At 35.9% G+C, this 115,343-nt stretch carries 99 protein-coding genes, 3 tRNA genes and 1 pseudogene (2 of these 103 only partly in view); 17 read left to right on the top strand and 86 right to left on the bottom strand.

From position 1 onward, the window contains the following. The 27 genes from HND50_01890 to HND50_01760 all read right to left on the bottom strand — a co-directional run. On the bottom strand, positions 1–322 hold the start of the coding sequence (locus tag HND50_01890; protein ID NOG43953.1) for an OmpA family protein. 1,079 nt of this gene lie to the left of the window's left edge; only the first 322 of its 1,401 coding nucleotides appear in the window; it begins with the start codon at positions 320–322; the stop codon falls past the left edge of the window. A gap of 15 nt (positions 323–337) precedes the next feature. Next, positions 338–1,486: a hypothetical protein gene (locus tag HND50_01885; protein ID NOG43952.1), complete on the bottom strand. Its 1,149-nt coding sequence runs from the start codon at positions 1,484–1,486 to the stop codon at positions 338–340. A 101-nt stretch (positions 1,487–1,587) separates the two neighbouring features. Further along, positions 1,588–2,832, bottom strand: a complete 1,245-nt coding sequence (locus HND50_01880) for a cysteine desulfurase (GenBank protein ID NOG43951.1) — start codon at positions 2,830–2,832, stop codon at positions 1,588–1,590. Continuing rightward, positions 2,832–3,149 (bottom strand): DUF59 domain-containing protein, encoded by a 318-nt coding sequence (locus HND50_01875; GenBank protein NOG43950.1) that lies wholly within the window; start codon positions 3,147–3,149, stop codon positions 2,832–2,834. Before HND50_01875 ends, HND50_01880 begins: the two co-directional genes overlap by 1 nt. Before the next feature lie 135 nt (positions 3,150–3,284). Beyond that, entirely contained in the window at positions 3,285–4,592 is a 1,308-nt protein-coding gene (gene sufD / locus HND50_01870; GenBank protein ID NOG43949.1) for a Fe-S cluster assembly protein SufD, read from the bottom strand. Between the two features lie 152 nt (positions 4,593–4,744). Next, a complete protein-coding gene (gene sufC / locus HND50_01865) occupies positions 4,745–5,482 on the bottom strand; it encodes a Fe-S cluster assembly ATPase SufC (protein ID NOG43948.1) in 738 nt (245 codons plus the stop codon). A 62-nt stretch (positions 5,483–5,544) separates the two neighbouring features. Next, positions 5,545–6,987, bottom strand: coding sequence for a Fe-S cluster assembly protein SufB (sufB, locus tag HND50_01860; GenBank protein ID NOG43947.1), 1,443 nt, complete (start codon positions 6,985–6,987; stop codon positions 5,545–5,547). Next, positions 6,984–7,316, bottom strand: coding sequence for a DUF59 domain-containing protein (locus HND50_01855; protein ID NOG43946.1), 333 nt, complete (start codon positions 7,314–7,316; stop codon positions 6,984–6,986). The genes sufB and HND50_01855 overlap by 4 nt, the downstream gene beginning before the upstream one ends. A 2-nt stretch (positions 7,317–7,318) precedes the next feature. Continuing rightward, complete coding sequence (locus HND50_01850) at positions 7,319–7,771, bottom strand: Rrf2 family transcriptional regulator (GenBank protein NOG43945.1); 453 nt, start codon at positions 7,769–7,771, stop codon at positions 7,319–7,321. A gap of 190 nt (positions 7,772–7,961) precedes the next feature. Beyond that, positions 7,962–9,245 (bottom strand): TolC family protein, encoded by a 1,284-nt coding sequence (locus HND50_01845; GenBank protein ID NOG43944.1) that lies wholly within the window; start codon positions 9,243–9,245, stop codon positions 7,962–7,964. 12 nt (positions 9,246–9,257) lie between these two features. Further along, complete coding sequence (locus HND50_01840; GenBank protein ID NOG43943.1) at positions 9,258–12,398, bottom strand: efflux RND transporter permease subunit; 3,141 nt, start codon at positions 12,396–12,398, stop codon at positions 9,258–9,260. Between the two features lie 9 nt (positions 12,399–12,407). Beyond that, a complete protein-coding gene (locus HND50_01835) occupies positions 12,408–13,481 on the bottom strand; it encodes an HlyD family efflux transporter periplasmic adaptor subunit (GenBank protein NOG43942.1) in 1,074 nt (357 codons plus the stop codon). A gap of 251 nt (positions 13,482–13,732) precedes the next feature. Beyond that, positions 13,733–14,377 (bottom strand): iron reductase, encoded by a 645-nt coding sequence (locus tag HND50_01830; protein NOG43941.1) that lies wholly within the window; start codon positions 14,375–14,377, stop codon positions 13,733–13,735. Positions 14,378–14,706: 329 nt separating this feature from the next. Beyond that, positions 14,707–16,017: a HAMP domain-containing histidine kinase gene (locus HND50_01825; GenBank protein ID NOG43940.1), complete on the bottom strand. Its 1,311-nt coding sequence runs from the start codon at positions 16,015–16,017 to the stop codon at positions 14,707–14,709. Next, positions 16,007–16,699 (bottom strand): response regulator transcription factor, encoded by a 693-nt coding sequence (locus HND50_01820; GenBank protein ID NOG43939.1) that lies wholly within the window; start codon positions 16,697–16,699, stop codon positions 16,007–16,009. Before HND50_01820 ends, HND50_01825 begins: the two co-directional genes overlap by 11 nt. Before the next feature lie 193 nt (positions 16,700–16,892). After that, positions 16,893–16,965 (bottom strand) — tRNA-Ala (locus tag HND50_01815). A gap of 518 nt (positions 16,966–17,483) precedes the next feature. Then, positions 17,484–18,512, bottom strand: coding sequence for a low specificity L-threonine aldolase (locus HND50_01810; GenBank protein NOG43938.1), 1,029 nt, complete (start codon positions 18,510–18,512; stop codon positions 17,484–17,486). Between the two features lie 4 nt (positions 18,513–18,516). Next, on the bottom strand, positions 18,517–19,047 hold the full coding sequence (locus HND50_01805; GenBank protein NOG43937.1) for an NUDIX hydrolase: 531 nt from the start codon (positions 19,045–19,047) through the stop codon (positions 18,517–18,519). A gap of 45 nt (positions 19,048–19,092) precedes the next feature. Continuing rightward, positions 19,093–19,545: a GAF domain-containing protein gene (locus HND50_01800; GenBank protein ID NOG43936.1), complete on the bottom strand. Its 453-nt coding sequence runs from the start codon at positions 19,543–19,545 to the stop codon at positions 19,093–19,095. A 1-nt stretch (position 19,546) separates the two neighbouring features. Next, positions 19,547–19,945, bottom strand: a complete 399-nt coding sequence (locus tag HND50_01795) for a Zn-ribbon domain-containing OB-fold protein (GenBank protein NOG43935.1) — start codon at positions 19,943–19,945, stop codon at positions 19,547–19,549. A 12-nt stretch (positions 19,946–19,957) separates the two neighbouring features. Next, positions 19,958–21,118, bottom strand: coding sequence for a thiolase domain-containing protein (locus HND50_01790; protein NOG43934.1), 1,161 nt, complete (start codon positions 21,116–21,118; stop codon positions 19,958–19,960). A gap of 54 nt (positions 21,119–21,172) precedes the next feature. Further along, positions 21,173–22,234, bottom strand: a complete 1,062-nt coding sequence (locus HND50_01785; GenBank protein ID NOG43933.1) for a hydroxymethylglutaryl-CoA synthase — start codon at positions 22,232–22,234, stop codon at positions 21,173–21,175. A gap of 51 nt (positions 22,235–22,285) precedes the next feature. Next, a complete protein-coding gene (locus HND50_01780) occupies positions 22,286–22,762 on the bottom strand; it encodes an EVE domain-containing protein (GenBank protein ID NOG43932.1) in 477 nt (158 codons plus the stop codon). A 126-nt stretch (positions 22,763–22,888) separates the two neighbouring features. Further along, positions 22,889–23,644 (bottom strand): SDR family NAD(P)-dependent oxidoreductase, encoded by a 756-nt coding sequence (locus tag HND50_01775; GenBank protein ID NOG43931.1) that lies wholly within the window; start codon positions 23,642–23,644, stop codon positions 22,889–22,891. A 12-nt stretch (positions 23,645–23,656) separates the two neighbouring features. Continuing rightward, positions 23,657–24,631, bottom strand: coding sequence for a lipoate--protein ligase (locus tag HND50_01770; GenBank protein ID NOG43930.1), 975 nt, complete (start codon positions 24,629–24,631; stop codon positions 23,657–23,659). 104 nt (positions 24,632–24,735) lie between these two features. Then, positions 24,736–26,148, bottom strand: a complete 1,413-nt coding sequence (gene pyk / locus HND50_01765; GenBank protein NOG43929.1) for a pyruvate kinase — start codon at positions 26,146–26,148, stop codon at positions 24,736–24,738. Between the two features lie 104 nt (positions 26,149–26,252). Next, positions 26,253–27,902: a peptidase gene (locus HND50_01760; protein NOG43928.1), complete on the bottom strand. Its 1,650-nt coding sequence runs from the start codon at positions 27,900–27,902 to the stop codon at positions 26,253–26,255. A 216-nt stretch (positions 27,903–28,118) separates the two neighbouring features. On the opposite strand from HND50_01760, the gene HND50_01755 reads away from it, so the two are divergent. Next, on the top strand, positions 28,119–29,474 hold the full coding sequence (locus HND50_01755) for a pyridoxal-phosphate dependent enzyme (GenBank protein ID NOG43927.1): 1,356 nt from the start codon (positions 28,119–28,121) through the stop codon (positions 29,472–29,474). A 297-nt stretch (positions 29,475–29,771) separates the two neighbouring features. Next, positions 29,772–31,589 (top strand): tetratricopeptide repeat protein, encoded by a 1,818-nt coding sequence (locus HND50_01750; GenBank protein NOG43926.1) that lies wholly within the window; start codon positions 29,772–29,774, stop codon positions 31,587–31,589. 7 nt (positions 31,590–31,596) lie between these two features. On the opposite strand, the gene aroC is transcribed toward HND50_01750, so the two are convergent. After that, positions 31,597–32,757 carry a chorismate synthase gene (gene aroC / locus HND50_01745; protein ID NOG43925.1) on the bottom strand — a complete coding sequence of 387 codons (1,161 nt, stop codon included), beginning with the start codon at positions 32,755–32,757 and terminating at the stop codon, positions 31,597–31,599. Positions 32,758–32,798: 41 nt separating this feature from the next. After that, positions 32,799–33,824 (bottom strand): isocitrate/isopropylmalate dehydrogenase family protein, encoded by a 1,026-nt coding sequence (locus tag HND50_01740; protein NOG43924.1) that lies wholly within the window; start codon positions 33,822–33,824, stop codon positions 32,799–32,801. Between the two features lie 238 nt (positions 33,825–34,062). On the opposite strand from HND50_01740, the gene HND50_01735 reads away from it, so the two are divergent. Then, the gene (locus HND50_01735) at positions 34,063–35,007 is read left to right on the top strand and encodes a methylenetetrahydrofolate reductase [NAD(P)H] (protein NOG43923.1); all 945 of its coding nucleotides are present in this window, start codon (positions 34,063–34,065) and stop codon (positions 35,005–35,007) included. Here the strand turns inward: HND50_01735 and HND50_01730 are convergent. From HND50_01730 to dinB, 3 genes are read right to left on the bottom strand one after another with little or no spacing between them, the layout of a single operon-like run. Beyond that, complete coding sequence (locus HND50_01730; GenBank protein ID NOG43922.1) at positions 35,004–36,071, bottom strand: beta-lactamase family protein; 1,068 nt, start codon at positions 36,069–36,071, stop codon at positions 35,004–35,006. The genes HND50_01735 and HND50_01730 overlap by 4 nt on opposite strands. A gap of 36 nt (positions 36,072–36,107) precedes the next feature. Then, positions 36,108–39,062, bottom strand: a complete 2,955-nt coding sequence (locus HND50_01725; GenBank protein NOG43921.1) for a hypothetical protein — start codon at positions 39,060–39,062, stop codon at positions 36,108–36,110. A 43-nt stretch (positions 39,063–39,105) separates the two neighbouring features. Then, the gene (gene dinB / locus HND50_01720) at positions 39,106–40,305 is read right to left on the bottom strand and encodes a DNA polymerase IV (protein ID NOG43920.1); all 1,200 of its coding nucleotides are present in this window, start codon (positions 40,303–40,305) and stop codon (positions 39,106–39,108) included. A gap of 153 nt (positions 40,306–40,458) precedes the next feature. Between dinB and HND50_01715 the strand changes: the two genes are divergently transcribed. Together HND50_01715 and HND50_01710 are read left to right on the top strand one after the other, a co-directional pair. Next, positions 40,459–40,881, top strand: coding sequence for a YkgJ family cysteine cluster protein (locus HND50_01715; protein ID NOG43919.1), 423 nt, complete (start codon positions 40,459–40,461; stop codon positions 40,879–40,881). Positions 40,882–40,956: 75 nt separating this feature from the next. Beyond that, positions 40,957–42,633 carry a DUF4046 domain-containing protein gene (locus HND50_01710; protein ID NOG43918.1) on the top strand — a complete coding sequence of 559 codons (1,677 nt, stop codon included), beginning with the start codon at positions 40,957–40,959 and terminating at the stop codon, positions 42,631–42,633. A 73-nt stretch (positions 42,634–42,706) separates the two neighbouring features. Here HND50_01710 and HND50_01705 read toward each other — a convergent pair whose 3' ends face one another. From HND50_01705 to HND50_01665, 9 genes are all read right to left on the bottom strand, one after another. Beyond that, the gene (locus HND50_01705) at positions 42,707–43,060 is read right to left on the bottom strand and encodes a hypothetical protein (protein NOG43917.1); all 354 of its coding nucleotides are present in this window, start codon (positions 43,058–43,060) and stop codon (positions 42,707–42,709) included. Beyond that, positions 43,057–43,482 carry a hypothetical protein gene (locus tag HND50_01700; GenBank protein ID NOG43916.1) on the bottom strand — a complete coding sequence of 142 codons (426 nt, stop codon included), beginning with the start codon at positions 43,480–43,482 and terminating at the stop codon, positions 43,057–43,059. The genes HND50_01705 and HND50_01700 overlap by 4 nt, the downstream gene beginning before the upstream one ends. Before the next feature lie 85 nt (positions 43,483–43,567). After that, a complete protein-coding gene (locus HND50_01695) occupies positions 43,568–45,391 on the bottom strand; it encodes an excinuclease ABC subunit C (GenBank protein NOG43915.1) in 1,824 nt (607 codons plus the stop codon). A 145-nt stretch (positions 45,392–45,536) separates the two neighbouring features. Further along, on the bottom strand, positions 45,537–46,208 hold the full coding sequence (locus HND50_01690) for a GNAT family acetyltransferase (GenBank protein NOG43914.1): 672 nt from the start codon (positions 46,206–46,208) through the stop codon (positions 45,537–45,539). A gap of 105 nt (positions 46,209–46,313) precedes the next feature. Continuing rightward, positions 46,314–46,721 carry a methylmalonyl-CoA epimerase gene (gene mce / locus HND50_01685; GenBank protein ID NOG43913.1) on the bottom strand — a complete coding sequence of 136 codons (408 nt, stop codon included), beginning with the start codon at positions 46,719–46,721 and terminating at the stop codon, positions 46,314–46,316. Further along, positions 46,705–46,869, bottom strand: a complete 165-nt coding sequence (locus tag HND50_01680; protein NOG43912.1) for a hypothetical protein — start codon at positions 46,867–46,869, stop codon at positions 46,705–46,707. The genes mce and HND50_01680 overlap by 17 nt, the downstream gene beginning before the upstream one ends. Positions 46,870–46,899: 30 nt before the next feature. Continuing rightward, positions 46,900–47,157: a hypothetical protein gene (locus HND50_01675; GenBank protein NOG43911.1), complete on the bottom strand. Its 258-nt coding sequence runs from the start codon at positions 47,155–47,157 to the stop codon at positions 46,900–46,902. A gap of 27 nt (positions 47,158–47,184) precedes the next feature. Beyond that, positions 47,185–48,645: an IMP dehydrogenase gene (gene guaB, locus HND50_01670; GenBank protein ID NOG43910.1), complete on the bottom strand. Its 1,461-nt coding sequence runs from the start codon at positions 48,643–48,645 to the stop codon at positions 47,185–47,187. Beyond that, a complete protein-coding gene (locus tag HND50_01665; protein NOG43909.1) occupies positions 48,645–49,283 on the bottom strand; it encodes an RpiB/LacA/LacB family sugar-phosphate isomerase in 639 nt (212 codons plus the stop codon). Before HND50_01665 ends, guaB begins: the two co-directional genes overlap by 1 nt. 532 nt (positions 49,284–49,815) lie before the next feature. On the opposite strand from HND50_01665, the gene HND50_01660 reads away from it, so the two are divergent. The 6 genes from HND50_01660 (at position 49,816) to HND50_01635 (ending at position 56,132) form a co-directional block, all read left to right on the top strand. Then, complete coding sequence (locus tag HND50_01660) at positions 49,816–50,364, top strand: hypothetical protein (GenBank protein ID NOG43908.1); 549 nt, start codon at positions 49,816–49,818, stop codon at positions 50,362–50,364. Positions 50,365–50,524: 160 nt separating this feature from the next. Then, positions 50,525–50,881: a hypothetical protein gene (locus tag HND50_01655; GenBank protein NOG43907.1), complete on the top strand. Its 357-nt coding sequence runs from the start codon at positions 50,525–50,527 to the stop codon at positions 50,879–50,881. Positions 50,882–50,897: 16 nt separating this feature from the next. Then, the gene (locus HND50_01650; GenBank protein ID NOG43906.1) at positions 50,898–51,491 is read left to right on the top strand and encodes a type II toxin-antitoxin system MqsA family antitoxin; all 594 of its coding nucleotides are present in this window, start codon (positions 50,898–50,900) and stop codon (positions 51,489–51,491) included. Further along, on the top strand, positions 51,440–51,940 hold the full coding sequence (locus HND50_01645) for a hypothetical protein (GenBank protein ID NOG43905.1): 501 nt from the start codon (positions 51,440–51,442) through the stop codon (positions 51,938–51,940). The genes HND50_01650 and HND50_01645 overlap by 52 nt, the downstream gene beginning before the upstream one ends. A 274-nt stretch (positions 51,941–52,214) precedes the next feature. After that, positions 52,215–54,932, top strand: a complete 2,718-nt coding sequence (locus HND50_01640) for a hypothetical protein (protein ID NOG43904.1) — start codon at positions 52,215–52,217, stop codon at positions 54,930–54,932. 123 nt (positions 54,933–55,055) lie between these two features. Continuing rightward, the gene (locus HND50_01635) at positions 55,056–56,132 is read left to right on the top strand and encodes a methylated-DNA--[protein]-cysteine S-methyltransferase (protein NOG43903.1); all 1,077 of its coding nucleotides are present in this window, start codon (positions 55,056–55,058) and stop codon (positions 56,130–56,132) included. Between the two features lie 15 nt (positions 56,133–56,147). Here the strand turns inward: HND50_01635 and hutH are convergent, their stop codons facing one another. The 3 genes from hutH to HND50_01620 are packed head-to-tail and all read right to left on the bottom strand — an operon-like array spanning position 56,148 to position 61,122. Beyond that, positions 56,148–57,692: a histidine ammonia-lyase gene (gene hutH, locus HND50_01630; GenBank protein ID NOG43902.1), complete on the bottom strand. Its 1,545-nt coding sequence runs from the start codon at positions 57,690–57,692 to the stop codon at positions 56,148–56,150. Between the two features lie 28 nt (positions 57,693–57,720). Continuing rightward, positions 57,721–60,678, bottom strand: coding sequence for a DEAD/DEAH box helicase family protein (locus HND50_01625; protein NOG43901.1), 2,958 nt, complete (start codon positions 60,676–60,678; stop codon positions 57,721–57,723). A gap of 42 nt (positions 60,679–60,720) precedes the next feature. Beyond that, positions 60,721–61,122 carry a DUF3592 domain-containing protein gene (locus HND50_01620; protein ID NOG43900.1) on the bottom strand — a complete coding sequence of 134 codons (402 nt, stop codon included), beginning with the start codon at positions 61,120–61,122 and terminating at the stop codon, positions 60,721–60,723. Positions 61,123–61,593: 471 nt separating this feature from the next. Here HND50_01620 and HND50_01615 point away from each other — a divergent pair, with 471 nt between their 5' ends. The 3 genes from HND50_01615 (at position 61,594) to HND50_01605 (ending at position 64,112) form a co-directional block, all read left to right on the top strand. Then, the gene (locus HND50_01615) at positions 61,594–63,693 is read left to right on the top strand and encodes a Zn-dependent oligopeptidase (GenBank protein ID NOG43899.1); all 2,100 of its coding nucleotides are present in this window, start codon (positions 61,594–61,596) and stop codon (positions 63,691–63,693) included. A 161-nt stretch (positions 63,694–63,854) separates the two neighbouring features. Beyond that, positions 63,855–63,934: transfer RNA gene (locus HND50_01610), tRNA-Ser, on the top strand. A 90-nt stretch (positions 63,935–64,024) separates the two neighbouring features. Further along, positions 64,025–64,112, top strand: a tRNA-Ser gene (locus tag HND50_01605). 41 nt (positions 64,113–64,153) lie between these two features. On the opposite strand, the gene HND50_01600 is transcribed toward HND50_01605, so the two are convergent. The 3 genes from HND50_01600 to HND50_01590 form a co-directional block, all read right to left on the bottom strand. Continuing rightward, positions 64,154–64,939 carry a GNAT family N-acetyltransferase gene (locus HND50_01600; protein ID NOG43898.1) on the bottom strand — a complete coding sequence of 262 codons (786 nt, stop codon included), beginning with the start codon at positions 64,937–64,939 and terminating at the stop codon, positions 64,154–64,156. A gap of 106 nt (positions 64,940–65,045) precedes the next feature. Next, positions 65,046–65,471, bottom strand: coding sequence for a hotdog fold thioesterase (locus HND50_01595; protein NOG43897.1), 426 nt, complete (start codon positions 65,469–65,471; stop codon positions 65,046–65,048). Between the two features lie 16 nt (positions 65,472–65,487). After that, positions 65,488–65,928, bottom strand: a complete 441-nt coding sequence (locus HND50_01590) for a hypothetical protein (GenBank protein ID NOG43896.1) — start codon at positions 65,926–65,928, stop codon at positions 65,488–65,490. Positions 65,929–66,190: 262 nt separating this feature from the next. Here HND50_01590 and HND50_01585 point away from each other — a divergent pair, with 262 nt between their 5' ends. Together HND50_01585 and HND50_01580 are read left to right on the top strand one after the other, a co-directional pair. Beyond that, positions 66,191–67,015 carry a hypothetical protein gene (locus HND50_01585; GenBank protein ID NOG43895.1) on the top strand — a complete coding sequence of 275 codons (825 nt, stop codon included), beginning with the start codon at positions 66,191–66,193 and terminating at the stop codon, positions 67,013–67,015. 145 nt (positions 67,016–67,160) lie between these two features. After that, entirely contained in the window at positions 67,161–68,012 is an 852-nt protein-coding gene (locus HND50_01580) for a hypothetical protein (protein ID NOG43894.1), read from the top strand. A gap of 59 nt (positions 68,013–68,071) precedes the next feature. On the opposite strand, the gene HND50_01575 is transcribed toward HND50_01580, so the two are convergent. Then, positions 68,072–71,821 (bottom strand): phosphoribosylformylglycinamidine synthase, encoded by a 3,750-nt coding sequence (locus HND50_01575; GenBank protein NOG43893.1) that lies wholly within the window; start codon positions 71,819–71,821, stop codon positions 68,072–68,074. 204 nt (positions 71,822–72,025) lie between these two features. Between HND50_01575 and HND50_01570 the strand changes: the two genes are divergently transcribed. Further along, positions 72,026–72,862 (top strand): phosphatase PAP2 family protein, encoded by an 837-nt coding sequence (locus HND50_01570; GenBank protein ID NOG43892.1) that lies wholly within the window; start codon positions 72,026–72,028, stop codon positions 72,860–72,862. On the opposite strand, the gene HND50_01565 is transcribed toward HND50_01570, so the two are convergent. The 38 genes and pseudogenes from HND50_01565 to HND50_01380 form a co-directional block, all read right to left on the bottom strand. Then, entirely contained in the window at positions 72,859–73,878 is a 1,020-nt protein-coding gene (locus tag HND50_01565) for a HAMP domain-containing histidine kinase (GenBank protein NOG43891.1), read from the bottom strand. The genes HND50_01570 and HND50_01565 overlap by 4 nt on opposite strands. 3 nt (positions 73,879–73,881) lie before the next feature. After that, entirely contained in the window at positions 73,882–74,760 is an 879-nt protein-coding gene (locus HND50_01560; protein ID NOG43890.1) for an HDOD domain-containing protein, read from the bottom strand. 151 nt (positions 74,761–74,911) lie between these two features. Continuing rightward, positions 74,912–75,139: a hypothetical protein gene (locus HND50_01555; protein NOG43889.1), complete on the bottom strand. Its 228-nt coding sequence runs from the start codon at positions 75,137–75,139 to the stop codon at positions 74,912–74,914. Beyond that, positions 75,139–76,164, bottom strand: a complete 1,026-nt coding sequence (locus HND50_01550; GenBank protein NOG43888.1) for a hypothetical protein — start codon at positions 76,162–76,164, stop codon at positions 75,139–75,141. The genes HND50_01555 and HND50_01550 overlap by 1 nt, the downstream gene beginning before the upstream one ends. A gap of 75 nt (positions 76,165–76,239) precedes the next feature. Continuing rightward, complete coding sequence (locus HND50_01545) at positions 76,240–77,346, bottom strand: LysM peptidoglycan-binding domain-containing protein (protein NOG43887.1); 1,107 nt, start codon at positions 77,344–77,346, stop codon at positions 76,240–76,242. Between the two features lie 10 nt (positions 77,347–77,356). Beyond that, positions 77,357–77,629 (bottom strand): HU family DNA-binding protein, encoded by a 273-nt coding sequence (locus HND50_01540; protein NOG43886.1) that lies wholly within the window; start codon positions 77,627–77,629, stop codon positions 77,357–77,359. Between the two features lie 113 nt (positions 77,630–77,742). Then, entirely contained in the window at positions 77,743–79,104 is a 1,362-nt protein-coding gene (locus HND50_01535) for a glycosyltransferase (GenBank protein ID NOG43885.1), read from the bottom strand. 27 nt (positions 79,105–79,131) lie between these two features. Continuing rightward, positions 79,132–81,360 carry a glycosyltransferase gene (locus tag HND50_01530; protein ID NOG43884.1) on the bottom strand — a complete coding sequence of 743 codons (2,229 nt, stop codon included), beginning with the start codon at positions 81,358–81,360 and terminating at the stop codon, positions 79,132–79,134. Between the two features lie 135 nt (positions 81,361–81,495). Beyond that, positions 81,496–90,102 (bottom strand): glycosyltransferase, encoded by an 8,607-nt coding sequence (locus tag HND50_01525; GenBank protein NOG43883.1) that lies wholly within the window; start codon positions 90,100–90,102, stop codon positions 81,496–81,498. Between the two features lie 33 nt (positions 90,103–90,135). Then, positions 90,136–90,807 (bottom strand): acetyltransferase, encoded by a 672-nt coding sequence (locus HND50_01520; GenBank protein ID NOG43882.1) that lies wholly within the window; start codon positions 90,805–90,807, stop codon positions 90,136–90,138. Further along, on the bottom strand, positions 90,804–92,357 hold the full coding sequence (locus HND50_01515; GenBank protein ID NOG43881.1) for an amino acid adenylation domain-containing protein: 1,554 nt from the start codon (positions 92,355–92,357) through the stop codon (positions 90,804–90,806). The genes HND50_01520 and HND50_01515 overlap by 4 nt, the downstream gene beginning before the upstream one ends. Before the next feature lie 11 nt (positions 92,358–92,368). Next, a complete protein-coding gene (locus HND50_01510) occupies positions 92,369–93,118 on the bottom strand; it encodes an SDR family NAD(P)-dependent oxidoreductase (GenBank protein ID NOG43880.1) in 750 nt (249 codons plus the stop codon). Continuing rightward, complete coding sequence (locus HND50_01505; protein ID NOG43879.1) at positions 93,118–93,351, bottom strand: acyl carrier protein; 234 nt, start codon at positions 93,349–93,351, stop codon at positions 93,118–93,120. The genes HND50_01510 and HND50_01505 overlap by 1 nt, the downstream gene beginning before the upstream one ends. Before the next feature lie 221 nt (positions 93,352–93,572). Then, a complete protein-coding gene (locus tag HND50_01500; GenBank protein NOG43878.1) occupies positions 93,573–94,286 on the bottom strand; it encodes a class I SAM-dependent methyltransferase in 714 nt (237 codons plus the stop codon). A 1-nt stretch (position 94,287) separates the two neighbouring features. After that, on the bottom strand, positions 94,288–95,244 hold the full coding sequence (locus HND50_01495; GenBank protein ID NOG43877.1) for a hypothetical protein: 957 nt from the start codon (positions 95,242–95,244) through the stop codon (positions 94,288–94,290). After that, positions 95,241–96,107, bottom strand: coding sequence for a hypothetical protein (locus HND50_01490; protein ID NOG43876.1), 867 nt, complete (start codon positions 96,105–96,107; stop codon positions 95,241–95,243). Before HND50_01490 ends, HND50_01495 begins: the two co-directional genes overlap by 4 nt. Before the next feature lie 102 nt (positions 96,108–96,209). Then, on the bottom strand, positions 96,210–97,379 hold the full coding sequence (locus HND50_01485; GenBank protein ID NOG43875.1) for a DegT/DnrJ/EryC1/StrS family aminotransferase: 1,170 nt from the start codon (positions 97,377–97,379) through the stop codon (positions 96,210–96,212). Next, positions 97,376–98,329 carry a GNAT family N-acetyltransferase gene (locus HND50_01480; GenBank protein NOG43874.1) on the bottom strand — a complete coding sequence of 318 codons (954 nt, stop codon included), beginning with the start codon at positions 98,327–98,329 and terminating at the stop codon, positions 97,376–97,378. The genes HND50_01485 and HND50_01480 overlap by 4 nt, the downstream gene beginning before the upstream one ends. A 144-nt stretch (positions 98,330–98,473) precedes the next feature. Beyond that, positions 98,474–99,508 (bottom strand): hypothetical protein, encoded by a 1,035-nt coding sequence (locus HND50_01475; GenBank protein ID NOG43873.1) that lies wholly within the window; start codon positions 99,506–99,508, stop codon positions 98,474–98,476. A 53-nt stretch (positions 99,509–99,561) separates the two neighbouring features. Beyond that, a complete protein-coding gene (locus tag HND50_01470; GenBank protein NOG43872.1) occupies positions 99,562–100,569 on the bottom strand; it encodes a hypothetical protein in 1,008 nt (335 codons plus the stop codon). A 14-nt stretch (positions 100,570–100,583) separates the two neighbouring features. After that, complete coding sequence (locus tag HND50_01465) at positions 100,584–101,462, bottom strand: hypothetical protein (GenBank protein ID NOG43871.1); 879 nt, start codon at positions 101,460–101,462, stop codon at positions 100,584–100,586. Positions 101,463–101,531: 69 nt separating this feature from the next. Next, a complete protein-coding gene (gene flgK / locus HND50_01460) occupies positions 101,532–102,887 on the bottom strand; it encodes a flagellar hook-associated protein FlgK (protein ID NOG43870.1) in 1,356 nt (451 codons plus the stop codon). 185 nt (positions 102,888–103,072) lie between these two features. Next, positions 103,073–103,585: a hypothetical protein gene (locus HND50_01455; GenBank protein NOG43869.1), complete on the bottom strand. Its 513-nt coding sequence runs from the start codon at positions 103,583–103,585 to the stop codon at positions 103,073–103,075. Next, positions 103,578–104,012: a hypothetical protein gene (locus tag HND50_01450; protein NOG43868.1), complete on the bottom strand. Its 435-nt coding sequence runs from the start codon at positions 104,010–104,012 to the stop codon at positions 103,578–103,580. The genes HND50_01455 and HND50_01450 overlap by 8 nt, the downstream gene beginning before the upstream one ends. Before the next feature lie 44 nt (positions 104,013–104,056). Next, a complete protein-coding gene (locus HND50_01445; GenBank protein NOG43867.1) occupies positions 104,057–105,196 on the bottom strand; it encodes a flagellar basal body P-ring protein FlgI in 1,140 nt (379 codons plus the stop codon). 155 nt (positions 105,197–105,351) lie between these two features. Beyond that, positions 105,352–105,948 carry a hypothetical protein gene (locus HND50_01440; GenBank protein NOG43866.1) on the bottom strand — a complete coding sequence of 199 codons (597 nt, stop codon included), beginning with the start codon at positions 105,946–105,948 and terminating at the stop codon, positions 105,352–105,354. A gap of 3 nt (positions 105,949–105,951) precedes the next feature. Next, on the bottom strand, positions 105,952–106,653 hold the full coding sequence (gene flgA / locus HND50_01435; GenBank protein ID NOG43865.1) for a flagellar basal body P-ring formation protein FlgA: 702 nt from the start codon (positions 106,651–106,653) through the stop codon (positions 105,952–105,954). A 140-nt stretch (positions 106,654–106,793) separates the two neighbouring features. Then, a complete protein-coding gene (flgG, locus tag HND50_01430; GenBank protein ID NOG43864.1) occupies positions 106,794–107,582 on the bottom strand; it encodes a flagellar basal-body rod protein FlgG in 789 nt (262 codons plus the stop codon). Positions 107,583–107,898: 316 nt separating this feature from the next. After that, entirely contained in the window at positions 107,899–108,624 is a 726-nt protein-coding gene (locus HND50_01425) for a flagellar hook basal-body protein (protein ID NOG43863.1), read from the bottom strand. Positions 108,625–109,285: 661 nt separating this feature from the next. Further along, a pseudogene (locus HND50_01420) lies at positions 109,286–109,522 on the bottom strand (hypothetical protein). Further along, positions 109,515–109,784: a nucleotidyltransferase domain-containing protein gene (locus HND50_01415; protein ID NOG43862.1), complete on the bottom strand. Its 270-nt coding sequence runs from the start codon at positions 109,782–109,784 to the stop codon at positions 109,515–109,517. Before HND50_01415 ends, HND50_01420 begins: the two are co-directional and overlap by 8 nt. Positions 109,785–109,927: 143 nt before the next feature. Then, on the bottom strand, positions 109,928–111,463 hold the full coding sequence (locus tag HND50_01410) for a peptidoglycan DD-metalloendopeptidase family protein (protein ID NOG43861.1): 1,536 nt from the start codon (positions 111,461–111,463) through the stop codon (positions 109,928–109,930). Then, positions 111,429–112,349, bottom strand: a complete 921-nt coding sequence (locus HND50_01405) for an AAA family ATPase (protein ID NOG43860.1) — start codon at positions 112,347–112,349, stop codon at positions 111,429–111,431. Before HND50_01405 ends, HND50_01410 begins: the two co-directional genes overlap by 35 nt. Before the next feature lie 90 nt (positions 112,350–112,439). Next, on the bottom strand, positions 112,440–113,585 hold the full coding sequence (locus tag HND50_01400) for a PAS domain S-box protein (GenBank protein NOG43859.1): 1,146 nt from the start codon (positions 113,583–113,585) through the stop codon (positions 112,440–112,442). 142 nt (positions 113,586–113,727) lie between these two features. Next, positions 113,728–114,090: a hypothetical protein gene (locus HND50_01395; protein ID NOG43858.1), complete on the bottom strand. Its 363-nt coding sequence runs from the start codon at positions 114,088–114,090 to the stop codon at positions 113,728–113,730. Then, positions 114,090–114,857, bottom strand: a complete 768-nt coding sequence (locus HND50_01390) for a FliA/WhiG family RNA polymerase sigma factor (GenBank protein ID NOG43857.1) — start codon at positions 114,855–114,857, stop codon at positions 114,090–114,092. Before HND50_01390 ends, HND50_01395 begins: the two co-directional genes overlap by 1 nt. Further along, positions 114,857–115,162, bottom strand: a complete 306-nt coding sequence (locus HND50_01385) for a hypothetical protein (GenBank protein NOG43856.1) — start codon at positions 115,160–115,162, stop codon at positions 114,857–114,859. The genes HND50_01390 and HND50_01385 overlap by 1 nt, the downstream gene beginning before the upstream one ends. Then, positions 115,162–115,343 carry the final stretch of a MinD/ParA family protein gene (locus HND50_01380; protein NOG43855.1) on the bottom strand. The gene runs 700 nt beyond the window's last position, so the window shows 182 of its 882 coding nt (coding positions 701–882); its start codon lies off the right edge, out of view; the stop codon is at positions 115,162–115,164. Before HND50_01380 ends, HND50_01385 begins: the two co-directional genes overlap by 1 nt.

Raw genomic sequence — 115,343 nt, 5'->3', positions numbered from 1 at the left:
CTCGGGCATCTATTGTTTGTTTTAAGGTCAAATTAGCAAGCTTTATAATCCCCAGGGCATCACGTGCATACTTTGCCGATTCATCAAGTTTTTCACGAATGATTTTTTGGCTTTCTTTTTCTTCATAAGCTTCAATGGCTTCTTGATAAACTTCAACTGCATTCTTATAAAACTCAGGAGATAAAATTTCACCATTACCTGAACGTACTTGTTCAATTAACGATTCATAGTCTGCAAAAAACTTATCTTTTGCAGTCGTTTGGCTAAACCCGTTTATAACAAAACTCATTACTAATAACATACTAATTAAGGTTGCTTTCATAGTTTTCACCTTTTTTTAAAATTTTTCGATTAATGTTCTGATTCTGTGAAAAACAATATTTCCCAGTCCTTTAACAGAAATGGCCATATTGGGTGTTAATATTGTTTCCAGTGTATTTAAAAGTTCATTTACATTTTTTACAGATATAATTTTCTTTGATTTTGATTTGATCAAAGAAGCGCCTTTAGCAATATATTCGGCGTAATGTCCCAATGTAATCAGGTAGTCGATTGGCAAAGCAGATAAAAAATGCCCCATATTTAAATGCCTGTCTTCAATTTTCAAACCTTGCTCAGTCATATCGCCAATAATTAAAACGGTCTTCTTAGTGTATGGTCCAAATCCTACCAGCGTTCGCGCCGCTTTACTTACCGAACGTGATGTACCAAGATAACTCTCATCGAGTAAATAAATACTTTTTATTTTTTGAAGATTTCCACGCCCCTTTGGTAACGTAAATTTTTTTCTGATTAATTCAACTGTTTCTTCAATGGGAATTCCAAGATTAGAACAAGTTGCTGCACAAGCCAAAAAACTGTAAACATTAAACACACTATACAAAGGAAGCTCAATTTTTTTATTACCATTTAAATTAAACCTAATCCCATTTGGCCCTAATTGTTCAATATCAGAAGCAAAAAAATCTGCGCTATGATTCATTCCATATTTAACAATATTTGGCGTAATAATATGCTGGCTCAGTGCTGAACTCATGTCATCATCCTGGTTAAGGATTGCTACGCCATCGCGGGCTATATATTTTATAACCTCTGATCTTTGTAAAGCCAGAGTCATTGCATCCCGCAAATAACTTAAATGTGCATCTCCAATATTTGTAATTACAGCCACGTTTGGCTTTATCAGTCGCAATAAGCCAGCAAAATTCTTGCCATGCTGATAATCAAACTCAAAAATTGTATAATCATATTGCTCATCGAGCCTGCTAAGTGTTTCTAAATTATTCTCCCACGATCCACTTCCATGGGGTGTTTTTAGAACTTTTCCACGTGAGCTCAAAACAGCAGAGAGCATTGTAATTAAAGTTGTTTTACCAAGATAGCCTGTAATACCAAGAATTGGTTTTGAGTAATTCCGGCGTAATCGAACCAGTTCCTTTTTTTTAATAAGATCAAGTTGAGGCTGAGATTCTTTGGAATTTTTCATAGATTTGAAAATATAGTATTACTTTAAAATCCAATCAACTTAAATGATGCGGGTAATTAGATATGATGGTTTTGAGGAATTTTATATGAGTCGGGTAACTTTTAAAAAAAATGGGTGGCTTTTTGCAGTTTTTCGACAAATATATCCACTTCCTGAAATGTATTGTAAATATAAAAACTTGCCCTTGCTGCTCCAGTTATATTTAGACATTGCATTAAAGGTTGAGCACAATGATGTCCTGATCGAATGGCAATACCATTTTGGTCTAAAAACTGGGCCAGGTCGAATGGATGAATATTTTTTATATTAAAAGCAACAGCTGCACCGCGTTCTTCAGCCTCGCCAAAAATTTCTAAACCCGGTATTCTCTTCATGTTATCGATTGCATACAATGTTAATCTTTTTTTGTAGTTTTCAATATATTCCATTCCCAAATTATCTAGATAATCAAGAGCAGCTGAAAAGCCAAAAGTAGCGGCAATGTTTGGTGTTCCTGCTTCAAATTTGTGCGGAATATCTGCCCAGGATACCTGTTCTTTTGTAACGGTGGAAATCATTTCTCCACCACCTAAAAAAGGATCCATTTCATATTGTATTTCTTTTTTAACAAATAACACACCCAATCCCGTAGGTCCAAGCATTTTGTGTGATGAAAAAGTAAGAAAATCACATTCCAGGTCATGAACATCAACAGGCATGTTTGGAACACTTTGAGCTGCGTCTACAAGAACTTTTATATTTTTATCATGCGCTCGTTTTACAATTTCTTTTATCGGATTTATAGTACCAAGGACATTTGACATGTGTGTAATTGCTATTAGCCTGGTCCTGTTAGAGATTAGCTTGTCCAAAGAATCAATGTTTAGACACCCATCTTTATTCAGTGGGATAAATACAACTTTGACGCCAATTTGATTTGCAAGAATATGCCATGGAACAATATTGCTGTGATGCTCCATCTCGGATACCAGAATTTCATCACCTGCTTTTAAAAACTTTCTGGCCCAGCTATAGGCAACAAGGTTTATCGATTCTGTCGTACCTCTGGTGAAAATAATATTTTTTTCAGAAGGAGCGTTTATAAAAGAAGCGGTTTTTTTACGGCAGTTCTCGTATCCCTCAGTTGCGCGTTCTGCCAGCAAGTGCAATCCTCTGTGCACATTTGCATTGGATGTTGTATAATAAGTGGAGATCGCCTCTATTACCTGCTGCGGTTTTTGAGTTGTCGCGCCATTATCAAGATATATAAGCGGATTATTGTGGACTGTCTCATTTAATATGGGGAAATCGGCCCTGATTTTTTCAACATCGAAAACTTTTTCTTTTTCAACGGACAAAGTTTGCATCAAAAATACCCCAATTCCAATTTAGCCTCATCCGACATCATTTCCATACCCCAAGGCGGATCCCAAACAATTTCAACCTCTACGTTTTCTACACCGGGAACCCTGCCAACTTTATCCTGTACATCCAAAGGAATGGATTGTGCCGCAGGACAACTTGGAGAGGTCAGGGTCATTAAAATCAAAATCTGTGAATGGGTAATTTTGATATCATAAACCAGGCCCATCTCATAAATATCAACCGGGATTTCAGGATCAAAAACACCTTTAAGGGCATCAATGATTTGATCTTTAGAGATTTTTACTTCGCTGTTTTCCATAGGTAGCGTCTTACTTTATATTATTATGTTTTCTATTAAAAATTTCGTCATTCCGAATTTATTTCGGAATCCACAAATAATTCATGGATGCTGAAACAAGTTCAGCATGACGCTGCGCCCGCACCGAGAAAAGCGTTATGAACTAAGCCGTTGCAATAATAGCTGTTCAACTTGATCCTGCAATGGCTTACTTTTTACACCTGTAATAACTTCTTCGGCAAAGGCATAGGTTAGCATGCTTAAGGCCTTTTCTTTGGGAATTCCACGTGCCCGGAAATAAAACAAGGCACTTTCATCCAATTGGCCAACGGTAGCACCGTGAGTACATTTTACATCATCTGCGTAGATTTCCAATTGCGGCTTCGCATCTATTTGGGCGTCTTCAGAAAGCAGCAAACAGTTGTTGGATTGTTTCGCATCCGTTTTCTGTGCATCCTGCCTAACCAAAATCTTGCCACTAAAAACACCTTTTGCTTGATCTTTCAAAATTCCACGATAAAGTTCATGGCTTTCGCAATGCGCTTTGGCATGGTCAATAAACGTATGGTTGTCTATATGCTGGGCATCCTTTGCGATGTATAAACCGTTCAAAGTGCTGTTAATTCCTTCTCCATCCAGTTCTGTTGAAATATTATTTCTGACGAGTTTTCCACCAAAATCAAATGATGCAGAAATATAATTGCTATTCGCTTTTTGGTTGATAGCTGTGTTGCCAATATGATTACTTTTGAATGATTCATTTTGCAATTTGTAGTGATAAAGATTGGCATTTTCATCCATAAAAATTTCTGTGACACTATTTACAAATACCTCTTCATCAGACAAAGTGTGATAGCTCTCAACAACAAGCGCTTCGGAATTTTTACCACAAATAAGCATATTTCGTGGATTAGATAAACATCCGGCTGATGCTGCAATATTTACAATATGAACACCATTTTTCTCGACAATATTATCAGGGATTGTGATTGCACAGCCTTCTGTAGTAAAAGCTGTATTAAGCGCAACAAATGCCTCGTTTTCGTAAGAAGCAAGTTGGCTTATTTTTTCACTTACAAAATCATTATCCGATTCAAGATGTGCAGAGAGAGGTTTGATCGAAATTTTATCAGATATATTCTCAATCTTTGATAGCTTCTCAGAAAAGAAACCGTCAATAAATACTATTTGAGTTCCCTGCCAGTTTTTATATAAAAACGATTCAACATCCTTCTCAGTTACCTGATCAACAAGGTTTCTCTTTGCAATTTTGAAGTCAGACTTAGCTATCCCGGCGATATTTGTAAAACGCCACTCTTCTTTTTTTGTTGAAGGGAATCCCAGTTTGTCGAAATTATCAATAGCATCTTCACGAATTTTATGAAAAGATTGTTTTGCCTGGCCATTAAAATAACTGTTGAATGCTTTCAGGTATTTTTCGCTGTTTTGATCTTTTGTATTCATTATTTCCTTTTTAGCTTCTCAGCAATTGTCTTTATTAACCCATTTTTTGTCATTCCCGCAGGGTTTAAGCGGGAATCTAAACTGCTACTAAGTATAATGATCCCTGTTAAGAACAATCAGGAATGACACGGTAGTGTCCTTTTGAACAAGTCCTACTTCAACCAGTCGTAACCTTTTTCTTCTAATTCCAAGGCTAATTCTTTTCCACCTGATTTTACAATCTGTCCTTTATATAAAACATGGACAAAATCCGGTACGATATATTCCAAAAGTCTCTGGTAATGCGTTACTACTATGGTTGCATTATTTGAACTTTTTAATGCATTTACACCATCAGCAACTATACGCAAGGCATCAATGTCAAGGCCAGAATCTGTTTCATCAAGAATCGCCAGTTTTGGCTCGAGCACTGCCATTTGGAAAATTTCATTTCGTTTCTTCTCACCGCCGGAAAACCCTTCATTCACAGCACGGTTTAAAAGCGATTTATCCATGGCCACCATTTCCATTTTCTTGCGAATCATTTTTAGAAATGAGGCAGCATCAACTTCTTCTTCGCCATTTGCTTTGCGGATTTCATTTAACGCAGTTCTTAAAAAATAAACATTGCTTACTCCTGGAATTTCCACCGGATACTGAAAAGCCAGAAAAATTCCTTTCTGTGCCCTTTCTTCAGCTGCAAATTCAAGCAAATCGTCACCAACATAAGAAACGCTTCCGCCGGTCACTTCATATTCTTCACGTCCGGACAGAACATTTGCCAGGGTGCTTTTTCCAGATCCGTTTGGCCCCATAATAGCATGCACTTCCCCGGGATTTACTTTTAGGTTTATCCCTTTTAAAATTTCTTTTCCTTCAATCGATGCTTTTAAATCTTTTACTTCTAACATTTTTATCCCTTTTTAAACTATTCGACCCTGCTTTTAATTTTCAATTGTCATTTATCAATTGATTACCCAACACTGCCTTCCAAACTAATACTCAACAAATTCTGTGCTTCAATTGCAAACTCCATCGGCAGCTCACGAAAAACCTCTTTACAGTAGCCATTCACGATAAGACTAACCGCCTGCTCAGTATCCAACCCACGTTGATTGCAATAAAAGATTTGGTCTTCGCCGATTTTAGAAGTGGTCGCTTCGTGTTCAACTTTTCCACTCGTATTATTTACCTCGATATAAGGAAAAGTATGTGCACCACATTTGTCACCAATCAGTAAAGAATCACACTGTGAAAAGTTACGGGCGTTTTCAGCGGATTTCATTACTTTTACCAAACCTCGATAAGAGTTATTACTTTTACCGGCAGAAATACCTTTGGATACAATATTACTTTTTGTGTTTTTGCCGATATGAATCATCTTTGTTCCAGTGTCTGCCTGTTGAAAATTGTTGGTCATTGCCACCGAATAAAACTCACCAATTGAGTTATCACCTTTCAAAATCACGCTTGGGTATTTCCAAGTAATTGATGATCCCGTTTCAACCTGAGTCCAGGAAATCTTTGCATTTTCATGGCAAATACCACGCTTGGTTACAAAATTATAAATACCACCTTTGCCATTTTCATCACCGGGATACCAGTTTTGAACTGTCGAATATTTGATCTCTGCATCTTTTAAAGCAACCAGCTCTACAACCGCTGCGTGAAGCTGATTTTCATCTCTTTGCGGGGCTGTACAGCCTTCAAGATAACTAACATAACTACCTTCATCAGCAACGATTAGCGTACGTTCAAACTGTCCTGTATTTTGGGCATTAATCCTAAAATATGTGGAAAGTTCCATTGGGCAGCGAACACCTTTTGGTACATACACGAAGGAACCATCACTAAAAACTGCTGAATTTAAGGCCGAATAAAAATTGTCAGTGGCCGGTACAACCGATCCCAAATACTTTTTTACAAGATCAGGATGGTTTTGAAGTGCTTCGGACATTGAACAAAAAATTATCCCCAATTCTGAGAGTTTTTCTTTAAAAGTTGTTGCTACGGAAACACTGTCAAAAACAGCATCTACTGCAACACCTGCAAGAATTTTCTGCTCTTCAAGAGGAATGCCCAACTTATCGTATGTTTTCAACAACTCCGGATCTACCTCGTCAAGGCTTTCATATTTTGGCGTGCTCTTTGGAGCGGAATAATAGACCATATCCTGGAAATCAATTTCGGGATAGTCAACCTTTGGCCATTTAGGCTCTTTCATATCCAGCCATTTATTGTATGATTTTAAACGCCATTCAGTCATAAATGAGGGTTCTTTTTTTATAGCCGATATAGATCGCACTGTTCCTTCATCCAAGCCCGGTGGCAACGCATCAGCTTCGATATCTGTCACAAAGCCATATTTGTATTCCTGGTTGGCCAGGGATTCAAGTTCTTCTGTTTCAGAACTCATACTAAACAATCCTTTCCGTCTTCAAAGTTTATATCTAAACCTAATTCTAATTTTGCTTCTTCGCTCATTCGCGATTCATCCCAACCAGGCTCCCAAACAAGATCCAATTCAACATTTTTGACGCCTTTTAGCGACTTTACTGCTTTTAAAGCATTATTCTTTATTTCCGGACTTGCCGGACAGTTGGGTGAAGTCAAGGTCATTTTTATCGTAACATCAGATTCATTGATACCTACATCATAAATCAATCCCAAATCAACAATATTCATTCTTATCTCAGGATCATACACATCGCTAAGTGCCAGGTAAATATCTTCTGCATCAACCATATTTATACTAACTGAATTGGCGCTGTTTGATTATTATTATACATTTTATTTAAATCTTTTAAGCTAATCCCGGTAAAATACTTCTCTAGTTCAGCCTGAATAATTTCCATGGGTGATTTTATGGTACATGTTGATAATAAATCACAACCGCAATCCTCAATCTCATCCAAATGTCCGCAGGAGGTAATAGAAATTGGGCCTTCAAGAATTTCAATTATTTGCATCAGTTTAATATTTTCAGGGTCCTGACCAAGGATATAGCCGCCTTTAACACCCTGGACAGAATTCAAAATGCCGTTTTTTGTAAGATTTTGCATTACCTTCCCAAGCAGTTCTTGTGGGATTTGATATGAAGATGCCAATGCTTTTGTAGTAACTGGATCAGTCTCAGAATTATTGGCTAAATCCATCAAGGCAATCAATGCATATTCTACTTTTTTGCTTAATCTTAACATATCCGACTATTTTTGTCCTATTTAAGAATATTAAAAAACCCGACTTTTTTAATCGGGTTTACAAATCTAAACACTTTAATATAAGAATTCAACTTTAAATATATGACATGCCTGAGTATTTTAACTATCTCAAACGATAAATTGAGTAGTAACTCAGAATTCCAGACCGACTCAAAATTATCACCTTATTTTATAATAGTATTCCTGCTGACCTCTCCAGCTCAGCCTCGAAAATCTTTATCGAATATCTTAATGTGGAAATACTGCTTTTGGCCTGAATCAGGTTTAATTGTGATTCTCTAAATTGCGTGTTTGTAATTTGACCCAGATTATATAATTCTTTTGAACGATTGAAATTTAATTCTGCTGCTTCCAGATTATCGTTCTCTAATTTTAGCGAAATTTTACTATCTTCATATTGTTGATGAGTATTTGAGATTTCAGTTACTAAACTAAGCAGCTCATTCTTTTTTTCTAACTCAGCATTTTTGCGGTTAATCTCTGCATTTTGTTTCTGTATGCTGTTTCTAAAACCATTGAATAAATTATAGCTTAAATTCAGTCCGGTAGAAAATCCTTTGCTTCTATCATTAAGATTTACTTCCCATTCATTTTGAGTATTATATAATGAATAATTTGCATCAACAGATAATTGAGGATAAAAGTTTGAGTTTGCGGATTTTATATTTAATTCAGCAAGCTTAATATTGTTTTCTGAGGATTTGTATAACGCATTCCTTTCTATAGCTGTATTTATTAAATCTTCTTTACTCGGAAGAATTTTATAGAGAACATCCAGGTCTACATCAAAATCATAATCTGTATTTCTATTTAGAAGATTGTTGAAATCTTGTTTTGCCTGAATTAGTGAGGTTTGAGAATTAATGTAAGCCACGCTATCATTATTAAAATCAACTAAAGCACTGAGATAATCAATGCTTTTGGCTTGCCCATAATCTTTTTTGTTGGAAGTTCTTTCCAGCCTCTCTTTAGAAATTTGCAATGATTCTTTATTTATGTTTAGCTGATCTGTTAAACCTGCAACCTGGTAATATGAGTTTGTTACCAGAAGAATATATTGCTCAATAGTGTATTGAGTTTGATAATCACTAATCTTACCCTGTGTTTTTAATTGATTATAAGATGCAATATTGTTAAAACCATCAAACAAAATGTATGTGGCATTAGCGCCAACATAATTACTTGTATATGATTGATTAGACTTTATTCCGTTATTATTTATTTCATTATCATTGTAGGTAGTTGATGCTGATAAATTTACTTGGGGAAGTAAGCCTGCATTACCAATATTTATATTATTATGGGATACTTCATTCTCGTTTTTTGCAATTTTTATATTAAGGTTTTCCTGTAGTGCAATATCTATGCTTTGTTCTAAAGTCATTTTTTGCTGTGCGCTTAAGGACGCAACAAAGAGAAACAATAGTGCTACAATTAATTTAAATTTCTTCATTTTTTCTAACTCCTAACTTTCATAAGCATTTAATTGATTCTGTTCAATTATAGCGGGTTCAATTTCTTCTCTTGTATTTGCTTTTTTTAATTTAAATTTAATGTTATTTGTCAAGCTTAGCATCGCAGGAATCATTACTAAAGTAAGTGCAGTTCCAACAAGCAATCCATAAGCCATTGAAATTGCCATTGGCGACAAAAACTGAGCGTGAGAACTTGTTTCAAAAATTAACGGAGCCAAACCAAATATTGTTGTAACCGAGGTAAGGATTACGGGACGAAATCTGTTTAACCCCGCTTTTGTTAATGCTGATGTAAAATCGAGGCCACTTCTTAAATATCGATTGAATGCATCTATAAATACAAGGGAATCATTTATTACAACACCAATTAGTGCAATTGCCCCGAAACCGGAAAGTATGCTAAATAAATATCCTTGAATAAAATGCCCCCATAAAACTCCAATAAATGAAAATGGAATTAGAAAGTAAACAATAAAGGATTGTGTAAATGATCTGAATGTAAAAACAACCAGCATAAACATTAACACTAAGAATGAGGGAACAATTGCCAGCATTGAATCGACTGTTTTTCCCGATTCACGACTTTCACCTTCCATTGACCAGGTTACATCAGGAAACTTTTCTTTTAGTTCGGGTAGAACATCAGTATTTATTTTGGTTGTTAAATTGGTAACAGAAATATCTGTAGTTGTTACATCTGCTTCAACTTTAATTACTCTTTGTCCATCAATGTGCCCAATACTTAAAACACCGCGTTCAATTGAAACATCAGCAAGTTCACTAAGTGGAATTTGCTTGCCATCTGTTAACTTTATACGCATATCTTTTAACTTAGAAATAGTAGAACGGTCATCTTCTGAATAGCGCACCCAAATTTTAACTTCATCTACTCCACGTAAAATTCGCTGAGCTTCCTTTCCATAAAATCCACTTCTTACTTGAGACATTACTTCAGAAGTTGTGAGTCCAAGATTATAAGCATTATCATTTAGCTCCAATTTTACTTCTCTTAATCCTGGAGGATTATCATCAACCACATCTTTAAGATCAGAAATCAGTCTCAGTTCATTTTTTAATTCTTCTTTTGCATTATTTAGTTGTTCCAAATCATAACTTTGCAGTGCTATTGAAACAGGCATTCCAAATCTACTTCCACCTCCAACTTGTAATTTATCAGCACCTTCAATTTCTCCAATCCTTTCTCTTAATTTGGCTTTTATTATTGAATTATCCCATTCACGTTCCTCCGTTCCAACAGCGACCAATGTAACATTGCCAACATGTGTTCCGCTAGGACCTGTTTGTTTTGTGACAGATTCAATTAATTTTTCCTTATTTGGATATTCTTCTACATACTCTTCGTTTAATTCCCAAATTTTCGACTCAATATATTTCAGCTTTTCATCTGTAATAGTGTCACTTGTACCGGCCGGCATTTCTAACGTGATACCTACATTATTAAATTCTATTGAAGGGAAAAACGTGGTTTTGATTATGTTTCCTTGTAGCGCACCATAAGTAATTATGAACAGAGCTGTCGGAATTGTTAAGATTACAACAGGATGTTTAATGCAATAATTTAAAATCGGTTTATATATCTTATCGCGTAAAACAAATAACATTCCCTCAAATTTTAATAATATTATATTTTGCTTAACTTCTTTTCCTTTTAAGGCCTTTGAGTGTGCAATATGAGCAGGTAGAATTATCATGGCTTCTAACAGACTAAATCCAAGTGTGCCGGCAACAATAAAAGCCATATCTGTAGTATTATCTCCCATTTGTCCATCAAGGAAAAAGAATATCAAAAAGATCAATATCGTTGTAGAAACACCTGTTGCCACAGATGGCAGCACCTCCAGGGTTCCATTAACCGCTGCTTTTATAGGCGTTTTACCTTGTTCGTAATGGCTGTAAATATTTTCAGCCACAACAATTCCATCATCAACAAGAATACCAATTACTAAGATCATGCCCATTAAGGACATTACATTTATAGTAAGTCCATAAGCTGTGGCAATAGCAAACATTCCTAAAAATGAAAGTGGAATAGATATTGAAACCCAAAATGATAAACGAGGATTAAGTGTTAATCCCAAAATTAACACAACTAAAAATATTCCAACAACACCGTTGCTTGTTAAAATATCAATTCTTTCTTGTATAACTTCCGAGCCATCTCTTAAAACATCTACATTAACATCTTCATATTTTTCATTAAACTCACCAATATATTGTCTTACTGTTTCGGTGATTTCAAAAAGATCTTCCTGGTTGGTTTTTTGAATTTCAACCGTAACAGACTGCTTCCCGTTATAATAAATGCGGTTAGGATCTTCTTCCCATTTTTCATTAACATCTGCTATGTCTTTTAATCTAATTACAAAACCATCTGTTGTAGTTTTTATAATATGGTTTTCAAGATCTTCGGCATAATACTTTTTGTTATCTGCTCTAATTTGAAGCTCTTCTTTTTCTCCCTTAATTTTTCCACCGGTTACTTTAACATTGGCAGCTGCAATGGAAGTAGCCGCTTCATCAAAAGTAATTCCGAAAGCTCGCATTTTTTCTTCATTAAAGCTTACTTCAATTTCTTCATCCGGAAATCCTGCTAAAGAAATTTTAGATATGCCCTCTTTTGCTAATAATTCTCTTTCTATTTTTCGCGCGTAAGTTTTTAGATCGCGCAAATCAACATTCCCATTTACTGCTAAGCTTATTACAAACTCACGAGGTTCTTGTTTAAATACATTTAGCTGTTCCATTCCCACCGGAAACGAACTTATACTATTAACATTACTTTGAACATCCTGAATAACTACATTTTCATCTGTTCCATATTCCAGTTCAACCATAATCGTTGCGACATTTTCTGAAGAAGTGGAAGTTGTTCTTTCTACTCCGGTTGTTCCTTTTATTGCATCTTCTATTTTGGTTACAATTCCTTCTTCAATTTCTTCTGGTGATGCGCCGGGATATGAAGCGGTTATTGTTATATATCTTACATCTGAATCCGGGAAAAATGTTGTTTTCATTGTCATGAATGAGAAAAATCCAAACACTATAATCAGCGTCATTACGGCATTTCCCAACACCGGATACTTAACAAAATATTCTATAATTTTTTTCATCTTATTACCTTAATTTATAGTTGGTTCAATAACTACAAGAGAATCATCTTCTAAACCTTTTACATAAACATAATCTTCACTACGATCATATATTTCAACTTCAATTTCCTTCTCAACATTTTCTACTTGTACTTTCACAATGTTGTTGCTGATCGCGTCTTCAGGTAGTTTTGCCAGCGAAGTATTTGAGTTTGTTTTTAGCTCTGCACTTAAAAACATTCCATCTTTTATTTTTTTATCAGAACTTTGAATAAATACTTTTACACTTTGAGTTTCAGAATCAATTTTCTCATTTATTCTAACAAGTTTACCCTCTATAGTTTCCTCACTTCCAATTGATTTTAGCTCAACCATAGTTCCTATTTTTAGTAAATTAATCTCGCTTAAAGAAATAGCAGCTTCCATTTCGAATAAAGATGTATTGATAAACTCACCAAGTTTTTGCCCGTTCATCACGAGCGTGCCGGGATTAATATTTGCTTCTGTAACTATGCCAGCGAAGGGAGCTTCAATTGTATATTTATCAAATGTTGCTTCCATGCTTTTAATATCATAGTACAATTTGAAAATGTTATTTGAGGCTAAATAGAAATTTTCTCGTTCTGATTCTGCTTTAGGAAGATTTTCAATGGGCGCTTCAATTTTGAACTCTCTAAGATACTTATCCCATTTTGCATATTCATCTGGAAAATCGAATTTAAGATCTGGCAAGAGTAATGTTAGCTGATTTAAGAAGCTACTCTTTTGTGATTTCAAGGTGTTTTCATAAACATCTGAGTTAATACTTAAAAGTGTTTCACCTTTTGAATATTTTTTTCCTTCTTTAAATTTTATAGAATTTGTTTCCAACACTCCGGAAACTTCAGAATATAGGTCAACTTTTTCAAAAGCATACATTCTTCCGGTAGTGTTAATTGTTTTTTCGTGAATTTCGTTTTTTACTTTTATTGTTTCTTTTGAAACTGTTTCTTGTATTTCTGGTTTCTTTATATCTTCTTTATTTTGACTACCAAGAAAACCACTTATTACCAGAGCACTTATTATCAACGCTGCTCCAATTAAAATGCTTTTTAAGTTCTTCATTTTTTCTCTCCTTAATAAATTAATTCTTATTTAATTTTTTAGACAACCGTCTTATTTCTTTTATTCACTCAAGGAGAAAATATGGAATGGGTGTAAATACAATATTTCTGATTTGTAACAGTTTGTAACAAGAGAAAACCTAAGAAAGGTTTGTTTAATTGTGGTTTAAAAAGCAATGTAAAAAGGTAGCCTGTCCGATTAATAAACCGGACAGGCTTGTATTGCGGGATTTGGGTGGGATTATTTACGCATTATTTATTTGACATACTCATTTTTGTGTTTATTGCATTTGGTATTATAAACTTTACTTCCGGATTATAATGGCGGTAAATACGGTATATTTCAAGTAGGACCAAAGGAGTAAAATGCACCAGAGCCGGGCCAATTCCTCCATCAGTTTTTAATGCCCAATGTAGCGCCGCAAAAATTGCCGCCGGATAAGTGAGTCTCTGAATTTTCTTCCAGGTATCAAAGCCGGCATTTTTTACAGATGCGTTATTGCTCATTATGGCAACAGGTATAAGAAGCAGAAAAGAAATCCAGCCAAAGATATAGGTTATTTTGTTCAAATCGGCAAAAATGGTGGCCAGATCAAAATTGAAAATTATATAAATACCAAGATGAACCATTAAATATATGAAAGAGGCAACACCCAACGTTCTTTTATTTTTTTGCAGAAATTTCCAAAAACGATTTTTGGGGAATAGCAGCCTGACTGGCGAAATTAGTAGGGTAACAATCAAAATCCGGGCTGCAGCTTCACCGGAAATGTGGATTAATTGTTTATATGTTTCTTCAGACCAAGGGTAGGCAAAAGCTTGCGTCAATATTGGTAGGGAAAATATAGTGAGAGCAGCATATAAAATAACATTTGTCCATTTCAATTTTTTTACCATGATTCAATCTCCATTTGTTATTCCATCTTATTCATACAATTTGAATTTTTATTCTGATTTTATATTTAAAGGAAATTTAGGGGTAAGGTGTAAATACATTATTTCTGGACTGTAACAGTTTGTAACAGGTAATTATAGAGACTGAAAAAAAAGTGAAGAATTGATACTTGAGTTGCTGAAGGGAAAAATAAAGGTGAGTTCTGCGTTCACCTCAAGGAACCAGATGAAAAAAACCGTAATCCTGGACTTGTTTCAGAATCCTATACCTGAAATATTAGATTCTTTGGAAGGACTCCTTCGAAGAAATGAACTTTAGGGTGACGATGTAATTATTTTTTAAATTTTAAATATACAGTGGTACCAACATTCAGTTTACTGGAAATATCAATGGTTCCACCATGGGCTTCCATAATTTGCCGGCTCATATTCATACCCAAACCATAACCGCCCGTTTCCTTAGAGCGAGATTTGTCTACCCGGTAAAAAGGTTCGAAAACAAAAGGGATTTCTTTTTCAGGAATGCCCTGTCCAAAATCCTGTACTTCAATGGTGAGCTCATCACTTTTTTCGCGCAAGGATACTTCAACAGGATAATTATCCTGCTTGGAATATTTCAACGCATTGTCAATAATATTTCGTAGCAAAATACGAATACGTTCAGCATCGCCATTTATGATAATTGAATCTGGCAAATTCAAGATTTTCAGGCCCGGTTGGCGATCGGAAAATTCAGAGATAACTTCTTTAATAATTTGATTTAAATTTATCTTTTGTAATTGCACGCCACCATGAGAACTTTTGAGACGTTCGGTTTCCAATATTTCAGTAATCATTGTCTCCATTTCTGTAATATCTTCTGTGATGTTCTTCTTCACATTTTCATCTTCAAGGAATTCAAGGGCAACTTTTGTTCTTGTAAGTGGTGAGCGCAGTTCATGGCTTACATCCAGTAAAAGCTGATCTCGGGCATGGATACGCTCTTTAATACTTCGGATCATATCATTAACTGAGTGTATAAGTTGTCCCAATTCATCATGTCGATCTGTTTCAATCTGCAAATCAAAATCACCCTTACTTAATTTTGTTATGCCCTTATGTAATGTTCTTATAGGGTTTAATTGCCAGCGTAAAACCAAATAAATTATAAACAAGAATAGAGTTGTAAAAAACAGGCTAATAAATAGATTTAACTCCATTCTATATTTGAAACCTTCTTCGCGGCGTTCCATTGCAAATAAATAGTGGATATCATTTATCTCAATATCCACAAATAGCCCTTTATCAAATCCTACACGAATATTTTTCTCTTTATCAAACTCCGAAATATTTATTTCGTCAAACTCGCGCATGTCATTGGTACTTTTCCAGTTCAAATCAGGGCCTTCTATCCTGATACCAATACCATTTTTTAATGCAACCCGTTTTGCGATAAGCGTATCTGGTGGCGTGCCAATTTCATTAACTATATAATTTGCATAATTGGAAGAGTTCTGTTGAATTTGAATAAAATGAGCACTTTTAAAAAGATATCTGAAGAGCAAGGCTTGCGATGCTGTAAAAACTATATAACTAGCCAAAAAGGTTAATACGATTTTAATAAATAGAGATCTTTGAATTTTTTGGAATATCCTAATCTTCATTCTCTTCTCCAATAAACTTATACCCCGATCCCCAAACAGTTTTAATAAATCTTGGATTTTTAGGATCATCGTTTAGTTTTTGCCGCAAACGACTAACCAGAACATCAACAGATCGGCTGAAGACATCCCATTCAATACCTCGCAAATGGTCTAACAAATTATCACGGTTCAACAGTTTCCAGGGGTTGTTAACAAATAAAGAAAGAATTTCAAATTCTGCGGTGGTTAATTCAATTGGATTGCCATCAATGGTGGCACTGTGTTTTCGGAAATCTACAGTCAAACTTCCAAATCTTTTTATTTCGGGTAAAGCCTGTGTTTCGCCCCTGCGTAGAACAGTTTGCATACGGGCCACCAATTCACGTGGCTCAAATGGTTTTGGTAGATAATCATCCGCCCCGAGTTCTAATCCAACGATACGGTCTGTGACCTCGCCACGTGCGGTGAGCATGATAATAGGTGTGCTTGAGTTTTTACGGATTTCTTTGCAGACTTCAAAACCTTCCATATCAGGCAGCATAACATCGAGGATAATCAGATCCGGTGGTTCCTGTTTAATTTTTGCCAATCCTGCATGAGGATGATCGACTGTGTCAACTTCAAATCCGAATTTTGCCAAGTAGCCTTTGAGCAGTTTATTTAATTTTTGATCATCATCGATAACCAATATTTTTTTATTCATTTTCTTGAATCCACTTTGCTCAACATAAACATGTCTGATAATAATGCATATACGTTAATAGTATATTTCACAAATGTAACAAATTGTAACAAGGATTAAAGTTAAGAAGGAATTTAGCATTGGTTCGCTAAATGGGCAACAAATGAAGTTGATGGTCAAAAAAAATCCCGATCGAAGTGACCGGGATTATAAGTGGAGCTGAGCGGGATCGAACCGCTGACCTCTTGAATGCCATTCAAGCGCTCTCCCAACTGAGCTACAGCCCCATATATTTTGTTTGATGCTATTTTAAAATCTAATCCTTTTTAAGAAGCTCTCCCAATCCCGAAATGGTCAAAATCTATGATTTTGCAACCATTACGAGGATTCTCGGAAAAACATGAAATCTAAGATTTCGGTTTTTTCGGAACTGAGCTACAGCCCCATATATTTTGTTGCTATTATTATAAAATCTAATCCTATTTAAGAAGCTCTCCCAATCCCGAAATGGTCAAAATCTATTATTCTGCTACCATTACGAGGATTCTCGGAAAAACATGAAATCTAAGATTTCGGTTTTTTCGGAACTGAGCTACAGCCCCAAAAATTTTGTTTGATGCTATTTTTAAATCTAATCCTTTTTAAGAAACTCTCCCAATCCCGAAATGGTCAAAATCTATGATTTTGTTTCCATTCCGAGGATTCTCGTAAAACTTGAAATCTTCGATTTCGTTTTTCGGAACTGAGCTACAGCCCCTTTAAAAATGAAGTGTGAATTTAAAATGATATTTTGTTCTAAGCAAAACTATTTTAAATATTTTTTCAGGGTATTTACAAAATTTTCAATGTCCTCATGTGTTGTATCAAAAGAAGCCATCCAACGCACTTCTCCCCATTCCTCATTCCAGACATAAAAGAAATATTCTTCCTGCAATTTTGGGATTATCTCTTTTGGGATTTTAACAAAAATGGCGTTTGTTTCCACTTTCTGAGTTATTTCAACTCCCGGCAAACCAGAAACCTTTTCAAAAAGAACTTGTGCCATTTTATTGGAATGGGTAGCATTCTCTTTCCACAAATCGGATTGCAAAAATGCATCAAACTGAGCAGAAATAAAACGCATTTTGGAATGAAGCTGCATTGCCTGTTTGCGAACATATTTAAAATTTTCCGCAAGACTTGGATTAAAAAAAATAAGTGCTTCGCCAAACATCATCCCATTTTTATTACCACCAAATGATAAAACGTCAATGCCACAATCTAAAGTAAATTCACTAAAATTTATATCCAGAGCCACCGCAGCATTTGAGATCCGTGCACCATCCATATGCAGATAAAGATTGTACTCGTCTGCAAGTTGACGTAGGGCTTTTAATTCATCAATTGAATAAACTGTACCCAGTTCAGTTGGTTGAGAAATTGAAATAGCTTTTGGCTGACTATGATGTTCAAAATCAAATCCAAATAAAAAAGGCTTTATTTGTTTAGGAGTTAACTTCCCATCAACTGTTGGAATATCAACAAGTTTTGCACCGCTAAATCGTTCCGGGGCGCCACATTCATCTACATTTATGTGGGCTGTATTAGCACAGATGACAGATTCAAATGGCCGACACATGCTGCCAATAGCCAACACATTCGCACCTGTTCCTCCATAAACAAAGAAAGGCTCAACTGTTTCCCCAAAATGTTTTTTAAAAGTTTTTATTGCTGATTCAGTAAACGGGTCATCACCATAACCAACCACGTGACCAACGTTACAATCATTTAACGCTTGCATTATTTTAGGATGAACACCGGCATTATTATCGCTGGCAAAAGATCTTTTATTCATAACTTTATTTATTGAGCCGCCCTAAAAAGGTACTCTTAGATTTAAGGGTTAGATTTTCAACATATTTTTTAAGGCTGAATTTTATGGCTGTAAAAGCAATTTCATCCCAAGGGATCTGGTCAACTGTTATCAGTTTACATTCAAGGGATTCTGTTCCCGGATCAAAATAAGCCGAAGTCATATTTGCTAAATAAATTGCATAAACCTGGTTTGCCTGGGGCAAACTGTATAAGGAATGTAAGCGTTCAATTTTCACTTCTGCGCCGGACTCCTCTAACGTTTCCCTTAGCGCACCCTCCTCGACCGTTTCACCATTTTCCATAAAACCTGCAGGTAACGTCCAAAGTCCATATTTTGGCTCTATAGCCCGTTTGCAGATCAAAATCTTGTCATCCCAAATTGGGAGGCAGCCAACAACCATTCTTGGATTTTGATAGTGGATTACATGACAATTGTCGCATACAAATCGGGCATGTGTGTCGCCTTCAGGTATTTTTAAGGAAACTCTGTTTCCACAGTTACTGCAATATTTCATAGAACTGATTCTCGATCAGTGGGTCATTATTTTTCTTGATTTGTTTTAATTTAATTTTGTTCTATTCTCAAACACCTTAACCAGTGTTTCAACACCTTTTTTGTCTTCTTCGGTAAACCTCCCAAGAGACGGGCTGTCAATATCAAAAATTGCAAAAGTTTTATTATTAATAATAACCGGTATAACAAGTTCGGAATTGGAAGCGCTGTCACATGCAATGTGACCGGGAAATTCATGGACATTCTCAACAAGAATTGTTTCCTGCTTTTCAGCTGCTGATCCGCAAACCCCTTTTCCCCATGGAATACGTACACAGGCCACTTTTCCCTGAAAAGGGCCAAGAACCAATTGATTTTCCCTGGCAATATAAAACCCGGCCCAATTTATGTCTTTCATTTCCTGAAAAACAAAAGCCGACATATTTGCCATATTGGCAATCATATCGGTTTCATTTTCGAATAGAGATTTTAACTGTTTTTCTAAAAGTTTATAGTCCATTTTAGGCGGCAATTATTGGCCTGAATTTATACCCATATAATATTGGTCCTTTGGGGCCGTCTTCATAAATTTGACGAACAACCATTTCCACTTTCATACCAATCTCAATATCAGCAGGAAGCACGTCCGTAAATTGAGCTGTAATCCTTACGCCCTCTTCCAGATCAATCAACCCAACCGAATACGGGGCAATATGATCAAACCGATCGGGTGCCTGGTAAATTGTGGTATGGCTGTAAACTGTTCCCAATCCTTTAAAGTAATGCTTTTCGCAATTTCGTGATTTGCATTTTGGACAAACGAGTCTAGGAGGAAAACTTAAGTTTCCACAATCAAGACATTTTTTTCCCTGTAAGCGATAACGTTGATTTTTTAAACGCCAATACCGTGGGATATCCATCCTATCTCCTCTTTATACTATTCTTTTTAAAATGGTTGTAATTACTGTTGCGCCACTCCCACCAATATTCTGGGTCATGGCAATATTATTATTTTCTACCTGAACTTCTTTGGCAACATCGCCACGCAGTTGTTTTGCCGCCTCAACCACCTGATAAACTCCGGTTGCACCGACAGGATGGCCACGACCTTTTAAACCACCACCGGTTGTTAATGGTAAACCACCTTTAACACTAATGTCGGTTTTATTAGCAAATTTTATGGCTTGTCCCTTTTCAGCAAAACCGCTTGCTTCCAGAGAAAGTGCCGTAATTATACTAAAAGCGTCATGAAGCTCAAAAAAGTCTACATCTTTTGGTTTTATATCTGCAAGATAATAGGCTTTCTTTACGCTGCGTTCAACACCTTTTAACCAAAGAGGATCCTGTCGGTTATCAAGTGCCAATGTGTCTGTTCCAACTTCACAAGCTAATATTGAAACGGGCTTCCCTTTAAACTGCGAAACATTTTCCATTGCACATACAATAACTGCGGCGGCGCCATCGGCAATTGGACTAGAATCCAGCAGGTTAATCGGGTCGGCAATTAATTTTGATTTGGCATACTGCGCATCTGTGATCTCATAGCGGAACATAGCATTTGGGTTGTGCACAGAATTTTTATGAGCATTTACCGGAAAAACTGAAAAATCACTTTTGTTAAACTTATACTCATGCAGGTAACGGCGCATTAGCAAAGCATTAATCCCTACAAAGCTTAACCCCATTGTTGTTTCATAATCAGCATCAGCGGCTGTGGCAAGTGCGGCAGTACTAAATTTCCCTGAATACTCGGTAAGTTTTTCAACTCCAACAACCCCTACTGTATCCATCAATCCTGAAGATACAGCTTTTACCGCCATGCGGATTGCAGCAGCGCCTGAGCCACAGGCAGCTTCAATTTTCATACCTTCTACACCATCAAGACCAGCATAATCCACAACAAGTGAACCTAAATGTTCCTGCTCGCTTAAAGCCCCACTTAACATATTACCCACACAAACGCCGTCAACCGTTTCAACTCCGGCATCATCCATAGCGTCGCGCAAGGCTGTTACAGCCAAATCCCGTAAATTACTTTCCCAATGTTCGCGGACGGGTGTCTGTCCCAATCCAATAATTGCTACTTTTCTCATTATAAACCTTTAAGCTGAAATTTAATTAAAACTTTGGTTACGAAAATCTAATTTCTATTTATGAATTTTTTTACGCCAACGCGCATATTTTCCATAAGTAATTTTTATGGATCGATCAATATAATCTTGTGTTAAGGGAGCTCTTTTTACAGCATCAATAATTTTATCCGTAACCACAAAACTAAAAGCATCACTGCCTGCTCCGGAGCCAAAACTTGCAATTAATATCCTGTCACCGGGTTTTGAATAATCCAGAATATCGGTCAGCCCCAAAGGTGAAGCACCCGCGTAAGTATTGCCAATATATGGTGCCAACAAACCATGTTTGATTTGTTCCTGGGTAAATCCAAGCTGTTTGGCAACTTTTTGTGGAAATTTTGTATTTGGCTGGTGAAAAACTGCTGAAGTAAAATCTGATGGTTTTAAATTTAATCCATCAAGCAATTTAGTAACGGAGCCGGTAATATGTTTAAAATATGCGGGGTCGCCTGTAAAACGATTTCCATGCTCAGGATAATGTTGATAAGCCCTTCTAAAAAAATCTGGTGTATCGGTTACAAAACTGTAAGAACCTTCCAAAACGGCCAATGATTCCTCTGCAGGGCCAATTAGAAATGCTGCTCCACCAGCTGCTGCCGTGTATTCCAACGCATCGCCCGGACGCCCTTGTGCTGTATCCATGCCAATAGCAAGTGCATATTCACCCATTGAGCTGCCAACAAAAGCACTGGCTGTCTGCATTGCTTCTGTTCCGGCTTTACATGCAAATTCCATATCGGCTGCAACTATATCCGGCACAATTCCTAATACTTCAGCAACCACGGTTCCAGATGGTTTTACAGCATAAGGAGGAGATTCTGATCCAACCCAGATAGCACGAATCTTTGAAGGTTCAATCTGTGCTCTTTTTAAAGCATTTTGAGCTGCTTCGATTGACATTGTAATTGTATCTTCATCTTTGCCCGGTACACTTTTTTGTTTTACCGGCAAAAATAATTTATCCTGCCCGTCACGCCACAATTCAGATATTTCTGTTGCGGGCAACCTGTAGACAGGGATATAAGCTCCATAGCCGATAATGCCGACTTGCCTGGATGGTATCATTACATCACTCATTCGAGTTCCTTAGTTTTCTTTTAAATGCACTTATGCTAAAAATTTTATTAATTATTTTACTGCTTTTAGTTTTCTCAAACCACAAATGTATTGCCATTCAACCGATGTTACTCTTTGTATAGAAAGCCGGTTTCCTTTTTGAACAAGTCCCATTCTATGTAGCGGGGCGTGGGATTTTAACTCTGTCAATGTTACAGGTGCATCAAATTCTTCAACAGCTTGGATATCAAACATCAACCAGGTTGGGTTGTCTTTATTACTTTTGGGATCAAAGTATTTATGGTTTGGGTCAAATGCATAAGAATCAGGATATGATTCTTTAGTTACTTTAGCTATGCCTTGAATAGCCATTGGTTTTACAACGCTGTGATAGATAAATACAAGATCCCCCATCTTAATTTCATCACGTATTAAATTCCGAACCTGATAATTACGAATACCTTCCCACATTGTCGATTTATCGGGCTCATTTACCAAATCTTGCCAGGAATATGTATTGGGTTCTGTTTTTGCTAACCAGTACTTCAACGTACTCTCCCTTTTTAGTTTGAAAAATTAAAGCTGAGATTTATAATTTCAATCAGCTCAATGTTAAACTTTATCAAATTAGAAATATTCCTTTTTGATATTTAAAACTGATAATTATAAATATTCTTATTTATTGACATTATCCCACTTTGAAACATGATCTCCTTCACGGATATCCCATTCCTTTGCTGAATAATCCTGGTCACTTGTTGCAGTTAACACCCAGTATGCAAATTGGGCAACCCGCTCGGATGTTTCCATACTTTTGTCATTAAACATATCGTGAAATTTTTGTAAATGCGGATTTTTTTCCAGGCTTGCTTCTCTGATATCTCCCTGCATTTCCGTATCGACAATTCCCGGCCTTAATGAAGCAGTTAAAATTTTCTTTTCACCAAATTCTGCATTAAACATTTGATAAATCATTAGCAATGCTGCTTTAGATGTACAATAGGCTCCCCAAGATTTTATCGCAAAGTGAGCTGCCCCGGAAGAAATATTTAAAATCCTGCTGTTTCCAAGGTTTGGTAACAGCGCCTGCGTAAGAAACAAAGGAGCCTCAACATTTATAGACATTACTCTTCGCCATTCTTCTAAACTGATATTTTCCAAACCTGTTATTTTGCCTAGCACAGCTGCATTGTGGACAAGAAACCCTATCTGTTTTTCTCTAACAGAATCTTTAATCTTTTTACGGTCTTCCTCATTAGAAATATCAGCTTTTAAGATATCAATTCTATCAGGAAAATAACTTTGAGTTTCTTTTAGTTTGTCAAGACGACGGCCAACAATTAATACTTTGTGTCCATTTTGGGCAAGAATATTGCAAATTGAACGGCCAATTCCTGTGCCACCGCCTGTAACTATATTTATTTTTTCCAAGAATCTTATTCCTTAGTAGGGGAAAATAGTATTTATTAATTTTTGTTTTTCTTTTGTATTCAATTGATTTGGTTTCTGGAAAATATGGTTTTCAATTTCCTTTTTTGAAAAGCGAAGATTTTGCAATCCATTTAAAATTTTTCGGATTTGAATTGGACAATCCAGATAATCAATCTGAACGACTAAACCATTCTTTATCTCAAGTATTGCTTTAAATTCAAATTTCTGATCTTCAATATTTACATTAAATCCAGGGGTTCTTCCCCAATTCCATTTCCAGGTGTTGAATTTATTTTCAGCAAGACCATTTATTTCAGCCCACTGAATTTGGTTAAATTCTACATAACCTTCAAATGAAAATGCCTTCAAAATTTCATCAGCCAGGCTATTTCTAAAATCCGTAACCGGAATTGCTTTTTTCAAAAACTCTGAAATATTTGTCACTTTGCTTCTAACAGATTTTGTACTTTTTGATTGAATATTATTAATGGCAGAACTCAATGTTTTGCTAACATTTTGAAGATTTGCATCAAATAACAAAGTCCCATGACTTAAAAGCCTGTTGCGGCTTGTAAATTGGGCATTTCCTGAAATTTTTTTTCCTTCAACAATGATATCATTTCTATGATTTATTTTAGCAGGAACCCCAAGTCTGTTCAACAATTTGATTATTGGGTTTAAAAATATTTTATAGTTATTAAAATTCTCTTTAGTGTTTTCAGTTATAAAGCTGAAATTAATATTTCCATTTTCATGATATACTGCCCCGCCTCCTGAAATCCTTCTAACTATTTCAATATTTTTCTCATTGCTAAAAGTAATATTAACTTCTTCAAAAGGATTTTGATTTTTACCAATTATTACTGATGGAGAATTTGAATATATAAAAAGATAGTCTTTGGAAATATCAAGATTGCGAACAGCAAATTCTTCAATCGCGAGGTTAATTTTTGGATCTTTTATTTCTGGAGTTTTTATTAAATACAAAGTTAATTGTTGGATTCCTGGAGTAATGGCATATTGTAATTACAAAAAACCATTAATTCATTTTCCAAGACCTTTTTGATGATATGGAAATTTATAATGCGCCCTTATAACAACCTATGCAGACGCATCATATTTGTGCCACCTTCTTCTGAAGAGGAGCCTGCTATTATAATTATTTTATCTCCTGCGCTGGCTAAATTATTGACTTTCAGATGTTCTTCCAAAACCTCGAGACCGTGTGATATTTCAAAATGCCCTTTAATCTGGCTGGGAATGACTCCCCAATATAATGCCATTTTTGTAAAGGATTTATCATCTTTAGTCAATGCGATTACAGGAACTTCCGGGCGATACTTTGATAAAACCTGAGCAGTAAAACCTGATTCTGTAAACACGACAATAAACTTTGCTCCGATATCCTGAGCACTAATATTTGCTACATGACAAATTGAGCGGGACGAAGAAAGGAGTGAATTGCCTGGTGACCGTCTTTCCGCTTTTAATCTGAAATATCCACCCTTTTCAGCTTCACGGATTATAGAAGCCATTATTGAAGCTGATTCCAACGGATATTTCCCGAAGGCTGTTTCCCCCGACAACATAACCGCATCTGTCCCATCAAAAATGGCATTTGCTACATCAGATGCTTCAGCACGCGTCGGAACAGGATTAGCCATCATCGAATCCAGCATTTGTGTAGCTGTTATTACAGGAATGCCTGCCGTCATGCATTTTTCAATTATCATTTTTTGTACAACCGGAACTTTTTGAGCGGAAATTTCTACACCCAAATCACCACGTGCAACCATCACAACTTCAGTTTCCATGATGATTTCATCGATATTTTCAACAGCTTCAGGCTTTTCAATTTTTGCAATAATTGGTACGGGATCCTCGCCCATCATCTTTTTTAGATCGCGGATATCTTGTGCTGTTCTTACAAACGACAAAGCAACATAGTCAACACCGTGCTTAAGCCCGAATTCTAAATCATTAATATCTTTTTTTGTCATTGATGGTTCTGAAACTTCAACGCCCGGAAGGTTTATTCCTTTTCGGTCATACAAAATCCCGCCAATTACAACCTCGCAAAATACCTCGGTTTTGGTTGTCTTGTTTACTTTTAACTGGATCAGACCATCGTTGATAAGAATATTGTCATCTGGTTTTACATCATTTGGCAGGTTTTTATAGGATGTCCCCACTAAGTATTGAGTACCCGGGACATCATCGGTAACAATTGTAAAAAGCTCTCCAGGCTTTACAGTTACGGGCCCTTCGGCAAAATGCCCAATTCTGATTTTTGGACCCTGTAAATCCATTAATATTGCAATTGGCTTACCTGTCTTTTTTGAGACTTTGCGGATCAATTTAATATTTGCCAAATGCTCTTCATGAGTTCCATGAGAAAAATTTAAACGGGCAACGTCCATTCCGGAACGCGCCAGTTTGGTTAAAATTTCCTCGGTATTACTCGTTGGTCCAATTGTACATATTATTTTTGCACGTTTTTGCATAAACATCTTTGTTAAATAAAACTATTTTTTACTAATACTACCTTGATCGTACAAAAAATAAAAACCTTTTGCTAAAAGCGTTATTCGATTTGCTTTAAAAAAAACTATTTTTGTTCACTCTGAAATATCGGTTTAATATCAACCGGAATATCAGAGAGCTTGTCAACTAGTTTTGTCATCACATCCGACATAACTATGTATTTTGCCATAATTGCTTTGGAACCTTCATAATCGCCATTTGCCTGAATCATTAACAATTCGCCAGCCAGAGATTTGAGTACTTCTTTAATCTTGGAATAATCAATATTTAGTTTTTCTGTTTTCTCATCAAAAGTGTATGCACCATTTTCATATAAATAATTGAAGATTAAAGCATTACCACCGCCATGTGCTTCATTTATACCAAACCGAATCGAGCGAAAAATTCCCGCAAGAAAAGAAGGCCATATCTCTTTTTCAAATTCTTTAGGATAAACGCCTTTCTCAATCATTAAAAGATTGTTATACATGCCCAATACATCAGCCTTACATTCTTCGATTGTAGAATAGGTTTCTTTCAATTCAATTTTTACTTCGGTTTTGTTGCCATCTTTAATAATTTTCCCGGGTCCAATGCCATGGGTCATTTCGTGCATTAGTGTGTGGTTAAAAAAACCATCAAATGTGACATTGGGAATTTCTTTTTCATTTAAAATGATTTTGGCAATTGGAATAACTTGTTTCTCAAATTTCGCTTCATGAAGGCTTTTTAACATAACCTTTTTTGAACCTTTTGCTTCACGAACCCGCTCATCATTTGGCAAATTAAAGGCGATTGTCTGGATGCCTGCTTTTGTATCACCGGAATAAAGAACCTCTTGCACAACAACAATTGGCGATTCCGATCCCCTGTTAAAGTTTTTGTGTTCATCAGGAATAGGCAAATGTTTTTCCATTTCATTCAAATAACTACCAAAAATTTTTAATTTTTCACTTTCCTTGGGGTCACGGATGGTGAGAAAACATTCAAAGGCTGCTTTGTAATTGAACATTTCATCTTCATAAACTTCATAAGGGCCTATAACAACCTCAATGCTGTGGTCTTTTAAATCCATCCAGGCCATATCACTTTCAAAATAATCATTTGTTTCAAAGGCTGTTGCACGTGTTTCAAGATATCTTTTTAAAGTTGGATTATCAGCATACTGAGCAGCTTCGCGCAATAATTTTGTTGCCCGGCCAAGCGGTTCTTTGTAATACTCAGAATATGGAATCGCGACCAATTTATCATCTTTACGGCGAATAACTGTAAACTCGGAAACAAAGCTATCCCTATCTTCCGGATGATCATCAATCCATTTTTCAAACTCTTCTTTTGTCATATCTTCAGGATAATAGTTTGCACCTGCCGGTTTTTTATAATCCCCGTAAAATGCTTTGTTATGGTCAAGACGATCAAATGGACCATACATTACCTCAAAATATTTCAAAACCTTTTTATCATTCTCATTACTGGAGTTTTCAAGTTTAGTTTTAATTTCCTTGTTTTTACTAAAAACCTGTTCAAGAAAAATCTCATCCATAACTTTAGCTGCTTCAGTTAATAATGAAACTACTTTTTTCTGCCGGTCATCTAAAATGGATTCATCATATTTAAGTACAGTCGGTGAAAATTGGGCTACTTTTTGATCAAGCATACTTTGCGTTTCCTGTTTTTTTTGACACGCTGAAAAAATAATACTTAGAACTCCAGCCACCAATAGTGTTTTCTTCATGATATCCTCATTATTCTGTTATTAATAAAAGCAAACATACAACAACCTTAATAAAAATTCTACTTCATTTGAAGCCGAAATTCAATGATATTTTGTACTTATCTGTTAGACACTTAAAAATTAATTCTCATATTATTTTATAAAGATATTTTTTTTTACCGTTTTTGTATAAATTAGCCGATTAAAAAATTTAGGAATTTAAAAATAAGGAACTGAATGAACGTTTTTAACAATATTTTAGAAGCAATTGGCAACACACCAATTGTTAAAATAAACAAAATGCTTCCGGACTCCCAGGCAAATGTTTATGCTAAGTTAGAATATTTAAATCCCGGTGGCAGTATAAAAGACAGAATTGCCAAACATATTATAAACAAGGCGGAACAGGACAGCCGTTTGCAAGCCGAGGGTACAATCGTTGAAAACACCTCTGGCAATACAGGCGCAGGATTGGCCATGGTAGCAGCAGTAAAAAATTATAAAGCTGTATTTACAATTCCGGACAAAATGAGCTCTGAAAAAATAAACTTCATGAAAGCTTTTGGTGCAAAAGTTGTTGTTACGCCTACAAATGTCCCGGCAGAATCACCGCAAAGCTATTATGAAACAGCCAAAAGAATTCACCAAAATACTGACAATTCATTTTATGTAAACCAGTATCATAATCCTGATAACCCGGAGGCCCATTACAAATACACAGGTCCTGAACTTTGGGAGCAAATGGATGGAAAAATTGACTACTTTGTTGCAGGGATTGGTACCGGTGGAACTTTAAGCGGCGTAGCAAAATTCTTAAAAGAAAAAAATCCGGAAATAAAAGTTATAGCAGTTGATCCAATTGGGTCTGTTTTTTATGACTATTTTAAACATGGAAAACCTGGTGAACCAAATGTGTATAAACTTGAAGGTATCGGCGAGGATATGATGGTTGATGCCATGGATTTTAATGTCGTTGATGATATTTACCAGGTGAGCGACGAAGATGGTTTTGCTACATGCCGCAGTTTAGCGCGTCAGGAAGGTATTTTTGGTGGTGGCTCTTCGGGTGCAGCTGTTTGGGGTGCTTTGCAGGTTGCTAAAAATCTTCCTGCTGATAAAAATATTGTCACAATTTTACCGGACACCGGTTTCAGGTATTTGTCTAAAGTTTATAATGATGAATGGATGCGGGATAATGGCCTGATCAAAAATGACAATACAAGCATATTGGGCGAACTTATTGAAAAGAATCCAAAAAAACTTACCACTACAAATAGCCAGGCATTGATCAAAGATGTAATCAACACAATGAAAAGAGAAAACATTTCTCAGATGCCTGTTATTGATGATAAAAAAATAATCGGCCTAATTAGCGAATCAGCAATTCTGGATTATATGCTTAGCAGTGGCTCCTCATCGGCAAATACTATTGCACAACTAATTCAAACGCATTTTACAGCAGTTGATTATAATGTCCCGGTTTTCAAAGTTCTGGAAATATTAAAAGCCGGTGAAAATGCTGTGTTAGTTATGAAAGATGACAAGCTAATTGATATACTGACAAAAATTGATTTGATTGACTACTTAAGCTAATACAGAATTGTAGAATTTGTTTAGGGGCATTTATATAAATAGCCCCTTTAAAATTTTGATTCTACTTTAGTGAGACATTTCAATCATTATTATTTGAAGTAGCTCACACATTCTCTAATAATTTTAAAATATTCTTTTAAATAGGTTCACTTTTTCTTACTTTTACTGCTCAAAAAAATAGTTTTATTGTGATCACAAAATTTATTTATTAAGAGTTGTAAAAAAACGCCGATTTTGTTGCATTGACCCTGAAAAATCTGCAGGGAAAAAATCCCAAAAATTTATTTGGAAAATTTAATGAAATTCAGAATTATATTTTTTCTCCTTTTAACATCCCTATCAATTTCTCTTGCACAGGATAAACGCAAAGTAGCTATTATCCCTGTAAGTAATAATGGCAATAGTTCTATTGATTGGATTTCGGGTGGTTTAGAGTATCTTTTAAATAATAAGCTTTCTGTTTTATCCGGCTTTTATGTTATAGATAAAAACTCTGTTAAAGCAGCCCTGAAAGAAATTAAGTACAGCAAAGGTGCTTTAAGTGAAAGAAGTGCTTCACAAATAGGACGGCTAACAAATGCCCATGTTACAATTTCCGGGACATATGTAGATTCAGCTTCTCAGTTAAATTTTGAAATCCTATACCACAATACGGAAAATGGCAAACTAATCTACAAGGAAAAGATTTCAACATCGAACAACAAATTGGTTATAGTAGCCGATAAAATTGTACAGCAGTTGTTACATATTTCCGGTGTTCCTGTTTCTTCTTCAGAACGGGCCCTGATGAATCGCTCACTTACCAAAAACAACAAGGCATTCGAAAGCTTTATCAAAGCCTACATGGAGAATAACAAACCAAATCCCAATAGTAATATTGTTATTGGTTTATTCCGGGAAGCAATTGCAAAAGATAAGAATTTCTGGGAGGCATATTACAATCTTGGAATTCTTTACTTCAATTCTAAACAGTATAAACAGGCCTTAAATCAGTTCAATAAAATAATAAAAGCGCTTCCAAATTTTGACAAACCATATTATGGCCGTGGTCTGATTTATGAAAAAGAAAAGAAATATGATTTAGCCCTGGCCGACTTTAAAAAGGTAACTGAATTTAATCCAAATGATCCAAAGCCCTTTTATTATATGGGAAAAATAAGCATTCTGGATAAAGACTACACCAACGCCAGAAAATATCTTAATAAATCAACCGATATAAATCCTGACTATGCCCCAGCCTACTTTGAATATGGCAATTTGCTGACTGCCCAGAAACAAATTCGGAAAGCAATTCCTGATTATCGCAAAGCAGTTGAGCTGGATCCTTTTAATAACAGATACAGACAAACATTGGGTGAAGTGTACTATCGCTCTCAAATCTTTTACAATGCTTTAATAGAGTTTCAAGCCATCCTTAGCAGGGATCCAAATAATGCTGTGGCAAATTTTATGAAAGGCGTCACCATTTATAAACAAGCTGTTCTGGAAGAGCTTGTTGAGGCATTTCTTGATTTGCTGGATGAAAGTACAAATGGGAAAAAAGCAAGCAATGAAAGTAAATTTAAAAAGACAACAGGGATTGATCCTGTAAAAAAACGTAAAGTTTACGATGATATGGTAAACTCGTTTACAAAAGCATCACAGGCAAGGCCGAAGTTTATGCAGGCTACTTTCAACCTTGCGCTAACCTATCTTGAAATGGGGAATTTTAATTTAGCTGAAAAATATTTCAAAACTACAATTCTTATATCTCCAAATCTTATAAAAGCGCATACAAAACTTGCTGAAGTTTATGAGAAAACCAAACGCCTTCCACAGGCAATTGAACAGTATAAAAAAGTATTTTATATAGAACCTGCTATTTTTGTACGTAAACCAACACTTGGCCCGGAACATCAGTACAGAAATGTTTTAGAAATATTTTTAAGGGAACTTGATACAAAGATTAAGCGAAACCCGAATGATTCAAAATCCAATATTGTATTGGCAAAGGTTTTTCGCGCTCAAGGGTTTAATGGTAAAGCAGCAAATATTTTAAGAAGCATTTTAAATAGAAATCCACGCCATTCAGAAGCTAAAAAACTTCTGGCACGAATTGAAAAAGGACAGAGATAATCTGTCCTTATATATTTTTCAATCTCTCCAAATAAGCATTATAATTCTTTTCAATATCTACAATTGTATCCCGTCCAAATTTTTCCATAAATGCATTTGCCAAAACAGGTGCTACTACATTTTCTGCAATTACTGAACATGCCGGGACAGCTGTAACATCACTACGTTCTACATGTGCTGTATACGCTTCTTTTGTTTTCAAATCTACTGAGTATAAAGGTTTCATTAATGTTGGGATTGGTTTCATTGCGATACGAAGAACAATATCATCACCTGTGCTCATTCCGCCTTCAATACCACCTGCATTGTTTGTTTTCCGCGAAAATTTTCCTTCACCATACATTATTTCATCATGCACTTTAGAACCCGGTGTGCGTGCTGTATCAAAGCCCATTCCCACTTCAACCGCCTTAACGGCTTGTATTGACATTAAAGCATGGGCAAGCTGCGCATCCAGTTTACGATCCCATTGAACGTAACTTCCAAGACCTGGTGGCACATTTCTGATTATCACTTCAATTATTCCGCCGGCTGTGTCGCCATCTTCTTTTGCTTGATCAATAAATTTGATCATTCGTTGTTCTGCTTTTTTATCAAGGCATCTTACTGGTGATTTGTCGGCCATTTCCGAAATATTTTTGCCGGAAGGAATCTCATCAATAACCCCTTGCTCTGCCTTAACAGGACCCAACTCTACTACATGGGAATAGATCATAATATCAAATGCATAAAGCAATTCCCTCGTAAACGCACCTGATGCAACCCGTATTGCTGTTTCTCTGGCGCTGGAACGCTCCAATACGTTTCGCATATCACCAAAATCGTATTTCATCGCACCGGCTAAATCGGCATGGCCTGGCCGTGGTTTGGTTACTTCTTTTTTTGAAACACCCTCCTCTATGGCCATAATTTCCGTCCAGTTTTTCCAGTCTTTATTGCGCAACAAAAAACTAACCGGGCTGCCAAGCGTTTTCTTAAAACGAATTCCAGACAAAATTTCTATCTGGTCTTTTTCAATTTGTTGACGACGTCCCCTGCCATATCCCTGCTGACGGCGTGACAGCTCCTGGTTTACACGCTCTAAATTTATATCAAGATTTGCGGGCAAGCCTTCAACAATACCTACTAAACCGGGGCCATGTGATTCCCCGGCAGTTAAATAACGGATCATATTATTTTCTTTAAATTTGAGTTATGGAGTTAACTGTTTTAGCGTAAAAGCTTAATCTTCTCGATCAGGGCATCAACCATTTCATCAGTCGTAGCATTACCACCCATATCCGGGGTTAAATGCTTTTTCTCTGATAAAAATAACACGGTAGCTGCCTGTATTCGATTCGCTTCTTTTTCCAAGTCCATATGACGAAGCATCATATTTGCAGATAAAATAGTAGCTAATGGGTTTGCCATTCCTTTTCCGGCTATATCCGGCGCACTGCCATGGACAGATTCAAAAACAGCAATAGACTCCCCAATATTTGCACCTGGAACAACTCCAAGTCCACCGACTAACCCAGCTGCTAAATCTGAAATAATATCGCCATATAAGTTCCCAAGTACCATTACATCAAATTGTTCCGGGCGCATAACCATCTGCATGGCGCAATTATCAACAATAATTTCTTTATATGTAATTTCCGGGAATTTTCCTGCAACTTTACGTACACTGTCCAAAAACAGGCCATCGCTTTTTTTCATGATATTGGCTTTATGAACAGCATGGATGGTATGGCGTCCTTTTAATTTTGCCCATTCAAAAGCAGCCTTGGCTATCCGCGTTGAAGCTTTCTCCGTAATAATTTTCAAACTTTGAGCAACACCAGGTGCTATGTCATTTTCTAAACCGGCATATAAATCTTCAGTGTTTTCCCTAAATATAACCAAATCAATTGGTGTCCGGTGAAAGGATAATCCCAAAGCTGAGCGCACTGGACGAACATTTGAATATAAATCCAGCTCCTTTCTTAGTCCGACATTTACGGACGTAAATCCACCACCAATTGGAGTTGTAAGCGGGCCTTTTAATCCAATTTTATTTTTACGAATTGACTCGACAGTTTCATCAGGCAAAGTGGTTCCATATTTTTCAACTGCCCCGGCACCGGCATCCATAATTTCCCAATCAATTACAACTCCGGCGGCGGCAATAACTTTTCTTGCTGCTGAGGTGACTTCCGGTCCAATTCCATCACCAGGAATTAATGTAACATTATAAACTTTTTGTTTTCCAGACATAGCTTCTCCATATGCGATTTTTCTATAAAGCGCATTAAGTTAAATAAAAATGATCTTTTTAAACAGAATAAATTTATGTCCTGTGAATATTGTTTTCTTTAGTTTTATTTTCAGTTTTGAAAATAAAATATAAAATTGAAACATGCTTTAATAATTCTTCTTTTATTGTCGAAATAATTTAGCTCTATATTGTTACTTTTATTTAGTTTACGCTTTTCACATTTTTACAGGAAATTTAATGAAAGTTATTGAGCACCTTAGCAAGGCCAAAGAACCACTAATTAGTTTTGAAATAATTCCACCCAAACGCGGTGGTGATATTAAAAGCCTTCTGGCATTAGTAGACGATCTTGCGCAGTATAAACCTCCTTTTATTGATATCACAAGCCATGCAGCAGAGGTTATTTATGAGGAAACACCAAAGGGGATTAAACGGAAGACAAAACGTAAAAGACCGGGAACGCTGGGCATATGCGCGCTAATCCAGAAAAAGTATAATATTGATGCAGTTCCTCATATTTTATGCCAAGGATTTACACGCGAAGAAACTGAAGATTTTTTGATAGACCTGCAATACCTGGAAATAGAAAACGTTTTAGCCGTTCGTGGGGATGATACTGTTAAACCTGTTCCAGATGGCCGCACAACTAATTCTTACGCTGTTGACCTTGTTCGACAGGTAAATGATATGAATTCCGGTAAATATCTTGAAGAAAACTTACTAGATGCGCGCCCTGCTCAGTTTTGTGTAGGAGTAGGTGGTTACCCGGAAAAACATTTCGAAGCCCCTAACCTTGATACGGATATTTTATTTCTTAAAGAAAAGATTGATGCCGGTGCTTCATATATTGTAACGCAGATGTTTTATGACAATAATAATTTTTTTGAATTTCAGAAAAAATGCAGGGCTGCGGGAATTACCGCACCAATTATACCAGGTTTAAAAATATTAACCCGTAAAACAAATCTTAATTCAATCCCGAGAAATTTTTATATTGATTTACCTGCCGATTTGACCAAAGAAGTTATGAAGTGTAAGGGTAATGATGTACATGAAGTTGGCGCTGAATGGGCTGCACAACAAGTTAAGGAACTAATTGAAAGTGGTGTTCCTTCCATTCACTTTTACGTAATGCAAAATTCCAAAGCAATTAATTCTCTCATGAAAAAATTATCATTTTAGTTAAGGTATATTCCCGCAATTTTCTCAACAAGAGAAAAAACCGATGGCTTATTTCTATTGGTAAGCACAATAATTGTTAATAAGTCTTCGGGAAAGCGTTGGATAGAGTTCCTAAAACCACTGGTCGAGCCATTATGATGTAAACGGCGATGCCCTTCAAGTTGATCAATACGCCAGCCAAAACCGTAAATATTATCCGGCGAATCAATTACTACAGCTGGCGTCCATGCTTTTTGCAAAGATTCTTTTGAAACAAGTTTCTCAGAATAAAGAGCCTGATCCCATTTAAATAAATCTTCAACCGAAGAATAAATTCCACCATCTCCTAAAACAGCACTAGTCCTGCTTTGGTCACCAAAGATAAAGCTACTATCAATCTTGGCATCAGGTTCAACGATTTTATAACCATAAGCCCTGTTTGGAACTAATGAGATTCCCTTTTCATATGCGATTGTATTATTCATTTTCAAAGGGCGGAAAATATTTTCCTGTAAAAATTGTGCAAATGGTTTCTTACTTATTTTTTCAATTATCATTGCTAAAATGGCATAACCGGAATTGCTATAGCGATATTTTGATCCGGGTACATGATAGGTTGAATCTTGTGAAATCATCATCTGCAAGACTTGTGCATCTGAGACTTGTATAGTTACAGAATCGGCAAGCAAACTTTCATAGGCGATTAAACCGGAAGTATGCTGCAATATCTGTGTAATAGTAATTTTTTTTCCATATTCAGGGAACTCTGGAAATATTTCTGTTAAGGTATTTTCATATTTCAGTTTTTCCCTTTCAACAAGCATCATTATGCACATGGCAGTAAACTGCTTTGTGAGTGAGGCAAGCCGAAAGTTTGTGGTTGAATCCACTTTTGTTTTCTTTTCAAGATCAGCCAATCCATACGATTTCTTTAATTCCGTCTTTCCTTTTATTATTACAATAACCGATGCTCCGGGGTTGTTACCGGTATACTCGGAAAACAGCTTGTCCACTTTTTGCTCATTCGAGCTTATACAAGCGTTAATAAAAAGAGCACTTAAAATAATTAACAAATATTTTTTCATTTACGATTTTCTATTATGATAAAATGTGTATTTCATTTAAAAAATGGGTGTCTGTTCCAATTGAAAATCAAAGCTTATCAACCATCGAAACTCAAAACCTTCGTTTATATCCTGTGTCTGTCCAACCCAAAGCGGAAAGTCCAATTTTATTTCTTCCAATCCAACAACCTGTCTTAACATACCAAAATTATTTATGGCAACTGAAAATCCTCCGGATTTTACAAACTTATCAAACTGAGGCATCTTACCCTGCCAGACTGTGCCCACATCAGCAAAAACGGAGTTATCAAATAAGTCCAGATCCGGCAAATTTATGTAATTAAAAATATTAGGGAACTTAAGATCAAGGCTTGCGGCTAAAACATTGTTATCCAATGATGAGTATTTTCTAAAAAGTGAAACGCCGCGTACCTTGGCAAAGTCATCAAGAAAAAGGTGGCCATTTCGTTTCCAGCTTACAGGCAAGCTCCCTTTTGAACGGTAAAAATCATTATCAAATTCCTTGACAGCATTTGCACCGGCAAGATTAAATTTTTCCTGTAAAGGCGTACTTTTAGATGCTGCTCCACCTTTAAGATTAATTTTCAAAATATAATCGGAATAGCGGCTGGCAATTATTTGGCGAATATCCAACCGGGCACTGCTGAAAGATTTTTCACTTCCCGCCAAAGCATTTTTTAAATCAATCCCAATATAAGTATTATCAGATGATCTATAATCCTGCAAATAATAATTGAGATTGAGGCCGATGGTATTAAAATGACCATTTTCCCACGAGCTATTCAAATAACGGCTATCAAACAAATTATAATGAGAAAGAGTCAGGAAATGAAATGAAGTGCGGGTCGGATTTAAACGTAGTTTAATATTTGCCCCTTGTCTGCCATCCAACAAATAGATATTACTTTGCAGAGTTGTATTTTTTAACCATCTCAAAGGATGTTCATATCTAAATGTAAAATCTAAATTACCTGTTTTAATTTTATACCAACTTTTAAAACCAATAAGGTGATCTCGATTCAGGTAACTGCCATAATTAGCAAAGCCAACTTTGAAATTATCTACATCATTATAAAAAACAGATGGCCAGGTTTCCCAAATATATTTATTCAGCGGTGGCGCGTAAGATTGCCGTTTTGCAAAAATAAACTCCATTTTGGGGATGAACCGGCTGCTATTATTTAACTTGTTTATATCTAATAATGTATTTTCCGGATCGATAACTGCTTCATCAACAGGCATTGTTACAGGGATTTGTACAACATAATTATTCTGGCTAAAATGCCAACTGTTAAGATATTTTCGCTCCTTAACCCGTGGTGTAAAATCGTCGATTGGAATATGATATAAAACGGAATCACTGTTTTCCAGTTTCAGCATTAAATCAATCGGCATATGGCCGCTTTTTAGTTTTTCAATTTCTATTTCAACAGCAAACCCGGCTTCATTCTTAATATTTTTAAACGAACTTAATTTATAGTCCAGTTGGCGCAGGCTGTAAAACCATTGATTAAAAAACCAATCAAGGTCAGCACCATACGCTTCTTCCATTACATGTTTAAAATCATCCGGATGCGGGTGTTTAAAGCGCCACTTTTGGAAATACTTTTTCATGCCGCGCCAAAAGCGTTCTTCGCCCATTGTATTTTCAAGCATTATCAAAATTGAACTGGCCTTGTCATATTGTGACGCGCCAACACCATGACGAAATATATCAGGCATTGTGCTTACAGCATCTTGCTCTCTTCCAGATTTTATCAACCGAAGTGAAGCAAGATGACTCCACTCCCTGACTTCCCGGGTAGGACCAAAATATTTGTAGATAAAATTGTAATTTCCCGGATTATAGTTGCCTTTTAAACCATATAAATCTTCCATTCCAAGGATTTCTGCAAATTGAGTAAACCCTTCATCCATCCATTCAAATTCAGTCTGGTTTGAACCAAACAATCCATAGAACCAATTATGGGCTATTTCATGTACAATCACTGCACGAAAAAAAGAAAGCTGATAATCCGGATGAACATATGTATTTATGAATACAATTCCTGGATATTCCATCCCGCCTGCACGGATGTATGTATCAGCAATGGTTATTTGGCTATAGGGATATCTGCCAAATTTTTCACTTAAAAATCGAATGCTCCCGTATCCTGGCAATACCTCTTTTTTCCATGCATCATAGTTTCTTTCCATCACCAGGTAATGGATATCAATTCCATCCCAGGATTTTGTAATATAGCGGTAATCCGGATCAGCTGACCATGCAAAATCATGAACATTATGGGCTTCATATTTCCAGGTTGTTTTTGAGGTACTGTCATCCATATTATGATTAAACCAATCTCGAACCTCTTTGGTTGTATCTTGCATGGCTTCTTGAGAATTGATTAACTTTCCGGTTGCCCCAAGTACAAATCCTTTTGGCACAGTTATATTTACTTTAAAGTCTCCCCACTCTTGATAAAATTCATTATCAATATGCTGATGAAGGTGCCAGCCATCCTTGTCATAGACCACCGGTGTTGGAAACCAATTTCCCACATCATAATGCAATCCCTGGTAGCCATACCGTCCGGAAGCAGATGGCAGCTTTGCAATAAAATCAAAGTTAAAAATAACCGAATCACCCGGCAGTAATTCGTTCTTTAAATCAAGCTGCATCAAAGTACGGTTAATATTATAGGAACTTGTTACACTATCATTTTCTTTAATTTCATTTATGTGGATAAATGCCGTTGTTCGCTCTCGTTGCCCGCCTTCATCTGTGAAAGCGCCTTGTTTATATTTATTAAAATAAAGGTGAAAATAGATAGATTTTAATGTATCCGGAGAATGATTAATGTACAGTAGTTGTTGTTGAGCATCTATTTGATTTTCAACGTCATTAAGATTGGCGTCAATAACATAATTTACATACTGCTGGAAATAATTTTCGCTGGCGGGTAAAGCTTGAATAAAAAATAATATTATTACTATTATCTGTTTCATTTCAGTTCCTGTTTTACATTTAAAGAATTATTTTAAGCAATTTTTAATCTTCAAAATCATCATGGTTATAAGCACCTAAACTATCAGCGCGGTTTATCAGTTTGGTACCAAATTTCAGCCTTATTTCATCCTCAAGCGCATCCAGCTCTTTTCCTTTTTTATCGGTATTTTCAAAAATGGTCAGCTGTTCAGATTCTTGTTTTTTAAACCCACTAACACCAACTCCTATTAGCCTGATTGCTTGTCCTTTAATATAATTCTTCTCAAACAAAGTTGTAATAGTTTTATAAATTTTTTCAGTTTCATTTGTAGTGTTAGAAATTGTTTTATTGCGGGTAATTGTTGAAAAATCAGAATAGCGCAATTTTAAATGAATTGTTTTTCCGGCCAGCTTTTGATTACGCAGCCTAAACCCCACTTTTTCACACAAGGCCGATAAACGTTTGCGAAGTTTAACACCATCTTGCAAGTCTTTAAAAAATGTATGCTCATTACTGACGGATTTCACTCCATGTCCGGTTTGTACTCTTCGGTTATCAATGCCGTGGGCAAGTTTATAAAAATGATCACCCATTTTGCCAAGTTTCTTCCTCAGGATATCTTCCGGGTAGGCAGCTAATTGTCCAATTGTGTCAATACCCATCTTATGCAATGCTTTTTGAGTCTGTTTTCCGGCACCCCACAAACGCGAAATTGGAAGCGGATGCAGAAACTCATCAATTTTACCAGGCTCAACAACAACCAAACCATCCGGCTTTTCAAGATCGGAAGCAATTTTTGCAAGATATTTTGTAGGGGCAACCCCAACAGAAGCAATTAAATCCAGCTTTTCCTTAATTCGGTTTTTTATTAATCGGGCAATTGTCCGGCCTTCTCCAAACAGGCGAATGGAACCTGTTACATCCATAAAAGCTTCATCTATGGATAAAGGTTCAATCTCGTCAGTAAATTCATATAAAATTTCAAAAACCTGTTTACTCACCTGGCTGTACAATTTGCCATGTGGCCAAACATAAATCCCATTTGGGCAAAGCTTGTAAGCTGTGCGGATTGGCATAGCAGAATGTACACCATATTCTCTTGCTTCGTAAGAACAGGTGGAAACGACACCACGGCCCTTACCGCCTTGGGGATCGGCACCAACTATAACGGGTTTTCCCCTGTAATCCGGATTGTCCCGTTGTTCTACAGCTGCAAAAAAAGCATCCATGTCCATGTGCAATATTACACGGGATTCGTTCATTTGTAACTCACACATTTTATTATAATTTTGAGCATTTAAAAAAAAAGGTGATTGAATATTGCCGGATTACTAACTGATATAAATCTAAACATTTTTTTGAATTTGTGATAATCATTTCTTATAACTGAAGATAACATTTTTTAAAATTATATAATGCCCAGAATAAATATAAAAACCCCAATATATTTTAAATGCAAGGATGATTGCTCTAATTGCTGCAAGATAAGCGGGGGCTTTGTTGTTATACGCGAGGTTGAAATAAAACCGATCGCCAAACATTTAAAAATTTCTGTAGATGAATTTTTAAAGCAGTTTACACGGAAAGAAGGAAAATATCTTTGCCTCATTGATCGTGATGGAGAAGACTGTATTTTTCTCAAAGATCAGAAATGTTCAATTTACCCTGTAAGACCTATTCAATGCCGCACATTCCCCTTTTGGCCGCAAAACCTAAAAACAGAAAAACGCTGGTTTATGATTGAAGATGAATGCCCTGGAATTGGCGAAGGAAAAGCTTTTTCCAAAGAAGAAATTGAAGCAATTTTCAAAGGTAAATCAGTTGATTCGCAAAAATAATTTTAAAATCTTATTTACCTTTCCGGTTTTTAATCATTAATCCTCATATTTAGTTTTTTAAATTTTGAGGTGTATATGGAAAATCATAAGAAATTTCAAGGGAAATACGATTGTGCTTTCAATCTATGCTCAAACCTATTATGTGCAAAATTGAAAAGTCGTGGCATTTCTTCTGAAACTGAAAACATCACTTTAATCCAATCTGTGCTTAATTCACCGGACATAGTAGAATATTTAGTAAATAATGATTTTGATGAATCCCATTTAAAACCTTTACTTCTTAATGCGATTGAAACAACCCGAAAACAATTGTTTCCCGATCTTGCAAAAAAACGATTTATTTCAGTTGACAAAATCTACTCAGAAATACCTTCTGTTTCATTTTCAGAGACAAACACTGTCTCTAGCAATGAAAGAAATCCGACACAATTAAGTACCAAATCGAAAGAATATCTAAATAAAATCTCCAGCTTATTTAAAAAAAAACATCAAATTTTACATTTATCTAAAGAATCCCTTGAGATAGTTGAAAGAAATATCGACACAGTGTCCAGATTTTTCCCACTTGGAAATATACCTGACATAAGTCTTATTAACGTAAACCAGCCTTTGTCTGGCGATGAAATCATAAATATTTATAAATCTGTTTTGTGTGGAATTGAACGAAAATATCCGGTTAATTTTTTGAAATATGAAGCTTTTAAAAGGTGCGCGATTCTTATTCAATTTTTAGTGCATGAAGTCCTCAATATAAAAAAAGACGATATTCTTGGCTCGGTAACGAAAGAAGTTATTCGCCAAAACAAATTACAGAATGTATTACGTTTGTTTAATTATTCAGCCAAAAGAGTTTGTATAAATGCCTTCCCTTCCCTGTTACCAGCTTGGAGGAAAAACAAAATTAACAGCGGACATTGGGGCTATAAACCGAACAGAGTTAAAGCTGTAAAATGGCTTGTAGAAAAAAAAATGAACATTCATCCTCAAACTGTTGGGAAATTTATTGTTTCAAAAAAAGATTTCATCGAAAATGGTTTTTCTTATCTTTTTACAAACCACTATAACTCAGTTTCCAAAGCCTTATTGGAAGCATATCCGTGGATTGAGCCATGGCAGACTACAATTACTAAAAAGGAATTCTGGACCGATGAAAATGCACACCGGGCAATAAAATGGATGGTAAAAAAACTCGGTTGGGAAATTGATGACCTGCCAATGCATTTTTACTTAGGTAATTTAAATCGTAAAACTTTTAGCCGTTTTGGATTGGCGGGTTTATTTGAGAAAAAGTATAGCTGTAATATTTATTATGTCCTCTCAGCAACATGGCCAGGACGTTTTAGGCCATGGGAGTTTGCAAACATCGATCCAAAATTTTGGAAGTCTCATAAGAATAGAATTGAATTTGCAAAATGGACTGTCGAAAAATTGAAAATCGATATTGATAAACCAACACGGTATATTGAATTTCAATTGTTTGAGCAAAAATTTCAAAAGTATAAATTTTATCCTGCAGTAAAAAAACAATTTGCAGATGACTTATCGCGAATTATTTCTCCACTAAAAACGTTCTACCGGGAAAAAGAAAAAGCAAGCCAATTATCCCGTAAATGGGACCTACTCATAAAAAATGAAAAAGAAAATACTCTATTAACAAATTTTTTGTTAAACGGGCTCTTTATGGGGATTGTGAAAAGTATTTCCACACACAGAATAGAAACATTCACACGGATGAAAAAAAGACATTTATAATTATATTGACCCAAATTAAATAAACTAAAATCTCAGTTCACCCAACTCATAATTCAAGAAAATCCGTAGCATACTAAAGATGAGTAATTTGCCGTTTTAAAATTTTTTTAAAAACCAATTGCTTTTCAAAATGAAGGATTATCTGAGACTCGTTCAATTCAGGTAATCTTTTATTTTCTGTATTTAATAAATCTATATTTTTTAACAACAAAGCAGTTTGCTTTTTTAGAAGGAATTTTTCTTCACCCCTTTTCGCATTTATAATTGACTTGGCAATTCCTTTAAAATATTCTTCAGCTTCCTTGTAAAACACTTCAAAATTTTTATGTGCCTCAGCTAAATTCAAATCAAGCATTTTTTGTTGGATTAAATTAAACCGATCTAAAAACTTATTACAAAGGTTTTGGTGTTCTTTTAAATCATTCATAAATCAAATCTTAAATTTAAATCCGGGTAGTCCATTGCAACCATTTCTAAAAGATTTTTCTTCTGTTCGTCCGGAAGTTCTTTTTCCAGAGTTGGAAATAAAAAAGCCTTTTCACGTGCATCATGATGGTCTAGTAAATCCTTAAGCCAGGCATATTCTTCAAACAATTTAACTAAGTTTAATTCAACCTTCTCAGGATGTAAAACAAATTGGCCTAAAAAACGCATTTGCTTATTCAAATCTTTTAAGATGAGTTTTTTCTCACGGATAAAATAAAGTGGCTTACCGCCTTTAGGAAATTCGTTTAAAGCTGATTCGTACAAGGGCAACAGTTTTTCTTCCATAATTTTCAGATGTATCGTTCTAATATCATAAAGCCGTTCAAATATCAACAATGCCTGCTCATAATCTTTTTTTAACAAAAATATCTGGTGATCAATAAACAACTTTTCACACAGTTCAAGATTTTTAGATAGGTCTCTAAACGAACTAAAATTCAATTTTCACTTATCCCGGTTTATTAAAAAACTCAAATACATTTTGAGCTGTTTTCTGTGGAAGTTTACCAATATTCACCAAATCTTCCAATGATGTCTCTTTAATTTTTTTTATGGAGCCAAATGTTTTCAGCAGCGCATTTCGCCTGTTTTCTCCAATTCCTTGAATGCCGTCCAGTTGCGATGTAAGTGTCCTTTTGCTGCGCCGTTTGCGGTGCGCCGTTACCGCAAATCTGTGGGCCTCATCTCTTAATTGTTGAATTAACCTTAAACTGGATGAAGTTTTTGGCAGCATTTGAGCTTCAGTAACTCCTGAAAAAAAAACCTCTTCCAAACGCTTTGCCAATCCAATTATGGGTTGATCTTTTTTATCAAGTTGTTTTAGAATAGCAAAAGCACTTGATAGCTGGCCTTTCCCACCATCAACTATAATTAAATCAGGGAAATCTAAGTTCTCTTTTTTCAGACGGCTATAACGGCGTTCAACAGCTTCACGCATCATGGCAAAATCATCCGGTGTACTTTTAATGCGAATGTTGAATTTTCTGTATTCAGATTTTTTTGGTTTTCCATCCACAAAACAAACCATCGAAGCTACAGGATCTGTTCCCTGGATATTTGAAATGTCAAAACATTCTATTCGTTTTGGCGGTTTATCAAGTCTTAAATCCCGCTGTAAAGCAGTGACAGAATGCGGAACATAATCCTTTGCTTTGAGACGCTGTAGTTTTAATTCTTGCAAAAGATAGCCTGCATTTTTTAGACACAAATCAATTAGTTTCTTCTTTTCACCAATTTGCGGGAATATAAAACTAACTTTCCTTTGGCTGCTTTCACTTAAAAAATCTTCAATTACTTTTAAACTTTCTATTTCATATTGCACCAAAATATCCTGCGGATAATCTTCAGTTGAAATGTAATAATCATTTATAAAGCGGTTAAGTAATTCCTTTTCATTAAACCATTCTGTCTGCTTTAAATATTTATGGACACGGCCAAGAATTTTTCCATCGCGAACTTTGACGAGGACAGCACAAGCGTCGTTATCTTCTTTTTTAACAACAATAACATCGCGGTCACGTGAATCACTTTGAACCATCTTCTGGTTATTTCGGTAACTTTCCAATAGTGCCAACTTATCGCGTGTTCTGGCTGCTTCTTCAAACTCAAGGTTTGCAGATTGCTGTTCCATCTCCAATTTTAGATCCCTGACCAACTCATCTGTCTTGCCTTTTAAAAAGCTGCGTACCTTGGTAATTACCCGGTTGTATTCTTTCTTTGAAAATTTTAACTGGCACGGCCCTTTACATTTATTGATATAAAAATCGAGACAAAGTTTAACACTTCCTCTTCTCAAAACATCTGGATTTAGATCGTATTTGCATGAACGCACAAAGAAAATACGCTGCAGTGTTTTTAAGGTATAACGCAGGTTTTTTACATCTGTGTATGGCCCAAAATAAGAAGAGCCATCGCGGATTATTTTACGGGTTACAAAAACCTGAGGAAAATCTTCATGGGTAATACGGATGAAGGGATAAGATTTGTCATCTTTTAAATTTACATTAAAACGCGGTTTACGATCTTTAATAAGATTATTTTCAAGGATCAGCGCTTCAATCTCAGAATCCACTACAAAAATTTCAACATCACTGATCTTATTTACAAGTGCCTGAAGCCGCGGTTCATGCGGCCTGGATTTTTGAAAATACGATCGTACTCTGTTTCGCAAGATAGTAGCTTTGCCAACATAAAGTACTTTACCGTCGTTATCTTTAAAAAGATAACATCCCGGTTTGGTGGGTAAATTTGCCAGTTTTTCAGTTAAGGTCATATCAGGTATTTTTAAATAAACGATCCATAAATTATTGAGGAAAATGATGGCTTACAAGAGGATTGATTAAATATAAAAACCCTCTGTCCGGAAAATTTAGAACAGAGGGTCGAAAATAGTTAAAAGAAAGATTGAAACTAAAATTTTAATTATGATGGAAAGGGTGTTTCGCTTTTACAGTAAAGCTGTATTCTGCACAGGATTCTTCAGGATTAATTCTAAAGCCCCTTCTTGTTTTTTTGATACAGACTTTACCAAAGTTTTTATATCCCATTCTCTCGCAAGATCGTAACGAGGCATAATTATTTGTTTCAACATATGAAATAATACCCTTAAAACCCTTCTCCGCAAAAGCTTTTAAAGACCGGGCCATTCCAATTGCATGAAGCCTTTGTCCGCGATAATCTAAAGAGGTATATCCTTTAAACATGTAAATCCAACTATCATCAAAATGGAGGGACAGCTCTTCATTTATCTCAGTTGGTTTCGCTGAATACCAACCATAGCTTGCTAAAACATCCCCATCTAATACGGCGTAGCAATAATCTCCTTTTTCAATTGCATGTTCCAGAAATTCAGGGGATATAAAATTGTTCTCGTCTTTTGAGTATTCTTTTAATTCTTCATTTGTAAGAAAACGATAGGTGTATTTTTCATTGCCTTCAAGATATTTTGGATCTAATGAGTCCATTGTAACTGTCATACCTTGCAGCTCTTTATAAAAATGGAGTTTGTTAATACAGCTGTATTTTATTGAATGATAAAGCGCAGGGTAACCAAATTTTTCTTTTGTCAGTTTTAAAGTTTTAAATTCCATTTTCAAACTCCGTGGGTTTAGTTTTCTTATCACAGAATTTATCGGTAATAAAATGAGTGATTTTAGGTTTAAAACAAATTTTGAAAAGGAAGGAAGCATATTTTATTATTTCTTTTCTTCTTCGCACAACTCAATAAGGATTCCATTGCTGCTTTTAGGATGAACAAACGCAATACGTTTTCCTTCTGCCCCATCCCGCGGACTTTCATCAATTAATCTGAAACCCTTGTTTTTCAAGTGATCCAGGGTTCTTTGCAGGTTATCCACACGGTAAGCAATATGATGTAAGCCACTGCCTTTTTTCTCAATAAATTTCGCGATTGGTGACTCGGCTGAAGTCGGTGATAAATATTCAATTGTAGATTCACCAACATGAAATCCCAACACATCGACCATTTGATCTTTTACATGCTCAGAAAATTCCGGTGAAAGGTCAAATCCTTCTAACAATGTTTCTTGAATTTCATTCAAATCTTTTACAGCAATTCCAATGTGGTCAATTTTTTTTAGCATTACCCCTCTCATAAAGTTCTCGTTTTTGTGGAAGAGAAAGATCACGATCCCAGTTGAAAAATTTTCCAAAAGAGGTCGATCTTCTTAAAAATTCTTCCCATGAAACTCTATTTATCAAGACTATTTTTTCTTTTTTTAAATTACTCATGGTACTCTTTTTAAAAACTAAACCACTTGATCAATAAGTAAACAAAACAATTAAAAATGTGATCGCTGTTGCAAGCAATGCATAATGGGAATTTCCAGGCCAATAATGTTTATCATATTCATTATCATCTTTTGCTAAACTTGGCTTGGATTTAACTAAAACAGCTAAGCCAAAAACACCTGTTAACAAACAAATAAAAAATCCACGAGAAAAGTAGTCGTTTTTTGAATATGCCACGAACCCACCAGATACAACAATAATACCATAAACTATTAAAACAATTTCCATTATGTCCCTTTTTAGAATTTTCTAAAATTATCTCATGCTGTAGTTTGGTGACTCTTTTGTAATTATCACATCATGTGGATGGCTTTCCTGCAAACCGGCCGGACTAATTTTTACAAATTGTGCTTTCTTACTTAGTTCAGAAATAGTCTTACATCCTGTATAGCCCATCGCCGATCGTAAGCCGCCAACCATCTGGAAAACCGAGCTGCTTAACGGTCCGCGATATGGCACACGTCCTTCAATGCCTTCAGGTACCAGTTTATCCACCGCTAAACCTTCCTGGAAATAACGGTCTTTACTGCCCTCTGCCATAGCGCCAATCGACCCCATTCCACGAACCGATTTGTAGCTTCGTCCATCAAGCAAAATTACTTCACCGGGGCTTTCATCGGTTCCGGCAAATAATCCACCAATCATCACGCTGCTGGCTCCGGCGGTCAATGCTTTGGCAATATCGCCGGAATACTTAATCCCACCATCTGCAATAATCGGGATATTATGTTCAGCTGCTGCTCGAACAGTTTCCATTATGGCCCAAATTTGCGGGACGCCAACACCGGTTACAACACGCGTTGTACAAATGGAACCAGGCCCAATACCAACTTTTATTGCATCAACACCAGCCGTGATTAAATCTTTAGCAGCTTGATAAGTTGCAATATTTCCCGCTATAACTTCTGTTTCCGGATATTGTTTTTTAAATTTTTTAACCGTATCCAAAACACCTTCGGAATGACCGTGGGCAGTGTCAATCACAATTACATCAACATGTGCTTCAATCAGCGCCGCGGCTCGTTTCATACCATCTTCACCTACACCGATGGCAGCGCCAACCCGCAAACGGCCATGCTCATCTTTACAGGCATGGGGAAACATTTTTTTCTTTTGAATATCCTTAACCGTGATCAAGCCTTTCAAAGCACCCGCATCATCCACAATCAGCAGTTTTTCAATTCTGTTTTTTTGCAAAATTATTTCTGCTTCTTCAAGGGAAGTACCGTATTTTGCAGTAACAAGATTATCTTTGGTCATTCGTGTGTGCAATGGCAAACTAAAATCGGTTTCAAAGCGAATATCGCGATTGGTCAAAATTCCAAGAAGTTTTTTGTCCTGCGTAATTGGGATTCCGGAAATATGATATTTGCGCATCAACTCAATCGCATCCAGCAAAGTGTTATCCGGGCCAAGGGTAACCGGTTTCTGAATCATCCCGCTCTCAGATCTTTTTACGCGGTCAACTTGCTCTGCCTGTTTTTCTATGGACATATTTTTATGGATAATTCCGATTCCACCTTCGCGCGCCATGGCAATTGCCAGGTTTTGTTCGGTAACCGTATCCATCGCCGCTGATACAATCGGAATATTCAAGCTGATGTTTTTGGTCAACCTGGTATTGGTTTGCACATCACGCGGCAAAACATTTGATCGTGCAGGAAGAAGCATTACATCATCAAAAGTTAACGCTTCGGGGATAATTTTGTCTTTCACTATTTACTTCCTTTTGCTTTGTAATTTAAAATTTTGGCTATTCGAGCCTGGTGCCGTTCTGCCCCGCCTTTAGTATTTAGGAAAGCAAGAACAATATCGTTTGCAGCGGTACTACCGATTATTTTGCTGCCCAAAGTGAGCAGATTTGCATAATTATGTTCTCGGGCGCTTTTAGCTTCGGTTACATTGTTGCATTTTGCCGCCAGTATTCCCGGCACACGATTGGCGGCCATGGCTGATCCAATCCCAACGGAGTCAATCATAATGCCAACATCCGCTTTGCCCTCAGAAACCATTTCCGCTGTTTTTATGGCGTAATCAGGATAATCACAGGCATTTGCATTGGCCGGTCCAAGATCAATGATCATAAAATCTTTATCCCGCAAAAAAGTTTTTAATTCTTCTTTCATGTAAAACCCACCATGATCTGAAGCAATGGCAATTTTGTGGAACGGCCACTTTTGTTGAACCTTTTGGGAGACTGTTGAAGCGGTATCGTTTTCATCCACAATGGTTACACTAAGTTCTTTGGCCATATCTTTTGCACTGGGCGTAAATACAGTATTCGAATCAACATGAATTGATTTACCGGTTTTTGCTGCTTCACGTACTTCTTCTTCACGGATTAGTTTTTTCAAAGGGTTACCTTCAACTATGGATTGTGATAATAAAATTTAGGCAATTTAACCAGATTGGATTTTCAGTTCAAGAAAGAATAATTCGCAAATGAACCAAAAAAAATATTACTATAAATATCCATTGAGTTTCCTTTTAAAAACTACTATATTTAAACCGTTAAAAACACCTTGACCTTATTGTTGACTTTTGACTTCATCTAAAATAGCTTTTTTATTTTCAGTTATTTTGCAGCCTTTACAAACTGTTTAAAATAAAAAATAAGAGGGTATAAAATGAAAATTAAAGAAATAGTAATTAGCCTACTAATTCTGATTTGTATGTTAATATTTGCCCAAATGTTTCGTTTTACAATTGTTGTATCTGATGGTGATGCATACAAACTAGACAGGTGGACTGGAGATGTATATTTTATTTATCATTACAAAGGTGAATATAAAGTACCTAAAGTGAACAAAATCCGTAGTCTATGATATGAATATTACAATGCATCGTGAAACTACTTAGTATCATACCATTAAAGAAAGTGAGTAAATGATGAATGAATTTCTTAAAAGTTTACCTATATTGTATTCTGGTATCTTTGGTTTATTGGGTGGGCTCATTGCAGCCTTTTTTGCTTACAAATCTAAAAAAACAGAGATGAAATATAACGCAGAAATTAAAGCCAGGGAATTATTATATAAAACATATGAACAAAAATTAAAAAAGCATAACGAAAGAATGGAAACATATAGTGGAATTATTGGCAAGATGCAGGGTGCGATTAATACAGAAGAAAGCGAAATAATATTTTTTAAGCAAATTACACCTGTAATTTTAAATCAAAAAAAACTATTGAAGAAATCAAGTTTAATTGAAATGAAGAATGAATTAAAAAAGTTGGAAATTTATCAAGAAAATATGGAGTACTATAACGATTATTCAAAAGATTTCATAAAAGTAATAAGTGATGACGGTTCTGAAAACACAAAAGAATTATTTTTCACCATAGAATCAATGCTAAATAACGAATCTGTTCTTGTTAATGCAATATTAGAAGAAAAAAGTGAAAAGCTCTTTTCAAAATATTTAAAAGATTAAATTTAAAATAAGTGGTGTCTGTTAATACGCCAAATAAAATAAACGATCAATTTTTTAACAAAAAAACAAAAAAAACATGAACAAACTGTTGTTTTGGTCCGTAGGTACGACTATATTTTGTAGTCATATAACTACAATTAATAAAATTAAAGGGAATTAAATGGCTGTGCCGGATGATATGGACACAGTCCAGAAGTTTCTTGATGAATACCGAGCCTGTTGCGGCAACGATCCTTTAATTAAACGTACTGGAAAAAATCGGGAATTCAGAGAGAACTATCCTTTATCATTAGAAGAGATTGTTGATATTCTTCGCAATCAATTAACAGTTGATCATTGCTATCAGGGGCCCGAAAAAGAAGATGATCAGAATAGAAACCTACCAGGCGCAGTTTGCAAATTTAAATACCCATGGGAAAGTATTTTAATTTTTATAAAACTAAAAGTTCCGGAAGATGTTAATCTTCGTAGAGAAAGAACTATTTGTTTGTCTTTCCATGAAGTAGGGATGTTTTAAAAGAAAGGGATGGCTTATGAGAGAATTAACTGGGTGTCCACTTTGTGGATCCGAGGATTTAACAAAGGAGATTGGAAAAAAGGAAATAATAAAGATAAGGAATGAGAAAATTGAAGTAATATCTAATAATTCAATTCAGTGTGACTCATGTAAAGAAAGTATTACCAGCTTTAAGAGTGAAGATGAGCTAATAAATGAAGCCCGTCAAATTTATAGAGAAAAGAAAAATATTCCTTCACCAACAGACATTATTAATTTTAAGAAGCAATATAATTTGGGCTTTCGTGATTTTGAGGAACTAACAGGGATTGCTAATAAGACATTGCAGAGATATATAAAAGGAGCAATACCTGACCCTTCTACGGTGAAACTATTAGTTCTATTAATGAACGATCCTGAAATTGTAGTATCTTTAATGAGCTCTAATCCATATTTTGATAAACAAAAATTTCAATCTATAATAAGAGAATGGGATTTTGGTGTTTATTCAGAAAAAAGAGAAAAATTTGAATCACAACAACCATTAAAAACTAAGCAAAGTCCCAGGAAGAAAAATCAATGGCAACAACATCCAAAGAAAAACTCTACGGATCATTTATTAGCAGCTTAGAAATTAGTTCGATCACTTTTCCTAAAATGCTTTGGGATCTAAAAAATGAGCCAGAGCAAGGAAAAGAATACACTATTAGCCCAGGTTTAAGAATTGATGGTCCCAGGAAAGAGGATAATTCTTCAGCAATTTTTGATGCTTTTTTTGAACTTTCGGGAATTGTGAATGGTGAGACTACTCCATTCTTAGTAATAGAAATCCACTTAAAGTTTGTTATTAAATATGATTCAGAATATGTTTCCAAAGAAATATTAGAACTATATAAATTCAGAAATGGAATTATGTCAATGGTTTCCATTTTAAGAGAACAAGTGAGAACAGCTACATTTCAATTAGGATTACCTCCATTGATATTGCCAACATTTAAGGTTTATCCTCCTGAAAAGAAAGTTACTAAGAGCTTAAAAAAAGTGAATAAACCCAAAAAAATACAAGAAACTAAAAACTAAAATTATTTATTTACTTCAAAGTATTTACCTCCGGCCGCCTATATTCAATAGGCGGTTATTATAAGGTTTTATACATACCTATTCTTCTGTTTCTCTAATAAAAAAGCAAGAGCCATTAATTTTAACATTTACACCCCCCATGCTTTCTTCTCTAAACACTTTTAGTTTTATCCCCTATCAAGTTTGAAATATTTTTTTTATAATAGGTGTTCCAAGTTTCGCCAACACCTAACTAAATCTCCGTTTAAAACAATTTCCACTTTTGGAGGATCTGATGAAGTTTATTTTTTCTCTTTTTGTTACTGTCTCAATTGTTTTTGCTCAAAACAACTATTTCCCAAATGGTACTTACCTGCAAGATATCCCGACACCTGAGAGCGTTCTTGGCTTCAATATCGGCGAACAACCAGCAAGATATCATGAAGCATTGGGCTATATTAAGGTTTTGGCTGAAAAATCGCCACGGGTACAATTTTTTGTGCAAGGTGAAACCCATGAAGGCAGAACTTTAAGTTACCTGGTAATCAGCTCAGAAGAGAATATCAAAAATCTGGATAAAATAAAATCCAATATTAATAAACTTTCTGATCCAAGATCACTATCAAATCCCAAACAAATCGTCGAGTCCTCTCCTGCTGTGGCCTGGATGATGTATTCCATTCATGGCAATGAAATTTCCGGAACCGATGCTTCACTTCAATTGGCCTATCAACTTGCAGCGGGCACAGATGAAAAGACAATGAACATTTTAAACAACCTTATTGTTGGAATCGATCCCATGGAAAACCCTGATGGGCGAGAAAGGTATTTACACCAGGTTCAGCAAATGAGCGGTAAAGTCATTAATTCTGATGGACAGAAAATCCAAAACTCCGGCCTGTGGCCAAGCGGTCGTGTAAATCATTACCTGTTCGATCTTAACCGCGATTGGTTTATTCTTTCGCAACCGGAAAGCCAGGCACGTGTAAAAACACAGCTTGAATGGCATCCCCAATTAGTTGTAGACGCGCATGAAATGGGCTCTCAATCCACTTTTTTGTTTAACCCGCCACGTGAACCGATTAATAATAATATTCCCGAATCTGTAAGAAAATGGTGGGATATATTTGCTGATGACCAACGGAATGCTTTCGATGAAAACAATTTTAGCTATTACTCCGGTGAGTGGTATGATGATCTTTATGTCGGCTATGGAAGCGCGGCTCCAAATTATCAAGGTGCAATTGCTATTTTATATGAGCAAGCCCACACTGACGGAACTGTAATCAAGAGACACGATGGTACAAACCTTACATATCACAAGGCCGTAAAACAGCAATTTACAAGCTCAGTTTCAAATCTGGCGACAGCAGCCAATAATAAAAATGATCTTTTGAATCATTATTTTTCTTTTAGGAAAAAAGCATCAAATTTAAATGGCGCTTATTATATAAAACCAAGCGAAAACGTAGGCCGTGTTTCAAAACTGATTGAAAAACTTCAGCTGCAAGGAATTGAAGTCAGTGTTTCAAAAACGAGTTTCTCCAGCGAAGTAAAAGATTATAGTGGAAAGACCAAAAGCCAGAAATTTCCAAAAGGTACAATCGTAATTCCTTTAAACCAGCCACTCGGGACATACATTCATAGTATCTTTGAGTTTGATCCAAGAATAAAAAAAGAAGTTTTGGCCAAAGAGCAGGAAAAGATTGAAAAACAAGGTTACGGAATAATGTATGATGTGACAGGCTGGTCTATGCTAATGGCTTACGGTGTTGATGCATATTTTTCTAACACATCAGAAAGCATTAAAACTGAGCCTTATCAAGGCAAAAAAAATACCGGCAAGCTTACATCTACCAATAATGCTGTGGCCTACATTTGCGAATTTAGCGATGATAACAGTATCAAAGCCTTGCAGATGATGTTTGATGCCAAACTAAAAGTCAGGTCAGCAATAGAACCTTTTTCAATTGAGGGCAAAAATTATGACCGTGGTACTCTTCTTTTGAGAGTGAACGAAAACCCTTCTGATATAAAAACTCAACTGGAAAACATAGTAACAGCGACCGGGCTAAACATTATAGGACTATCGACATCTCATTCTCAAAAAGGAAACGATCTTGGTGGCGGTTATTTTGCTTTGCTGGAAGAACCAAAAATTGCGCTCCTTACAGGTACAAAGATAAATATTTACAGCAAGGGTACAATCTGGAATCTGCTGGACAATGAATACGGCCAGCGAATAACTATCTTAAATTATGAATGGCTTGGTTCAACCGATTTACGAAAATACAATGTACTTTTATTGCCTTCATCCTGGTGGGGCTATTCAGATATTTTGCCAAAACATGTTTTAACAAAATTGAAAACATGGGTTAAAGGCGGTGGAACCTTAATATCAATCGGGAGTGCATCGGCGTTTTTAGCTGATTCAAGCTCAGGATTTAGCCAGGCCAAATTGAAAAGACAAAGCCTTAAAAAATTGTCAGAATATGCAGAAGCTTTGGAAGATGAATCACTTTGGCAAACTAAAATTGACGAGAAAGCCATTTGGGATGGAATTATTCCAAAGAAAAAAGATGCCAAGAAAGAAGAAAAAGCAGACTTTAAGACTATAAAAAAACAGGATAAACGCGCCCGACTTTATTATCCCAAAGGTGCAATCCTTAAAGTAAACCTGAATGAGGAACATTGGTTGAACTTTGGTTTAGGCAGTTCAGTTTCTGCCCTCGTACAAAGCCGTAATGCATTTCTTTCGAAAAAGCCTGTAAAAACCGCGGGTAGATTTTCCGATGCTGCAGACCTTCGTCAATCGGGATTATTATGGCCACAAGCTAGAGAACGCTGGGCAAATACAGCTTACCTTACACAAGAATCGATGGGCAATGGCCAGATAATTATGTTCGCCAATGAGCCTATCTACCGATCTTATTTTTATGGAACGGCGCGTCTTTTATTAAACGCGATTTATTTAGGCCCGGGAATGGGAGCAGATGCAGTGAATGAGTGGTAAGGCTTTATTCAGTTTTAAAAATTTACATGTTAATTTTTCGGTAGCGTTGCAATTGTAGTAAGTATTATTTTTCATCGATTATAAAATCAATCGAAGTAATACTGAATCAAAGGAATAGTTAAGATGAATGTGAGTCTTAGTTTTCAGGAAAAATATGATGCTATTGGCAATAAGGAATCTCTCTACGAGGGTTTGTTTATTACGGCAGTTAAAACAACAGGTATATTCTGTCGCCCATCTTGTAGGGCAAAAAAGCCAAAAGCTGAAAATGTAGTTTTTTATGACACATCTCAACAAGCCATTCAAAACGGATACAGGCCATGTAAAATTTGTAAGCCAATGGCTTTGGAAGGAGAATCACCGGATTTTATAAAAGAAATTATGTCTGAGCTACAAGAAAATCCCAACTTAAAGATCAAAGATTCAGATTTGCAAAAAAGAGGGATTTCGCCAAGCAGATTACGAAGATGGTTTAAAGAACATCATAATATGACCTTCCAATCTTACCAGCGCATGCTTAGGCTTAGTAAAGCATTCAATCAAATAAAAAACGGAGAGTCTGTTACAGAAACGGCATTTGAGTCAGGCTATCAATCGTTAAGCGGATTCAATGAAGAGTTTAAAAATATATTTGAAAAATCACCCAGTAACTCGAAAGATAAAAAGGTAATAAATATTGTCCGCTTTAGCACAAAACTGGGAATGATGTTTGCCTGTGCAACTGAAGACAAATTGTATCTGCTGGAGTTCTCTGACCGAAAAATGTTAGAACAAGAATTTCAGGATTTAAGCAAAACAATGGATGCTGTTATTTTACCCGGATCAAATAAAATTTTAGATCAGGTTCAAACTGAGCTGGAAGAATATTTTGATGGAAATAGAAAAGAGTTTACAGTCCCCCTTTGTACTCCGGGTACGCCTTTTCAACAAACTGTCTGGGAAGTTCTTCAGGAAATACCGTATGGTGAAACATGGTCCTATCAAAATCAGTCCAATAAACTTAATAAGCCGAAAGCTGTACGTGCAGTAGCTGCGGCCAATGGACAAAACAGGATTGCGATAATCATTCCCTGTCATCGTGTAATTGGATCAAATGGGCAACTAACAGGATATGCAGCTGGTTTAGCAAAGAAAAAATGGCTGCTTGAACATGAAAAACAACACTCTGGTAAACCAATTCAAAAAGAGCTGTTATTGTAATAAAACCAATTTGGGTTAATGTAAATTATCCGTTTTCTTTTCTACCACTTCAACAATTGATTTGTTGTTGATCAAGGTGTAAGCTTCTTCAATATCCGTATTCATCAACCTGTCTTCTTCCCAATAGTCTATTTTGGATCTAACTTTATCAAGCACAGCTTTAGTAACTTTGGATGGAGAGACAGGTTTTCTCAAATCCAATGCCTGACAACCACAAATCAGTTCAACAGCCAAAACATATACAGCATTTTTTATAACCTCCAAAGCCTTTCGCGCCGCATGTGTGCCCATACTAACATGATCTTCTTTATTAGCCGATGTAGGAATTGAATCAACACTGGCGGGGTGCGCCAAAACTTTATTTTCTGATACAAGTGCGGCTGCCGTCACATGTGCAATCATAAATCCGGAATTTAATCCACCTTCGGTGGTAAGAAATCCAGCCAACTCGCTTAAAGAAGAGTCCATCATATGCTCAATACGCCGCTCAGAAATATTGGCCAATTCCGCTGCAATTATAGCCAGATAATCTGCAGCTAATGCAACAGGTTCACCATGAAAATTCCCACCGGAAAGAACATCCCCATTATCAGGGAAAACCAAAGGATTATCAGTCACACCATTTATCTCCCTTTCAAAAACAGATTGCACATGCTTCAGACCATCCCTAACAGAACCATGAACCTGTGGAATGCAACGCAGGCAATACGCATCCTGAACGCGATGATCAGAATGTTTGTGCGAGGCGACAATCGGGCTTCCTTGTAAGATATTTCTAAAATTTTCTGCAACCTGCACTTGTCCGGGGTGCCGTCTAATCTTGTGGATTCGTTCGTCAAATGCTGTTAGTGTACCATGCAGGCACTCAAGGCTGATAGCACCAATTATATCCGCGGATTTGACGAGATTTTTCATAGAGATTAATGCCAAAACCCCATTTGCCTGAATTGCTTGCGTACCGTTTAAAATAGCCAGGCCTTCTTTTTCCATGAGGTGCAGTGGTTTTAATCCTGCCATTTTTAGCGCCTCTTTAGAGGTCATTTTTACTAAAACATCTTTTTCTTTTACAAACGAATGCCCTTCTCCAATCATGGTTAAAGCCATATGCGCCAAAGGTGCTAAATCACCGCTAGCTCCAACCGAACCTTTTGCCGGGATTATTGGAATTATGTCATTGTTCAGCATATTTACAAGCTGTTCAACAACTTCAATCCGTACACCGCTATATCCCTGGGAAAGGTTTTTTATTTTCAAAACCATCATCAAACGAACAATATCTTCCTCAAATGGGTCTCCAATTCCTGCAGCGTGGCTAAGGACAAGTTTGCGCTGAAGCTCTTTTGTTTTATCGGGTTCAATGCGCACATCCGCAAACTTTCCAAATCCTGTATTTACACCGTAAACCACTTCTCCGGATTTTACAATATTCTGGATTACTGAGTGCCCTTTTCTGATTTTACCTTTGACGGACTCTGAAATTGCTACTTTGGGTTTATCTTTTAAGAAATCAGCTAATTGTTCTAAGCTTAAATCTTGTTCATCGATGATAAAAGTTTTTATTGACATTCACTTCCTTTCGGTATTAAAACTATTCTTTCTCTTTAAACCAAATGTTCATTTCATTTATCATTTCATCTTTATCGAAATAAATATTGGATTTTACAGGTAGACTGTTTAAAAATTGTTGACCGTATTTCATGCGGCTCAGGCGGTTATCACAACAAATCACCGCGCCATAATCACTTTTACTGCGAATTAGCCGTCCAAACCCCTGGCGAAATTTAATTATTGCTTCAGGAACAGAATAATCAAAAAACGGATTACCGCCCTTTTCTTTTATTTCCTCCATGCGCGCAGCGATCAGTGGTTCGGTCGGCACATCAAAAGGAAGCTTTGGAATAATAAGAATTTGCAGTGCATCACCGGGCACATCAACACCTTCCCAAAAACTATCCGTGCCCAACAAAATTGAATCTTTATTTTCTTTAAATTGGTTGATAATATTTGTCCGACTGCCACTTTTACCTTGCGCTAAAAGCAAAATCCGCTCAGCATCCATATGAGGTTTCAAAATATTATAAACATAATTCAGCATTGAATAGCTGGTAAAAAGCACCATCGTACCTTTTTTTTCAGATTGGTGAATATCCTGGATCAGGTTAATGAGTTGCTCAGTAAAATCCTCGTTGCGCGGATCAGGCATAAAATCTGTCACACCCAGAAAAATCTGGTTCTCAAAATCAAAAGGCGATCCATGCATATTTGAGACAACTTCCGTTTCTTCCAGCAAATCCAATCCGATACGTTTATTAAAATAATTGAAGCGATTATTAACCGATAAGGTTGCCGATGTAAAAACTGCCGATCGCAGCTTATCAAACAAATTATTTTTTAGCAATTTCGCAATTTCAAGCGGAACAGCATTCATCAGCACATCAATATTGCGATCGCTAAACGGTACTTCGAGCCAGTAGACATATTTTTTTTCTTCTGCTTTTATACAGAAATTAAATGATTCATTCAACATAACAATGTCTTGTTCCAGCGCAAGAAGTTCCCTGTGAATCTGATCCTGGAATTCAAATCGATCTTTTGGGATATCGTAAAACAGCTCATTTATTTCATTCAATTGGCGTGCAAGGGTTGTTAAATTTTTTCTAATCTCAAGGATGTTTTCTTCATTCTCCCTAAAAAACTTAAAACTTTTGTGATAACGTATTTTTTGTGAATCCGTATTTTTCCCGGCATTTTTACTCATCTGCTGTTTCATAAAGGCATTAAAATCATTATAAAATTGCTGTACATTCAATTTTAAAATAGAGCTGTTTTTCTTGATTTTGCTTGTATGCCTGAAAAGTTCGCTCGTCTCTTTTTGGTTTAAACGGCTACCTTTCGCCATGCGAAATTCAAGCTGAAGGATTGTGCCGGTTTTGCGCGGATCTTCTTCATACAAGCGATGATAAATATTGCGGAAGGTCCAGTAACTGACACGAACACCTAAATGGCTGGCAGCAGTTTTTTCTATATTATGCGCTTCGTCCACAACCAGGTTACTAAACTCTCCCAAAATAGAATTATCCGAAGCCAAGTCAGAAAAAAGCAGCGCATGGTTAACTACGATTAAATCGGCCTTGCGGGCATGATCGCGAGCCTTCATCAGGTGGCAATCATTAAAAAATTTACAGGCTTTTCCAGGACAATAGGAAGGTTCAGCAATAAACTTTTGCCATAATCCACGGTTTGTTTCCAATTGAAATGCTGCATTCTCGGATATGTCACCTGTTCTTGTTTGACGCGCCCATAAAACCAGTGGTAATATCCTTGCCCGTTCATCTTGCGAAAGACGCTGGTTCATATCTGTCATTATGGTTTTCCATTTATCAATACAAAGATAATTGGAGCGGCCTTTTAACAAGACAGCTTTAAAATCCCCTTTTCGTGCCTGGAAAAGTGTGGGTAAATCTTTAAAAAACAACTGTTCCTGTAAATTTTTTGTATTGGTAGAAACAACAACCCGTTCATTTGCTGCACGATTATTTATTGCCCAGCTAATTGCCGGCGCCAGGTAAGCCATGGATTTACCCGTTCCGGTTCCAGCCTCAGAAACCACAAAACTATTATTATTAATTGAAGCGGTAATATCTTCTGCCATGGTTAATTGTTCACGACGAAGCTCATAGTTCTCAATTATCGCGGATAAACTGCCTTCTTGCTCAAACAAAGCCTTTATTGATTCGTTTTCGACTTCATGGAAATCATCTTCTTCCTGGCTTTCAAAATGGTATTCTTTCTCACCAATTATGTTATAAAAGTTCTGGGCGTTCTTAATATCATCAATTATCGAAAGAGCCGGTACAGAAATATTGTTTTCAGTTTTAAACTTCAATAATGGTACAAAAAAGGATTTTGCCCGTTTTGAATTTGCAAACAGCAGTTGGATAATTTCAGAAATAATGATATTGTCTAGTGCCAAAGCTCTGTCGAGTAGTTCAAGAAAAATATGACCGGTTGCACGAGCATCTTCTATTGCCCTATGTGCATTTTCAATGTCATGGCCAAAAAATTGGGCCACCACACCAAGTTTCATTTTTGGTAAAAATGGTAACAAAATCCGTGAAAGAAAAAGCGTATCAAATCGAACCCTGCCAAAATATTTAAAGCGCTGAGCTTTGTTTTCCCAGTTTTCAAAATCATCATTCTGCTCTCGGTAAACATACTCAATAAAAGAGGCGTCAAAATTTACCTGATGGCCAATAAAAGGAACATCATGCATTAGTGCATCCAGTTTTGGAAAAACCTCATCAATAGCTGGTGCGTCTTTAACATCTTCATCTTTTATACCAGTCAACCGGGTTATAAAATCGGGAATTGGTATTCCCGGATTAACCAAAGTTTCAAATGTTTCTGTTTCCACGCCATCAACAAATTTTATAGCACCTATTTCAATAATTTTGTCTTCATCCGGATTTAATCCTGTTGTTTCCAAATCCACAACAACAAATGTAGAAAGCCCAAGATGTTTCAATAATTCTGATCTTAATTCCATTAATACCTTTTTCTATTTATGCTAATTATAATTTTCATAAAATTATTTTCGTTCAAGAAGACCACTAAACAATAAGGTAAAGGCCAGTACTAAAAAGATAATTCCTAATCCATATTGTAAATATGAACTCCATTTTGGTAAAATTTTTAATACTGATTGTTCTGGATTTTGTGGATTATAAAATACATGGATACTATCCCCTTTCTCGTATTTACTGACGACTGCTCTCGATGATTGGTCCCTGTAATTTTTTCCTCCAAATGAAGGTGTCGCCAAATCTGAATATCCGGTATAGGTAACTCCATCTACATGATAATTATATGCCAACTCAGGTCTTTTTGCTCTTTCGCCCACAACCTTGCCATCCAGAATAACACCATTAATTGTGGACCATTTAGTCATTTCATTATATCTTTTAAAATCCTCTGTTGAGTTGTGAATCATATATAATCCTGCTGTAAACAAGAAAAAATTTAATATGATTGCTGCCAGGTTTAGCCTAATAAAAATTCTTTTTTTAATGACAAATATACTGAGAAGTATGGTACCAATTATAATTAATGAAAAAGCAATGGCAAGCAACATAAAAACCTTTAGCGTTAAATATTTAAAACTTTTAATTTATTCTTTTTACCCATGTATCAGGGAATCAATTCGGCAAACTTAATAAAAAATATTCTTGTAATTTAATACTATTCTACAAAAAAATAAAAAAGAATAAATTATTTTAAGTAACTTTGGCACTAACTTTTTAATTGTGCTTATAAAAAGAGATAAGGCTGAATTGTTTTAACTTCTTAAGTGAATTTCCACAAATAACTGAAACAAAAAAAATTACTTTTCGTCTATAAATGGTTACAAAAATCTATCCTGAAAAACAATACACACTTTTATTAAACAAGGAAGGAATTTACTATGATTTCTCAACGTCTTTTCATACTGCTTATATTTTTCTTTTGCAGCTTCATTTCACTTCATGCAAACCCATTTGAAAAAGTACTTCCGGGTTTTAATGAACAAATCCAGTTTGACAAAATTGATGCACAGTTTATTAATGATGTTAAACAACCAACAATGGATGAATTAAATAAAAAACTGGAAAAAATTTATAATATTCCTGCGGATGACAGAACTTTTGAAAATACTGTCCGGGCTTTTGATGCTGCATATAGTGATTTTGGTAAAGTGTATGGAATTTTATACCTGATGAATGTTTCTCACCCTGATGATGACACCCGAAAAGCTGCAAATGAAGCAGTTATAGATTTTGGTAAATTTGATAACGAATTAAACTTAAATGAAAATTTATACAACTCATTTATAGAATACTCTCAAACTGAAGAAGGAAAATCTTTAAGTGGATCTCAGGAAAAGTTTCTTAGGGAAACCATTGATGATTTTAAAAGAAACGGATTTGCTCTATCCAAAGAAGGCCGGGATAAATTAAAAGAAATCAATGATCGGATTGCTTTGTTATCAAATGAATTCGGAAAAAATATTTCAGACTATAAAGATGATTTGATTGTTACAGAAGATGACGTTAAAGGCCTTGATGAGGCTTACAAAGATGCGCGACGTTTGGAAGATGGTACATATAAAATTGATTTATCCTATCCATCTTATCGCCCTTTTATGAGACTATCGGAATCTGATGAAGCACGCAAAAAACTATACATGAAGTATAACAACCGGGCAAGTGATAAAAACCTTGTTGTTTTAGAAAAGTTAATTCTAAATCGAAAAGAAATGGTTGAACACCTTGGATATAATACCTTTTCTGAATATCAATTGGCAAACCGAATGGCACAAAACCCTAAAACAGTTTGGGAATTTGAAAATGGGCTTATTGAAAAAGTTCAGGAAAAAGGAAAAATTGATTATGATGAAGTACTTCAAGTAAAAAGACAAATTACCGGTAACGATACAGCCAGTGTTGTAAATGGTTGGGAATATGGGTATTACAGTAACATTTTAAAACGCGAAAAATATAAAGTTGATTCTGAAAAAGTAAAAGAATATTTCGAAATAAATAATGTTATGGATGGATTGTTTAGTATCACACAATCGCTATTTGGCATTACTTATAAAGAAGTAAAAGATCCTTCGGTTTGGCATCAAGATGTTCGCCTTTTTGAAGTTTTTGATGATGGAAAAGTAATTGGTCGTTTTTATCTGGATTTATATCCCCGTGACAATAAATATGGACATGCCGCATGTTTCCCAATTATAAATTCAAGAGAGACTAAAAATGGTCCGGAGATTCCTGTAGCAGCTTTAGAATGCAATTTTCCACAAGCTACAGATACTTCCCCAGCTCTTATGTCTCACTCACAGGTTAAAACATTTTTTCATGAATTTGGACATGTGCTACACACATTGCTTAGTAAAACAGAACTATCCGGCCAATCAGGATTTAATGTTCCGCGTGATTTTGTTGAAGCACCTTCACAAATTTTTGAAAACTGGACTTGGGATTACCCTTCTTTACAGATGTTTTCTAAACACCATGAAACAGGTGAAATTTTGCCAAAAGAGTTATTTGATAAAATGATCTCTGCTAAAAATGTTGGATCTGGAGTATCAACATTATATCAAATTTTTTATGGCACAATAGATATGACTTTGCATGACAAATACAATCCAAATGAAACACGCAATACAACTGCTGTTGTAAAGGAACTTCAAAACAAGATTCTTCTTACTCCTTATGTAGAAGGCACAAACTTCCAGGCTGCTTTTGGCCATTTAACCGGTTATGCATCCAGTTATTATGGCTACCTATGGTCTAAAGTATATGCGCAGGACATGTTCTCAGTTTTTGAAGAGAATGGTATTTTAAACCCAGAAATCGGTAAACGCTACCGTGAATTGATATTAGCCAGAGGTGGTGAAAAAGAAGCAATTGACCTTGTAAAAGAATTTCTTGGTAGAAATCCAAACTCAAATGCATTTTATAAATCACTTGGTCTGGAGCCGGATGAATTAAAAGAAGTGAAGAATGAAGCCGGTTTATAAATAATCGTTTTAATATTTGAAGTGCTTCCTAGGTACCATACTATCGGAAGCACTTTTTTTTAATCAAAAACTGGTAAAACTTTTTAACTTTACTATTGACGAATACTATAAAAGTATCTTAGATTATGATCTGTCAAAAATTAATAGTTTGACAGCATTTTGGAGGATTGGCAGAATGGTATTGCAGCGGTCTTGAAAACCGTCGCCGAAAGGCTTGTGGGTTCGAATCCTACATCCTCCGCTTTTAGAGATTCTTAACGATTTTATCATGAGTTTAGAAACTCTTAAATCCCGATATTTTATCGGGGATATAGATTTAAAGTATGATTCTGGAGAAGTGGCCGAGTGGCTGAAGGCGCTCGCCTGCTAAGCGAGTATAGGGTACTCCTCTATCGTGGGTTCGAATCCCACCTTCTCCGCAGAAACCTGGCAATCAGTCAGGTTTTTTTATGACTTGAATTTAAAGAATATCATTTTCATCGGCTGATGAAAACAATCTATGCCAATTACTTTTTATTAATCCCATCCTGATTACATCATGAAATAATCCATTAACGGAAACCTCATTAAATAGAAGTCCTTCAAGATCAAAACCAAAGTGGCTGTTGAGATTTATATTTTTAATATTGGTATCCATCGAGTGAATAAAGACTTTATTAAATTCTAAAATATTAAATACATAATATAGAAACAGGAAAGTTGAAAATTTCCCAATCCCTTTCCCTCTAAATTCCTTTTCACCAATAAATTTTTTCATTTCTAATTTTTTAAATTGATCATCAATTCTTTCAGCTCCAATAATGCCCACGAATTTTTCATTCTTATAATATGTCGCAAAGAAAAATTTATCTTTGGAGTTTAATAGATAATCTTCTAGTTCTTTTTTTTCTTTTGGCAAAAATCCAATAAATGTTCCAGATAATTCTTTTGCCTTTAGCCATTTCGTAACTTGTTTAATATTTTCCTTTACCAAAGGTCTAATATTAACGCCATTAAGACTAATAGTGCTGTTTTCTGTCCAGTTATTTCTAATATCTTCAACTTTAAAATCAAAAGAATTTTCCTTCTTTTCTATTGATTTGTGTTTTGACTCCGTAACATAATCTAAAAGGTTTGTGCTGACTGATACTATATCACTGTGGTTAACACCATACTTAACTAATTCCCTGTAAAATGAACTGCTAACAATTTTAAGCATTTGTTTTTGCTTTAATTTGTTGATTTCAGAATAATTATCTTCAACCATTATAATTGCTCCTTTATTATCCACATCCGTGTAGTTAACAACCAGTACCATTTATAAGAAACTTTTTAGCAAAAAAAAGTGAGGTATCTCAACAATTTGTCTTTATTTATAATTTCTTTTCCAGAATTGCAAGTGTTATTCTGCTTATTGCGATAAGAGCTGCATCGTCATTCACGATTTTAATTTCCCAGATTTGTGTACTTCTGCCTAAATGAATCGGTTTTCCTGTACCGGTTACAAAGCCATTTTTAACAGATTTGATATGATTGGCATTAATTTCAAGCCCAACGCAAAAGTATTTCTCAGGATTAATAGTTAATGATGATGCAACACTTCCTATCGTTTCGGCTAGTGCTACTGAGGCTCCTCCATGCAAAATTCCGGCAGGTTGTATTGTGCGTTTATCAACAGGCATTTTTGCAGATAAGTAATCGTCACCAATCTCAACAAACTCAATAGCAAGGTGAGAAACCATTGTACTATCTGCGATCGTTGATAATTCATTTAAATCATATTTTTTAAACCAAATCATTTTCTAACCTCTAAAATTATAAGAAATCATTTTTAAACCTAGCATAAAGCATATCAGAGAATTGGTTACTTTTATTTATTATTTCATTTGCAGAAACCGGGGAATGAGCATCATCTGAAATAAGTTTGAAACTCAATACAGGGATATTAAAAGAATTAGATATTTTGACAATTTCAAATAATTCCATATCAACCATATCGGCTATTTTTGAAAGTGACTCCGCAAGATCAAAATTAGAAACCGGTATAATTGATGTTACACATCGTTTTGCATTTGTTTGATTTTCTAATTTTAAGCTGGTTTCCATTATAACTTCATCATAAAAAGAAACTGATTCTATTGAATAGATTGCATCTAATTTTAAATCTTTGTTCAACTTACCTGATATCCCAAAGTTTATTACTTTTTTTATTTTTTCTGAATTCTCCTGCAAATAATTAAAAAGATTCTTTCTCACATTTTTTATTCCCTGTCCACAGATTAACAAAATGGTGTTTTCGTTCGAATAACAATTAAAAATAGAGGATTTGATTTTACTCAACTTTAAATTGTTAATAAAACTAATCGCTTCTTTTTTATGGGCAATAACAATTAAAACCATATTCTAAAAACTATTTTATCCAATATGTGAGATCAAACAATACCAAAGAAACTTTGAGTACTAATTTAGCTTCAAATAAAATTTTACCAAATGAAAATATCAAAAATGAAAGTACCAAATGGCTGAAAAAAACGGCAAAAAGCAACGCGTTGATGTAAACTCAACAAGGGCAACTGAAAAAGGTTTAAAAGGACTTTTTGAAATTGCATTAAGAAAATTTAGTGTTGCAACATTTATGTTGTCTCTCATCCCAATTTACTTCTTAGGTGCCATAATTGTTGGAATATCTGCAACTCCGGCTATTTATTTTTTTAAGTTCATTAGTGATATATCATCCGGTTGGGCGCCTATCTTGCAGTATAGTTCTATGGGCTCGGCGCTATTTATAAGTTATTTTTTATATGGAATTAGCCTTGTTTTTGTAACACCTTTTTTTAACAAGATTTTACCTTTTAAAATAAAACCCTTTCGTGGCCCCTACTATTCATTTCAAAGTGTGCCATGGTATGTGCATAATGCAATGATTTATTTAGTGCGTTATACATTTTTAGAATTTATTACACCGACACCTTTAAATGTTCTTTTCTATAAAATGATGGGAATGAAAATTGGAAAAGGTGTTCACATTAATACAACCAATATATCAGATGCCGGCTTAATTGAGTTAGGTGATAAAGTAACAATCGGGGGATCAGCTCATATTATTTGCCACTATGCAGCTAAGGGATATTTAGTCATTGAGCCGGTAGTAATTAAAAATGGTTCAACTCTTGGTCTAAAATCAACTATTATGGGTGATGTAGTTATTGGAGAAAAATCTATTATCGCACCACATGAAGTTATCTACCCCAAATCACGGCTTCCAAAAGGTTATCGGAAAGACAAACAAAGCAAACAAACGATGGAAAACCTACCTATTCCAGAAAAGATCGAAAAAAACTAAACAGCATCTAAATTATCAATTCCGCTCATTTTATTTTCATTGCACCAAATAGTAATGACAATTATCACACGGTGAAATAGTGACTTTGTTAAATTTTTAACGAAATTAATTAGGGTAACTATTCATTTTATATAAGGAGTCAACCATGTCCTCAAAAAAACTATTAATTTTAGGTGTATTGTTTGCTTCTATGGCCTTCATTGCATGCGAGAACGGTCAAGAGCCAAACGCGAATAATACGCAGCCCACAATCCTGGCTGAAGTCCCACAAGAAGTAGCAATTAATGAAGCAAAAAATATTGCAGCATTTGCAGTTAACTTTTCAAATGATTTTGCTGCTGATTTTATTGAACTTAAAGCAACTGAAGATGGGTTTGCAAAAGTAACGAATCCAGATAAAATATATCGCTGGAATCCTGAAACTATGTTACACACATGGACACACACTATTGAAGGTGAAAACTTATCAGGATACAGATTTAGAGCCCAACAACATTTAGATGAAACCGGCGCTGTAATTAAGAAAGCACAAGATGCAGCTGGATTCACCCTTTATTATATATCTGAAGGAAGCTATGGCTTTCCAGATGGCTCTCCATCAGGAACAACATGGAAACACACAATTGGAAGTGAAGAAACCCATATAGTTGGTATGGTACTTGGAAATTCATTTGTTATGAATGCTACTGGTTCTTATCACAAAATTTGGACTGGATATTATAAAGCGAATGAAGAAGATGAATATGAACTTGTTACTATTGACAATGGTGTTGATGTAACATTGGACCAATTGACAATTACTCGTGATGTTGATGGCAATGAGACTGCATCTTTAGTTGGAAATATTGAAGTTGTTTTTGCTGATTGGAATGTAAGCCTAAGCAGTGATGGTGGCGAGATGGTTACAGGTAATATCTCTAAAAAAGGTGTTTTACTTCAGAACTTAGCTTTCCCTGTTGCAGATCTACTTGAAATGGGCAAAACTTTATTACCCTAGTTAATACATAAAAACAGAAACCCCGGTTTTGCCGGGGTTTTTTTTGCCTAAAAATTATCCTATTTAAAATAGTTAACACCTGATTCAAAAATTTTCTGATCTTTGTTACCGGGAACATTTTTCGCAACATTCATGCCTATTCTTTCCGAATGTGCCATTTTACCTAATATTCTGCCATCCGGGCTAGTAATCCCCTCAATTGAGTACATAGATCCAGAAGGATTGAATTGAGAATTCATTGAAGCTTTATTATTAAAGTCAACATATTGAGTTGATACCTGCCCATTATGAAATAGCTCTTTAATAACACTTTCTTTTGCAACAAAGCGTCCCTCCCCATTGGAGATTGGAATAATATGTCTATCACCATTCTCTACACTTGTAAACCAGGGAGACAATGTGGAAACAATTTTCGTTTGCACCATTGTGGAATAATGTCTTTTAAGTTTATTAAATGTTAAGGTTGGACTTAACTCAGGGTCAGCTTTTCTTATTTCCCCAAATGGCAATAAACCAAGTTTTATCAATGCCTGAAATCCATTACAAATCCCGAGGATTAAACCTTTGCGAGTAACGAGCAATTCCATAACGGCATCTATTATAATAGGATTTCTAAATACTGTCGCAATAAATTTCCCGGATCCTTCAGGTTCATCACCGGCACTAAAACCACCCGGGATCATTAAAATGTGTGAGCGATTTATTTCTGCTGCATAGCTTTTTAACGACTGTTCCAAAAGCTTGTCATCCAAATTATTAAAAACCAAAGATGAGACACCTGCACCAGCCTTTTTGAATGCCTGTTCTGAATCATACTCACAATTTGTACCAGGAAAAACGGGTATAAAAACATTCGGTTTAGCACCTAAATTTATGCCTATATTTTTATTTTCTTTTGAGCCAAATTCAATTTGGTCAATATTTTCTTCATGTTTAGTCGGAAATATTTCTGCCAATGGTTCTTCCCAGGTCTGTATTGCCTCATCTATTGAAATAGATGATTCCTTTATAATAATTTCCTGTTTTTCAGTTGTAACCCCCAAGACCTCATAATCAACTGAATCTCTTGCAATTCCTTCCTGAGTATGCTTATCAATTTCACAAATAATAGAACCATATTCAGCGTCAAAAAGGCTATCAACGTAATTGGTATTTGTAAACTTGAATCCTATTTTATTACCAAAGGCCATTTTTGCAATTGCAACACCAATGCCACCTGTTTTTACCGCACAAGATGAATATATTTTACCATTATTAATAAAATCTGTAATTAATTGATATGTTTGTTTAAGCTTTTCAAAATTAGGTAAATTATTATTGTCCCGGGTGCATTTAAAAACGACAACACTATTGTTACATACCTTAAACTCTGAAGAAACTGCCTTAGAAGCTGATAAAGGAGCAATGGCAAATGAAACCAGAGTTGGAGGAACGTTTAGTTCTTTAAATGATCCGGACATGCTGTCTTTTCCACCAATTGCTGCAATTTCAAAAGCCATTTGTGCGTGATAGGCTCCCAATAAAGCGGCATACGGTTTTCCCCACTTTTCCGGATTGTTTCCCAATTTTTCAAAATACTCCTGAAAAGTTAAATATACTTTTTTATAATCCCCCCCACTCGCAACTATTTTGGAAACCGATTCAACAACAGCAAACAACGCACCATGGTAAGGAGACCAGGATGAAAGCTTAGGATTAAAGCCCCAACTCATCACTGTTGCCATATCACTTTCAATAAACGGAAGTTTTGAAATCATACTTTCAGCCGGCGTATTAAGGAATTTCCCGCCAAATGGGTGTAAAACACTTCTAGCTCCGATTGTACTGTCAAATTGTTCGCTCAATCCCCTTTGACTGGCATTATTCAAATCTTGCAGGTTTTTTAGAAATGACTGTTTTATATTCTGTACATTTGTGTTTTTTTCATCAAAAAACGTTTTCTCTGATATGGCCCCTATCGTCACAGATGTTTCTAATCGAACTCCATTTGTATCTAAAAACTTTCGATCCAGATTAACTATTATCTGGTCATTCCAAAACATTTTCAACCGTCCTGAATTAGTAACAGTAGCAACATGCGTAGCCTCAAGATTTTCATCTTGTGCATTTTTAATAAAAAATTTTAAATCATTTGGAGAAATGACAACAGCCATTCGCTCCTGAGATTCCGACAAAGCCAGTTCAGTCCCATCAAGACCATTATATTTTTTGGGTACCCGATCCAGAAATATATCAAGGCTATCTGTTAGTTCACCAATTGCAACAGACACGCCGCCAGCGCCAAAATCATTACAGCGTTTTATTTTTGTACTAATCTCTTTATTTGCAAACCATCTTTGTAGTTTACGTTCCACTGGAGGATTACCCTTTTGGACTTCAGCTTCATTCTTTAAAGCCGTTTCAGTATGTGCTTTAGATGAACCAGTCGCTCCCCCAACACCATCGCGGCCTGTACGTCCGCCAACAAGTAAAACAATATCCCCTTCTATCGGCTGCGTCCTATTCACATTCTCAGCAGGCACTGCACCAACTACCGCCCCGATCTCCATGCGTTTTGCAACATAGCCTTCGTCATATATCTCCGAAACAAGTCCTGTTGAAAGACCAATTTGGTTGCCATAAGAGCTATATCCTTTGGCAGCTGTAGTTGTTATTGTACGCTGTGGAAGCTTGCCAGGTAATGTTTCTTTTAAATCTTTTCTCGGATCGCCGGATCCTGTTACACGCATTGCCTGATAAACATATGCCCTGCCGGAAAGCGGATCACGAATAGCCCCGCCAAGACAGGTAGCTGCACCTCCGAAGGGCTCAATCTCTGTAGGATGATTATGTGTTTCATTTTTAAACATTATTAACCAATCCTGATTTTGCCCATCTACTTCAACCGGAATTTTTATGCTACAGGCATTGATTTCTTCAGAGACATCAAGTTCTTTCAATTTCCCTTTTTTATGCAGCTCTCTCATGGGGATTGTAGCTAAGTCCATCAGGCAATCCGGACGAGAGTTATTTTCAAATACAAATTTACGCGAAGCCAAATATTTTTTATGCGTCTGTCTAATTACATCTGAAAATTTTGAATCTTCTATTTTTACGGATTCAACTTTTGTGTGAAATGTTGTATGGCGGCAATGATCTGACCAATACGTATCCAATAATTTTATTTCGGTGATAGTCGGATTTCTTTTTTCAGATTCCCGGAAATATTTTTGACAATATTCAATATCTGAAAAATTCATTGCTAAACCTGTCTCATATATTAAATCATTTAATTGTGTTTTATTAAAATCATTAAAACCATCAATGGTTTTTACCGGAGCCGGCTTTTCAATTTTTAATTTTAAATCGGTTGGTTTTTCTATAGAAGCGATTCTGGAATCTACTGGGTTAATACAATATTTTTTTATCTGATCCATTTGATCTGAATCGATATCGCCGGATAAAATTATTATTTTTGCACTTCGGACTATTGGGGCTTTTTTATGGGTTAATATTTGAATACACTGAGCAGCCGAATCAGACCTTTGATCAAATTGTCCGGGTAAATACTCAATGCCAAAGGTTTTATCATTTTCATTTTTAGGAAACTCCTCTTCAAAAACTATGTCCTGCGGCGGATCTGAAAAAACTGTGTCGCGGGCTTGAGAATATTCTTCACCTGAGACACCATGAATGTCATATCGATAAAGTATGCGCAATTTTTTAAGTTTTGATATTTCTAATAAATGTGTTAAATCATTAAAAAGATTTGTAGCTTCTACATCGAAGCCTTTCCTTTTTTCGATGAACAAGCGATATATTTTTTCCATGAAGAGATTTTACCTTAAATAGAGTTTTTGTTGAATGCGCTAATATACTTTTTTTAAAATTTAAATTAAAACTGAAATCTTTTAAAACAGATCAATAGTTATAATTCTTTATGAGCAATTGTTAATTGAATCTTGATGGGAATTGTTTAAAACAATATTTTTTCACTATAGCAACGTTTCAATTAAAAAACACCCGATAACTAAATGAAATACTCCTCAAAAATATTATTTATTCTGGTAATTTTTTATCCAATTCTTCTCTTGTCTTCTGATTTGAATAACCAGCCTCCTAAAGAAAATGATAGACTACACCTTTTTTATCAAGATATCCAAAACAGTCTCCAGGGTACATTTCATGTTTTTACAAATCCTGTAAGGTGGGAACAAAATGATTGGTTTTATTTTGGCAGCACCATTGCGGGTGGTGCACTTTTATTTTCAATAGATTCAGATATTGACCGTATAATCAAACGTAACCGAAATTCATCATTAGACAAATTGGCCAACTTTGGGTCTTTTCTCGGGAGCCCTACAACTGTTATTACTCTTACAGGGGTTATTTACAGCTATGGTATTTTATTTAAAAATGAATGGGCAAGAGAAACAGCAATAATATTTACATCTTCACTAATTGCTGGCGGTGCTATCCAAACCACTTCAAAAAAACTTGCCGGACGTGCAAGGCCATATATGAACTTAGGAAAAAGTCATTTTGATCCTTTCCCCTCGACAGATGATTTTCATTCTTTTGTATCAGGTCACACCCTTGTCTCAGTTAGTACGGCTCTTATTCTGGCAAAAAGGATAGACAATATTTATGCTAAAACATTTTTTTATACATTAGGTGGTATCGGGGCATGGGCCAGAATGTACCAGCGTAATCATTTTTCCAGTGATGTGTTTTTAGGAACTGTTTTAAGTTTTGCAACCGTTTCAGCTGCAATAAATTGGCAAAAATCTTTTAGGGGAAAGAAAGAAAATAAAGTTCAATATAGTATTAACTTTAGCTATCAAAAGATCATGGTAAATGTTTATTTTTAATTCATTATTAAAGCACTGTTTTTACCAGCTGATTTAGGGAAGTAAATTTTGAATTCTGCACCTTTACCCATATCGCTGATTACTTCAATCCTCCCTTTATAATTTCCCGCCATTTGCGAACACATATGAAGCCCTAAACCTGTACCAGTTGGCGCACCATTTGTTTTTTTATCTGCAGAGGGTTTTGTGGAAAAGAAAGGGTCAAATATTTTAGACTGGTTCTCTTTAGAGATACCCGGTCCATTATCTTTTATTGAAAACCAAACTTCGTCTTCTGAAAAACCAGTAAAGATTGAAATTTTAGCGTCTTTTTTCTCATGCATAGCATCTAAAGAATTCCTGACCAGGTTTTGAAAAATTTGAGAAAGCTCTCCCGGTAAAATATCAACATATAAATCTGACTCAACAAATGATATATCTTTATCAACTTTATTTTTAAAGACAGAATCTGCACTTAAAAAATCAATTTCTTTTCTAATCAGATCATTGATATTAACTGTTTCAACTGCCTTACTGGTATCACTTTTGCTTTTGGCCATCAGAGAGTTAATCATTTCTAACATACGTTTTGTACCAATCTCAACTTTCTCGATATTTTTGTCTACCTGAAACATAAACTCAGCAATTTTTTCAGGTAATTCATCTTTTGCAAATTGTGGTTTTGTAAGCCTAAGTATTTGAGATGCTGCGGATATTATTGACAATGGATTTTTGAGGTTATGTACAATTCCCTGGCTAAGAATACTAAATGCTGCATGCCTTTCGGTTTGTATCAAATGTTTTGTTCTTTCTTCAAGCATATCTTCTAATTGATGATTGTATTTATAAATTGTAGACATGGCATTTTTTAATTGACTGGTTTTCTCTTCTACAAGTTTCTCCATATTTTTGTATAAGTCATAATAATTTAAGACAGCCGTTTCGTTTTCTTCCTTCGTCAAAGCCAACTCATTTTTCAAATGTTTTACCTGACTTCTCAGTTTTTTGAGTTCAGCCGTTTGCTCATTCTTTCCCATATTTTATAAGGCACCTTTTTCAAGCATTTCAGCTATTTCATATTTACCATCTTCAATTATTAAGTTTAAATCGTCCTGATCAAGTTTTAGATCTGATATACATTTTTGATAAAGATCATCGTTAAAAGGCGTTGCTTTAGAAAAACCAATCTCTGCAAAATGGCACATGGCACTGGCTACATATAAGGTAGCAACTTGTCTAAAATGATTTTTGGGTGCTTCATAGGGATTATTGTGATAACCCATTGAATAAACCATATCTTCAGGCAATAACCAGTTTCGGGCGATTTGTTCTCCAAGAAAAGCATGGTTAAAACCAAAAACCTTTTCTTCAACACTCATTAAGTCAATATTTTTTTCATTCGTTAATTTCAATATTTTTGTAAATGCTTTTCTTAAAAATTGTTCTTCAGCAATTAAGCCTATTTTATGCAACAATCCTGCAGCATAAATAACCTCACCTTTTTCTCTAAACTCACGTCGATATATCATTTTTGAAAACATCGCTACTCCAACACAAAAAGCCCATAACTCAGATCGCCGGTATCCTTCTATTGAATCATTGTTTTCAAAAACCTCACAAGCCTTTTGGCGTAAGGCAAGTTCTTTTACTGAATTATATCCAATCCAAATAACGGCTTTTTCTATTTCATCAATTTTTGTTTGAGGCGAATAAAAAGCGGAGTTGGAAACTCGTAATATTTTTCCTGATAAAGGTGGGTCAACCTGAATTATATCTTTTAAATCTTTTGCTGTTGAGCGGGGATCATTTATCAATTGAATGATTCCGGAAACAACAGATTTGATTGAAGAAATATCTGACTGATTTACAGCATCCAGTATTCTTCCTATGCGTTCATCTTGCAATTCTGCGACAGGCATAAAAAACCTTAAAGTATTTTTAATGTATATATTTATATTTCGGAAAAACTATCTTTGGCCTTTAGGGATAAAAGGATATGGAGAGAAAGTTATACAAAAAAAAAGGCATCTGAATATATTAATTTCAAATGCCTTTTAAAAATAATTAAATCTATAACGCGCGAAGTTCATTCACTGTTTTTAATATAATTGGAATTCCATCAATACTATCAGGGATTTTAGTTTTAACAGTCGTAATCTTTCCTTTAACACCAATTATAATCCCAACAACATTTTCATCAACCAAACCAATGCCAATTGAAACAATCGAACTATGCGCAAGCCATTCATCCTGATGATTCGACTTTATTTCCTTTGCTTTTTCGATTCTGTTTTCCATTAGGGTAATGATATGTTTAGAAGATCAAAAACATTTTGAATTCTATTTATGATTGTTGAACTGGAACTACCGGCAAATAATAAACCGACTATTTGTTTATCACTATTTAAAACTGCTGAGCCGCTATCTCCGCCGGCACTCATATTTCCTGCCATCAGCTGATCAACAAAGGTTGCTGTTTTACCGGTCCCATAGCTAACAGTTGAGGTTACATCTATCTGAAGGATCGTTCCTGTTGTATATTCTGTTGTCCTGCCAAATTTCTGTAAAGACATACCCAGGTTTCCTTCTGCAATTCCAGAAATATTACCGATTTGCATTATATCATCTGTAATATCATTTTCATTTACGGGCTCTGCTATAGCACAATCTACAAGATTTTGCCCAGGCGTGTTTTCAATAACCGCCTTTAACCGCGATTTTCTACCTGCAGCTGCTGCCATCCCGTTTAGCATGTTGGCCGCAGCATTGGCAAATGGACAATCGCTTCCACCACCACCTCCTCCTCCATCATCTCCATCCCATGCTATCGGCACAAAGTCATGTAATTTTGCCATAACATCGGCTGGTCTCGAACCGCCATCATGTGGGCCGGGTTGTAAAATATCATCACCAAAATCGGCATCATTGCTATTAGCTAAAACATGGTTGTTGGATAAGATATATCGTTTGCCGTCTTTCTTTACGGTACATCCAAAAGTACCTGCCGTAATCTGGTAATGCCCAATACTGGTACCACCCGGTGCAGGACGATATCGTAATTTGGGATCTTGAAACGCAAATATTGGACCGGATGGGTTTACATCGATTGGAATGCTTTCCAAAAACTGTGGTAATAATTCTGAAGCTGTGAGTGATTTTTTTGGTTTTTTATGCTCAACCGAGCAAATAATTGATAAGTCATCCGTAACTTTTCCATTGGTTACTTTGTATCCAATCCCTGTTGCGACAACATTTGCTTTGCCCATTAAACCTGTTCGGGTAGATTTAAGAATCTCACGGATGTCATCAATATTGATTGCCATTTTTCCTCCATTAATGCGGGTGAATGGATTAATAAATACAATTACAAAATAATGCTCCCTGGAAACTGATAATAATTATTTGGATAATTGCTCTTTTACAGATTGTAAATCTTTTTCGTTTATCTCCTCTGAAAATTTTTCAACATATGATTTATCATATTTATAAGCTACATAAAGATGATCCAATGCCTCGGTATCATTTTCTTTCTTATACTCTTCGTAGGCCATTAAATGTCCTTTTGCAATTAGTTGTGAATCATCTTTTTCTGCAATAGCCGGAATGGAAATCTCGATACCTGATTTAATAAAATCAGGATTTTTAATTTTGTCTTTGTTGGCCTGCAATATTAAAGGCCATAAATATCCATCATTATAATATTTAGTTGCCAACTTCCAAAGATTGTCTCCATCTTCAGCTTTATGAGACTTGACAGATCGCACTTTCTTTTGAACAGGTGGTGGTTTTTCAGGAGTTTTTTTTGTAGTTAGTGCTTCTTTGTCGACATTTTCTTTATTAGAAGCCGGGGCTTTTTCAACCTGATTTGTTGATTCTTTATTTGCAATTTGTTCAGTATCATCACCGCTGAACTGGAGGTACAATAATAGGATTGTTAAAATAACAATCACTGAAATGATTAAAGTTGTTTTTTTTAAATGATCCTCTTTTTCCTCAATATTTTGAGGTTTTTCCTCATTGCCCGCTGAATCAATATTTTTGTTATCAATTGTAGCTCCCAGCACTGGTTCTTTTTCTGTGGTTTCCTTTAACGGACTTTTTTGGGCTGCTCCTTCAAATGTTTCTTCCGGTTGTGTTAAAGGTTCTTCGCTTAAAATAACTCCGTTTGACTCAAGGTTGTCCTGGTCATTAAAAAATGTGGCTCTTAGATGCTGGTAGTTTTTATTAATTAATGCCCGCAATTGTTTTTCGGGTTTAAACATAACCTTGCGGTGCGCTGCAATTGTAATTGGTTCTCCTGTTTGGATATTCCGTCCCGACCGTTCCGGAACATTGTGTAACTTAAAAATTCCAAACCCACTTAAAGTAACCACATTATCGCGCAGGAGCCCTTCCTGGATAACCTGAGCCATTTCTTTTACAAAACTGTTAGCAAATTTTTTATTTACATTGCTTTTCTGAACGAGTGCATTAATAATGCTATCAAATGATATTTTTTCGTTCATGGATCAGATCCTATTTAGTTTTATCTTTAAGTGCTTTAGATGGCCTGAAAACAGCTACAATTTTTTTGGGGAGAAGCATCATTTTTTTAAAGTGGGGATTATAGGTTTTGCGTGGACTACGGGCTGCTGTATCAAAGGTGCCAAAGCCAGGTATTGTAAATCGGTCATGGTTAGATAAATGTTGTTTGAAAACCTCAAAAACAGAATGTAAAACGCCTTTTATCTCAGTCTGTGGTTTTGCTAACCGTTCAGAAAGTATTTTGATAACCTCGCTGGTATTCATATAAAAATGCCTGCAATAAAATATGTAGGGACATATGTGAGACTGAAATAATACGTTACAAAGCTGGATATGTCAAGCGGAAATATAAGATGGATTTTAAATCAAAACTGTTTTTACACAGCCAATTGTAACAATTTCGAAGCTTTGCTTTCTTGCCCAACTTTTAAATATAAACCGGCAAGGCGACGCGAAACTTTTTCATTGTCTGGAGATTTTTCATGAAGCCCTTCATACACTTCAATTGCCTGTTGAAAATTTTGCAGTTTTATAAAAATGGTTCCCAAAGTATCAATCGCATCTAAGCGGTCTGGATTAAATTTGATCAGCTTTTTTAATAAATCTGTTGCTTCATGTATTTGCGATAGGTTAAGTGCCAGTTGAATCGCTTTATTTAAAACTTCCTCATTTACCTTTTCACCGTTTGCCAGCTCATATAAAACTTGAAAAGCTCCATAATGATCACTGCTTTTTTCCAGTAAAACGGCTTTAGTATAGTTTAATTTATCGGTATCAATAATTACATCAGTGGAAATTTGCCATCCATTTTTTTGCAATAATATTCCATTTTTAATCATTGAATCAACTGCCAATATAGCTTCGTTATATAGCTCATTCTTATCTGCAATCCTGTATAACATGTAATATCCACCAACCTGGTCTTTTACTGCTTTAATTGACCGATCAGCATTTTCCTTTGCAGATTTGTAATCACCTGATTTGAAATATGATTCCGCAAGTACATTGTGCAGGGAAGCTGTCATTGTTTTTTCAAATTGTTTTAGCTTTACCGCCTTTTCGAAATGCTCAATTGCCAGGGCGAATTCTTCATTAAGATTGTATTGCTGGCCTAAAGTGAAATGCGCATAAGCATCATTCGGATTTTCACTGGTCATGGTTTTTAAAAGTTTAAGGTTACGAATATTCTTTTGAGATTTTAAATTGTCGTCAACAGCATATCCCAAATGGTCGATAATTACTCCGGAACGGCGAATTTCAGGTTTGGAAAATTTTGAATCAAACCCAAGCTGCTCATGAATTCTACCTTTGAAACCAATCCCAAAATTATTTTTAAACAAACGATAAGCTGTTGAAAGATAAGCACTTGCAGCATCTGAGGTTTTGTTATTAATCTGAACCTGATAGATTACAGGTTTTTGAATGGTCGATAATTCATTTCTTAGTATTACGCCAGATTCCGGGGATAAACGCTCATCCGCATCCATCCATAAAATCCAATCTGATGTTGCAAATTTTATTGACTCGTTACGTGCTTTTGCAAAATCATCACACCAATCAAAATAATGGATTTCAGCATTATAGTTTTTTACTATTTCCAGGGTCCTGTCAGTTGAACCTGTGTCAAGAATGACAATTTGATCGACTGAGTCTTTAACACTTTCAAGACAATCTTTTATAAACTGTTCTTCATTTTTAACAATCATGCATAGCGAGAGTGTTTGTTTTTTATTTTTCATTTTAGAGCCCAAGTTTCAAATATTATTTTAATTTAAAATCTTATCCGGAACATTGACATTTTCAAATATTTCAAGCAAACGATCTATTTCAGATAAATCCAATCCATGAATATTTTGCGTAGCTTTCAACTCCATAAACAGCTTAATTCCTTTTTCCATTTTCCCGGAATACATCATAGTAATTGCCAAAATGTATTTTGCCATTGCATTTTGTGCATTAAACCGCAAACAAGCTGAAGCATATTCTTGTGCCGATTTGTGATCATCTTTTGCTAATGATATTTGACCGAGCCGTAAATATATTACTTCCTTAATTTCATTTGTAATATTGCCCTGTGGGTTACTTATTGCTTTTGTCAAATATTCCGCTGCTTTGTCCCATTGTTTCATTGCCTTGTATGTTTCGCCCATTTTAAAAAGAAGGTAGGCATCTTTAGGTGATTCCTGGAGTTCATTTTCAAGCAAGTTTAAGTTCCTTTGTGCACGTTGTTCGTTATTTGTTTGGTAGCCAAAATGGTTGATAATTATCCCGCTCTCTTCAAATTTGCCGGCATTCTCTGCTATTGACGGGATTATTTGCTCATGTACTTTATTGCGATAGCGATACTGTTTTTTATTAAGAAATATTCTGACCTGAGTTTCATCCAGAAAACTAACCATATCTTCCGCAGGCTGATGATTTCGGACAACTACATTTATAGCATCCGCATGTGATTTATTAAGTAAGTTTTTTAGAGACGGAGTTGATTCTTTGTGTAATTCTTCATCCGCATCAAGGTGCAGTATCCATTTTGAAGATGCTTGTTCGAGAGCTAAATTCCTGGCTTCTGAAAAATCATTATGCCATGCTGTAAAAATAATCTTCGCTCCAAACTTTCTGGCAATTTCAACACTTTCATCAGTTGAGCCTGTATCCACAACAATAATTTCATCTACAATACCTTTTACACTTTTCAGACAGCGCTCTAAGTTTTTTTGTTCATTTTTTACAATCATGCACAAAGAAATTAAGTTTTGATTTGAATTATCGATTTTGGCCGATGAATTGTATTCTTCGCTTTCATTTTCAGTACTAAGCAGGTTCTTCTGGTCATCATTCAGGATGTTAAATATTTCCTCAAATAAACTTGGATCATGTTTTCTTATAAACTTAAATACTTGTAGAGAATCCGTTTTTGTTTTTCCTGTTAATTCAGAAATATTGTTAATACAGGTAATAAAATCTTCTGCTGGTTTTTGGTTGTTTATTAGTTTGAAAAGCTGATAAATTGGCGCAATGTATTCTTCATCTTTTAAATAAACATTATCAGGAGCTACGCCATTGAGAATACATTTTTCTAAGTCAGATATAGCCTTTTCGAAATCACCCTGCATAATAGACACTTTAACATATGGCCAAACCAGGCGAATGTCGTTCCATTTAGTTTTTTCGGTTAAGGTGCCAGCATTTTTGTAGAATTTTTCTACAGAATCGCTATTATTGTCTTCGATTACCCAATCACCAAATAGACCCCAAATAGCAACAATTGATTCATTTAAAAGTGGGTTGTTTTGTTCAATTCTGTAAACAGTTTTCAGCAATTCATCTTTATAAGAATCATTGTCTCCACCATCTTTTTGAGCCAGCAAAAAATTAAAACGGTAATTATAATTATCAGGATCTTTTTTTACAGCTTTCTTCAAAACAGCTTTATGCTTTGTGGTCTGCTTGATATTACTCTTTTCATGATGGTCCAATCTGCAATTATCAATACGACCAAACGGCTGAGCAATTTTATTTTTTTGCGCATACTCTTTGATTGATTTTAAAGGATGTTCATAAATTGCGCCGCTATATTTAAACCCACAGTGATTTTTAAAAAGAAGTAACCTGTCTGAGTCTTGAAAACTTTTGTCAGAATCATAGGTTCTTTCATTTATCATCAATCCTAACATTTTTATATTTTCAAGAGGTTTTTTAAGGGAGTTTTCTTTATCGCAAATAAAAGTATGATCGGCATCTAAGTTAAGTACCCAATCACAGGCGGCCTGTTTTAAAGCAAAGTTGCGGGCAGATGCAAAATCGTCGTTCCATACAAAATGAAAAACTTTGGCTCCAAATTCATTTGCAATTTCTACTGTACGGTCAGTGGAACCGGTATCAACAATAATAATTTCATCAACAAAATCTTTTATGGTATTTAACGATTTTCTAATGTTTTTCTCTTCATTACGAACAATCATGCACACGGAAATTGAAACGGGATTGTAATTCATTGGCCTATTAGTTTATACTGGATTCTGAACTCTCGATGCCTGATTTTGATTCCTGCCAGTAATTATACTGATCCGCCCATTGGCGGACTAAAAACATACAGGAATGACAATCATTTTCGAAATTCAATGTTCGCATTACACAGCTTCGAGATGAGTATTAATTAAAGTTTGTAATTCCAGTGCATTCGTGTTATCAGGCTCATTTGTTAAAGCAATTGATACAAAATTTTCTGCCTCACTCCATTTCTCAATTTCACAATAGAAGCCCGCCAGAATTACTAACGTCTCTACATCATCGGGATGTTTTTCCAATATTTTATTGAAAACGGCAATTCCATTCGGAAAATCACTCAATTCGATCAGACTTAGACCATAATTTCTTTGAGCATCAAGCAAAGTGTTATCTTTTTCGATGGCCGTTGCAAAAAAGTCCCGTGCATTCTCAAATTCATTGTTTTGATATTTCAATAATCCTAACTGGTTATAAGCAGCAGCATACTCTGGCCATTTCTCTATAATATTACCTAAAATAGTTAAAGTTTTTATTTCCAAATCTTTTTGAGAAGCGCATAGAGCTAATCCAAATAATGCATCTGCATTTTCGGCAGTATCAAAACTTTGCTCAAACAATTTTTCAGCCTCGTCAATCTGATAAGAACCCAGGGCTTGATACGCTTTTTCATTTAATAAAACCTCTTCTTCAAAGGATTCTGTGTTTTCCCCAGGTTCCAATCCATTCAATAAATCTAACGCATGTTGATTGTCCGGATCAATTTCCAGCGCTTTATTTATAAATGCGGTTGCTTTTTCAGTTTGCCCAATTTCCTGGTAAAGCCCGGCCATGTAAACAATAGAAATAACATCATCAGGATGTTTTTCCAGGATTTTTGTAAATGCAACCACTCCATTTTCATAATCACCACTGTCAATCAAAGCTTGGCCATAATTTCGTTTTGCTTCTAAAAATGAAGGGTTCATTTGGATAGCTGTAGCAAAATGTGACTTGGCCGTTTCCAAATCACCCATTTCAAAAGCAACCATTCCAAGTTGATTTGGGATTAAAATATTATCCGGATAATGTTTAAATGCAGATTTTAAGAATGGAATCGCCTGTTCGCCATGCCCTTCCAGCCGAAACGCCAGAGCCATGCCCATCAAGGCTTCACCATTTAGCGGGTTTTCATCCAACACTTTGGAATAGATGTCGGTTGCTTTTTCAGTTTCGTTGGCTTCCAAATATTCTGTTGCTTCGTTTATCATTTTTGGATGGATTACATGCAGTGGATTTTTAATTTCCAGTAATTCTTCATAATCAACATCCGGCCAGTTTTCTTTAAAAACGGCGCCCTTTTCATCCAACGATTTGCCAATATCAATTTTATTAGCTTTGAATGACTGGCTGCCAAAATGATGAATAAAAGTACCTTCATGCACCATAATCGCATAACCGGCTTCTCTCACTTTGAGACATAAATCATCATCTTCAAAATTACCAAGCCCAAAACTTTCATCAAAACCCTCAACCTCCTGGTATATTTCTTTTTGCATTAAAACTGCAAACCCGGCAATACGTCTGCGGGGCGTAACATTTCCTTTGTTTCCATCGCGAATTTGCTTAGCAAAGCCTTCAAAATCCGCATCGGTTTTGTAAGGCACGTTGTCCAATCGCTGGAGGCCACTTATGCTGTTTGTCAACGGCCCAACCATTCCAATTGCCGCATCTTTTTGCAATGCAGAAACCATATCGCCCAACCAGTTTTTTGCTACAAGCACATCATTGTTCAAAAAGAAAACATATTCACCTTTGGCCTTTTTTACTCCCTGGTTATTTCCGGCTGCAAAGCCTTTATTATCCTTGTTCTTGATCAGTTTATAGTTTGTATTTTGCTTAACCAGATCCTCAAGATATTTTACGGACCCATCTTTTGAATTATTATCAACAAAGATTATCTCGTGTGCATATTTTGTATTTTGCTGAATTGATTGAACGCATTTTTTTGTATAATCCAGCGCATTACAAGTGAGCATAATTATGGAAACCAACCCGCCTATTTCATTTCTGCTTTCGATTTGATTTCCTGTTGTTGGATACGGTCTGATATGAACATTGGATGTTTGCCGGACGTCACCGTTTTCTGTGATGATAAAATCCACTCCAATTTTGTTGAGCCATTTGCGATGTAACAAGCCAATATTTTCAGCCACTTTCGCAAAACGTTCAGTGCCACTTTTTGATTCGTAATGCAGCACTTCACTTGCTGGTTGATAAACTACTTTTAATCCCGTTTCCCTTATCTTAAAACAAAAATCAACATCCTCGTAACCATTCCAAAATTGTTCATCAAAGCCGTTTACCTGCTTAAAATGTTCTTTTGATGTGAGCAGACAAGCAGCTGTCACAGCCTGATATTCACGCATTTGGTTTGCATCTGAAAACGAGCGGTTTTGGCCAACAAAAATATTTTGAGCCAACAGAGGATCATTATTTACTTTATCATTAATTATAACAACACCGCCATGCTGAACTGTGCCATCCGGGTAAAGTAGTTTGTTACCAACAATGCCAACAGTTGAATCGCTTGTGATTACTTTCAGCATATTTTCCAGCCATCCTTGCAGCACTTCTGTGTCATTATTTAAGAAAAGAACATATTCGCCATTTGCGTGCTCAACAGCCTGGTTATTCGATCCTGCAAAGCCGGCATTTTGATTATTTGAAATGACCTTAATCCTGTCTTCCTGCGCAGAAATTGTCTTTAAATAATTTGCTGTCCCATCTGAAGAAGCGTTGTCTACTACAATTATTTCATAGTCAACATTAAATGTATTTCCAAGAATGGACTCTATACATTTTTGTGTATATTCCACTTTATTGTAGACCGGAATTATTATTGAAACTTCAGTTAAATTTGCAGAACCTATTTCCGGAGCAATGTAATCAGCAAGGTTATAATAGGCCTCTGACCATTTGTTAAGATTGGTTTTAAGAAGATAGTTATCCTGTACTTCTTTGGCTGCTTGCCAGGCCATATTAATGCGCTCATCAGGATGCTCAATCATCCACTTTATCGAGCGATACCATGCTTTATTGGTGTTATTTGTCAGCAAACCATTTTGTTTATCTTTAACAACATCTTTATAAGCATTAACATTAGAATAAATTCCGGCAATCCCAACACGGCTGTACTCAAGCCATTTGATGTGCGATTTGGCATTATTAAAGGGCGTTTCCTCCAATGGAATTAACGCAAAATCAATCTCAAGATTTTGTAAATGGCGTGCATAATCCTCATAGACGGATGTAAATTCTGGTCCACGTTTTACATTTGGATATTTAGTCAGCTCAACCAGTTCGTTGCCCCAAAGAACCAATTCAACCTTATCTTTATATTCTTTTAGAATTTTTTCCAAAGGTTTTAGTGTGAGACCTAAATCCTGCAGATGCGTTGGAGTCCCGGAAAAAAGAATTCTCACAACTCCATCATGCGCCTTTGGCTCTTTTGCTTCCCATAATTGTTCATCCAAAACATTTGGTATGATGACTGTATTCTTATTGTGCTGCAGTGCATGTTTTTCAATAAATTTGGTGGATACAGAAACCAAATCAGCCTGCTTAAGGTATTTCTCCAACTGTGGTTTCATCTTGTCATAATAATCGTAAGCAAGATGCCCTTTAGGAATTGCCCAAAAAGCATCATCAAATTCATAAATCATTTTAAGATTGAAACGAGATAAAATAGGCTGTAGTTTTTCAAATGGTATTTGTGCAGGCACATTTCGCTGGATTACTAAAATATCAGTGTCTGCCAGTTTCGCTTCTAAATTGCTGGCATCATCAAGCGAAACATAGTTATACTGAACCTTACCGGACTGCTGAAGAAGGCTTAATGGTTTGTGAACCCGGATATAAGGACAGGCTCGGTTTGCAAATTCTGTGCTAAGTACGGTTATTCCAAGAAGATTATTTTTCTCAGATTTAATATTTTTTGTTGGGACAACCCTCACATCTTTTGGATAATTATTAAGCCAATAATCTGCATCTTTTGCAAGAGTTGTAATTTGCGTTTCTACTTTAGCTGCCTGTTTTACCAATACAGGGTTATCAACCAATTTTTGCATTATTTGGGTTAGCTGATCTAAATCAGCAGGATCAAACAACCAACCATTTTTTCCATCATCCACAACATCCAGAATTCCACCTACAGATGCTGCTATTACTGGCGTTTGCACCATCAATGCTTCACGCACAACCAACGAATAACTCTCTATACGAGAAGGCAGGACAACCACATCAACCTGGCTCAAAATTGTAGAAAGTTCATTGGGAGTATAGGTACCAAAATATTTTGCCCGTTGTTCATTTTCACAATATTGATTTAATTCATGAAGCTCTTTTGGAAGCCCGTTACCCCAAATTTTTAACCGTGTTTTACCGGTGACTTTTTTAAACGCTTCATACAATATATCCGGGTTTTTTAGGCCGGTAAAATTGCCCAGGAAACCAAATACCAGCATGTCTTTTGGTGTCTTTTTAGAAACTTTTTCTATTTCCTTCAACCCGAGTGGTGCTACTTTAATTTTGTTTTTTTCAATAAAGCCATTCTGTTCGAATTCTTCTTTCACAAAAGTAGATGGCGCGGTTATATATTTTGCAGCCGCCAACAATTCTTTCGCACGACTGTTTCTGTCCACCAACGCATTTTGAACGATCTCGTGTTGATTGCCCTCAGCACTTCTTTCAAATAAGTGAAATAGACAATCTGTACATTTTGCTTTTTCCGGTCCGCCACATATTTTGTTATCCCGGTAGTGAAAAAGATGATTTCTATGGCACATGAATGTAAAGTCATGCAATGTTACTGCATATGGTATTTTTAAATTCTGCAGGATAGAACCAATCGCAAAAGGTACATTTTGTGCGTGTTGAATGTGGACAAAACTGTAATGATTGGCCTTTAAAAAAGCACTCAACATTTTCTGAACCTGTTCACCGCCGGAGTCCATATATTGGTTATACATTTCGGGATCATACCACATCTGGATTGTAGTAACGCCCTGGTAAGATTTGTACCTCATTTCCGGTGCAATCTGATCAGAATCGGTGTGCGGAAATAAAACATGGACATCCTGCCCTTTTGAACGCATCTCATGAACAAGTTCTAAAACATAATTCTCCGTACCACCATACCAGAAAGGCGGAAAATTGTGAACTACATAGAGAATTGTATTTTTGTCTTCAGATGTGATTGTTGGGTTTTGAGGTAAAATAAAATCACCGGCGATATTTTTATACTTCTCTTTATAATTTTTGCGAACTTCACCTGCCTCTATAATTGGCGTATCGCCACGCCTCGAAACTGTTTCATCACTTAAATAATAAAGCCCGATAAATTCGTCCAGATGAATAAAATCATTCTTTAAAGCAGTTCGAAGCCAAAACTCCCAATCAGCGGCGGATGTTAGTTTTGTATCAAAAAAACCAAATTCATCGTGCAGAGATTTTCTCCAAACCGGGTGCGGCCCGATGTAGCACCACGAGTGCATTGTCCGTTTATCAAAATCGGGCCATATTAAATCTTCAGTGCCATCAGAACTGTTGCTTTCAAATGTCTCGTTTTCTTTTTTTGTAACAAGCGAATTGCCATAAGCCAAAACCTTGTCAGGATTGTTTTCCAAAAGGTTTGCGAGCTTTTCAATAGCATCTGCTTTTAACCGGTCATCAGTATTGGCATTTGTTACATACTTGCCGCTGGCCATTTTTATACCACGGTTCCAGGCTTCATAAACTGTTTCACGTTGCTCAGTCCTTATAAAACGAATATTGGCATTTTGCTGCACAAATTCTTCAACAATGGCTTTTTCGTTTTGCGGGCTATTACTGTCAATTACAATTATTTCCAGCCTGCCCTGTTTATACAATGTTTGATCCACCAGGCTTTCCAGGCAGCCCCGGATAAATTTTTTAGAATTATATGTGGAAACAATCGCACTGACCAGGATTTCATTTTCTTTTGAATTACTGTCCAAACCGGTCTGTAAATTTTCAGAAACAGGTGTTGTATTCACCGGTATTGATTTTGTTTGACCATCGTATTGAAGATATTTTTTGATAACCGGCTCAACAAAAGCAATTTGTTGGTTTGTTAAATTTAAAGGGGCAATAACTTCACTAATTCTATCGTTTGATAAACTGTTTTCATTTAATGGAATATCTTGCAGATATTTGAAAATCTCATCATAAGCATAGCCCATTTGTGTAAATAAATCTTTGCCCAACAAAGTTACGTAGATTTCTGCAAGCATTTTAGATTGCGCTGTATTCAGGTCTTCAATCCATTTATGCAGACTATCAGTAACCGGCCGTTGATATTGATCAATGCCAGTAGAATCACCCATAGAACCATCAGGACGTTTATGCTTGCCATACTCTAACATTGAGTTTTCAAAAGGAATATTCAATTGTTTACATAAATCTGCAGCGACTTCCTGCGGGTTATCAACAAACTCTTCGTATTGAACAACAGAAGCTTTGTCTTTTAAATGCTCTATACCATCCAAAAGCAATTGGGGAGCTTGCAATAAATCGGATTTGTGCAATCCCAACCGTGGCCAGTTTTCCTTAACCCAGGTTTTTAAAATTGATGAAAGTACGCTCAAAGGATTGCGAATCAGAAACACAAATTTTGCCTGCGGATAAAGCCTTTCCAATTCCTTAATTATAAAATAATAACGAGGGGTTTTATCGAGAAAAACTTGTTTATCGCTGTTTTGCAAAGCCTGCCCGTACAAATGATTGCCCATTAAACGCAGGGCCTCATAATAATCATCTTCGCCATTTGGCAAGTTTGCCATAAAATCTTTTAAGCCGATTTGCGCATCAACGGAGCTAAATTCAGAATCAACTCCCTGTTTTTTTAAAGCATACAAAGGGTGCAGCATTATCCATGGTTCGGATACTGTGTGAACTTTTGAATTCGCCCCCAGCACCCTTTGTAAAAGCGTCGATCCTGCCCTTGGTTGAGAAATGAGAAATATTAAGTTTTCACCTTTTGAGTTTTGGTTTTGGTAGATCATAGCTTTTGTCCGTTTTTTAGAACGTCTTTCCAGCGATTCGATTTTGTAGCCGCTTTTTTCCCAAAGACCGTTCATTAATGTGTTCATCTTATTAATATGTTTTTCAGATAGTTCTTTTCGCCATTCCCCAATTTGCCCTTTTCTAAATGTTCCGGTTCCACCAAAAACCTTGTCCGCCAGAGCATCGATTTGAGCATCAGTCAATTCAATTTCTAAAAATGTAATCAATCTTTTTAATTCAGCAGTTTGTACTTTTTTACTTCCGCCACCCTTTTCCCCAACAAGTTTTTCAAAATGTATAACATGCACATTTGGTTGGTCCATCCAGGGCAAAATACTTTTTACACGATCAGCAATATTTAGCATTTTAATTTTGCCTGCCTTGGCCCCATTGATCGAAGCGGACAAACGTTCATCGTATGAAAGTTTATCATAATGATCATAAAATGGATGGCCTTCCGTATCGGCAACATAACGTGCATGGGAAACAACCACATCACGTGGATCGCGCATTACCACAATCATTTTGATAGAATTTTGCTGAACTAATTTGATGAGTTCTTTTGAATGGGGTAAGTGCCCGGAACAAAAATCCAGCGGTTTTAATGAAGCCAGGTTTTTATTAATTATTGATGCAGAAACATCCTTCGGCATGTCGATACCTACAGGAATGGTTTCTCCTATTTCAATCGCGTTTAAATCTGAGGTGGTTGAGTTTCCAAAATGAATAGCTGTTTCTTTCAGTTGAGGAATGAGTCTCAAAATTTTTGTAACAAGATTTGTACCCGCTTTGGGCAAACTGTTTACCAAAATTGCATTTTTGGGAAGATTATTTAATGTAAATTTATCTGGTTTTCTTCCTGTATTTTGAGCCAGTATTTGTAAAAACTGATTTATATTTCCAAGCACAAAATTGGCTTCATCTGTGGAACGGTTTTGGAGAAGATTTAAATTTTTTAAAATCACATCTTTCGCAGAATCATACATATTTTGACTCTGTTTTTTGTGTATCCCGCCTTCATGTTCGCGGTACATCACCAAATCCTGACCTGAAAAAACTACCTCATATTTTGCAGTCAACCTGACTTTAAGATCCCAGTCACGGTGAACAGCAATATTAGGGTCATGGCCAAATTCTTCATAAACCGCGCGATCAGTCAGTTCATTTCTAAAAACCGATCTCCTGTCTTCAAAAAATTTCTTGGAGAAAACATCCACAAAAACATCGCCTTCTTTGGCAACACTTCCGGGTTTGAGCCAGCGGTCTTTCTCATTTCCATTTTCATCAACTAAAACAACACCGGAATATGCAGATTTTGCCTTCGGATTTTTGACTAAAGCTTGCCATTCTTTTTCCAGTTTTTCGGAAAGCCAAAAATCATCTCCATCCATCGCGCTGACCCAATCACCCGTTACCATTTTGTAGGCCGACATAAAATTTTCATATGGACCCACATTTGTTTGAGACCGGACAGTTTTTATCAATTCCGGATATTTCAAACGGTAGCTTTCTATTTTTTGCCAGGATTCATCGGTGGACGCATCATCACAAATAAGAATTTCCTTTGGTCGCAAGGTCTGAGCAATAATGCTTTCAATACACTGATCCAGGTATTTTTCAAAATTATAAGAAACGATTATTACACTTATCTGTGGTGATATTTTCATAGAGTACCAAAAATTATTTCACTTTAGTTATGATTATAATCTTGTCATTTTTATAAACGTTTTGCTGTCCAGACGAAACTTCTCTGTATCAGGCATAATAAAAACACTTCCGGCCTCAGCGCTTTTTGTCACTCTGGCCCCGCCACCAATTAAACAGCTCTCACCAATATTAACTTCATGGCCAACCATAGCATTTACGCCGATAAATGTGAATGCCCCAATTTCACTATGCCCGGCAATTGAGACATGCCCGGCAATATAGCAATGGTCTTTTATTTCGGAATGGTGGCCAAGAATGTTGTTGCTCCAAATGGTCACATTGTTTCCAATTTTGCTGCATGGTTGAATGGAACAATTTTCCAGGATAAAACAATTATCACCGATTGGCACATTGCCCATATTGGCGGCTCTGGAACTGACATAACTTATCAGCTGATAACCATTTTCTTTTGCCTGATTGTATTTTTCTGCGCGTAACTGATTCAATTTTTGATAACCCACAGCAACAAACATTTTATATTCATTTGGTGGAAACTTGTCTTTTATTTCTTCAAACGGAACAACTGGCAAGCCATACTGCTCATCTTTAGTTTTATACTTTGCATCCACAGTAAAAGCTACAATTTCATGTTCGCTATCATTGGTTAAATAAAAATAGGCCTCGTCTGCAATCATACCCTGTCCAAATATTACTACTTTACTCATGAGACATTCCTGTATCCTTTTATGTACAATTCAGAAATTTTTTGGCGGTCAATTTTCCCATTTGCATTGGTTGGCAAAGCTGAAACAGAATGGAACTCATTCGGGATCATATAATCCGGCAAGAATGATTTTAAATCATTTCTCATACGGGTTTCATTTATTTCCTTATTTGTGCAAACCACTCCAACCAACCTGCTAATCCCCATTTTAAAGCCATGGACAACTGAAGCCTGATCAATATAATCCAGCCTGCAAATGGCTGTTTCTATCTCTTCAAGCTCTATGCGGTAACCCATATGTTTTATTTGATTGTCTTTGCGGCCATGAATATAAATTTTGCCATCAGAACTATTATAATGGACAATGTCGCCTGTTAGATACATAGGTTCAGAAAATGCTTCATTCTGGGGATTGGTAATAAAATTTTTAGATGTATTCTCAGGATCTTTGTAATAACCAGCACCAACATTTGGCCCTAAGAGGCATAATTCTCCTTGAGAATCATTTTCAACCGGAGACAAATCTTCATCAACAATTTGCCAGGAAAAGTTGCCGATTATCGCTCCTATTGGGGGAAACCCTTCCAGGTTTTCAAAGTCTTGAGAACTGAGTTTATAATTAGAGCAAATGCACGTACATTCCGTTGGACCATAGACATTGTAAAAATCAATCCTGTGTCCAAAAAGAGTATACAATGCTTTTAAGCGTGCCTTTGGATAGCCTTCACCGCCAAAAATTATGCGCTTGATAGATTTAAAACTATCTTGTTTAAAGGCCCGCATAGTCTGAAGAAAAATTAACATGGTTGGCACAGAGAACCATTGCGTACAGCCAGTTTCATCAATTAATTCTAAAAACCGTGGCCCCGTTTGAACCTGATCCTGTGAAAAAGGAACAAGAGTTGCTCCATTAAAAATGGCACTGTACAGGTCAAAAACAGAATTATCAAAATAGAGTGGGTTTACGTTTGTCAAAATATCATCTTCTGTGATTCCATACTCATCCCTTCCCCAATTAATAAAATTGAGAATATTACCGTGGGTTATTAATGCACCTTTCGGTAAACCGGTAGAACCTGATGTATACATTATATACGCCGGAGTAGAAGCTGGAAAATCTGCCTTTTTTATGGATGAAATATCCTCATGTATTTGATTAAAGTTGTTTTCAAATACGTGTGTTTCATCTCCAAAATGTTTTTTAAATACTTCCAACGTCTCCTTAGAACAAAACACTGCTGATGGTTTGCAGGTTGAGAAAATTCGTTGCAACCGGTCCATTGGACTTTGAGGATCAAAAACAGTGTAGGTGATTCCTGATTTCAAACAGGCTAAAATAGCTGCGAAAGTGAAAACATTTTTTTCACCATAAATCGCAACGACAGAACCTTTTGTAATTGCCATCGCTTGTAAAAACACCATAATTCTGTCTGATAATAGATTAAGTTCTCCATACTTAACCTTATCACCTTCAGGAAAAGAGAGAGCGACCCTGTCAGGGAACTTCTCGACTATTTGTTTAAAGCGCTGGTTTAAATTATAGATATACATTCTTAATCCTGCTAAACAACCATTCCACCATCAAGCTGAAGGACTTTCCCATTAAAAAAATCATTTTCAATTACAGATAATATGCCCTTGGCTATTTCCTGTGGTTTGCCAAGCCGGCGTAAAGGAATTTCTGTTTTTAGTTCTTTTAGAATTTCTTCATTTAAAATTGAATGAGTTGAATCTGTGTCTGAATAACCCGGAGCGACACCGACAACGCGTATTCGCATAACACCCAATTCTTTTGCCCAGGTCGCAGTTAACGCATTTAACCCTGCTTTCGCTGCTGAGTACGCAGACTGCCCTTTATTGCCTGCTGCACTTATAGAACTGATGTTAACGATTACACCTCTTGTGCGTTTTTCCAGCATTTTTGCCGCCACACAAGAAGCCAGATAAAATGGACCATTCAAGTTTACATCAATTACTTTTTGCCACTCAGCAGGATCATGTTTTTCGATTCCTAATGCATTAAACTGAACCAATGGTCGATTAAACAAAATACCTGCATTGTTGATTAGGATATCAATTTTACCGGCGCTTTTAAAAAATGTATCCACAGATTTTTCGACATTTGAATAGTCAGAAATATCGCAATCATAAGTTGAAATATCGGGAAGTTCTGCTTTAAGTTTTTCTAATCCTGAAGAATCATTATCCAAAACGCCAACACTTACGCCAGCTTCTAAAAGCAATAACACCACTTCTTTGCCTATACCTTTCACTCCACCGGATATAAGCGCCTGTTTGCCCGTAAGCTCCATTAATTTTGCACCCCTTTTTGAGCCAGTATTTTTTTTATGGCTTTAACACTATCCATTTGCACAATTTCTTCTGACTCAAGTTCGATACAAAAAGCATCCTCAATGGACACAATCAATTCCATGTGTTTTAAAGAGTCCCACACATCACTGTCACGCATCTTTAAGTCATCAGTCACCTGGCTGCTTTCCAGCCGTAACAGATCAGACATTAAAGTGTTTAACTTGTCACTCATTTTAAGTGCTCCAATGTTACTTTTTATTTTCGATATCAGCTTTCACGATACCGAAAGATATTTTATGTATAGTTAATGCAAGACATATTTCAAATACTATGCCACCGGATTAATCTTTGCCAAGGTGCATAAAATGGGGGTTTTTTGATTTCTAATTTGAAATCATAGAGGAATGAATTGCTTAAAAGGGGAAGATATTTCCGTTAAAACGATCCTGTATTTTATGGTTTAATTACATATGCCGTCGGCATCCAGCCAAATGGAAATATTTTTATTTGAGCATTCGGCAATAACTCTTTAATGGCGCGGGTTTCGCCTGGAGATAGTTCATGGTTAAACTGGTCAAAAATCATAATACCGCCGCTGGTCAGGCGTGGCCAAAAGCTCTCAATGCTGGATTTTACTACTTCGTACATCCCGGCATCCAGAAAAACCATTTTAAACTGCATATACGGATTTTCATCAAAAAATTCGGATAATTCATTAACCACATCCAATTTATGAATATGGACTAAATTTTCAAGTTGCTGTGCTTCGACTAATTTTTTTACCCGTCCATAATCTTCTTTATAAGACCCTTCTAAAACATTTTTCTCTTCTTCTGTAACATGATTGCCTTCAAACCAATCAAAACCATGTACAAGATTGAGGGAACCAGGCTCAAATATTTGCAGCAGCTTTGCAAAAAACAATGTTCCGGCTGCCTTATAAACACCGACTTCTGCTACATGACCAGCCACATCCTTCACCATTTTATAAGCCTCATATAATGAGAGAAACCGGGCTATTGTCATGTGTCCTGTAAAAGCAGGAAAATGATGAATAAAATCCTCCTGGTCATATCCAAGATTTAGAATTGTCTGCAATCCTTCCATATAAGGCCTTTTTTTATCAGAAAACTTTTTTGTTTCAAATTTACCTTCGAGATACTCCATCTTATACTCCTGTAAGTTCTGCATAGCCAAAACCATTTTTGCCAAAATAATTTCCGTTATAAAAAAGATACGTTTTATTCATCACAGTGATTATGAATGGATAAGCCATCATTTCAGAATCCCAACCGGATTCGCTTAATTCCAATCCTGTAAAATTATCATCCAATTTCCAACTGGCAAGATCATCGGAAACCGCATGTCCTAAACGGTACCCGGCCCCATCATTTTCTCTAAAACCAAGTGCCTCTCTATAGCAATACCACATATGAAATTTATCATTTAGTTTTTGGACAACAGGCCTGTTTTGTGCTTCATTTGTTATTCTTGCCGGTACGCAAAAACCCTTTTCTCTTTCCCAGTGGTAACGATCTCGTTTGACGGCATGTTTTATTTGGTACACAATTTCATATTTGCCATTAGCAAAAATCCACTCTTTACCCGAGGCATACCAGATGTGCTGCATCCCATTATCAAAATAGCTAAATGGCCCATTTATGAGATAAGGATTTTGTGAGTCCAATCCAAGCAATGGCCCGATATGTTTCCGTGAAAATGTTCGTCCATTATCTTTGGTGGTTGCGCATCCAATTTGAGTCGAGAAAGGCACATCTGTGCGGCGAGCCCAGCCAGTATAATACAGCTCTATTTCTTGTTTGTCCTGAGAAAAATGTATGCTGCCAGGCATTACTCCAAACGCATCAAAAGTCCCGGGTTTACCATGGTTTAAAACAGGCTGATCATGGACATATAATACTTCTGACAGATTTACCGGGTTTACATCTATAAAACCAATCCGGCTAATATATTGGTCGTCTTCATCCGGTAATCCACGTGTAGTAAAAAAAATACGAAGCACTCCTTCAACCACTATTGCTGTTGGAACCTGGGCATAAGCTTTCATCCACGGAAAACGATCAGATGGATCAAATATTTGTCCTTTTTTTAACCATCTCATCATGATAAAACATCGCCTACTGAAGGTTGATTTTCAAGATATCCGTCGCTCATTTTAAGGTTTAGAAATCCATCTTCTTTTTTAACCACAAGGCTGCTTTCATAAACAACAACCACTTCATTTACTGAATTGTTTTGATATTTATAATTCATAAATTCATTTTCAATCAGCTGTGCATTTTCTATCAAAATTTCATTTGAGTTAAATAAAAACCTGGCCATTTTATTTGGTGTATTAAAAGCTTTAATGCGACGAATTATATCATGGGAAGAATCATTAAAATCAAAGTACAAATCTTTTGTTTTAAACGAATAATACAAGCGGTCAACACTTCCTTGATTTTTGATTGAGATGAAATCTTTTTTCCATGCTTCTTTAAAAACATCCTGTTCAGCCAAAAAAGATAATTGGTACAATAACCCGGCATCAAATTTTTTAGAATATTCAATTTTTGTCTGGCTAATAATTGCGCCCGCATCGATTTGATCATTCATATAATGGCATGTTGCACCAGAGTCCCGCCCAAATAATAGCGCTCCGGGTTGCGGATCAGCTCCGCGTAAATCGGGCAAAAATGAAGGATGGATATTTATAAATTTCCTTTTTGTATTTTCTACCAATTTTGAAATGGGCAAGATGTACGGAAGCCCATTTGAAATAAAAAAATCAAAAGTTATCCGTTGCACCTGTTCGACAAATTCTTCTTTTGCCGGAAGGATTTCATAACCAATATTTTTTTTGATTAGTTCTTTCTCCAACCATGAATTCTTTACTGCAAATATTTTTATAACGTTCAGTTCTAATTTCAACATCTCCTGCAAAACATTGAAGCGGTTTCCGGCAAATATGTATTTTCTTTTGTCCATTTTGATAAACTTTGTGTTAACAATAATGTCTTTCTTGTATGTTCAAAACGGGAATCCGCATCAAAATTAGATTCATGATAAAAATATTCAGGAATGACAGATTTATATTGCTTTTTGATTTATTAAATTTGTTATTCTCAAAACATCATCAGTGCTCATTTCCGGGTAAAGAGGAAGACAAATTACTCTTTTAGCCGCCTCTTCAGCAATTGGAAGATTATCCTGTGAAGATGAAGCCAATCCACGATACATAGGAAAATGACTGATTAAAGGATAAAAATAACGCCGGGCATATATTTCATTATCCTTCAGAAATTCGTAAACCGCATCCCTGGCACAACCAAACTTTTCTGCTTCAATAAAAATCGGGAAATAAGCATAATTATGAGTAACATTTTCTAATTCAGGCAAGTATGAAATCCCATTAATATTTGATAGAATATCCCTGTACAACTGCGTCAAAGATTTTCTTTTTTGGATTCTTTCATCAATATATTTCAATTGAACAATTCCTAAAGCAGATTGCATTTCATTCATTTTACCATTAATTCCCGGCGCCATTACAGTTGTCTCATCAGCAAAACCAAAATTTTTCAGATAATCAATCCGTGTCTTTAATTTTTCATCATTTGTAGCTATTGCCCCGCCTTCCATTGTTGTAAATATTTTAGTTGCATGGAAGCTCAGCACCGATAAATCACCAAAATTAAGAATTGACTCGTTTTTCTTTTTTACTCCAAAAGCATGTGCAGCATCATATATAACTTTAAGCCCATAAGTATCTGCTATTCGGCCAATTTTCTCAACATTACACGGGTTGCCATAAACATGAACCGGCAGAATTGCAGCTGTCTTTGGTGTTATCAAAGGTTCAATTTTTTCCGGATCAAGATTGAGTGTTTGGGGATCAATATCGCAGAATACCGGATTTATTTTATTCCAGTTTAAGGCATGGGTTGTCGCAACAAAACTAAAAGGTGTGGTGATTACTTCACCTGTTATACGCATTACCTGAAGCGCCACGACAAGAGCCAAAGTACCATTTGAAAACAAGCTGACATATTTAACACCAAGATAATCGGCTAAGGCCTGTTCAAATTGCTGATGATACAAACCATTATTTGTAACCCAACGTTTATCCCAGATTTTTTCAAGATATTCTACAAATTCATCCAATGGCGGCAAGTCCGGCCGTGTAACAAAAATTTGATTGTTTTTTTTCTTTATATCTTCAAGTGTATCAAGGCTTTGGGAAAACTCATCAGGATTCATTCGCTTCCTCCATTACTTCTGTACAATGGAAAAAAACCAGAGTCGGGGTTTGCGCCTTTAGAAAGTTTGTTATAAATCTCTTTATCAAGAATTTTACCACAGAAATAAGCAGTGCGTGTATCAGTTGCCCAACCTTTTTTAAACCGGGTTAACCCATCTTCCGTCGATTTTAAACCCGCCCCACTGCCAAGGTTTAACCATTTTTTTCCTAAGTCAGCAAAATCACTTATTGCTTTAAAAAATATTCCAAAAGAAGCGTTGTTTTTATAGCCGCTTTCAGTATATGCAGCAAGGTGATAGTATACTTTGTTGCCTGCTTCATAAAAGAGCACCATTCCGACAATCTGACCATCGAGAACAGCTTTGTATGAAAGGAAACCCGGTACCTGGAATTGCTCTTTAAATGATTTTTTAGAAAACCGGGCAATTCCTCTAATCTTGTGTTTTTTTACGAGATTTGAATATAAGCCAACCCAACTATCCAAATAATCTTCTGATTGTTCAATTCGATTAATTTGTAATGTTTTTAAGGCCCGTTTAGCATTTCGTTTGTGGTTTTTATCTAAATAAAATTGCCAATCCTTTTGAAGATCAACAACAAAGTGTTTTTTAAATGAATAACACTTGTCTGTAAAAATGCTTCGCAATTCCTGCTCAGAAAAATCAGCAAAAGGATCAGTCACAACGGAAAAAGTTATCCAGGACTCTGCTTTGGCACGTAAGTCTTCAGCCAGCATATTCCAATTTTCTAAACTAAAAATCGGGTAACAACCGGTGGCATCTTTTAACCCTGAATTACAAATATCTCTTTGCAAAACCCATGCATTACTACCTTTTAAAAAAACGGGTTTTCCAAATTCAGATAAAGATTGCGCATATTTTGAACTGGAATATCCTGTCATAACAATAAAAACAATACCAAAATTTGCATACAAACAGGTATTATTCATTCCCTAAATTTAAATTTACAGAGCTAATGTGGGATAAAGGTCAAATATTATGCCAGTAGTGTATTAATTCTAAGATACTGACAAATAAGGGCAAAACAGGAGGTTGGCTACTTTTAGCAGTATTTTTCAGGAAAGTTTTTCATTTTAAGCGGAAGAATTTACCACCAATTCTTTATCTTCAATTTCATCAGGTAATTCACTAACAGGAAGTTGAGTTTTATCAAGAAATTTATTGATTAGTTCAAGGATAATATTCATTTCTTTTTTGGAATACCTCTGATCAATCGGAAGTGGGCACATATCATTTGCCAATTGATATTCGAAAGATCCCTGGTGTGTTCTAAAACTCACTTCAGGCCAATATTGCGGGATATAGATTTTATTCTCAATCAGGAAATTTCTTAAACCATCCTGCCTAATCATTAAAGGATAAACCATTGGCCCATGAACGGACCTTAAATTGAGTTTAAGAAGATTAATTTTTTTTAAGTTTTTGTGTAAATAATGAAAATTTTCCTGGCGTTTTTCCCATGCCTCATCATAGTGAATTGAAGACAGGATTTTCTGTGTTAATCCGGACATCCTGCGAATTTTGGCCCTGTTTAGCAGCTGTTCAGAATTTCGATAAAGAAAATTACCAGCCTGAAAACCGCCATCTATGCGCACCAAACGAGACATATATCTCTGAGTGGAGTCATCCTGGACAACATTCTCACATTCTAAACCATTAGCATAGATATATCCGCCATCAGCTACACCAAAAAATTTTCTGGGTGAATAAAAGGTTACAACATCGCTTTCCGGGTTTGAGAAAAAAGCCTGGGCATTGTCACAAATAACATTATCAAATTTTTTAATGCACTTATTAATCACTTTTTCGCAAATGCCAAAATAATTGACTAATAGAATATAAGCATCACCGATTTCATCCTTACTCAACAAGGGACTAAAGTTATCATCCAGGTGATAAAAGTGTATCCGTGTTTTTCCCTGTTTTATAGTATTTACAACTTTATCGCATATATAAACAGGTATATACAAATCAGTAATTTTATTTTTAAGAAGAAAATAACTGAGAGCATTCCGGGCTGTATTAAAGCGAAGTGCGTTATTATGATACTCGTTTCCTAAGGGCAGTTCAAGTTCAAAATATCCGCCGATTTCTTCAAATTCCGTCATTCGTGTCAATCTATTATGTTCAGGTTTTTTTCTTTTAAGATAAGTTTTATCACTTACTTAGGTGTAATATCGTCACCAAAAAGTGAATAATAAGCTGCAGCAATCCTGTCTTTCTCTTTTTTGTCCACTTTTATCTTATTTAACGAGGTAAAAGAGTCCAAACCGTCATAATTTTTATGTAATGTAAAACCAAGTTTATTAAAGCGATTGTTTAACCTGCCCCAAAAATGTATGGGATCAACACAAAAATCCTCATAATTAAATATTAATTTTTGGTGTTTGGGTACTTTCATCAATCCTTTTGTAATTAGCTTATTTGTAAAATGTACTTGGCCGGCAAGCTGCTTATATATGTTCAATTTCTTTAATTTTTTATATTGCGGTGGTTTATAAGAAACCCAATCGGCAGTCCCTTCCAACTTTCTTCTCTGTATTAAAAGTGATTGGATATTAAAAAACGTATCTCGTTTGATAAATAAAAAAATTGCATTTGGGATTTGTTTTGCGAGTTGTTCAATTTGGCTATTTAAAGAAACAGCTTTCATTACAATCGGTTTATTATATACAGATTCTAATGCAGCCAATTCAGATCCCAAAATCAACATATTAGGATAAGAATCTTTTTTCTGTTTTATTCCGTCATCATTTCTTGAAGGAAAAAATCTTTCCCAAAATTTATTAAACTCATTTGGGGCCAATAAGCCATCTGTTTTGCCCAGATCAGATTCAAAAACAGCTTTCCAGTTTTTATCAATATGCCCTATTCTGTTCAGAGGCGAAGAATCTGTCTCACTAAGCATTTTTTGAATTTTTGCCCCAATAAAAGGAGCCATATAAAATTTTGAAATTAAATTTGTTGGGTATGTAAAAGCATTGGTCGCGGCAAGCCATTGCAATATAAAAGTTGTACCACTACTTGGGGCGCCAACTATAAAACAAACAGGAAGTGTTGGGTTAGGATTATAATTTGCAACTGCATTGATTTCCGCATTTGCCAAAATTTCATTTAAATCAAGTTCGGTTTTAGGTGGTACTATTTCAGTTAAATCTTCTTTAGACATGTTTTGTTGTTGTATTAAATGAACTGCATAATATTCATGCGCATTGCAGTTGAAGTAGCCTGTAATGCTGCTTCGTAAGCAAATTCCTCTGCTTTAAAGCGCACTATTTCTTCATCTATTTTTGCATCACGCTCATCTGATAAAAAGGTTTGTAAATCAAAATTAGATTGCTCCAATCGTGATTGAATTAGTTGTACATTTTTTGACCGGGCACCCATCTCTGAACTTAGTGCAATTATCCCTTCAGACGATGTTTTTAGCACGTCTATCTGAGCCCTGATTGCCGCTTCATCATTGGCATTTAATGCATTCATTAAATCTGTCATTGCTGCGTAAACCCCGGTATCCATTATCTCTTGTCCGGTTGTATTAATCGTCACACTCACTGATTCTGAGTAGGAACGGGTCATTTGTTTGTCGTTCCCAATATAAGAAACGACACCCGCTGAATACACAAATGGATTTCCTGTTTTTGTTGCGGAACCGGCAAACACACTTTTACCCAAATGTTGAGAATTACTTAAAGAGAGCATTTCATTAATCAGAGCATCAAGGCTGCCAGCTAAGGTTGCACGTACTTCTGCATCCGATTGACCATCGGCACCTTTATTGGCAATATCTCTGGCCTGCAAAGAAATATCAGCCATTTGCTCCAATAAGGAAACCGAATTATTAATCCAGCCATTGGCAGATTTAATTTTATTCAGATATTGTTCGTTTTCCTGCAAAGTAGCTTTGTAACGTTCCGCTTTTGCAAAAGATGTAGGGTCATCCGAAGCCCTGTTTACTTTTCGGCCTGTAACTATGTGCTCTTGAATCTCAGCCATATTACTGCGGTTTTGGTTCACCCGTAATAAAGCATTTCTGGTGATCATTGCCTGGGTTATACGCATTTTATTTTCCTACCACTTATAGATACTTATCCATGTATTAACTCAACTATACTTCCATGTACTTATATTTTACGCAAGCTCCAATACAGTGTTGATCATTTCATCGACAGTCTGGATAATTTTTGCCGCTGCCTGATATGCCTGCTCATATTGTACAAGCTTGGTCATTTCTTCATCGAGTGAAACACCGCTGATTTCATCCCGCTGATTTTGCAATTGTTGTGTAATTAATTCCTGGCTATATCGTAAAAAGCTGGCATCATCAATCTCCGAGCCTATTTCTGTAACAAGTGAAATATAAAAGTCAGCCGGAGTTTCATTGGCAACAAACGTATCAAATTGTAAATTAAAAATGGATTCTGCTACTGAATTTGCACCAACTCCCTCTGTAGCTCCTCGTGTTGCAATCAAAGTCGGATCATTAATTACTGCCTGGTTCATCTGTAAATTTGCTGCTCCCGAACTTCCTGAGTTAAAAAAGTTAATACCGGTTGTACCAGCTAAATTATATCCTGCGGAGTGTGCTGAGTTAACCTGTTCGGAAATGCTATTGGCAAGCGTATCTAACTGATCGAGATAATTTGGTATATTTTCATTAAAAACATTTAGCAAACCAGACAAACTGCCACCATCAATATCCGGTTCAAAATCGCTGTCTTTAAAAGTTATTGTCGCAGCATGCAGGTTATTTGTCCGGTCTATATTTACTTCTAAGGCATTTGCTTTATTTTCAGAAATTAAAATGTGCCCGCCAAAAAGTATGCTAACTTCTCCGTTATCCTTTTCTTTAACATCAATATTAATTATATGCGAAAGATCTGTGATAAGCTGGTCTCGCCGATCCATCAAGTCTGGTGAGTTGCCCAACCGTAATTGCTGGTTTATTTCCAGCAGTTGCTCACTCATTTTATTAATCATGGCAACAGATTCATATAATTCAGGATCTAACTGACGCTGAAGTTTAACCACACGAGTATGTGTGCTTCTAAAAGTATTTGCCAGAAGCTGGCCTTTATTTTTTACTAAAGTACGGTATGATTCACTTTCCGGCTCAGTTGCAAGATCATTCCAGGAATTCCAAAATTCACTTAAAACATTTTGTAAGGAGCCGTCGCTGTCGTCACCAAAAATAGATTCAATTTGCGTTAAAAGTGTTTCTGTTTTTTCATACTTGCCTAAGTTGTGATTTTCGCGCCAAAGAGAATATTCTGCGAATTTTTCGCGCATCCTGCTTAAACTACTGGCATCAACCCCCGAACCAAATCCTGCAAAACCATTGATAGTGGTGAGATTATTTAAATCAACGCGGCGTCTTGTGTATCCCTCGTTGTTTGAATTTGCAATATTATTTGAGGTAGTATCAATCGCTGTTTGATACCCGGAAAGTGAGCGGCGGCCTATCTCAAATAAAGATGATATTGACATAGTTTTTCTTTCGTAATCTCATTTAATTTTTTCATTTTTCATTATCAGGCAGCAAGACTTTTTGCCATAACCTGGGTTACCTTTTGCTTCGATTTCTGATAAGAACCTTCATTATTTCGCTTTCTGGAGAAAGCTCCTACCTCAATATTAAAATCTTACAATTATCAATATTCAATTTTCAATTTTTAAACGCCACAATCTACTACAGCCTTTTTTTGAGCCTCGGTTTTTCCATCTCGTGTATAAATTTTTGATTCACTCTCATTTTTCGGGTAGTAAAGCCTAATCAAATCCTGAACAAAATTGATTGAAGTTTTTAATAAAATTGAATTTTCCTGGTTCAGGCGTTTCACTTTGGTTAAAGCTTTATTCAGACGGTTCTCCATTCCAACCCATTCTTCATTTTTTAGTAGATTGTTTAAACCTATAAAAGATGCGAGCGACATTATTTTTTTCTTGTGATTCTTTCCCCGTTCTGAGGTCATTTCCAATCTCTTTGATGTCAATGCATTTCCTTTTCGAATAAACGTCTGTTCCAAACCTGTAAACTTTGCCAACGATTGGACATTATTCTCTAAAATTGCTTTTTGTTTTTGGTAGGCTGTATCTGCGAGGCTTTCGTATAAAACCACCTCTTCTGTTAAAATTGAATGGATTTCATCCAGTAATTGTTGATTCTTTTTTTGTAGATTATTCATCATTATCTCCCGTCAATGATGGCGCATAATATGGATTATAGGTTCCCGTTTCCGACAATTTCTGCAAAGCATCAGTACCATTTTCTTTTAAGGATTTATAAAAAAAATCGGCCAAACCAATACCACCACTTTCTGACATCTCTTTTCCCATTACGGAACTGAACATCATGGTGGAAAGACTTTGTTTATTCTGTCCGTCTTTGGGAATAGTTGTTTCCATTGATTTTATTAAAAGAGATAAAAACTGCCCTTCAAGTTTTTTGCTGGCTTCTCTTAGCTTTAAATCCTCTTTGTCTATTTGGTCGAGTGGTATTTGTTTTTCTAAACTTTTAGTTTTATTAGTCTGATCTCTTTCCAAATTAAACATCTTCCCAGTTTTATCTTCTACAGATTTTATCTGGTTATTAATAACAGTCTGAAGTGCCATTTTAATATTTCCTGGTTCCAAGTGTCTAATCCCAAAAATGTAATTTAGTTTATTATTAAGCGTGCCCTTAAAGCACCGGCTTGTTTTATAGCCTGAAAAACGGCAATGATATCCCTTGGTTTGAGGCCAATTGTGTTCAGTGCCAAAGCCAAATCGGTTACCGTGGTTGTTTCATTAATAACTGCACTTTGAGCATCTGCCTCTTCCGCAACCGTATTTGTTACCTGGGCTACAACCGTTTGCCCGCCACTGCTAAACTGATTTGGCTGCGAAATGACCGGCGCACTTTGTGTGTGGATTGTTAAACTGCCATGCGAGATCATAACTTCCCCGATACTGACAGCTCCACCCGCTACAATTGTCCCGGTTCGTTCGTTAATTACCACCCGAGCTTCAACATCTGTAACCACCGGTAAAACCTCAATAGATGATAAATAACGCATCGCTTCCATTTGTGTTTTCAAAGAATCCGGAAATTTAATCTCAACAATTCCGGGTCCCAATGCCTGCGCAGAACCGGAACTGTCCTGATCTGCCCCACCATTTATCGCTTCTGCAATCCTGCTCGCGGTAGAAAAGTCTGGTTCAATTAAAAACAGATGTAAGGGTTTAGAAATATCCAAAGATTGATTTGGCGGCAGTTGTGTTAAAGAAGCACCATTAGGAACACGTCCAACCAAAGCATGATTTTTTCTCAGTTGTTCGCCTGCTTTTGTTTCTACATTATATCCCCCGATAGAGAGCGGGCCTTGCGACATTGCAAAATTATTGCCCGCAGTATCCATCAATGGTGTTGGTAACAACACGCCCCCTTCAAGGCTGCTTGCATCGCCTAATGACGAAACCACAACATCAAATTGTGATCCCACAATACTGAATGGTCTTACCTTCGCGGTAACCATAACAGCAGCGACATTCCTGGTTCGCAATTGCTCCTTTGGTACAGTTATCCCAAAACGTTCAAGCATATTGCTAATCGTTTGAACGGTGAAAACTGCTCCACGGTTGCCGGATGAACGGTCGCCTGTTCCACCCAATCCAACTACCAGGCCATATCCAATAAGAGCTGTTTGTTGCGAATTTTCAACAGTTACAATATCTTTTATCCTTACCTGAGCTGATAATGTTTGAATTATCATGCCTGAAAGAAAAAGTGTTGTAAATATTTTTTTTGTTAATTTCATTTTTTTTGATCCTGGATTCTGGATTTTCGATTCTTGCTTTTTCTATCACATTATTTGGATTATTAAGAATTCGACACCAAAAACGACTCCTACTTTTTCCACTCATCTATATGAGTGCTTAAATTTTTCATTCTTACATTCTTTCAATCTTAAAATTATTTTAACGCTAAATATCCCAAAGATGAAGCCACCATGGCCAAGCCAATAATTTTGACAAACATGTTGCTAAAAAATCCATCATTAACAATATTTGTAATCCCGCCTTTTTTATAAGTGATCTGAGCATCTGCTACATTATAGGAGAAAACAGAATTATTTGTAGATATATCCCGCGGCCGGACAAAACCCTGAAGTTCCATAAGGTTCTCTTCACCGTTAACATTTAACGTTCTTTCACCTTGAATTTTGTACATGCCACCTGTTGTTTTTTCAGTGATTCGAACAGTGATCCTGCCGGTAAGCTTCTCTTTCTGCTCCGTTCCATCGCCACCATCATAAGAGCTGGATAGTGAACTGCCTCCTCCAAAAATCGGTAAAAAAGAAGCAATATTTCCATTTGCCGATGCATCCATTTTCATATCACTATTGGAATTACTGTTTGAGCTTGATTCGCGGCTGGCATTGGCACTTTCTACAATTACAACCGAAAGAATATCACCTACTTCATGAGCTTTTAAATCGCTGTATAAAGATTGAGCACTCAAAATGTTAATGCTCAATAAAACCAAAACTGCTAAAATTGTTTTTTTCATTTTTTACTCCTGAGACACTATTACCAGGTTTTGTGATGATACAATCCCCTGAATGGTTTTCCCTGTTTTATCTAATTTTAATTTGATTTGCTCCCCAAAGGCACCGTTTTGTTTAGCAATCCCATTTGTAGTAATTGTAAGTCCACCGGATTTTAGCTCCACGCGAACAGGATTTCCACTATGAACAAGCTGTTTCGCCTGAACCATCCTTTTTGTAAGCACTGTTCCTTTTTTAATCAGCCGTTTAGATTCAGATCCGTTTATTTCCTTTAATGTGAAAAAGTATTGATCCCAATCTTTGCCCAGATGCTTGGTTTCAAGTTTAAGATTTGAGTTGCTCAAACTGCTGTTTCGCTTAATTCTTTGCCCGGCAACAACTACGTCTTTTACAACAAAAACCGATATATTTAACGGTATTTTTTTTACGACTTTATGTCCATTTCTAAATCGTGCCCACACCGATTGACTACCGGGTTTCAAAATGTGTTTTTGTGAATAGACTTCGATTGTATTTTTATTATACTTTTCAAGATTATCCGGTAGATTGTTAAACGATATTTGCAATTCATCTTTAGTGATATCCAGTTTTTCAAGAAACAGATTAGACGTTTTTTCCTTGATTGTGCTATAGACATCCTGTGCACTCAACACAGAAAAACTAAAAATGCAGAAGATAATTATTGATGTTTGTTTGAGTGTATTCATATTGCTTTTCGCATATTATAATGGTTGTTAAGCCTATCGAAACACCCTTCGACACGCTCAGGGTTCAATCCGGTAACTGAGCTTACCGAAAATACCCATCAATGCGTTCGGGTTCGATCCGGTAACTGAGCTTGCCGAAGTTACCGTTTAAGGTTATTCGCCATGGACATAAGTTCATCCGCAGTTTTCACAGCTTTTGCATTAATTTCATAAGCTCTCTGGGCCACGATAAGGTTTATCATTTCGTTGGCAACATCGACATTTGATTTTTCAAGATAGCCCTGATACAGCAGCCCTAAACCTTCTTCACCGGGGTTTCCAAATACTGCATCTCCAGATGCCTCGGTAGCCAAAAACAAGTTTCCGCCTGCGGCTTCCAATCCGGCCGGGTTCATAAATGAAGCTAATTCAATTTGCCCTATTTCCTGTGCTTCTGCCTCGCCATTCAATAAAACTGAAACAACTCCATCCTGGCTGATAGCAATTCCTTTTACATTATCCGGAACCGAAATATCCGGCGAGATTTTTATACCAGAATTTGTCACAATTGAGCCTTCTGCATTTACTTTCAAAGCGCCATCGCGCGTATAGGCCAAACTTCCATCCGGCATTTCTACCTGGATAAAACCTTTGCCGGTTATAGCCACATCCAGAGGATTACCTGTTTCGGCAATCGTGCCTTCCGAAAAAGAACGGTATGTTGAAATTGGCCTGTTACCCAAACCAATTTGAATTCCCGAAGGATTTTCATTTCCTTTGCGACCATCACGATTACCGGTCTGCATGGTTTCATAAAGCAAATCCTGAAACTCAATGGATGTTTTTTTGTAACCGGTCGTGTTTACGTTGGCAAGATTGTTGGCAATAACATCTACGTTCAATTGTTGTGCTGTCATGCCAAGTGCTGCTGTTTTTAATGCTCTCATTATTTTCTCCTGTTTTTAATACCCATCCTTAAAACCGGTGCTTGACGAATTAATGAAATGATGAAAAGTTGGAATAATGGAATGCTGGAATGATGTTTATCATTTTTGATCCAAGCATCTCACGGTCACTTTTCATTCTAAGTTTTTCATTTTTAATTTATAATTCTCAATTCTTAATTGTTTTTACGCTGTCGTCCTATATTGCCCTAATTTTGTATGAAAAACCCACCCCTAACCCCTCCAAGGAGGGGAATCTGATAACTATTTTTCATTCTTAGTTTTTCATTATTAATTCATAATTCTCAATTCTTAATTGTTTTTACGCCGTTGTCCTGTATTGCCCTACTTGCTGTACCGCCTTTTTATAGACATCATCCAATGCCCGCACCATTCTCTGCACCCCTTCAAAGTTGCGTTGAATTTCAATCAGTTCAATCATTTCCTGCGCAGGGTTCACATTAGATCCTTCAAGAAAGCCTTGCTTAATTGATGGTGTATCAACCTGAAACTCAACAGCCCTTTCATTCGCCTTAAAAAGACTGCCACCCATTTTTTGCAAAGCATCCGGTGTTTCAAAATCTGCTACAATAATTTTATCCAAAAGATTACCATCAGCAAACACTTCACCACGTTCCGTTATTACAACATCACTTGGTGTTCCAAATTCAGACAGAATATTTATCCAGCCGCCTTCGCCTAAAACCGGCATATTGGATTTATTTTTCAAAACCCCATCTTCATCTACATGAAAAACACCATCACGGGTAAAAGCATTATCCCCATTTTCCAGCTCAACCATAAAAAAGCCATTACCGGAAAGTGCAAGATCAAATGGATTGCCTGTTTCCTGAAGATGTCCCTGTTCAAAACTAGTGGCATGCGTCATATCCTTGCTGATATCCAATTCATCTGACAAAGTATGAAAAAATATCTGGTCTTTCTTAAAACCGGTTGTCCCAATATTGGCCATATTATTGGCTGCATTATTATTGCGATCGACCTGGGCCATCATGGCCTGCTTCAGTTTGGTCAATTCAAACTGCATAAAAACTCCGCTATGTAGAACTATGTGCTTTGCTTTTATACAAGTTTGGTGCCAGCTTTGGAAATATGCGTTTAAAGGGTTGTTTTTATGGGGTTTGAAAAAGGGTAAAAAAGTTTATTTACGAAAAACTTTAAAAATAGTAGGAAAGTTTTTTCGTTTTAGGGGAAGAATTTGCCGTTTTGTAAATGTATCCTAAATTCTATAAAAAAAGAAAAAGGTTATAAATTCATTCTATGGAGTGTAACTTGTCCCGCTACAGCCACCAGGGCCAATAGGATAAGAAGTGGTATCTCCGTTGAAAGCAAAATACACATCACCTTAAAGCGGGTTTCCATCTAACCCAAGTGCGTAACCAGTGACTGTTCGATCATCAACAATCAAACTATCTAAAGCAAACAGGGCAGATAACCCAATAAGTACGTGAATGGTTATGGATTTAATACAATGTTATTCATGATTTGTAGTACTAGATGGAATTGTCTTTCGTAAATTTATTAATTTCACTTTTAAACTGCTGGTAGGTTGGCTTAATATTATCGACCAGCTTTACCATCCTGTCTTCATATAGCTCCATAGCATAAGAGTGAACAAAGACATGCCTAAACCCAAGATATTCAGTCAACATAGTTTTCAACTCATTGGAGATAATTGATTTTGAAACTGCATCATTCAATAAATCTGTATGCCATGAAGAACCACTGGGAAGAGGAATTTTAAAAGATTTAAAAATGCGTTTTAAGATATTTTCAATACCATTAAAAAAACTGTGCAAATATGCCGCTACACCTGCTAATTCAAGCTCTGAGATAAATGGGAGTTTTTCAGAAGAAGGTAATGCTTGTATAGTTTGTTCTAATTTTTCATATTCGATTTCAATCATCTCACGCAGTTCATCCATAAAGTACAACCCCTTTGCGGGTTATAAAATCTGTAAAGCGGCTTTTTTTGCTAAGATCCACAACATCAACCGGTTTCGACAAACCAAATAAAAGCTCTCCACAATATTTATAAAAATTCCTGGGTTCCACACCTTCCACTGCTAAGTCGATGTCATTTGCTTTGGTATAAGGCTCTATGGAAGAACCAAAAAGCAGAACTTTCTTAACATTGTATTTTTTGGAAATAGCCCTGATTTTTTCTTTGTCTTCATTAGAAATCATTAATGTCCACCTGCTTTTTTTGATGTATAACGAATTTAAAAAAGGAGAGGTCAAAATCAAGCATATAGATTTATTATGTTTCATTAATGAGATGCTTCGACAAACTCAGCATGACAGTACCAGGATGAATCTTGAATTACAGACTATTCCTGGTATACTTTGAAGGATTCTTTAAACATTTGAAAAGGATTTTCCAGTTTGCCATGAACTTCAACTTCCAGGTGCAAATGAGCATAGCCATATTGTGCATCGTTTGATGGAATATTTCCGGTTGTGCCAACACTGGCCAATGGCGATAAAGTATTGATCCAAAATGGTCCCTCACTGCGAAAACGAGATAATGTCCGTTCCCAGATTCGATCATCTTTAAGGTGAGAATAAAGTGATACAATGCGGTTATCATGTATAATTTTTATGTGATTGCCATGACCGTTGCGCTTATTTCCAACAAAAACCACAAAACCATCTTTTACAGGATAAACGGGCGTTCCTTCATCAGCAATCAGATCGATGCCTTTATGCTTATAAAAACGGCCTCTTTCTGACTTCCGGCGGGCGCCAAACAAACCAACGTTTTTTACTTCCAATGGCATGCGCAATGGATTATAGAGCCGGATGGTTTTATCCCAAAGGTCAAGTTTTTTATAAACACGGTTATTATATTTAAATGTTGATACGAAGTTCTCTACACCGCTGTATTTTGTATTATCTATAAGATTTTTATATTTACGGCCTTTTGAGGCAAAGTAATTTTTTCCTTTATAATCGCCATTCAGCCAGCCATACACATCTTGCGAACGCCTGGTTTTATACTCTTTTCCAAGATAAACCTGGAATAATCCTAATCGCAGATTAAGCTCCTGTTTTTTTTCTGCAAGCTGTTGTTCCAATTCCAGCTCATCTTTTATTAAAACCGGGTTTGTGGAAAAAAGGCTGGCAAGCTCTGCCTTTAACTCATCCCTCTCCAGTTCATTTTTATTGTTCTTCACCAAAATGTGTTTAGCAATATCTTGTACTTCCGTTGGAAAAGGTTCAGACAGTTTTTCGCTTAATTGCTTTTGAAGGGAATTGATTTCATCACTAAGTTTTTGGAAAATGGGATTGTAATAAGCGCTGTTCATGAGGGATGAATTTGTTTTGTTAAACAACCATTTTTTAAGGGTTTGAGAACTATCATCGCTAAAGGGCCGGTTAAGATTTGACAGATCCGCATAGTTTAATCCGGCCATTGAAATATGTGTGTATAGATAGCGTTCATCAAGCAAAGCAAGGTTATAAGCGCTCCCGTAAAAATCGTTATTTAGTTTATGGATTAAAAAGGCATATTTGGTTTCTTCTGTAAGTGACTCATTTTTAGGCAATTCCAATCCACTAAAATATGTTTTCGGCACAAGCTTCATTGCACTCTTTTTTATAAGCGCAGCATCTTCGGTCAACAATAATTCAACATCATTCATTGCCAGGGTTTTTACAAGATTTATAATTTCACCTGAATATAAAAGTGCTGATACAGCAAGGATTAAGACAAATAACACCCCTGTTAACCTGCGGCGCAAGCTATCCCAAATTTTTCTTTTAGTGATGTAACTATCAACTTGCTGTTGGATTATTTCAAACGAATTGGTATCGTTTTTCTGGACAACCTCAGTATTCGAGTTCTGGAACGGGTTCTTTTTCATTTTTAAATAAACTCAATATTTTATCAATTGGACTTTTTTTATGTATGTGGTGAAAACCATTATTATTATCTAAACTTAAGAAAAAGTGGGCAATCTCTTTATAACTTTTTGCCATTTCACTTGTCGGATAAGCTTCACTGATTGGGGTATGGTATTCAGAATATGATCTTCCAACCAATTTATAATCTGGCGGAACACTGCCAAGGAACCTTGGCTTTAACCTAATATCATCTTTAGATTTTGAGACTTCTGCAGCACGGCGTACACCGCTAAAAATATTAGATGCCTGGTTTTTCTTAGCTTTGTTAAATATAAAGAATGGCGAGAATTGATGCACTCTAATATAATCCCTGTTTTTTGATGAAAGCCGCTTTTCATTTTCATTCAATCTTTCGGCAGCTGCTTTGGCACAACCATACCCTGTTTGTATATCTTCGGGTGTTGTAACAATTGTCGTATAATCGGCTGTCAATGCAAAATCCAGTGTAACCCGGTCAATACCAGCGCCTAAATCCAGTATTGTATAATCATAGTTTTCAGAAATTTCTTTAAATGCTTTTATAAATTTTAATTTTTGCAGATAATTGATATTGGCAAATTTAAAGTTCCCACCTGCGCCGGGAATTAGATCAAAATTATGGATGTGTTTAATAAGGTTTGATAAATCTGTTTCTTTCTTTTCAAAAAACTCCAATAATGTGACTTCATTGCGCAATTTTAGTTTTATGGAAATATCGCCGGTATTCATATCCGTATCTATTAATAAAACTTTTTTACGGGCCTTACCAAGAATGTTTGCAATTTCAATTGAGGATATGGTTTTGCCTACTCCACCTTTATTTGAAATTGTACTGATAATTTTCCCTGTGTACTTTTTGGTTTCCATAATTTTACCTGTTTATCCTTGGTTCTGCATGCATTGATACTAAATACCGGATCCGTAATTTATTTCTCTTTCATTTAATTTTTCAAAAAACTACCCATCATGAAAAAGTTCTATCATATTGCGTAGTTGACTTCTCTCATCATCCAGGTCAATTGGGATACGCATCGAAAAAATAAATCCATTTTGAGCCTGAGGATACCAGTTAAAATCACCGCCTAAAGTTTCAGCAATTAATTTTACTACTTTCAAATCCAGTTCGTATGATTCCTGCATGCTCAATTCTTCAACTTCAGGGATGTGGGTTATAACAGAATAATCGCAATGAGCCGTTACCAAAATCCCCAACCATTTTGATTGATTATCTGATATTTTTAATACTATTTTCCTTTTTGCTTTACAAGAACTTGTATTAACCAGATGTTTCATCTGCATACGCAGCAGTGTTACAAAAACTTGTTGCAAAGTAATCGGGTTGGCCATAACAGAATAATCCGAGCCTGCTAATTCACAAACAATTTCTATATCGTTTTCTGTAAACTCATAACTCATTTGGTCTAATGCATGGTCTAAATTTTCTTTCAGTGAAATTATTTTTTCTGTCTGGTCTTCTGTCTGGTTTGCAAAACGCCTTGCATTGTCAATGGTAGAATCAATTACATTTAGCAGTTGTGCCATTTTATCTACATGAGATTCAATTTTTTGTTTGCTAATTTGTTTTTGCTTTATTTCGCGTTGAAGCAATTCCAGCTTTAACCGCAAAGATGTGAGCGGCTGGCTCAGGTTATGAACCATGTTTACTGTCAATTCGCCCATCTCTTTAAAACGGCTTTTAGACATAGCCATCATCTGTTTCTGATCAAGAATACGCTCCATTTCTTTACGCCAGCTTATGTCTCGTGCACTTGTGATGATATAGCTCGTTTTACCGGAACCATTTTTAACAACACCAAAACTCAATGATACAGGAACGGATAAATCTTTAACTTTAAATTCTGTTTCGGTTTCATTAAACCGGCCCAGCTTTATTTCTTTTATAACGTTATCACCTTCAACAATTGTTTCAATACTTTTATTAATTAATTCAAACGAGCTAACACCAAGCATATCAAGTGCTGATTTGTTGGCATACTCGATATGGCCTTTTTCACTTAGGATAAAAATTGCATCCGATAAGTGCTCCAAAATAGTAATGGTTGCTGAGTAATCCTGTACCTGTGTTGTATGTGTATTGTTCATCTTATTTATCTGTATCTGTTCAGTTTTTCAATGCATAACAAATTCAAGTTTTCACCTTATTAGAAAAACTAATAAAGCTTTGACCTACATAATCCTACTTCCTACTTGCTACTTCTAACCTCTTAATCTTATATCCAATTTTTTAAATTTTTATATCCATCGTACCACCATGGAGCGGTTTCTTTTTTTCCGGTGGCATTATTTTCAATTTCAAAATGGGTTCAGTTTCCTCCACGGATACAATCACTTCATCAAAGCGGGCAAATGGCATTTTAGATTCCATTATATAATTATTGCCCAAAAAACGAATTAAAAATTTATTTTTACCAAGAACAAGAACAATCCGGGCATCGAGTTTTGCACCCTGAACAAGACGGCCTTTAAGCATGCTAAGATCGCCACGAACATAATAGATATTTTCTGAGAACTGCTTAAAATGAGAGCCTTCATGTCTCTTATATGAATTATAGGAACTCGATTCTGTACTTGTTTTAATTTTTTCCATTATAAAAACCTGGTTTTAATCTCCACTAAGGTTTTATTTAATATTTGTGAGATCCGAGCCTCACTCAATTTTAGAATTTTTCCTATATCAGCTAAAATCAATTCTTCATAAAAATAAAGGGCAAGTATTAACCTTTCCCTTTCGGGCAGCTTATTTATGACTTGCTTTAAACGAACTTTCATGTTTTCTTTTACGACTATTTCTTCCGGGCTCATTTGGTTTTCATCCTCCAAAGTATCCACTTTATATATACTTGTACCTTCCTCATCAGATACGGTTGTATTTAAAGATGTCATGTAAGTCATTTGAGAGGTATTTAAAATTGAATAATATTCTTTCTCAGAAATATCCAGGTAATCACATATTTCATGCATCGCCGGTTCACGGCCATTTTGCGCACTTAATTTTTTAACGCAGTTCTCAAGATTTTTTACTTTTTCATACATATCACGGCCTATCACACCTTCACGGCGTAATGCATCTATTACTTCCCCATGAATACGTTTATATACAAATCCTTTAAAAGGAACATTCATCTCAATGTCATAGCGGTCTAAAGCTTTTAATAACCCCAGGATACCAAACTGGTAAAGGTCATCAACAGATATTGTTGTAGAGTAAGAAAGGTTAAAACGTCCTATAATATGTTTTACCAACGGCCCATAAGACTCAACTATCTTATCTTTTATAAGTGGATTCTTTGTCTTCAAATATTCCTGAACCAAAAATTCACCTTTTTGTACTCTGTCTTTTACAGCTACTTCCATTAGTCTTCTTTACCTATTAACTGGTCATCCGTTTTATTTTTATGTAATCCTTTTTTCATTTGTTTTAATAACTCTTCACGCATTTGTTGCTCATTTTCAGTCTCTTCATCATGTTTTTCAATAATTGTTGTAGTAACAATTGCCCAGCGCATTACATTTAAAAAAACAACAAATAATATGAGTGTCCCCAAAAAAACCAAACCCGTTCTTACAAAGGTTGTCATAATTGAAACACCATTCATCAGTGCAGTAACCAGCGTGATTACACTTACAAAAACTGCAAATTTGTAAATAAAGCGATGCATTAATCCCATTCGAATTTGATCTTTCTATTTGAGATAAAACGGTCAAAAACATTTTTATTGTCTTTTTGTTTTTTCTTTTCCATTTGCAAAACCCTTTTAGTAAGCACACGGATTGTGTTTGTGGCCGCCGCATTTGGGCTATTAATAACAAATGGCTTTTGCATTTTTATCGAACGTGCAA

It is taken from the genome of Calditrichota bacterium, from assembly GCA_013112635.1.
Taxonomy (GTDB): domain Bacteria; phylum Calditrichota; class Calditrichia; order Calditrichales; family J004; genus JABFGF01.
This window is presented reverse-complemented; position numbering and strand designations above follow the sequence as displayed.

Excerpts from the sequence above, each read along its gene's own strand:
- HND50_01885 (NOG43952.1), bottom strand. The coding sequence starts at position 1,486 with ATGAAAAATTCCAAAGAATCTCAGCCTCAACTTGATCTTATTAAAAAA.
- HND50_01880 (NOG43951.1), bottom strand. The coding sequence starts at position 2,832 with ATGCAAACTTTGTCCGTTGAAAAAGAAAAAGTTTTCGATGTTGAAAAA.
- HND50_01875 (NOG43950.1), bottom strand. The coding sequence starts at position 3,149 with ATGGAAAACAGCGAAGTAAAAATCTCTAAAGATCAAATCATTGATGCC.
- sufD (NOG43949.1), bottom strand. The coding sequence starts at position 4,592 with ATGAATACAAAAGATCAAAACAGCGAAAAATACCTGAAAGCATTCAAC.
- sufC (NOG43948.1), bottom strand. The coding sequence starts at position 5,482 with ATGTTAGAAGTAAAAGATTTAAAAGCATCGATTGAAGGAAAAGAAATT.
- sufB (NOG43947.1), bottom strand. The coding sequence starts at position 6,987 with ATGAGTTCTGAAACAGAAGAACTTGAATCCCTGGCCAACCAGGAATAC.
- HND50_01855 (NOG43946.1), bottom strand. The coding sequence starts at position 7,316 with ATGGTTGATGCAGAAGATATTTACCTGGCACTTAGCGATGTGTATGAT.
- HND50_01850 (NOG43945.1), bottom strand. The coding sequence starts at position 7,771 with ATGTTAAGATTAAGCAAAAAAGTAGAATATGCATTGATTGCCTTGATG.
- HND50_01845 (NOG43944.1), bottom strand. The coding sequence starts at position 9,245 with ATGAAGAAATTTAAATTAATTGTAGCACTATTGTTTCTCTTTGTTGCG.
- HND50_01840 (NOG43943.1), bottom strand. The coding sequence starts at position 12,398 with ATGAAAAAAATTATAGAATATTTTGTTAAGTATCCGGTGTTGGGAAAT.
- HND50_01835 (NOG43942.1), bottom strand. The coding sequence starts at position 13,481 with ATGAAGAACTTAAAAAGCATTTTAATTGGAGCAGCGTTGATAATAAGT.
- HND50_01830 (NOG43941.1), bottom strand. The coding sequence starts at position 14,377 with ATGGTAAAAAAATTGAAATGGACAAATGTTATTTTATATGCTGCTCTC.
- HND50_01825 (NOG43940.1), bottom strand. The coding sequence starts at position 16,017 with ATGAAGATTAGGATATTCCAAAAAATTCAAAGATCTCTATTTATTAAA.
- HND50_01820 (NOG43939.1), bottom strand. The coding sequence starts at position 16,699 with ATGAATAAAAAAATATTGGTTATCGATGATGATCAAAAATTAAATAAA.
- HND50_01810 (NOG43938.1), bottom strand. The coding sequence starts at position 18,512 with ATGAATAAAAGATCTTTTGCCAGCGATAATAATGCCGGTGTTCATCCT.
- HND50_01805 (NOG43937.1), bottom strand. The coding sequence starts at position 19,047 with ATGAAATATTGCAGTAACTGTGGAAACAGAGTTTCCTTAAAAATACCT.
- HND50_01800 (NOG43936.1), bottom strand. The coding sequence starts at position 19,545 with ATGGACTATAAACTTTTAGAAAAACAGTTAAAATCTCTATTCGAAAAT.
- HND50_01795 (NOG43935.1), bottom strand. The coding sequence starts at position 19,945 with ATGGATATCCCACGGTATTGGCGTTTAAAAAATCAACGTTATCGCTTA.
- HND50_01790 (NOG43934.1), bottom strand. The coding sequence starts at position 21,118 with ATGAGAAAAGTAGCAATTATTGGATTGGGACAGACACCCGTCCGCGAA.
- HND50_01785 (NOG43933.1), bottom strand. The coding sequence starts at position 22,234 with ATGAGTGATGTAATGATACCATCCAGGCAAGTCGGCATTATCGGCTAT.
- pyk (NOG43929.1), bottom strand. The coding sequence starts at position 26,148 with ATGCAAAAACGTGCAAAAATAATATGTACAATTGGACCAACGAGTAAT.
- HND50_01760 (NOG43928.1), bottom strand. The coding sequence starts at position 27,902 with ATGAAGAAAACACTATTGGTGGCTGGAGTTCTAAGTATTATTTTTTCA.
- HND50_01755 (NOG43927.1), top strand. The coding sequence starts at position 28,119 with ATGAACGTTTTTAACAATATTTTAGAAGCAATTGGCAACACACCAATT.
- HND50_01750 (NOG43926.1), top strand. The coding sequence starts at position 29,772 with ATGAAATTCAGAATTATATTTTTTCTCCTTTTAACATCCCTATCAATT.
- HND50_01740 (NOG43924.1), bottom strand. The coding sequence starts at position 33,824 with ATGTCTGGAAAACAAAAAGTTTATAATGTTACATTAATTCCTGGTGAT.
- HND50_01735 (NOG43923.1), top strand. The coding sequence starts at position 34,063 with ATGAAAGTTATTGAGCACCTTAGCAAGGCCAAAGAACCACTAATTAGT.
- HND50_01730 (NOG43922.1), bottom strand. The coding sequence starts at position 36,071 with ATGAAAAAATATTTGTTAATTATTTTAAGTGCTCTTTTTATTAACGCT.
- HND50_01725 (NOG43921.1), bottom strand. The coding sequence starts at position 39,062 with ATGAAACAGATAATAGTAATAATATTATTTTTTATTCAAGCTTTACCC.
- dinB (NOG43920.1), bottom strand. The coding sequence starts at position 40,305 with ATGAACGAATCCCGTGTAATATTGCACATGGACATGGATGCTTTTTTT.
- HND50_01715 (NOG43919.1), top strand. The coding sequence starts at position 40,459 with ATGCCCAGAATAAATATAAAAACCCCAATATATTTTAAATGCAAGGAT.
- HND50_01710 (NOG43918.1), top strand. The coding sequence starts at position 40,957 with ATGGAAAATCATAAGAAATTTCAAGGGAAATACGATTGTGCTTTCAAT.
- HND50_01705 (NOG43917.1), bottom strand. The coding sequence starts at position 43,060 with ATGAATGATTTAAAAGAACACCAAAACCTTTGTAATAAGTTTTTAGAT.
- HND50_01695 (NOG43915.1), bottom strand. The coding sequence starts at position 45,391 with ATGACCTTAACTGAAAAACTGGCAAATTTACCCACCAAACCGGGATGT.
- HND50_01690 (NOG43914.1), bottom strand. The coding sequence starts at position 46,208 with ATGGAATTTAAAACTTTAAAACTGACAAAAGAAAAATTTGGTTACCCT.
- mce (NOG43913.1), bottom strand. The coding sequence starts at position 46,721 with ATGCTAAAAAAAATTGACCACATTGGAATTGCTGTAAAAGATTTGAAT.
- HND50_01680 (NOG43912.1), bottom strand. The coding sequence starts at position 46,869 with ATGAGTAATTTAAAAAAAGAAAAAATAGTCTTGATAAATAGAGTTTCA.
- HND50_01675 (NOG43911.1), bottom strand. The coding sequence starts at position 47,157 with ATGGAAATTGTTTTAATAGTTTATGGTATTATTGTTGTATCTGGTGGG.
- HND50_01660 (NOG43908.1), top strand. The coding sequence starts at position 49,816 with ATGATGAATGAATTTCTTAAAAGTTTACCTATATTGTATTCTGGTATC.
- HND50_01655 (NOG43907.1), top strand. The coding sequence starts at position 50,525 with ATGGCTGTGCCGGATGATATGGACACAGTCCAGAAGTTTCTTGATGAA.
- HND50_01650 (NOG43906.1), top strand. The coding sequence starts at position 50,898 with ATGAGAGAATTAACTGGGTGTCCACTTTGTGGATCCGAGGATTTAACA.
- HND50_01645 (NOG43905.1), top strand. The coding sequence starts at position 51,440 with ATGGCAACAACATCCAAAGAAAAACTCTACGGATCATTTATTAGCAGC.
- HND50_01640 (NOG43904.1), top strand. The coding sequence starts at position 52,215 with ATGAAGTTTATTTTTTCTCTTTTTGTTACTGTCTCAATTGTTTTTGCT.
- HND50_01635 (NOG43903.1), top strand. The coding sequence starts at position 55,056 with ATGAATGTGAGTCTTAGTTTTCAGGAAAAATATGATGCTATTGGCAAT.
- HND50_01625 (NOG43901.1), bottom strand. The coding sequence starts at position 60,678 with ATGGAATTAAGATCAGAATTATTGAAACATCTTGGGCTTTCTACATTT.
- HND50_01620 (NOG43900.1), bottom strand. The coding sequence starts at position 61,122 with ATGATTCACAACTCAACAGAGGATTTTAAAAGATATAATGAAATGACT.
- HND50_01615 (NOG43899.1), top strand. The coding sequence starts at position 61,594 with ATGATTTCTCAACGTCTTTTCATACTGCTTATATTTTTCTTTTGCAGC.
- HND50_01600 (NOG43898.1), bottom strand. The coding sequence starts at position 64,939 with ATGGTTGAAGATAATTATTCTGAAATCAACAAATTAAAGCAAAAACAA.
- HND50_01595 (NOG43897.1), bottom strand. The coding sequence starts at position 65,471 with ATGATTTGGTTTAAAAAATATGATTTAAATGAATTATCAACGATCGCA.
- HND50_01585 (NOG43895.1), top strand. The coding sequence starts at position 66,191 with ATGGCTGAAAAAAACGGCAAAAAGCAACGCGTTGATGTAAACTCAACA.
- HND50_01580 (NOG43894.1), top strand. The coding sequence starts at position 67,161 with ATGTCCTCAAAAAAACTATTAATTTTAGGTGTATTGTTTGCTTCTATG.
- HND50_01575 (NOG43893.1), bottom strand. The coding sequence starts at position 71,821 with ATGGAAAAAATATATCGCTTGTTCATCGAAAAAAGGAAAGGCTTCGAT.
- HND50_01570 (NOG43892.1), top strand. The coding sequence starts at position 72,026 with ATGAAATACTCCTCAAAAATATTATTTATTCTGGTAATTTTTTATCCA.
- HND50_01565 (NOG43891.1), bottom strand. The coding sequence starts at position 73,878 with ATGGGAAAGAATGAGCAAACGGCTGAACTCAAAAAACTGAGAAGTCAG.
- HND50_01560 (NOG43890.1), bottom strand. The coding sequence starts at position 74,760 with ATGCCTGTCGCAGAATTGCAAGATGAACGCATAGGAAGAATACTGGAT.
- HND50_01555 (NOG43889.1), bottom strand. The coding sequence starts at position 75,139 with ATGGAAAACAGAATCGAAAAAGCAAAGGAAATAAAGTCGAATCATCAG.
- HND50_01550 (NOG43888.1), bottom strand. The coding sequence starts at position 76,164 with ATGGCAATCAATATTGATGACATCCGTGAGATTCTTAAATCTACCCGA.
- HND50_01545 (NOG43887.1), bottom strand. The coding sequence starts at position 77,346 with ATGAACGAAAAAATATCATTTGATAGCATTATTAATGCACTCGTTCAG.
- HND50_01540 (NOG43886.1), bottom strand. The coding sequence starts at position 77,629 with ATGAATACCAGCGAGGTTATCAAAATACTTTCTGAACGGTTAGCAAAA.
- HND50_01535 (NOG43885.1), bottom strand. The coding sequence starts at position 79,104 with ATGAAAAATAAAAAACAAACACTCTCGCTATGCATGATTGTTAAAAAT.
- HND50_01530 (NOG43884.1), bottom strand. The coding sequence starts at position 81,360 with ATGAATTACAATCCCGTTTCAATTTCCGTGTGCATGATTGTTCGTAAT.
- HND50_01525 (NOG43883.1), bottom strand. The coding sequence starts at position 90,102 with ATGAAAATATCACCACAGATAAGTGTAATAATCGTTTCTTATAATTTT.
- HND50_01520 (NOG43882.1), bottom strand. The coding sequence starts at position 90,807 with ATGAGTAAAGTAGTAATATTTGGACAGGGTATGATTGCAGACGAGGCC.
- HND50_01515 (NOG43881.1), bottom strand. The coding sequence starts at position 92,357 with ATGTATATCTATAATTTAAACCAGCGCTTTAAACAAATAGTCGAGAAG.
- HND50_01510 (NOG43880.1), bottom strand. The coding sequence starts at position 93,118 with ATGGAGCTTACGGGCAAACAGGCGCTTATATCCGGTGGAGTGAAAGGT.
- HND50_01505 (NOG43879.1), bottom strand. The coding sequence starts at position 93,351 with ATGAGTGACAAGTTAAACACTTTAATGTCTGATCTGTTACGGCTGGAA.
- HND50_01500 (NOG43878.1), bottom strand. The coding sequence starts at position 94,286 with ATGGAGTATCTCGAAGGTAAATTTGAAACAAAAAAGTTTTCTGATAAA.
- HND50_01495 (NOG43877.1), bottom strand. The coding sequence starts at position 95,244 with ATGATGAGATGGTTAAAAAAAGGACAAATATTTGATCCATCTGATCGT.
- HND50_01490 (NOG43876.1), bottom strand. The coding sequence starts at position 96,107 with ATGGACAAAAGAAAATACATATTTGCCGGAAACCGCTTCAATGTTTTG.
- HND50_01485 (NOG43875.1), bottom strand. The coding sequence starts at position 97,379 with ATGAATCCTGATGAGTTTTCCCAAAGCCTTGATACACTTGAAGATATA.
- HND50_01480 (NOG43874.1), bottom strand. The coding sequence starts at position 98,329 with ATGAATAATACCTGTTTGTATGCAAATTTTGGTATTGTTTTTATTGTT.
- HND50_01475 (NOG43873.1), bottom strand. The coding sequence starts at position 99,508 with ATGACGGAATTTGAAGAAATCGGCGGATATTTTGAACTTGAACTGCCC.
- HND50_01470 (NOG43872.1), bottom strand. The coding sequence starts at position 100,569 with ATGTCTAAAGAAGATTTAACTGAAATAGTACCACCTAAAACCGAACTT.
- HND50_01465 (NOG43871.1), bottom strand. The coding sequence starts at position 101,462 with ATGCGTATAACCCAGGCAATGATCACCAGAAATGCTTTATTACGGGTG.
- flgK (NOG43870.1), bottom strand. The coding sequence starts at position 102,887 with ATGTCAATATCATCTTTATTTGAGATAGGCCGCCGCTCACTTTCCGGG.
- HND50_01455 (NOG43869.1), bottom strand. The coding sequence starts at position 103,585 with ATGAATAATCTACAAAAAAAGAATCAACAATTACTGGATGAAATCCAT.
- HND50_01450 (NOG43868.1), bottom strand. The coding sequence starts at position 104,012 with ATGGCACTTCAGACTGTTATTAATAACCAGATAAAATCTGTAGAAGAT.
- HND50_01445 (NOG43867.1), bottom strand. The coding sequence starts at position 105,196 with ATGAAATTAACAAAAAAAATATTTACAACACTTTTTCTTTCAGGCATG.
- HND50_01440 (NOG43866.1), bottom strand. The coding sequence starts at position 105,948 with ATGAAAAAAACAATTTTAGCAGTTTTGGTTTTATTGAGCATTAACATT.
- flgA (NOG43865.1), bottom strand. The coding sequence starts at position 106,653 with ATGAATACACTCAAACAAACATCAATAATTATCTTCTGCATTTTTAGT.
- HND50_01425 (NOG43863.1), bottom strand. The coding sequence starts at position 108,624 with ATGCAGTTTGAATTGACCAAACTGAAGCAGGCCATGATGGCCCAGGTC.
- HND50_01415 (NOG43862.1), bottom strand. The coding sequence starts at position 109,784 with ATGATTTCTAATGAAGACAAAGAAAAAATCAGGGCTATTTCCAAAAAA.
- HND50_01410 (NOG43861.1), bottom strand. The coding sequence starts at position 111,463 with ATGAAAAAGAACCCGTTCCAGAACTCGAATACTGAGGTTGTCCAGAAA.
- HND50_01405 (NOG43860.1), bottom strand. The coding sequence starts at position 112,349 with ATGGAAACCAAAAAGTACACAGGGAAAATTATCAGTACAATTTCAAAT.
- HND50_01400 (NOG43859.1), bottom strand. The coding sequence starts at position 113,585 with ATGAACAATACACATACAACACAGGTACAGGATTACTCAGCAACCATT.
- HND50_01395 (NOG43858.1), bottom strand. The coding sequence starts at position 114,090 with ATGGAAAAAATTAAAACAAGTACAGAATCGAGTTCCTATAATTCATAT.
- HND50_01390 (NOG43857.1), bottom strand. The coding sequence starts at position 114,857 with ATGGAAGTAGCTGTAAAAGACAGAGTACAAAAAGGTGAATTTTTGGTT.
- HND50_01385 (NOG43856.1), bottom strand. The coding sequence starts at position 115,162 with ATGCATCGCTTTATTTACAAATTTGCAGTTTTTGTAAGTGTAATCACG.